Origin of the sequence: Endozoicomonas sp. ALD040 (assembly GCF_049275945.1) — a bacterium.
Taxonomy (GTDB): domain Bacteria; phylum Pseudomonadota; class Gammaproteobacteria; order Pseudomonadales; family Endozoicomonadaceae; genus Endozoicomonas_A.
The window spans coordinates 3,893,874-4,009,216 of the sequence record NZ_CP184829.1; the positions used below are offsets into that span (position 1 = coordinate 3,893,874).

Annotated in this window: 99 protein-coding genes, 1 pseudogene and 1 riboswitch (1 of these 101 only partly in view); of the genes and pseudogenes, 48 read left to right on the plus strand and 52 right to left on the minus strand. The window is 48.1% G+C overall.

Features of this window, described 5'->3' with window-relative positions:
- Positions 1–141: 141 nt before the first annotated feature.
- Positions 142–1,416 carry a hypothetical protein gene (locus ACOJUN_RS14220; RefSeq protein WP_422132599.1) on the minus strand — a complete coding sequence of 425 codons (1,275 nt, stop codon included), beginning with the start codon at positions 1,414–1,416 and terminating at the stop codon, positions 142–144.
- Between the two features lie 549 nt (positions 1,417–1,965).
- Here ACOJUN_RS14220 and ACOJUN_RS14225 point away from each other — a divergent pair.
- Complete coding sequence (locus tag ACOJUN_RS14225) at positions 1,966–2,241, plus strand: hypothetical protein (protein ID WP_422132600.1); 276 nt, start codon at positions 1,966–1,968, stop codon at positions 2,239–2,241.
- Between the two features lie 95 nt (positions 2,242–2,336).
- Here the strand turns inward: ACOJUN_RS14225 and ACOJUN_RS14230 are convergent, their stop codons facing one another.
- Positions 2,337–3,506: a JmjC domain-containing protein gene (locus ACOJUN_RS14230; protein ID WP_422132601.1), complete on the minus strand. Its 1,170-nt coding sequence runs from the start codon at positions 3,504–3,506 to the stop codon at positions 2,337–2,339.
- A gap of 159 nt (positions 3,507–3,665) precedes the next feature.
- On the opposite strand from ACOJUN_RS14230, the gene ACOJUN_RS14235 reads away from it, so the two are divergent.
- The 6 genes from ACOJUN_RS14235 (at position 3,666) to ACOJUN_RS14260 (ending at position 12,917) form a co-directional block, all read left to right on the plus strand.
- A complete protein-coding gene (locus tag ACOJUN_RS14235) occupies positions 3,666–4,301 on the plus strand; it encodes a glutathione S-transferase family protein (protein ID WP_422132602.1) in 636 nt (211 codons plus the stop codon).
- Between the two features lie 237 nt (positions 4,302–4,538).
- A complete protein-coding gene (locus tag ACOJUN_RS14240; RefSeq protein WP_422132603.1) occupies positions 4,539–4,673 on the plus strand; it encodes a hypothetical protein in 135 nt (44 codons plus the stop codon).
- Positions 4,674–4,948: 275 nt separating this feature from the next.
- Positions 4,949–6,754 (plus strand): F-box/WD repeat-containing protein, encoded by a 1,806-nt coding sequence (locus ACOJUN_RS14245; protein ID WP_422132604.1) that lies wholly within the window; start codon positions 4,949–4,951, stop codon positions 6,752–6,754.
- 219 nt (positions 6,755–6,973) lie between these two features.
- Positions 6,974–8,797, plus strand: coding sequence for an F-box/WD repeat-containing protein (locus tag ACOJUN_RS14250; protein ID WP_422132605.1), 1,824 nt, complete (start codon positions 6,974–6,976; stop codon positions 8,795–8,797).
- Between the two features lie 326 nt (positions 8,798–9,123).
- Complete coding sequence (locus tag ACOJUN_RS14255) at positions 9,124–10,932, plus strand: F-box/WD repeat-containing protein (protein WP_422132606.1); 1,809 nt, start codon at positions 9,124–9,126, stop codon at positions 10,930–10,932.
- Between the two features lie 287 nt (positions 10,933–11,219).
- On the plus strand, positions 11,220–12,917 hold the full coding sequence (locus tag ACOJUN_RS14260) for an F-box/WD repeat-containing protein (RefSeq protein WP_422132607.1): 1,698 nt from the start codon (positions 11,220–11,222) through the stop codon (positions 12,915–12,917).
- A 32-nt stretch (positions 12,918–12,949) separates the two neighbouring features.
- On the opposite strand, the gene ACOJUN_RS14265 is transcribed toward ACOJUN_RS14260, so the two are convergent.
- The 3 genes and pseudogenes from ACOJUN_RS14265 to ACOJUN_RS14275 all read right to left on the minus strand — a co-directional run bounded on the left by ACOJUN_RS14265 (position 12,950) and on the right by ACOJUN_RS14275 (position 15,531).
- The gene (locus ACOJUN_RS14265; protein WP_422132608.1) at positions 12,950–13,507 is read right to left on the minus strand and encodes a hypothetical protein; all 558 of its coding nucleotides are present in this window, start codon (positions 13,505–13,507) and stop codon (positions 12,950–12,952) included.
- 66 nt (positions 13,508–13,573) lie between these two features.
- Positions 13,574–14,697, minus strand: a pseudogene (locus ACOJUN_RS14270) (N-succinylarginine dihydrolase).
- Positions 14,698–14,730: 33 nt separating this feature from the next.
- Positions 14,731–15,531, minus strand: coding sequence for an aldehyde dehydrogenase family protein (locus tag ACOJUN_RS14275; RefSeq protein WP_422132609.1), 801 nt, complete (start codon positions 15,529–15,531; stop codon positions 14,731–14,733).
- Here ACOJUN_RS14275 and ACOJUN_RS14280 point away from each other — a divergent pair.
- On the plus strand, positions 15,505–16,044 hold the full coding sequence (locus tag ACOJUN_RS14280) for a WD40 repeat domain-containing protein (protein WP_422132610.1): 540 nt from the start codon (positions 15,505–15,507) through the stop codon (positions 16,042–16,044). The two genes, ACOJUN_RS14275 and ACOJUN_RS14280, sit on opposite strands and share 27 nt — an antisense overlap.
- 170 nt (positions 16,045–16,214) lie before the next feature.
- A complete protein-coding gene (locus tag ACOJUN_RS14285) occupies positions 16,215–18,032 on the plus strand; it encodes a WD40 repeat domain-containing protein (RefSeq protein WP_422132611.1) in 1,818 nt (605 codons plus the stop codon).
- A gap of 32 nt (positions 18,033–18,064) precedes the next feature.
- Here the strand turns inward: ACOJUN_RS14285 and ACOJUN_RS14290 are convergent, their stop codons facing one another.
- From ACOJUN_RS14290 to ACOJUN_RS14325, 8 genes are all read right to left on the minus strand, one after another.
- Complete coding sequence (locus tag ACOJUN_RS14290) at positions 18,065–18,622, minus strand: hypothetical protein (protein ID WP_422132608.1); 558 nt, start codon at positions 18,620–18,622, stop codon at positions 18,065–18,067.
- A 66-nt stretch (positions 18,623–18,688) separates the two neighbouring features.
- Positions 18,689–20,032: an N-succinylarginine dihydrolase gene (gene astB / locus ACOJUN_RS14295; RefSeq protein WP_422132612.1), complete on the minus strand. Its 1,344-nt coding sequence runs from the start codon at positions 20,030–20,032 to the stop codon at positions 18,689–18,691.
- 33 nt (positions 20,033–20,065) lie between these two features.
- Positions 20,066–21,532 carry a succinylglutamate-semialdehyde dehydrogenase gene (gene astD / locus ACOJUN_RS14300; protein ID WP_422132613.1) on the minus strand — a complete coding sequence of 489 codons (1,467 nt, stop codon included), beginning with the start codon at positions 21,530–21,532 and terminating at the stop codon, positions 20,066–20,068.
- Between the two features lie 48 nt (positions 21,533–21,580).
- Positions 21,581–22,618, minus strand: coding sequence for an arginine N-succinyltransferase (astA, locus tag ACOJUN_RS14305; protein WP_422132614.1), 1,038 nt, complete (start codon positions 22,616–22,618; stop codon positions 21,581–21,583).
- 114 nt (positions 22,619–22,732) lie between these two features.
- Positions 22,733–23,557, minus strand: coding sequence for a DUF1338 domain-containing protein (locus tag ACOJUN_RS14310; protein ID WP_422132615.1), 825 nt, complete (start codon positions 23,555–23,557; stop codon positions 22,733–22,735).
- A 36-nt stretch (positions 23,558–23,593) separates the two neighbouring features.
- A complete protein-coding gene (locus ACOJUN_RS14315) occupies positions 23,594–24,625 on the minus strand; it encodes an arginine N-succinyltransferase (protein WP_422132616.1) in 1,032 nt (343 codons plus the stop codon).
- Complete coding sequence (locus ACOJUN_RS14320) at positions 24,622–25,884, minus strand: hydrolase (protein WP_422132617.1); 1,263 nt, start codon at positions 25,882–25,884, stop codon at positions 24,622–24,624. The genes ACOJUN_RS14315 and ACOJUN_RS14320 overlap by 4 nt, the downstream gene beginning before the upstream one ends.
- A 109-nt stretch (positions 25,885–25,993) precedes the next feature.
- A complete protein-coding gene (locus ACOJUN_RS14325; RefSeq protein WP_422132618.1) occupies positions 25,994–27,208 on the minus strand; it encodes an aspartate aminotransferase family protein in 1,215 nt (404 codons plus the stop codon).
- Between the two features lie 269 nt (positions 27,209–27,477).
- Here ACOJUN_RS14325 and ACOJUN_RS14330 point away from each other — a divergent pair, with 269 nt between their 5' ends.
- Together ACOJUN_RS14330 and ACOJUN_RS14335 are read left to right on the plus strand one after the other, a co-directional pair.
- Positions 27,478–28,170 carry a class I SAM-dependent methyltransferase gene (locus ACOJUN_RS14330; RefSeq protein WP_422132619.1) on the plus strand — a complete coding sequence of 231 codons (693 nt, stop codon included), beginning with the start codon at positions 27,478–27,480 and terminating at the stop codon, positions 28,168–28,170.
- A gap of 197 nt (positions 28,171–28,367) precedes the next feature.
- Positions 28,368–29,267 carry a GlxA family transcriptional regulator gene (locus ACOJUN_RS14335; RefSeq protein ID WP_422132620.1) on the plus strand — a complete coding sequence of 300 codons (900 nt, stop codon included), beginning with the start codon at positions 28,368–28,370 and terminating at the stop codon, positions 29,265–29,267.
- 43 nt (positions 29,268–29,310) lie between these two features.
- Here ACOJUN_RS14335 and nagA read toward each other — a convergent pair whose 3' ends face one another.
- From nagA to ACOJUN_RS14350, 3 genes are all read right to left on the minus strand, one after another.
- On the minus strand, positions 29,311–30,465 hold the full coding sequence (gene nagA / locus ACOJUN_RS14340; RefSeq protein WP_422132621.1) for an N-acetylglucosamine-6-phosphate deacetylase: 1,155 nt from the start codon (positions 30,463–30,465) through the stop codon (positions 29,311–29,313).
- A gap of 123 nt (positions 30,466–30,588) precedes the next feature.
- Complete coding sequence (locus ACOJUN_RS14345) at positions 30,589–31,245, minus strand: hypothetical protein (protein WP_422132622.1); 657 nt, start codon at positions 31,243–31,245, stop codon at positions 30,589–30,591.
- A gap of 111 nt (positions 31,246–31,356) precedes the next feature.
- Complete coding sequence (locus tag ACOJUN_RS14350; protein ID WP_422132623.1) at positions 31,357–32,211, minus strand: 6-carboxytetrahydropterin synthase; 855 nt, start codon at positions 32,209–32,211, stop codon at positions 31,357–31,359.
- Positions 32,212–32,416: 205 nt separating this feature from the next.
- Between ACOJUN_RS14350 and bioA the strand changes: the two genes are divergently transcribed.
- The 4 genes from bioA to ACOJUN_RS14370 all read left to right on the plus strand — a co-directional run bounded on the left by bioA (position 32,417) and on the right by ACOJUN_RS14370 (position 35,697).
- On the plus strand, positions 32,417–33,703 hold the full coding sequence (bioA, locus tag ACOJUN_RS14355) for an adenosylmethionine--8-amino-7-oxononanoate transaminase (RefSeq protein ID WP_422132624.1): 1,287 nt from the start codon (positions 32,417–32,419) through the stop codon (positions 33,701–33,703).
- A 226-nt stretch (positions 33,704–33,929) separates the two neighbouring features.
- Positions 33,930–34,178 carry a hypothetical protein gene (locus tag ACOJUN_RS14360; protein WP_422132625.1) on the plus strand — a complete coding sequence of 83 codons (249 nt, stop codon included), beginning with the start codon at positions 33,930–33,932 and terminating at the stop codon, positions 34,176–34,178.
- A gap of 200 nt (positions 34,179–34,378) precedes the next feature.
- Positions 34,379–35,023 (plus strand): MBL fold metallo-hydrolase, encoded by a 645-nt coding sequence (locus ACOJUN_RS14365; protein ID WP_422132626.1) that lies wholly within the window; start codon positions 34,379–34,381, stop codon positions 35,021–35,023.
- Between the two features lie 11 nt (positions 35,024–35,034).
- Positions 35,035–35,697 carry an OmpA family protein gene (locus ACOJUN_RS14370; RefSeq protein WP_422132627.1) on the plus strand — a complete coding sequence of 221 codons (663 nt, stop codon included), beginning with the start codon at positions 35,035–35,037 and terminating at the stop codon, positions 35,695–35,697.
- An 87-nt stretch (positions 35,698–35,784) separates the two neighbouring features.
- Here the strand turns inward: ACOJUN_RS14370 and ACOJUN_RS14375 are convergent, their stop codons facing one another.
- The 5 genes from ACOJUN_RS14375 to hemJ form a co-directional block, all read right to left on the minus strand.
- On the minus strand, positions 35,785–36,069 hold the full coding sequence (locus tag ACOJUN_RS14375) for a GDCCVxC domain-containing (seleno)protein (RefSeq protein WP_422137076.1): 285 nt from the start codon (positions 36,067–36,069) through the stop codon (positions 35,785–35,787).
- 259 nt (positions 36,070–36,328) lie between these two features.
- Complete coding sequence (gene pta, locus ACOJUN_RS14380) at positions 36,329–38,425, minus strand: phosphate acetyltransferase (protein WP_422132628.1); 2,097 nt, start codon at positions 38,423–38,425, stop codon at positions 36,329–36,331.
- Between the two features lie 66 nt (positions 38,426–38,491).
- Complete coding sequence (locus ACOJUN_RS14385) at positions 38,492–39,679, minus strand: acetate kinase (protein ID WP_422132629.1); 1,188 nt, start codon at positions 39,677–39,679, stop codon at positions 38,492–38,494.
- A 414-nt stretch (positions 39,680–40,093) separates the two neighbouring features.
- A complete protein-coding gene (locus tag ACOJUN_RS14390) occupies positions 40,094–40,921 on the minus strand; it encodes a DUF805 domain-containing protein (protein WP_422132630.1) in 828 nt (275 codons plus the stop codon).
- Positions 40,922–41,017: 96 nt separating this feature from the next.
- Positions 41,018–41,440: a protoporphyrinogen oxidase HemJ gene (gene hemJ, locus ACOJUN_RS14395; protein WP_422132631.1), complete on the minus strand. Its 423-nt coding sequence runs from the start codon at positions 41,438–41,440 to the stop codon at positions 41,018–41,020.
- A gap of 383 nt (positions 41,441–41,823) precedes the next feature.
- Between hemJ and argC the strand changes: the two genes are divergently transcribed.
- Together argC and ACOJUN_RS14405 are read left to right on the plus strand one after the other, a co-directional pair.
- Positions 41,824–42,858 (plus strand): N-acetyl-gamma-glutamyl-phosphate reductase, encoded by a 1,035-nt coding sequence (argC, locus tag ACOJUN_RS14400; protein WP_422132632.1) that lies wholly within the window; start codon positions 41,824–41,826, stop codon positions 42,856–42,858.
- A 266-nt stretch (positions 42,859–43,124) separates the two neighbouring features.
- On the plus strand, positions 43,125–43,640 hold the full coding sequence (locus ACOJUN_RS14405; RefSeq protein WP_422132633.1) for a TIGR00645 family protein: 516 nt from the start codon (positions 43,125–43,127) through the stop codon (positions 43,638–43,640).
- A gap of 206 nt (positions 43,641–43,846) precedes the next feature.
- On the opposite strand, the gene ACOJUN_RS14410 is transcribed toward ACOJUN_RS14405, so the two are convergent.
- Entirely contained in the window at positions 43,847–44,359 is a 513-nt protein-coding gene (locus ACOJUN_RS14410; protein ID WP_422132634.1) for a GNAT family N-acetyltransferase, read from the minus strand.
- A 522-nt stretch (positions 44,360–44,881) separates the two neighbouring features.
- Here ACOJUN_RS14410 and ACOJUN_RS14415 point away from each other — a divergent pair.
- A complete protein-coding gene (locus tag ACOJUN_RS14415; protein WP_034832746.1) occupies positions 44,882–45,091 on the plus strand; it encodes a cold-shock protein in 210 nt (69 codons plus the stop codon).
- A gap of 64 nt (positions 45,092–45,155) precedes the next feature.
- Here the strand turns inward: ACOJUN_RS14415 and ACOJUN_RS14420 are convergent, their stop codons facing one another.
- Together ACOJUN_RS14420 and ACOJUN_RS14425 are read right to left on the minus strand one after the other, a co-directional pair.
- Entirely contained in the window at positions 45,156–45,329 is a 174-nt protein-coding gene (locus ACOJUN_RS14420; RefSeq protein ID WP_422132635.1) for a hypothetical protein, read from the minus strand.
- Between the two features lie 9 nt (positions 45,330–45,338).
- On the minus strand, positions 45,339–45,971 hold the full coding sequence (locus tag ACOJUN_RS14425) for a CDP-alcohol phosphatidyltransferase family protein (protein WP_422132636.1): 633 nt from the start codon (positions 45,969–45,971) through the stop codon (positions 45,339–45,341).
- Positions 45,972–46,380: 409 nt separating this feature from the next.
- Here ACOJUN_RS14425 and ACOJUN_RS14430 point away from each other — a divergent pair, with 409 nt between their 5' ends.
- The 3 genes from ACOJUN_RS14430 to ACOJUN_RS14440 all read left to right on the plus strand — a co-directional run bounded on the left by ACOJUN_RS14430 (position 46,381) and on the right by ACOJUN_RS14440 (position 49,327).
- Positions 46,381–47,166 carry a DUF6776 family protein gene (locus ACOJUN_RS14430; protein ID WP_422132637.1) on the plus strand — a complete coding sequence of 262 codons (786 nt, stop codon included), beginning with the start codon at positions 46,381–46,383 and terminating at the stop codon, positions 47,164–47,166.
- A gap of 152 nt (positions 47,167–47,318) precedes the next feature.
- The gene (gene erpA / locus ACOJUN_RS14435; protein WP_422132638.1) at positions 47,319–47,675 is read left to right on the plus strand and encodes an iron-sulfur cluster insertion protein ErpA; all 357 of its coding nucleotides are present in this window, start codon (positions 47,319–47,321) and stop codon (positions 47,673–47,675) included.
- Positions 47,676–47,896: 221 nt separating this feature from the next.
- Positions 47,897–49,327, plus strand: a complete 1,431-nt coding sequence (locus ACOJUN_RS14440) for a hypothetical protein (RefSeq protein WP_422132639.1) — start codon at positions 47,897–47,899, stop codon at positions 49,325–49,327.
- A 67-nt stretch (positions 49,328–49,394) separates the two neighbouring features.
- Here the strand turns inward: ACOJUN_RS14440 and ACOJUN_RS14445 are convergent, their stop codons facing one another.
- Together ACOJUN_RS14445 and ACOJUN_RS14450 are read right to left on the minus strand one after the other, a co-directional pair.
- On the minus strand, positions 49,395–50,522 hold the full coding sequence (locus tag ACOJUN_RS14445) for an anhydro-N-acetylmuramic acid kinase (RefSeq protein WP_422132640.1): 1,128 nt from the start codon (positions 50,520–50,522) through the stop codon (positions 49,395–49,397).
- Between the two features lie 42 nt (positions 50,523–50,564).
- Complete coding sequence (locus ACOJUN_RS14450; protein WP_422132641.1) at positions 50,565–52,004, minus strand: OapA family protein; 1,440 nt, start codon at positions 52,002–52,004, stop codon at positions 50,565–50,567.
- A gap of 471 nt (positions 52,005–52,475) precedes the next feature.
- Between ACOJUN_RS14450 and tyrS the strand changes: the two genes are divergently transcribed.
- From tyrS to ACOJUN_RS14465, 3 genes are all read left to right on the plus strand, one after another.
- The gene (tyrS, locus tag ACOJUN_RS14455) at positions 52,476–53,783 is read left to right on the plus strand and encodes a tyrosine--tRNA ligase (RefSeq protein WP_422132642.1); all 1,308 of its coding nucleotides are present in this window, start codon (positions 52,476–52,478) and stop codon (positions 53,781–53,783) included.
- A 255-nt stretch (positions 53,784–54,038) separates the two neighbouring features.
- Positions 54,039–55,676 (plus strand): phosphoglucomutase (alpha-D-glucose-1,6-bisphosphate-dependent), encoded by a 1,638-nt coding sequence (gene pgm, locus ACOJUN_RS14460; protein WP_422132643.1) that lies wholly within the window; start codon positions 54,039–54,041, stop codon positions 55,674–55,676.
- A 250-nt stretch (positions 55,677–55,926) separates the two neighbouring features.
- Entirely contained in the window at positions 55,927–57,600 is a 1,674-nt protein-coding gene (locus ACOJUN_RS14465) for a GMC family oxidoreductase (RefSeq protein WP_422132644.1), read from the plus strand.
- A gap of 229 nt (positions 57,601–57,829) precedes the next feature.
- Here ACOJUN_RS14465 and ACOJUN_RS14470 read toward each other — a convergent pair whose 3' ends face one another.
- The 3 genes from ACOJUN_RS14470 to ACOJUN_RS14480 form a co-directional block, all read right to left on the minus strand.
- Positions 57,830–58,126 (minus strand): cold shock domain-containing protein, encoded by a 297-nt coding sequence (locus ACOJUN_RS14470; protein WP_422132645.1) that lies wholly within the window; start codon positions 58,124–58,126, stop codon positions 57,830–57,832.
- A 426-nt stretch (positions 58,127–58,552) separates the two neighbouring features.
- Positions 58,553–59,482, minus strand: coding sequence for a sulfurtransferase (locus ACOJUN_RS14475; protein ID WP_422132646.1), 930 nt, complete (start codon positions 59,480–59,482; stop codon positions 58,553–58,555).
- Between the two features lie 41 nt (positions 59,483–59,523).
- The gene (locus tag ACOJUN_RS14480; protein ID WP_422132647.1) at positions 59,524–60,669 is read right to left on the minus strand and encodes an FAD-dependent oxidoreductase; all 1,146 of its coding nucleotides are present in this window, start codon (positions 60,667–60,669) and stop codon (positions 59,524–59,526) included.
- Between the two features lie 350 nt (positions 60,670–61,019).
- On the opposite strand from ACOJUN_RS14480, the gene ACOJUN_RS14485 reads away from it, so the two are divergent.
- A complete protein-coding gene (locus ACOJUN_RS14485; RefSeq protein WP_422132648.1) occupies positions 61,020–62,336 on the plus strand; it encodes an amino acid permease in 1,317 nt (438 codons plus the stop codon).
- A 19-nt stretch (positions 62,337–62,355) separates the two neighbouring features.
- Here ACOJUN_RS14485 and ACOJUN_RS14490 read toward each other — a convergent pair whose 3' ends face one another.
- The 7 genes from ACOJUN_RS14490 to ACOJUN_RS14520 form a co-directional block, all read right to left on the minus strand.
- Entirely contained in the window at positions 62,356–63,966 is a 1,611-nt protein-coding gene (locus tag ACOJUN_RS14490; RefSeq protein ID WP_422132649.1) for a SpoVR family protein, read from the minus strand.
- On the minus strand, positions 63,959–65,242 hold the full coding sequence (locus ACOJUN_RS14495; protein ID WP_422132650.1) for a YeaH/YhbH family protein: 1,284 nt from the start codon (positions 65,240–65,242) through the stop codon (positions 63,959–63,961). The genes ACOJUN_RS14490 and ACOJUN_RS14495 overlap by 8 nt, the downstream gene beginning before the upstream one ends.
- Before the next feature lie 188 nt (positions 65,243–65,430).
- Positions 65,431–67,353: a PrkA family serine protein kinase gene (locus ACOJUN_RS14500; protein WP_422132651.1), complete on the minus strand. Its 1,923-nt coding sequence runs from the start codon at positions 67,351–67,353 to the stop codon at positions 65,431–65,433.
- A gap of 371 nt (positions 67,354–67,724) precedes the next feature.
- Positions 67,725–68,663 (minus strand): glutaminase A, encoded by a 939-nt coding sequence (gene glsA, locus ACOJUN_RS14505; protein WP_422132652.1) that lies wholly within the window; start codon positions 68,661–68,663, stop codon positions 67,725–67,727.
- The gene (gadC, locus tag ACOJUN_RS14510; protein ID WP_422132653.1) at positions 68,660–70,246 is read right to left on the minus strand and encodes a putative glutamine/gamma-aminobutyrate antiporter GadC; all 1,587 of its coding nucleotides are present in this window, start codon (positions 70,244–70,246) and stop codon (positions 68,660–68,662) included. Before gadC ends, glsA begins: the two co-directional genes overlap by 4 nt.
- Before the next feature lie 87 nt (positions 70,247–70,333).
- Positions 70,334–71,752, minus strand: coding sequence for a glutamate decarboxylase (locus tag ACOJUN_RS14515; protein WP_422132654.1), 1,419 nt, complete (start codon positions 71,750–71,752; stop codon positions 70,334–70,336).
- Positions 71,753–72,146: 394 nt separating this feature from the next.
- The gene (locus ACOJUN_RS14520) at positions 72,147–73,043 is read right to left on the minus strand and encodes a lysophospholipid acyltransferase family protein (RefSeq protein ID WP_422132655.1); all 897 of its coding nucleotides are present in this window, start codon (positions 73,041–73,043) and stop codon (positions 72,147–72,149) included.
- 372 nt (positions 73,044–73,415) lie between these two features.
- On the opposite strand from ACOJUN_RS14520, the gene ACOJUN_RS14525 reads away from it, so the two are divergent.
- From ACOJUN_RS14525 to ACOJUN_RS14535, 3 genes are all read left to right on the plus strand, one after another.
- A complete protein-coding gene (locus tag ACOJUN_RS14525; protein ID WP_422132656.1) occupies positions 73,416–74,204 on the plus strand; it encodes a sulfite exporter TauE/SafE family protein in 789 nt (262 codons plus the stop codon).
- A 132-nt stretch (positions 74,205–74,336) separates the two neighbouring features.
- Positions 74,337–75,206 (plus strand): prolipoprotein diacylglyceryl transferase, encoded by an 870-nt coding sequence (lgt, locus tag ACOJUN_RS14530; RefSeq protein WP_422132657.1) that lies wholly within the window; start codon positions 74,337–74,339, stop codon positions 75,204–75,206.
- A 39-nt stretch (positions 75,207–75,245) separates the two neighbouring features.
- A complete protein-coding gene (locus ACOJUN_RS14535; protein WP_422132658.1) occupies positions 75,246–76,079 on the plus strand; it encodes a thymidylate synthase in 834 nt (277 codons plus the stop codon).
- A gap of 69 nt (positions 76,080–76,148) precedes the next feature.
- Here ACOJUN_RS14535 and ACOJUN_RS14540 read toward each other — a convergent pair whose 3' ends face one another.
- Positions 76,149–77,057 carry a hypothetical protein gene (locus tag ACOJUN_RS14540; RefSeq protein WP_422132659.1) on the minus strand — a complete coding sequence of 303 codons (909 nt, stop codon included), beginning with the start codon at positions 77,055–77,057 and terminating at the stop codon, positions 76,149–76,151.
- Between the two features lie 173 nt (positions 77,058–77,230).
- Between ACOJUN_RS14540 and ACOJUN_RS14545 the strand changes: the two genes are divergently transcribed.
- Positions 77,231–77,998 (plus strand): alpha/beta fold hydrolase, encoded by a 768-nt coding sequence (locus ACOJUN_RS14545; protein WP_422132660.1) that lies wholly within the window; start codon positions 77,231–77,233, stop codon positions 77,996–77,998.
- Positions 77,999–78,041: 43 nt separating this feature from the next.
- Here the strand turns inward: ACOJUN_RS14545 and ACOJUN_RS14550 are convergent, their stop codons facing one another.
- The 4 genes from ACOJUN_RS14550 to ACOJUN_RS14565 all read right to left on the minus strand — a co-directional run bounded on the left by ACOJUN_RS14550 (position 78,042) and on the right by ACOJUN_RS14565 (position 80,389).
- Positions 78,042–78,296: a hypothetical protein gene (locus tag ACOJUN_RS14550; RefSeq protein ID WP_422132661.1), complete on the minus strand. Its 255-nt coding sequence runs from the start codon at positions 78,294–78,296 to the stop codon at positions 78,042–78,044.
- A gap of 91 nt (positions 78,297–78,387) precedes the next feature.
- Complete coding sequence (cpdA, locus tag ACOJUN_RS14555) at positions 78,388–79,170, minus strand: 3',5'-cyclic-AMP phosphodiesterase (RefSeq protein WP_422132662.1); 783 nt, start codon at positions 79,168–79,170, stop codon at positions 78,388–78,390.
- A 101-nt stretch (positions 79,171–79,271) separates the two neighbouring features.
- Complete coding sequence (locus tag ACOJUN_RS14560) at positions 79,272–79,712, minus strand: DUF1249 domain-containing protein (RefSeq protein ID WP_422132663.1); 441 nt, start codon at positions 79,710–79,712, stop codon at positions 79,272–79,274.
- A gap of 26 nt (positions 79,713–79,738) precedes the next feature.
- A complete protein-coding gene (locus ACOJUN_RS14565; RefSeq protein WP_422132664.1) occupies positions 79,739–80,389 on the minus strand; it encodes a cupin domain-containing protein in 651 nt (216 codons plus the stop codon).
- A gap of 241 nt (positions 80,390–80,630) precedes the next feature.
- On the opposite strand from ACOJUN_RS14565, the gene ACOJUN_RS14570 reads away from it, so the two are divergent.
- A complete protein-coding gene (locus ACOJUN_RS14570; protein WP_422132665.1) occupies positions 80,631–82,028 on the plus strand; it encodes a TolC family outer membrane protein in 1,398 nt (465 codons plus the stop codon).
- A gap of 332 nt (positions 82,029–82,360) precedes the next feature.
- Complete coding sequence (locus ACOJUN_RS14575) at positions 82,361–82,837, plus strand: hypothetical protein (RefSeq protein ID WP_422132666.1); 477 nt, start codon at positions 82,361–82,363, stop codon at positions 82,835–82,837.
- 358 nt (positions 82,838–83,195) lie between these two features.
- On the opposite strand, the gene ACOJUN_RS14580 is transcribed toward ACOJUN_RS14575, so the two are convergent.
- Positions 83,196–84,209: an IS110 family transposase gene (locus ACOJUN_RS14580; RefSeq protein WP_422132667.1), complete on the minus strand. Its 1,014-nt coding sequence runs from the start codon at positions 84,207–84,209 to the stop codon at positions 83,196–83,198.
- A 349-nt stretch (positions 84,210–84,558) separates the two neighbouring features.
- On the opposite strand from ACOJUN_RS14580, the gene ACOJUN_RS14585 reads away from it, so the two are divergent.
- Positions 84,559–84,885, plus strand: a complete 327-nt coding sequence (locus ACOJUN_RS14585; RefSeq protein WP_422132668.1) for a hypothetical protein — start codon at positions 84,559–84,561, stop codon at positions 84,883–84,885.
- 245 nt (positions 84,886–85,130) lie between these two features.
- Here the strand turns inward: ACOJUN_RS14585 and waaA are convergent, their stop codons facing one another.
- Entirely contained in the window at positions 85,131–86,420 is a 1,290-nt protein-coding gene (gene waaA / locus ACOJUN_RS14590; RefSeq protein WP_422132669.1) for a lipid IV(A) 3-deoxy-D-manno-octulosonic acid transferase, read from the minus strand.
- Positions 86,421–86,649: 229 nt separating this feature from the next.
- On the opposite strand from waaA, the gene ACOJUN_RS14595 reads away from it, so the two are divergent.
- The 12 genes from ACOJUN_RS14595 (at position 86,650) to ACOJUN_RS14650 (ending at position 98,954) form a co-directional block, all read left to right on the plus strand.
- A complete protein-coding gene (locus ACOJUN_RS14595; RefSeq protein WP_422132670.1) occupies positions 86,650–88,131 on the plus strand; it encodes a cobyric acid synthase in 1,482 nt (493 codons plus the stop codon).
- Between the two features lie 47 nt (positions 88,132–88,178).
- Positions 88,179–88,772 carry a cob(I)yrinic acid a,c-diamide adenosyltransferase gene (locus ACOJUN_RS14600; RefSeq protein WP_422132671.1) on the plus strand — a complete coding sequence of 198 codons (594 nt, stop codon included), beginning with the start codon at positions 88,179–88,181 and terminating at the stop codon, positions 88,770–88,772.
- 117 nt (positions 88,773–88,889) lie between these two features.
- Positions 88,890–89,098: riboswitch (cobalamin riboswitch) on the plus strand.
- 132 nt (positions 89,099–89,230) lie between these two features.
- Positions 89,231–90,298, plus strand: coding sequence for a cobalamin-binding protein (locus ACOJUN_RS14605; RefSeq protein ID WP_422132672.1), 1,068 nt, complete (start codon positions 89,231–89,233; stop codon positions 90,296–90,298).
- 4 nt (positions 90,299–90,302) lie between these two features.
- The gene (locus tag ACOJUN_RS14610) at positions 90,303–92,153 is read left to right on the plus strand and encodes a TonB-dependent receptor domain-containing protein (RefSeq protein ID WP_422132673.1); all 1,851 of its coding nucleotides are present in this window, start codon (positions 90,303–90,305) and stop codon (positions 92,151–92,153) included.
- 91 nt (positions 92,154–92,244) lie between these two features.
- Positions 92,245–92,829, plus strand: coding sequence for a cobalamin adenosyltransferase (locus tag ACOJUN_RS14615; protein WP_422132674.1), 585 nt, complete (start codon positions 92,245–92,247; stop codon positions 92,827–92,829).
- A 267-nt stretch (positions 92,830–93,096) separates the two neighbouring features.
- A complete protein-coding gene (locus ACOJUN_RS14620) occupies positions 93,097–94,041 on the plus strand; it encodes a CNNM domain-containing protein (RefSeq protein ID WP_422132675.1) in 945 nt (314 codons plus the stop codon).
- Positions 94,042–94,235: 194 nt separating this feature from the next.
- The gene (locus tag ACOJUN_RS14625) at positions 94,236–94,709 is read left to right on the plus strand and encodes a YHS domain-containing (seleno)protein (RefSeq protein WP_422132676.1); all 474 of its coding nucleotides are present in this window, start codon (positions 94,236–94,238) and stop codon (positions 94,707–94,709) included.
- 137 nt (positions 94,710–94,846) lie between these two features.
- Positions 94,847–95,365 (plus strand): hypothetical protein, encoded by a 519-nt coding sequence (locus ACOJUN_RS14630; protein WP_422132677.1) that lies wholly within the window; start codon positions 94,847–94,849, stop codon positions 95,363–95,365.
- Between the two features lie 34 nt (positions 95,366–95,399).
- Positions 95,400–96,254 carry a hypothetical protein gene (locus ACOJUN_RS14635; protein WP_422132678.1) on the plus strand — a complete coding sequence of 285 codons (855 nt, stop codon included), beginning with the start codon at positions 95,400–95,402 and terminating at the stop codon, positions 96,252–96,254.
- Positions 96,251–97,159: a cyanophycin synthetase gene (locus ACOJUN_RS14640; protein ID WP_422132679.1), complete on the plus strand. Its 909-nt coding sequence runs from the start codon at positions 96,251–96,253 to the stop codon at positions 97,157–97,159. Before ACOJUN_RS14635 ends, ACOJUN_RS14640 begins: the two co-directional genes overlap by 4 nt.
- Positions 97,160–97,175: 16 nt before the next feature.
- Positions 97,176–98,381 (plus strand): hypothetical protein, encoded by a 1,206-nt coding sequence (locus ACOJUN_RS14645; protein ID WP_422132680.1) that lies wholly within the window; start codon positions 97,176–97,178, stop codon positions 98,379–98,381.
- Between the two features lie 42 nt (positions 98,382–98,423).
- The gene (locus tag ACOJUN_RS14650; protein ID WP_422132681.1) at positions 98,424–98,954 is read left to right on the plus strand and encodes a DinB family protein; all 531 of its coding nucleotides are present in this window, start codon (positions 98,424–98,426) and stop codon (positions 98,952–98,954) included.
- On the opposite strand, the gene rsuA is transcribed toward ACOJUN_RS14650, so the two are convergent.
- On the minus strand, positions 98,936–99,652 hold the full coding sequence (gene rsuA / locus ACOJUN_RS14655; protein ID WP_422132682.1) for a 16S rRNA pseudouridine(516) synthase RsuA: 717 nt from the start codon (positions 99,650–99,652) through the stop codon (positions 98,936–98,938). The two genes, ACOJUN_RS14650 and rsuA, sit on opposite strands and share 19 nt — an antisense overlap.
- Positions 99,649–100,428: a DUF2057 family protein gene (locus ACOJUN_RS14660; protein ID WP_422132683.1), complete on the minus strand. Its 780-nt coding sequence runs from the start codon at positions 100,426–100,428 to the stop codon at positions 99,649–99,651. Before ACOJUN_RS14660 ends, rsuA begins: the two co-directional genes overlap by 4 nt.
- Before the next feature lie 521 nt (positions 100,429–100,949).
- Here ACOJUN_RS14660 and ACOJUN_RS14665 point away from each other — a divergent pair.
- Positions 100,950–104,381 (plus strand): hypothetical protein, encoded by a 3,432-nt coding sequence (locus ACOJUN_RS14665; RefSeq protein WP_422132684.1) that lies wholly within the window; start codon positions 100,950–100,952, stop codon positions 104,379–104,381.
- A gap of 42 nt (positions 104,382–104,423) precedes the next feature.
- Here ACOJUN_RS14665 and ACOJUN_RS14670 read toward each other — a convergent pair whose 3' ends face one another.
- Genes ACOJUN_RS14670 through pxpB form a run of 4 tightly spaced genes read right to left on the minus strand, consistent with a single transcriptional unit; the run spans position 104,424 to position 107,569 of the window.
- Positions 104,424–105,116: a hypothetical protein gene (locus tag ACOJUN_RS14670; RefSeq protein WP_422132685.1), complete on the minus strand. Its 693-nt coding sequence runs from the start codon at positions 105,114–105,116 to the stop codon at positions 104,424–104,426.
- Positions 105,116–105,895 (minus strand): LamB/YcsF family protein, encoded by a 780-nt coding sequence (locus ACOJUN_RS14675; protein WP_422132686.1) that lies wholly within the window; start codon positions 105,893–105,895, stop codon positions 105,116–105,118. The genes ACOJUN_RS14670 and ACOJUN_RS14675 overlap by 1 nt, the downstream gene beginning before the upstream one ends.
- Entirely contained in the window at positions 105,885–106,871 is a 987-nt protein-coding gene (locus ACOJUN_RS14680) for a biotin-dependent carboxyltransferase family protein (protein WP_422132687.1), read from the minus strand. The genes ACOJUN_RS14675 and ACOJUN_RS14680 overlap by 11 nt, the downstream gene beginning before the upstream one ends.
- Positions 106,868–107,569, minus strand: a complete 702-nt coding sequence (pxpB, locus tag ACOJUN_RS14685; protein WP_422132688.1) for a 5-oxoprolinase subunit PxpB — start codon at positions 107,567–107,569, stop codon at positions 106,868–106,870. The genes ACOJUN_RS14680 and pxpB overlap by 4 nt, the downstream gene beginning before the upstream one ends.
- Positions 107,570–107,768: 199 nt before the next feature.
- Here pxpB and ACOJUN_RS14690 point away from each other — a divergent pair, with 199 nt between their 5' ends.
- Entirely contained in the window at positions 107,769–108,983 is a 1,215-nt protein-coding gene (locus ACOJUN_RS14690; protein WP_422132689.1) for an FAD-dependent oxidoreductase, read from the plus strand.
- A complete protein-coding gene (locus tag ACOJUN_RS14695; protein ID WP_422132690.1) occupies positions 108,976–109,785 on the plus strand; it encodes an aldo/keto reductase in 810 nt (269 codons plus the stop codon). The genes ACOJUN_RS14690 and ACOJUN_RS14695 overlap by 8 nt, the downstream gene beginning before the upstream one ends.
- Positions 109,786–109,818: 33 nt before the next feature.
- On the opposite strand, the gene ACOJUN_RS14700 is transcribed toward ACOJUN_RS14695, so the two are convergent.
- The 3 genes from ACOJUN_RS14700 to msbA form a co-directional block, all read right to left on the minus strand.
- Positions 109,819–111,210: a hypothetical protein gene (locus ACOJUN_RS14700; protein ID WP_422132691.1), complete on the minus strand. Its 1,392-nt coding sequence runs from the start codon at positions 111,208–111,210 to the stop codon at positions 109,819–109,821.
- Between the two features lie 158 nt (positions 111,211–111,368).
- A complete protein-coding gene (gene hldE, locus ACOJUN_RS14705) occupies positions 111,369–112,811 on the minus strand; it encodes a bifunctional D-glycero-beta-D-manno-heptose-7-phosphate kinase/D-glycero-beta-D-manno-heptose 1-phosphate adenylyltransferase HldE (RefSeq protein ID WP_422132692.1) in 1,443 nt (480 codons plus the stop codon).
- Between the two features lie 123 nt (positions 112,812–112,934).
- A complete protein-coding gene (gene msbA / locus ACOJUN_RS14710; protein WP_422132693.1) occupies positions 112,935–114,776 on the minus strand; it encodes a lipid A export permease/ATP-binding protein MsbA in 1,842 nt (613 codons plus the stop codon).
- Positions 114,777–115,005: 229 nt separating this feature from the next.
- On the opposite strand from msbA, the gene ACOJUN_RS14715 reads away from it, so the two are divergent.
- A protein-coding gene (locus tag ACOJUN_RS14715) for a hypothetical protein (protein WP_422132694.1) crosses the window boundary here: on the plus strand, positions 115,006–115,343 show its 5' portion. 313 nt of this gene lie beyond the right edge of the window; only the first 338 of its 651 coding nucleotides appear in the window; it begins with the start codon at positions 115,006–115,008; its stop codon lies off the right edge, out of view.

The following is a 115,343-nucleotide window of genomic DNA, read 5'->3' on the forward strand; positions in this document are numbered from 1 at the left end:
GAAGCCATTCCTGTGTTTTATTGTCCATGACAGAAGACCATTGACCGGGTGCCAGTCATGAGATACGACACCATAGCTGAACCTCTGGTAATCAGGCGATCACAGCGCTGTGTTATTGTTCCGACATACCGGACTGCCCCTCTATTCCTTCAAAGTGCTTTCAATACAGACACTGCAGACAACAGAGCGTGTGCAGTTTTCTGATGGAATATTATCATCCGTTGGTCTTGAGCAAATCCTGCATCCCTGGGTTTCTCGTGCGGCTCCTCCCACTGCTCCTTCTGACACCTCGCTGTTATAGTCTGATACCATTCCTTCATCTGAATCCTCACTGTCTGAACTCCCGTAATAGTCGAAATCTGGCCTATCATCCTCCACTAATACAGGCAAGGATGCCATGTCAATTCCCAGAATTATGTGTGTGAACTCTTGCATGCTTTCACGGCTATGCAGGGCTGCGGGCATAGAAAGTATTTTTTTGTAGTCGTCGTTTGCCATAAACAGGTAGCTTCTGCTCAGAAAGTCATTTCGCAAAAATCTTTGCAGCACTTCTTCCAGTGTTTTTGGCCAAACCAGTCCTAATTCGATGTAATGGTGAGAAGCTCTTCCCATTGCGCATAAAGCGATCAAAAGCGCAGTTTCACTGTCCAGATTTGCCGCTTTGAGCTGATGGGCAAAGCCTTGCGGAGATTGATATTCGCTGATATTACCAGACATCAGAGAATCGGATACCGCTTGATGATAGCTGTTTCGGGTAAAGTGCAGGAGCACCTGATCAAAGTACGGATCAAAGTCTTGCATGGAAAGAACATGAGGGCTAAGAAAAGCAAGAAACATCAGGGCAAAAACGTCATTTATATTGTCATAATCAGGTAGCATAGGTGCTATACCTAAATTGAAATAGTTGTAATGAGGGTTTGCCCCGCCATTGATGGTTGGAGACTTAAATAATTGTTCGAAGAGTCTTGTCGCCATTGCATTCATTTTCATTCGATCTGTCGGCCTGATTTTCGTGGTCACATTTATAGTGAATATATGAAACATCAATCTCAACATTTTCTGAATGCGCCCATGCCGATATTGAGGACCCCCTATGTTCACGTAATTAGAGTAAAAGTTTAAAAGATGCCTAAAGTCTTGCTCATCAAACAGAAAGTCATTATAAATTTCCAGCCGATCATCTCCATATACATCGTCAGTCGTTAAATTTAGCCTGAAAAAGCCAATACGAATATTTTTAAATGGGTTTATGATGGAATTATCTTTGTCTTGTTGTTGTTTTGAAGTGGGCTTCCAGTTTTTTATATAATACTGGCGAAATTCTTCAAGGTTGTAAGTGTCGTTTGCCAGACCATGCTGACAAATAAACAAAAATATTGAAAACGAAAATAACTTAAAGGCATGTTGTATGGTCATTGCTTCATCTGCATTCTTTAAAATAATTTAACCAGAATAGTCGTAATTAAAATTTCTGCGGGGATTCTGTATCAGTGAAATTTTAGGGCCGTAAGGTGTCTGGGTAATCTTTCAAAGAAACAGAACTAATTGGCTATCGCAAAGTGAAAATCACACAACTACAGATGCATGAGTGATTGCTTGCTTTCACTCTTATCGAATAAGCGTAAAACCCCATACTTTGAGGATGGGGATGTAAGCTCGGCTTCGGCTTGCGTAGAGCAAGCCCATGAACTATCAAACCTTACGTCTCTCGCAGACCTACCTCCGGGCTGGAGGAATGTTAAGCCTGCGGAGTTCGTGTGAGACTTGGGGAACATTGGGCTAGGCGCCCCCGCTTGTTCCCTGAGCAACGAACTGTGAAACAGGAACCTGTTGGGTGACTAACAGGAATCCCCGTCCTTTAGAGGATGTCGCAAAACTCTGGTTCCCATGCTTTTAGTCCCTGTGGGTCCCTGCGTGGGAACCCATACTTATCTCGAGCTGCAGAGTCCGCTTTTCAGGGGAGGTATGCATTCCCGCGCAGAGAGGGTGTCGCAAAACTATCTCCGGCGCGGGAACGCGCTGACTCCCGTCATTGCCGGCTTCAGTCTCGTCATTCCCGGCTTCATTCTCGTCATTCCCGGCTTCATTCTCGTCATTCCCGCGAAGGCGGGAATCCACATTGACTCTCCACCAGAACCATACTGCCCGGTGTCCCCCTGGCCTTGTCATCCCCGAGAAGGCAGAGATCCACCGTTGGCGCTGGATTCCCGCCTTCGCGGGAATGACGACTTCAGAGCGTGAGAACGAGCTGTTGAAGGTTTGCGACACCCTCGCAGAGCGTGGAAACGAGTTGTTGGGCTTTTGCGACACCCTCTTTAGGTCGGGTAGGATGTCGATCATGAGCCCACACCATCTTCTTCAAAGAGCGGGTAGATACAGCCTGAGTTAATCAAGTCGAGCACTAGCTCCCGTGTTTCATTATCTACGACAGAGCACCAATGATCGGATGCCAGTTGTGAGTCCTGACACAACTGTTGAGCCAGGTTTGTTGCCTCCTCAGAGTGACATTTGTAGGCGTCACCATCAGCAAACAGTGTCAGGGAATTTCTCTCTTCCCTGAAAGCAAGCCTTGAGCCCTCATTAAGCACCAGATCAACTCCTGCAGCCTCTTCCTTAAAGGCTTCCCAATTTTGCCAGGGCTCTTCGACAGGCTGCTCGTGTTTGGGTTGAGTCATCATCTCTCCAAACCAGTCTGCCAGCATTGCACGATCTTCTATATGCTCTTTCAGGATTGTCTGCAGACGATCCAGGGTTTTTTCATCAATCTCGCCTTCGCGTTCGGGCAAAGTCTGGTCGGGGTCTGAATAGCGAAGACTTTCTGGCAGCTGATCGGCGATAAAGTCAGTAAACTGCATTAGAATTTCGCGATGACTGGGAGCCCGGAAGCCTACTGAAATAGTCATGCATTCGCCTTCGGCAGCGCCATGATGACCGACACCGGGTGGCAAATAGAGCATATCACCCGGTTCAAGGACATAATCTTCCTGAACTTCAAACTCTGACAGGATATGAAGGTCAGTGTTTTCCAGTTTTGGTGAGCTGGCATCGTAGACCGGGCCGACTTGCCAGCGCCTTTTGCCTTCGGCCTGAATCAGGAAAACATCAAAATGATCGTAGTGAGGACCCACTGAACCCCCATCGGTTGCATAGCTGATCATGATGTCTTCAAGGCGCCAGGAGGGCAGAAAGTCAAAGTAATCCAGCAGCGAGTGAACATCGGGAACCCAGTGATCCACAGCCTGAACCAGAAGTGTCCAGTGACTGGGAGGCAGACAGGTAAAGTCAGATTCACTAAAAGGTCCTCGTCTCAGTTGCCACGGAGTTTCTCCCTTCTCCAGAACAATGCGGGACTCAACTTCTTCTTCCAGAGCCAGACCTGCCAGCTCATCGGCTGAGAGAGGCGACTGAAAATCCGCTATGGCCTGGCGAATCAGCAGGGGTTTCTTTTGCCAATAGCCCTGCAGGAAAGCCTCTGCAGAGAGGGGACCCAGAATAGACTGTCTCATTGAATTTCATCGGAATGTAAATAAACGACGCAAGGTTAGCATAAAGTGGTCTTATTAATAGACTTGGTTGTAGGATAAGGGGTTCTCAGTCGTCATAGTGATAGAACCATTTTCTTATCTTTAAGGAATGAAAATGATTCACAGTAAAGGAGAATTAGCATGAAAGTTTACGGAGCAATCCTTTCTCCCATGGTCCGAAAGGTTATAGCAGCCCTGGAAATGAAGGGACTGGATTTTGAGTTGGACCTCGTCATTCCATTTAATACCCCGGAGGGCTTTGAAAAAATCAGTCCACTGAAAAAAATTCCTGCCCTGCAGGATGGTGAAGTTACCCTGGCCGACTCCTCCATCATCTGTGAGTATCTGGAAGATCGCTATCCGGAAATTGCTTTGTATCCCACCGATCCGGCCCACAAAGCCAAAGCCCGCTGGTATGAGGAATACGCTGATACCGTTTTGATGAAAGTGATTGCTGAAGGTTTGTTCTTCGAACGGGTGGTGAAGCCAATGATGGGGATGGAAACGGACGAAGACAAAGTACAGCAAAACCTTAAAGACAACATGCCCAGGACATTGGCCTATCTGGAAAGTGTTGTTCCGGAACAAGGTTTTCTTTTGGGTGAATCGTTGATGATGGCTGATATTGGCATCGGTTCCTGTTTTATCAATGCCGGTTATGCCGGATTCGAACCTGACCCCTCAGAATATCCGGCCTTTGCCGCCTATCTCCATAGGGTCAAGGCGCATCCGGCTTTGCAGAAAAGAATGAAGGAAGATGCGAGGTTGTTGAATTAATCAAAAAAAACGGAAAATAATGTTGGATACTGGAAAACAGTTGTCATCCATTTCTGTTTAGAAGATCCAAAATCAGAAGGCTAGTGCAGCTAAGCTCTGATATCCATACACCCCTCGTTCCCACGCAACAGAGGGTGTCGCAAAACCCGTTCCCCTCCCGTCATTTCCGGCCTCACTCCCGTCATTCCCGCGAAGGCGGGAATCCACACAGACTCATCACCAGAACCATACTGCCCGGTGTCCCCCTGGCCTTTTCATCCGCGAGAAGGCAGAGACCCGCTGTTGGCGCTGGATTCCCGCCTTCGCGGGAATGACGACCTCAGAGTATCGGAACGAGTGGCCTGTATGGATATCAAGGCTTGGCTGCACTAGTGGCGAAAATTATTGCTGCCGGTGGTAAAAAAGTAAGGCTGAGCTGCGTTATTGTTACCCGGCTGAAAAGCCTTACTCCAATCACGCCGAAGATGAGCGTGCGATCCTGGGTAATCAATTCAAGGGGTTTCCTCTAATTGACGCTATTCTGCTTTTGCTGAAAGACAGAAACTATTGTCAGTTTCACTTGAAAACCCGTAATGAACTTTTATTTCAACTCCGAGTCTAACCCCTGACATCAATTTTGAACGTCTTTTTTAATTGAGTAACAGAGCATGAATGGGGTCAATAACAATTCCGATATTGTCGGTTCACTTTCATTAAAACCTGATCAATCTACATCGAGGCCAGTACCAACAGGTGTCAGTACAGGCAGGAAAATTACTGTATGTGACAAGGGTGAACTGTCACTAATCAATTTGCCCGGCTTGGTACAATTGAAAATTATTGGCTGTTTGCGACTTAAAGATATTGCCCGTTTAAAACAGGTATGTACCCACTTTCGAGAGCTTATTAAAGAAGAAGACCTTCTGGCAAAGGCATGGTATCGCCGCTTTTCTTCAGCACACCAGTCTCTACTAAAGACAGTCGTCAGCGCAAAAAACGATGAACAACTCAGCGCTTGGCTGGGGCAGTTTACGAATAATCAAGTGCTAACCCAGTCACTGATAAAACGCCGAAAGAATGCTTATTTTCCTGCTCTGGTCTTTTTCAACAACACTGATTTAATGTCGCAACGCAAAATACTTAATTTAGAGGCTAAAGTCACTTTTTCCCATTGGATGGGTGTCAACTCGGCCACTTTCAGCAGCGATGGCCTCCACTTGGTGACTGCCAGTAATGATGGCACGGCGAGAATCTATGACCAGGAGGACAATGGATCATGGCAAGAAAAAGCCATCATTTCCCATTATGGCGCGGTCAGATCAGCTACCTTCAGTGACAATGGCCGCCACGTGGTGACCACCAGTGACGATAAAACCACAAAAATCTTCGGTTGGGAGGCTAATGGAAGATGGGAAGAAAAAGCTATCTTTCGTCATAATGACTGCATCAACTCGGCTAACTTCAGCCCTGATGGCCGCCATCTGATGATCACCAGTGACGACGACATTGCAAAAATCTATGGTCATGATGAGGATGGATTATGGGAAGAAAAAGTCATCATTTCCCATGATGACAAGATCGTTTCAGCCGTCTTTAGCTCCGACGGCCGTCTCGTGGTGACCGCCAGTTACGACCACAGGGCGAAAATCTACGGCTATGAGGATGATGGTTCATGGAAAGAAAAAGCCAGAATTACTCATGATGACTGTGTCATCTCGGCTAATTTAAGCGACGATGGTCGCCGTGTGCTGACCGCCAGTTGGGATGGCACTGCGAAAATATACGGCCAGGAGGCGGGTGGAACATGGCAAGAACAAGCCAACATTTACCATGAAGACGGTGTCATTTTAGCTACAATTAGCGCCGATGGATACCATGTGGTTACCGTCAGTAACGATTACAGTGTGAAAATCCATGGCTATGAGGACGATGGAACATGGAAAGAAAAAGTCACTATTTTCCATAGAGATGCGGTCGATACAGCCTCTTTCAGCCCCGATGGCTGCCATCTGGTGACCACCAGTGACGATGGCACGGCGATAATCTGTGGCCAGAAGGCGGGTGCGGGTGGATTATGGGAAGAAAAAGCCATCATCGACCATGGCGGCTATAACTACGTCAATTCAGCCACCTTCAGCGCCGATAGCCGTCATATGGTTTCTGCCGGTTACGATGGCAGAGTGATGATTTATGGCCATGACGACGATGGTTTGTGGAAAAAAAAGTCCGAAATTGAACATGACGATCCGGTCACCTCAGCTACCTTCAGTGCCGATGGCCGCCATCTGGTGACTACCAGTTACGACAACATGGCGAAAATCATCGGCCAGGAAACTGATGAATCATGGGTAGAAAAAGCCGCGATTTACCAATGGGAGTCGGAAATATCAGCCACTTTCAGCAACGACGTTAGCCATCTGGTTACCGTCAGCTACCATGACAGGGTGCAAATCATTAAACTATTCATCGATTGATTGTTTGCTTGCTCGGTACTCCGGTCACCCCGAAGATGAGCGTGCGATCCGGGCTTATCCATCTGAGTGACGTTGCTCTGCGTGTGCTGAAAGACAGAAACTTTTGTTAGTTTCACTTAACAACCTGTTATGAACTTTTATTTCATCACCGATTCTAACCCATGGCATCAATTTTAAATGTTCTTTTTAATTGAGGGTAAATACTAGGAGTAACAGAGCATGAATGGAGTCAATAACAACTCCAATATTGTCGGTTCTCTTTCGCCAAGACCTGATCAATCTACATCGATGCCAGCACCAAAGGGTGTCAATACAGGCAGGAAAATTACTGTATGTGACGAGGATGAACTTTCACTAGTCAATTTGCCCAGCTTGGCACAATTGAAAATTATTGGCTGTTTGAAACTTAAAGATATTGCCCGTTTAAAACAGGTGTGTACCCACTTTCGAGAGGTTATTAAAGAAGAAGACATTCTGGCAAAGGCATGGTATCGCCGCTTTTCTTCTGCACACCAGTCCCTGCTAAAGACAGTCGTCACTGCAAAAAATGTTCAGCAACTCAGTGGTTGGCTGGGGCAGTTTACGAATAATCAGGTGTTAATCAAGTCACTTGTAGAACGCCGAAACCATGCTTATTTTCCTGCGCTGCTCTTTTTCAACAACACTGATTTAATGTCGCAACGCAAAACGTTTAATTTAGAGACTAAAGTCACTATTTCCCATAGAAGCGATGTCAACTCGGCCACTTTCAGCACCGATGGCCTCCACTTGGTGACAGCCAGTTATGATGGCACGGCGAGAATCTACGACCAGGAGGACAATGGATCATGGCAAAAAAAAGCCATCATTTCCCATGATGACTTGGTCAGATCAGCCACCTTCAGCACCGATGGCCGCCACGTGATGACCATCGGTTGCGATCACAAGGTGAAAATCTATGGCCGTGATGACGATGGATCATGGCAGGCAAAAGCCATCATTTCCCATGTTGCCCGTGTTGAATCAGCCACCTTCAGCACAGATTGTCGCTATTTGGTGACCGCCAGCCACGATGGCACGGCGAAAATCTATGGCCATGAGGACGATGGATCATGGAAAGAAAAAGCGATCATTTGCCATGGTAAATATGTTAATTCGGCCAACTTCAGCAACAGCAGCGATAGCCACCATGTCGTGACCACCGGTGACGATGGCACAGCGAAAATCTATGGCCATGAGAACGATGGATCATGGAAAGAAAAAGCGATCATTTCCCATCTTGAAGAGGTCCATTCAGCCAGCTTCAGCCCAGATGATCAGCATATAGTGACTGCCAGCAGCGACTACACACTGAAGATCCTTAGCAAGGAGGACGATGGGTCATGGGTAGAGAAAGCCGCAATTTATCATGATAACTGGGCCTGCTCAGCTACCTTCAGCGCCGATAGTACCCACCTTGTGACCACCAGTTATGATTGCACGGCGAAAATCTGCAGCCTGAAGGAGGATGGAACATGGGAAGAAAAAGTAACCACTAGCCATTTTGAGTCTGACGTTTCAGCCACCTTCAGCTCCGATGGTCGCTATTTGCTGACCGCCAGTTACGATAACACGGTGACAATCTTTGCTCTTGAGGATGGAGTATGGAGAGAAAAAGTCGCTATTCCCCACGAAAATGATCTCAGATCAGCCGCATTCAGCGCCGATGGCAGCCACCTGGTAACCGCCAGTGTAGATGGCAAGGTGAAAATTTATGCCCGTGAGGACGATGGATCATGGAAAGAAAAAAACACTATTTCCCATGCCGACGAAGTCAATTCAGCCACCTTCAGTTCCGATGGCCGCCATTTGGTGACTGCCAGCAAAGATTACACGGCGAAAATTATTGGCCAGGAGGCCGATGGATCATGGTTGGAAAAAGCCACTATTTCCCATATGGGTTGGGTCACATCAGCCACCTTCAGCAATGATGGTGGTCATGTGGTTACCGTTGGTAGCGATCGCAAAGTAAAAATTACACAACTACTGATGCATGATTGTTTGCTTTCACTTTATATTCACTAGTCCACCGCTTCTTCATCAAAGAGCGGTTAAATATAGCCTCGAGTAGCCGCTCCCATATTCCATTGTCCACGACAGTGCGACATTGATCGTATTTCAGTAATCCTGTCACCCTGAAGATGAGTGCGCGATCCGGGCTTATCCATTCAAGAGGTTTCTTTTGAGTGACGCTACTCTGCGTGTGCTAAAAGTCAGAAACTGTTGTTAGTTCCACTTAACAACATGTTAAGAACTTTTACTTTAAAACAGAATCTAACTCTAAACATCAATTTCGAATGTTTTTTTGATTGAGGATAAATACAAACTATCAAACTAAGGAGTGACAAAGCATGCGGCCAGACAAGTACTACTCAATCACCGCCGTTTCATATTTACCAGATCCTGATGAACCTGAATCGAAGCGAGCAAAAACCGGTGTCAGTGAGGGTAGGGAAATTACTGCCTTTGAGAATGGTAAACCTCCTCTACTCAATGCCTCCCGCCCGACACAATTAAATATTATTGGCCGTCTGGGGCTTAAAGATATTGCCCGTTTGAAACAGTCATGTACCCACTTTCGAGAGCTTATTAAACAAGAAGATATCCTGGCAAAGGAATGGTATCGACGTTTTTCTCCAGCTCAACAGTCTCTGATGAAGACAGTTATCAAGGCAAGAAGTGATGAGCAACTCAGAGGTTGGGTGGGGCAATTTACGAATAATCAGGCGTTAATCGAGTCACTTGTTAAGCGTCGAAAAGAGGAATGTTTTCCTGCTCTGCTCTTTTTCAACAACACTGATCTGATGTCGAAGTGCAGAACATTCAATGTCGATAAAAAAGTCACTATTTCCCATAAAGCCTTTATCAATTCAGCGACTTTCAGTAAAGACGGTCTCCACGTGGTGACTGCCAGTGACGATGGCACCGCGAAAATCTACGACAAGGAGGACGACGGGTCATGGAAAGAAAAAGCCACCATTTCCCATGATAAATCGGTCATATCAGCCACCTTCAGCGCCGATGGCCTGCACGTGTTGACCATCGGTGAAGATGACAAGGTGAAAATCTATGGCCGTAATGATGATGGATCATGGGAAGCAAAGGCCACTATTTGCCATGATGCCTATGTCAAATCAGCCACCTTCAGCGCCGATGGCCGCTATTTGATAACTGCCAGTGACGATGGCACGGCGATAATCTATGGCTATGAGAAGGATGGATCATGGAAAGCAAAAGCTATCATTCCCCATAATGAATTTGTCAGCTCAGCCACCTTCAGTAACGATGGCCGCCATGTGGTGACTGTCGGTGGCGACCACACAGTGAAGATCCACAGTAGGGAGAACGATGGGTCATGGCTGGAAACCGGCATAATTTATCATAATGACTTTATCAGCTCGGTTAAGATCAACGCCGATGCTACCCGTGTGATGACCGCCAGTTATGATGGCACGGCAAAAATCTACGGTCTGGAGGAAGGTGGAATATGGGAAGAAAAAGCCGCCTTGCACTATTTTGACGATATTGATTCAGTTGCCTTCAACGCCGATGGCAGCTATCTGGTGACCGTCAGCAACAATTACACGGTGAGAATCTATGGCCTTGAAGACGATGGATCATTGGAATTTAAAACCGGTATTCGTCATAAAAATAAGGTCAAATCAGCCGCCTTCAGTGCCGATGGCAGCCATTTGGTGACCGCCAGTTATGATGGCACGGCGAAAATCTATGGTAAGAAGGCGGATGATGGGTCATGGGAAAAGAAAGCCACCATTTACCATGGAGGCGAAGTCAATTCAGCCACATTCAGTCCCGATGGCCGCTATGTGGTGACCGCCAGTGACGATGGCAAGGTGAAAATTTATGGCCGTGAGGACGATGGATCATGGAAAGAAAAAACCACCATTTGCCATAATAGTCGAGTCTATTCGGCCACATTCAGTTCTGATGGTTACCATATCGTCACCGCCAGTAAAGATAAAACGGTGAAAATTATTGGCTTGGGGGCGGATGGATTATGGAAAGAAAAAGCCACAATTTCCCATGGCGGGCTGGTCTCATCAGCCGCCTTCAGTGACGACTGTAGCCATGTGCTTACCACCGCCGCCAACGGTGGCTATCACAAGGCGAAAATTACTGAGCTGCGGATAAATGAATAATTGATTGTTTGCCTTTACCGTGTGCTGAAAGGCAGAAACTGTTGTTAGTTTCACTTAACACCCTGTTATGAACTTTTACTTTAAAACAGAATCCAACCCTTAGTTTCAATTTTGGATGTTCTTCCTGATTGAAGATAAACACAAACTATTAAACTAAGGATTGACCAAGCATGGAATCAATAAGCAACAACTCAAAAGCTGCCTTTTCATATTTACCAAAACCTCCTCAATCTATATCGGAGCATGCACCAACGGGTGCCAGTGGGGGTAGGGAAATCACTGTATCTGTGAGCAGTGAACCTCAGCTACTCAATTTGTCTCGCCCCACACCATTAAATATTATTGGTTATTTGGGACTTAAAGATGTTACCCGTTTGAAACAGGTATCTAGCCAATTTCAAGAGCTTGTTAAACAAGAAGATATTCTGGCAAAGGAATGGTACCACCGTTTTTCTTCAGCACACCAGTCTCTACTGAAGACAACCACCGCCGCAAGAAGTGATCAGCAACTCAGTGCCTGGCTGGGGCAATTTACGAATAATCAGGCGCTAATCCAGTCACTTGTTAAACGTCGGGAAGAGGCTTGTTTTCCTGCTCTGCTCTTTTTCAACAATGCCGATCTAATGTCGCAGTGTGAAACATTTAATGTCGATAAAAAAGTCACTATTTACCATGAGGCCTTAATCCGTTCAGCGGCTTTCAGTAAAGATGGTCTCAACGTGGTGACTGCCAGTCACGATGGCATGGCGAAAATCTATCAAAAGGAGTCCGACGGATCATGGAAAGGAAAAGCCGTCATTCTCCATGATGATGGCGTCGAATCGGCTAGCTTAAGCGATGATGGTCGTCACCTGGTGACCATCGGTGATGATGAAGAGGTGAAAATCTGTAGCTTGAATGACGATGGTTTATGGGAAAAGAAGGCCACCATTTCCCATGATTCCTGCGTAGAGTCAGCCACCTTCAGTGCCGATGGTCGCTATTTGGTCATTGCCAGTGATGATGGCATGGCAAAAATCTATGGCTATGAGGATGATGGATCATGGAAAGCAAAAGCTACCATTTTTCATGATGCATGGGTTAATTCAGCCACTTTCAGCGCCAATAGCTCTCATTTAGTGACCGCCAGTGGCGATCACACAGCGAAGATCTACAGCAAGATGGGCGATGGACTATGGGTGGAAAAAGCCACAATTGATCATGATGACTGGGTCAGCTCAGCTACCTTCAGCCCCGATAGCACCCATGTGGTGACCGCCAGTTATGATGGCACGGCAAAAATATACGGCCAGAAGGAGGGTGGAACCTGGGAAGAAGAAGCGAAAATTTACCATGTTGATGATGTCGATTCAGCTACCTTCAGCGCTGATAGCAGCCATCTGGTGACCGTCAGCAATTGTACGGTGAAAATCTATGGTCATGAGGATGACGGGCCATGGAAAGAAAAAGCCATTATTTTACATAAGGAAGTAGTCAACTCAGCCACCTTCAGCGCTGATTGCAATCATTTGGTGACCGCCAGTGTTGATGGCAAGGCGAAAATCTTCGGCCAGGATGGGGATGGAACATGGGAGAAAAAAACCACCATTTACCATAAGAACGAAGTCAATTCAGCCAGCTTTAGTGCCGATGGCCTTTACCTGGTGACCGCCGGTGAAGATGGAAAGGTGAAAATTTATGGCCATGACAATGATGGAGTATGGGAAAAATTAGCCACCTTTTCCCACAAAGCAGGGGTCAACTCAGCCACCTTCGGTCCCGATGGCTGCCATCTGATAACTGTCAGCAGAGATTCAACGTCGAAAATTATTGGCCTGAGGGCTGATGGATCATGGGTAGAAAAAGCCACAATTTCCTTTGGGTGGGGGGTTGAATCAGCCACCTTCAGTAACGACTGTGGCCATGTGCTTACCACCGCCAGCAGTGGCTATCCCGGTGGCTATAACAAGGTGAAAATCTTTGAACTACGGAAAATGAATAATTGATTGCTTGCTTTCATTCTCCAATATCCCCGACGTTACTTCAAATTGCCCAGCATTCTGGCTATGGCCGCTTCGGCTCTGGCCAGCCGTGTTTCATTGCTCAGTCCGGGAACAATCGTGCCCTGGGCAACCCCTTTCCACAGGGCGTCGCCGGTATTGGCCCGAATCAGGGCAATGGCTATGGTCAGTTTTTCCTGGCCCGGCTCAGTGACCAGTCCCGGCGTTGTGCCAAAGAATTGAATCAGTTCTGCGTCGGAGACGATGGAATCGGAAGCAATGCCATAGCGAACAATCAATGAATTCTGTGGGATCTGGTCAGGATCGATAGTCATTTTCGCTGACAGCTGTTTGGCTATCTCGAATTCTATTGTTTGATAAGCACTCTCACGGCTGGGGAACATCGGGTCCGCTTCTTCGGGGATAATGGGCTCGAACATCAGACCATCAAAATCGGCTAAAGAGAATCGATGCAGAGGCGAAGAAGTAATCGACAGGGGGGCGACCTGGGGATTTTTCTGAGGAGCCGTCAGGCTTACGCAACCTGTAAGGACTATGGAAATAAGCGCCACCATGGCAAGCGACATTGTTCTCATTTTTTTCTCCCATGAAATGGATGAGCTGATTCTATCACTTGCGGAGATAAAATCAGCTCCGGGCCTTTACACCTGTTGGAACTGATAAATAGACCCCAGTTTCAGAAGGCCGGTTAACTCATCCAGTGCTGTGCGAGACTCAATCAGAAGTTCAGGATCGGCAAGATCGGCTTCAGTCAGCCTGTCGCGGTAATGCTTTTCAACCCAGTGGCAGAGTGTTACATAGAGAGTGTCGTTTATCAGGCAGGCCTGGTTGGTGGCAGCCAGTTCCTCAGAAGTCAGCACAACTCTCAGGCGCAGGCAGGTCCACCACCATTATTCATACTTTGACCCAGGTCGAACACTTTGATGTTATTGATGGGATTATCGGATGCAACCAGCCCTTCCAGATAGGTTGCAACCTGTCGATCGCTCTGGCAATCAGAGGGAACAACAATAGTCATATCACGATCGGAAGTGCTGAGCAGCTGGCTGTTGAACAGGTAACTTTTCACTGCCTTGAGTTGATGGATGCGGGCAACAGCCTGTGAGGCTTCCAGAGTCTGTCGAGCCGGAAACTTTGTCGGAGCTGGCCGGGCGTCATCAAAGCTGTAACGGCCATAAACAAAGAACTCTACCCCTTCGTCTCCATAGTTCTGACAGAAACGGGTATGGTTGGCTGCACCCTCATCACCGAAGTGAGAGCTACTGACAAGTGCAGGATGATGCGTAAAATGCTCCTCGCTGGAGAAAACGGCTTTTAGAATTCTGCCTGTTATCTCATGCTCAATGGAGCGGTGAAACTTGCTGCACAGGTTTGCAGGTGTAAAGTGCACGGTGCCAGAGGTTGTATCGGCGCTGGGTGATACGCTAGCGGCATTAGCGGTCCACATGGTGGATGCAGAACTGCATGCGGCAAGAATTTTGGGCACCTGTCGTGAGGCTTCGGCAAGCACTTGTTCATCACTGCCGCTAAAACCAAGCTTGCGCAGGGTATAAACGTCTGGTCTTTCCTGGGGTGCCAGCACTCCCTGTACTAAACCCATGTCGTGCAATGCCTTCATTTTCACCAGACCCTGTAAAGCAGCCTGTTTGGGATTGGAAGGCGCTGACTGATGATGGGTTGAGGCGATATTGCCCAGAGACAGGCCAGCATAGTTATGGGTTGGACCTACCAGGCCATCAAAATTGGCTTCAACAGTTTTATTCATATCTCTTCTATTCCGATCTCGGAGCCAGCGTTATTAAAGCGTTAAACCCGGGGCCAGTTTTTCCGGGAGTGACAGGCTCTCAGCTTCCACACTGGCTACCGGGTAAGCACAGTAATCAGCGGCAAAGTAGGCACTGGGGCGGTGGTTACCACTGTCGCCAATACCACCAAATGGCGCAGCACTGCTGGCTCCGGTGATGGGCTTGTTCCAGTTGATGATTCCGGCCCGGGAGCGGTGCAGGAACTGTTCATAGTCTTGACGACTGTCACTGAAAATGCCTGCGGAGAGTCCATAGCGGGTGTTATTGGCCTGTTCAATGGCTTCGTCGAGCTGGTCGTAACGAATTACCTGCAACAGAGGGCCAAAGTATTCTTCATCAGGCAGCTCTTTAATGGCGGTAACATCAATAATGCCGGGTGACAGTAAACCGGTGCCTTTCTTCAATTTTTGGCTCGTCAGCAGTGATTGACCACCCAGCTGCTGCAGGTGTGTCTGAGCTTGAAGAATAGCGTCCGCCGCCGCTTCTGAAATAACGGCTCCCATGAAGGGCTGGTCTTCATCATTCCATTGACCCACTTTGATGTTGCCAGCGGCTTCGACCAGCTGATCAATAAAACTATTACCCCATTCTGAGGCAGGAACGAACAAGCGCCTGGAGCAAGTACAGCGCTGACCGGCAGTAATAAACGCTGACTGAATAGCGTCGTGTATCGCTGCTTTGTGGTCTTTAACTTCAGTAATAATTAATGGATTATTGCCACCCATCTCAAGAGCCAGAATTTTGCCTGGCTGGCCACCAAACTGCTGTTGGAATTTAAAACCGGTATTCGTCATAAAAATAAGGTCAAATCAGCCGCCTTCAGTGCCGATGGCAGCCATTTGGTGACCGCCAGTTATGATGGCACGGCGAAAATCTATGGTAAGAAGGCGGATGATGGGTCATGGGAAAAGAAAGCCACCATTTACCATGGAGGCGATGTCAATTCAGCCACATTCAGTCCCGATGGCCGCTATGTGGTGACCGCCAGTGACGATGGCAAGGTGAAAATTTATGGCCGTGAGGACGATGGATCATGGAAAGAAAAAACCACCATTTGCCATAATAGTCGAGTCTATTCGGCCACATTCAGTTCTGATGGTTACCATATCGTCACCGCCAGTAAAGATAAAACGGCGAAAATTATTGGCCTGGGGGCGGATGGATTATGGAAAGAAAAAGCCACAATTTCCCATGGCGGGCTGGTCTCATCAGCCGCCTTCAGTGACGACTGTAGCCATGTGCTTACCACCGCCGCCAACGGTGGCTATCACAAGGCGAAAATTACTGAGCTGCGGATAAATGAATAATTGATTGTTTGCCTTTACCTTGTGCTGAAAGGCAGAAACTGTTGTTAGTTTCACTTAACACCCTGTTATGAACTTTTACTTTAAAACAGAATCCAACCCTTAGTTTCAATTTTGGATGTTCTTCCTGATTGAAGATAAACACAAACTATTAAACTAAGGAGTGACCAAGCATGGACTCAATATATAACAGCTCAAACACCGGCGTTTCATATTTACCAGAACCTGATGAACCTGAATCGAAGCGAGCAAAAACCGGTGTCAATGAGGGTAGGGAAATTACTGCCTTTGAGAATGGTAAACCTCCTCTACTCAATGCTTCCCGCTCGACACAATTAAATATTATTGGCCGTCCGTGGCTTAAAGATATTGCCCGTTTGAAACAGTCATGTACCCACTTTCGAGAGCTTATTAAAAAAGAAGATGTCCTGGCAAAGGAATGGTATCGACGTTTTTCTCCAGCTCAACAGTCTCTGATGAAGACAGTTATCAAGGCAAGAAGTGATGAGCAACTCAGAGGTTGGGTGGGGCAATTTACGAATAATCAGGCGTTAATCGAGTCACTTGTTGGGCGTCGAGAAGAGGAATGTTTTCCTGCTCTGTTCTTTTTCAACAACACTGATTTGATGTCGAAGTGCAGAACATTCAATGTCGATAAAAAAGTCACTATTTCCCATGACTCCTTATACAGTCTAGCGACTTTCAGTAAAGATGGTCTCCACGTGGTGACTGGCAGTGACGATGACACGGCTAAAATCTATGGCATGGAGTCCGATGGATCATGGAAAGAAAAAGCTACCATTCTCCATGATGAAGGCATCGAATCGGCTACCTTTAGCGACGATGGTCGCCACCTGGTGACCATCGGTAATGATGACATGGTGAAAATCTGTAGCCGTAATGACGATGGTTCATGGGAAGAGAAGGCTGCCATTTTCCATGATACCTGCGTTGAGTCGGCCACCTTCAGTGCCGATGGCTGCTATTTGGTCATTGCCAGTGATGATGGCACGGCAAAAATCTATGGTTATGAGGACGATGGATCATGGAAAGCAAAAGCTTCCATTTTTCATGATGGATGCGTTAATTCAGCCACTTTCAGCGCCAATAGCTCTCATTTAGTGACCGCCAGTGACGATCACACAGTGAAGATCTACAGCAAGATGGGCGATGGACTATGGGTGGAAAAAGCCACAATCGATCATGATGACTCTGTCAGCTCAGCTACCTTCAGCCCCGATAGCACCCACGTGGTGACCGCAAGTTGTGATGGCACGGCAAAAATATACGGCCAGAAGGAGGGGGGAACCTGGGAAGAAGAAGCGAAAATTTACCATGTTGATGATGTCGATTCAGCTACCTTCAGCGCTGATAGCAGCCATCTGTTGACCGTCAGCAATTGTACGGTGAAAATCTATGGCCATGAGGATGACGGGCCATGGAAAGAAAAAGCCATTATTTTACATAAGAAAGTAGTCAACTCAGCCACCTTCAGCGCTGATTGCAATCATTTGGTGACCGCCAGTGTTGATGGCAAGGCGAAAATCTACGGCCAGGAGGAGGACGGAAAATGGGAGAAAAAAACCACCATTCACCATAAGGACGGAGTCAATTCAGCCAGCTTTAGCGCCGATGGCCTCTACCTGGTGACCGCCAGTAACGATGGAAAGGTGAAAATTTATGGCCATGACAATGATGGAGTATGGGAAAAATTAGCCACCTTTTCCCACAAGGCAAGGGTCAACTCAGCCACCTTCGGTCCCGATGGCTGTCATCTGATAACTGCCAGCAGAGATTCAACGTCGAAAATTATTGGCCTGAGTGCTGATGGATTATGGGTAGAAAAAGCCACAATTTCCCATGGGATGTGGGGGGTCGAATCAGCCACCTTCAGTACCGACTGCGGCCACGTGCTTACCAACGCCTGCGGTAGTTATGAAAGCAGCTATAACAAGGTGAAAATTATTGAACTACGGAAAATGAATAATTGATTACTTGCCTTCATTCTCCAATATCCTAGACGTTACTTCAAATTGCCCAGCATTCTGGCTATGGCCGCTTCGGCTCTGGCCAGTCGTGTTTCATTGCTCAGTCCGGGAACTATTGTGCCCTGGGCAACCCCTTTCCACAGGGCGTCGCCGGTATTGGCCCGAATCAGAGCAATGGCTATGGTCAGTTTTTCCTGACCCGGCTCAGTGACCAGTCCCGGCGTTGTGCCAAAGAATTGAATCAGTTCTGCGTCGGAGACGATGGAATCGGAAGCAATGCCATAGCGAACAATCAATGAATTCTGAGGGATCTGGTCAGGATCGATAGTCATTTTCGCTGACAGCTGTTTGGCTATCTCGAATTCTATTGTTTGATAAGCACTCTCGCGGCTGGGGAACATCGGGTCCGCTTCTTCGGGGATAATGGGCTCGAACATCAGACCATCAAAATCGGCTAAAGAGAATCGATGCAGAGGCGAAGAAGTAATCGACAGGGGGGCGACCTGGGGATTTTTCTGAGGAGCTGTCAGGCTCACGCAACCTGTAAGGACTATGGAAATAAGCGCCACCATGGCAAGCGACATTGTTCTCATTTTTTTCTCCCATGAAATGGATGAGCTGATTCTATCTCTTGCGGAGATAAAATCAGCTCCGGGCCTTTACACCTGTTGGAACTGATAAATAGACCCCAGTTTCAGAAGGCCGGTTAACTCATCCAGTGCTGTGCGAGACTCAATCAGAAGTTCAGGATCGGCAAGATCGGCTTCAGTCAGCCTGTCGCGGTAATGCTTTTCAACCCAGTGGCAGAGTGTTACATAGAGAGTGTCGTTTATCAGGCAGGTCTGGTTGGTGGCAGCCAGTTCCTCAGAAGTCAGCACAACTCTCAGGCGCAGGCAGGCAGGTCCACCACCATTATTCATACTTTGACGCAGGTCGAACACTTTGATGTTATTGATGGGATTATCGGATGCAACCAGCCCTTCCAGATAGGTTGCAACCTGTCGATCGCTCTGGCAATCAGAGGGAACAACAATAGTCATATCACGATCGGAAGTGCTGAGCAGCTGGCTGTTGAACAGGTAACTTTTCACTGCCGTTTCCACTCTGATCTGACTTTCAGGCACTTCAATAATGCAGAAGTCATCCCGGCCATAGGCATTTTTCAGGTCGTTATAGACTTGAGCCTGGTTCAGGAAAGCTTTCTCGTGACAGAACAGGACGTTGCGATTCCCCACAGCAATAACATCATTATGGAAAACTCCCTGATCAATGACTTCGGGGTTTTGTTGTGCAAATACAGTACGACTGGTATTGAGTTGATGGATGCGGGCAACAGCCTGTGAGGCTTCCAGACTCTGTCGAGCCGGAAACTTTGTCGGAGCTGGCCGGGCGTCATCAAAGCTGTAACGGCCATAAACAAAGAACTCTACCCCTTCGTCTCCATAGTTCTGACAGAAACGGGTATGGTTGGCTGCACCCTCATCACCGAAGTGAGAGCTACTGACAAGTGCAGGATGATGCGTAAAATGTTCCTCGCTGGAGAAAACGGCTTTTAGAATTCTGCCTGTTATCTCATGCTCAATGGAGCGGTGAAACTTGCTGCACAGGTTTGCAGGTGTAAAGTGCACGGTGCCAGAGGTTGTATCGGCGCTGGGTGATACAGTAGCGGCATTAGCGGTCCACATGGTGGATGCAGAACTGCATGCGGCAAGAATTTTGGGCACCTGTCGTGAGGCTTCGGCAAGCACTTGTTCATCACTGCCGCTAAAACCAAGCTTGCGCAGGGTATAAACGTCTGGTCTTTCCTGGGGTGCCAGCACTCCCTGTACTAAACCCATGTCGTGCAATGCCTTCATTTTCGCCAGACCCTGTAAAGCAGCCTGTTTGGGATTGGAAGGCGCTGACTGATGATGGGTTGAGGCGATATTGCCCAGAGACAGGCCGGCATAGTTATGGGTTGGACCTACCAGGCCATCAAAATTGGCTTCAACAGTTTTATTCATATCTCTTCTATTCCGATCTCGGAGCCAGCGTTATTAAAGCTTTAAACCCGGGGCCAGTTTTTCCGGGAGTGACAGACTCTCAGCTTCCACACTGGCTACCGGGTAAGCACAGTAATCAGCGGCAAAGTAGGCACTGGGGCGGTGGTTACCACTGTCGCCAATACCACCAAATGGCGCAGCACTGCTGGCTCCGGTGATGGGCTTGTTCCAGTTGACGATTCCGGCCCGGGAGCGGTGCAGGAACTGTTCATAGTCTTGACGACTGTCACTGAAAATGCCTGCGGAGAGTCCATAGCGGGTGTTATTGGCCTGTTCAATGGCTTCGTCGAGCTGGTCGTAACGAATTACCTGCAACAGAGGGCCAAAGTATTCTTCATCAGGCAGCTCTTTAATGGCGGTAACATCAATAATGCCGGGTGACAGTAAACCGGTGCCTTTCTTCAATTTTTGGCTCGTCAGCAGTGATTGACCACCCAGCTGCTGCAGGTGTGTCTGAGCTTGAAGAATAGCGTCCGCCGCCGCTTCTGAAATAACGGCTCCCATGAAGGGCTGGTCTTCATCATTCCATTGACCCACTTTGATGTTGCCAGCGGCTTCGACCAGCTGATCAATAAAACTATTACCCCATTCTGAGGCAGGAACGAACAAGCGCCTGGAGCAAGTACAGCGCTGACCGGCAGTAATAAACGCTGACTGAATAGCGTCGTGTATCGCTGCTTTGTGGTCTTTAACTTCAGTAATAATTAATGGATTATTGCCACCCATCTCAAGAGCCAGAATTTTGCCTGGCTGGCCACCAAACTGCTGGTGGATCAGTCTTCCGGTATTGGAGCTGCCGGTGAAGAACAGACCGTCAATGCCTTTGTGCCTGGCCAGAGCCATACCCGTTTCTTTTTCGCCCTGAACCATGTTCAACACGCCTTCCGGCAGCCCGGCCTGCTGCCAGAGTTTGATGGTTTCTTCCGCAGTAGCCGGGGTCAGTTCGCTGGGTTTGAAGACAACCGTATTGCCCGCCAGCAGGGCCGGAACAATGTGCCCATTGGGCAAGTGTCCCGGAAAATTGTAGGGGCCAAAAACCGCGACGACACCATGAGGCTTGTGTCGTATAAAAGCGCGGGCTCCGGGCATGGTGTTTTCTGTCGTTCCGGTGCGCTCATTACAGGCTTTGATAGAAATTTCAATCTTGCCTTTCATGGCCGCTGCTTCAGTTCTGGATTCCCAGAGGGGTTTACCCGTCTCCATGGCAATGGTTCTGGCCAGCAAGTCAGCATTTTCTTCAACCTGTGCGGCAAACTTGCGCACCCGTTTAATGCGGTCTTCCAGAGTGCGTGCAGCCCATTCCGGCTGGACTTTTCGGGCTGCTGAAATGGCCTGATCAACCTGGGAGGGTTGAGCAGCAGAACCACTCCAGATGATTTCACCACTGGCTGGATTCAGGGAATGAAATGTCTGCCCCTCACCCTGAAGCCATTGTCCTTTTATAAATAGAGAACCTTTCATAATGTAACTCCGTTAGTGAGCCATGGGCTGTTTATCAATAACTGCTTCTTAGCGATGACTTCGTTGTGGGTTGAAAAGTGGCACGACTCTGAGTTCATCGCCGTCCCCTACATTCAGTGCCTGAGCTTGTTTCTGGCTGATGTTGACGAACTCCAGTCCTTCAAAAGACAATTGTCCGGCGATGCAGCGAAAGTCACGGAAGTGACTATTGGCCATCAGCCAGACCGTTTCATCGGTATCCAGGTGGTTATGGACTTTGATCCGGTAGCGACGGGAATCCCTGATTGCCCGGATGTCTTTAACCTGAGTTTCCAGCACCGGGCCACCATCAAAAATGTCGATATAACCGGTGTATCGGAACCCTTCGCCCTCCAGTAGTTTTCTGGCCGGTACGGTATCCTCATGAGTCTGGCCAATGACACTTTGGGCTTTTGCCGGTAACAGGTTGCTATAAATGGGGTTGCGTGGCATCAGCTCGGCGATAAAGGATTTACCACGGGCGACCTGTTGATCAGCCTCGACAAAGTCCACGGCAAAGAATTGTCTGCCCAGGGCTTCCCAAAAAGGAGATTCACCCTCTTCATCGGAAAAACCACGAAGCTCAGCAATGACGCTTTCGTCAAAGCGAGGCTCATGAGCGGCCATGAAAAGAAAGCGGCATTTGGACAACAGGTGTCCATTACTGGATTTGCGGTATTGCGGTGTCAGGAACAGAGTGCAAAGTTCTGAGTGACCTGTGTAGTCACTACAAAGTGTCAGGGTCTTGATACGGGTATAGACATCCAGTTCTCTGGAGGCATGTACCTGAGTGTTGACCTTATAGTTGTACCAGGGATCTTTAAGGCCCACAGCGGACTCAATGCCGCAGACACCAACGACCTCTGCTGTTTCCATGTCTTCCATGACGAACAGGTAGTAAGCTTCTTCCAGAGGTTTTTCAGCCCTGAAGGAGTTGACTGCCCATTCGAGCTTTTTCTGAACCATCTCAGGGTCAGGTTGCAGGGACGAGAAACCCACGCCGGTTATCTGGGCAATCTGCCAGAGTGCGTCGTGATCCTGTTCGGTGATGGGTCTGATTATCATCATAAGAAAACGTCACTGAATAGTTGTTGTTTTTGATTATATTGAGCTGAATAGAGCAGCCTGAGAAAAAATCTGCACTGCCGCTTTTGCCTTCTTCAATAACTGAACAACTCCAGATTATTGGGTTGACCGGGTATCAGTGCTTGCAAAAATTTTGTCAGCAGAAGCGGCTACAAACCCCTGATAGAGTTTGCCGTCGGGCAGAGGGTAGCGCTTGGCAAACTCATAAAAGCAGCCGGGGATTTCCCGGTCACCATCGGAGAAGCTGACGTTGACTTTACCGGCCATAGTGGATGACTGCTCCAGAAGCACTTCGGGAGAGCCTTTCACCAGACCGCCGCTTTCATTCAGTATGAAACCATTGTCCTGCAGCATCTGGTTCAGAACCTGGATGTCATCATGGGATTGCAGGTGATTAATGGAGACAGTGAAGTGGTTGGGACGGTACCCGAGGGCTGCCACCCAGGCAGCGTATTCACTTTCCTGTAATAGCAGGTCATAGTCTTGCTGACTGACCGTCCAGGGTCGTCCTGAAAAACAGAAATCATCCTGAAGAACAGACGTTTCAGTGACCTGGTTGACCAGGCTGTGGATAACTTGCTGAGCTTCAATGGACAGCGCCTCAACCAGCAGCTCACTGATAAATACTTTTGGCAGGGTGTCGTCGGGATGCTGGAAGTGTTTGGCTACCAGTTTTCTGCCGGGAAACTCATAGTCGCCGCCGGCAACATAACCTGCATCGAGAAAAGGGCGTGCTACTTTTTCGAGGCTAACCCTGTCCAGATTGTACGTTCGCAATGCAATGTGATCATTGATCACTAAGCCATCATTTTGAGCAGCAAAGAGGTTATGGATTGTCCGGGCGTCAGGGGTCAGTTCCAGATAATTCTGCCACATGGCTTCCAGAAGGGTTTTGATCGTGTTTGTTTTGGCTTCTGTCATTGCCTGTATCCTCTAACTTTATAAGTCCAAGGTCTTTTAATAGCTAACTGCCACTCTGACGGAGTCTCCGTCATTCAGTTGCAGCAGGTCTGTTTCTTTCTGTTTCAGGGTGGGGGCTTGAGGGTTGAAAGCCGTGCTGATGCATCGAAAAGATCGGGCCGATGTATTGGCTACAAGATAGTCGTCGTTTTGTGTATAAACTGTTTCTCGTTCAGCCGATGTTGTGGATAGATCCGGTTGATGGATCTGGCTGTCACGGAGAGTGGTTAGCCGGTCGGTTCCTGCTTCCAGAGTGGGGCCAGCATCAAAAATATCCACATACCCCTGATAGCTGAAGCCTTCCCGTTCAAGAATGTTAAACACCGGCTCCCGGTCGGGTCTGGGTTCACCAATGACTGCTCTTGCCTGCTTCGGCAGCAGGCGTGTGTAAATCGGATAACGGGGCATCAGGTCAGCAATAAAGTTCTTTTCCTCAAGGCCGGTCAGATAATTGGCTTTGGACATCGCCATTGGGAAAAAGTGAGCGCCCAGACTGTTCCAGAACGCTGAGCGGTTGTTTTCATCAACAACGCCCTGAATTTCTGCCAGAACACGGTCAGCAAAACGGTCTCTGTGTTCAGCTATGAACAGCAGCCTGGCACGGCTCAGCAACTGAAGGTTAGACCAGCTGTCGTGTTGTTGAGAGATAAAAAGAGTGCAAAGGCTGGTGTAACCCGTGTAGTCCTGACAGAGCTTTAAAACCGTCATCCGGTTAATGGTTTGCAGTGTCTCGGAGGCGTGAACTTCTTCGTCGACACGGAAGTTATAGAAAGGCGCCGAAAGACCTATCGTGGCGATAATGCCAGATATGCCAAGAATCTCACCCGTTTCCTGATCTTCCAGAACAAAGTGGTAGCTTTCTTCTCCGGCACCTTCAACGTTCTGACTGAGGGAGTCACGGGTTTTGCAGATCAATTCTGCCAGATGATCACGGTTCGCAGGCAGGGTGGTCATTGAGCCTCTGGCGCTGTTGGCCAGTGTTTCCAGAGCACTGAGGTCTTGATAATCAACAGGTCTGACGACTTTCATGGTCGGGACTCTTTGTTTTTCAGCCAGGCGTTTCCGGTACCCAGGGCTTCATTACGGGCCAGGGTCAGTAGCAGGGCTGCACTCAATTTGGCTCTGGGTATCAGGCTGCTGATTTTCAGGTACTCCTGTTCACTGTGGATATGCCCACCCTGAACACCCAGAGTATCAATATTGGGAATGCCGGCTGAGGCCAGGTTGTTGCCGTCGCAGCAGCCGCCGGTTGGCTTTACATCAAGAGTCAGCCCCAGGGCGTGACCACACTGTCTGGCCAGCTCAAACAGTTGCTGATTGGCCGGAGTGAGTACCTTGGGCTTTCTGCTAAAGCCACCGTGAAGTTCCAGACGGATACCGTTGCGACTGCTGATCTCATTGACAATCATTTGCAGTTCCTTAAGGCACCACTGCTCATCTTCCGGTCTCTCCAGACGTATATTGAAACGACTTATGCATTGGTCCGGAACAATATTGGTTGCGCCACCACCGTGAATATAGCCGGGATTAAATGTGACGCCTTCCCGCTTTCCGTTCAGGTCATCCATAGCAGAGACAAAGTCACACAGGGCACGAATAGCATTTCTTCCCAGATGATGTTCCCTGCCAGCGTGGGCTGCTTTGCCGTAGCAGACAGCAGTGAAGTTTCCGCTGCCCTTGCGTTGACCCGCGAAGCTGCCATCCGGGAAGCAGGGTTCGTAAATCATGCCCAGATCTACACGGCTGGCGGCGTCTTTTATTAACGCAGCAGAACCCGGTGAACCTATTTCTTCATCCGGGTTAAAGAGAATTTCCCAGCCAATTTGATCTGCCCATGGGCTTGCTTCCAGAATTTTGAGTGCATTCAGCATCACAATGATGCCGCCTTTCAAATCGGTGACACCCGGACCATTGATAGTATCTTCATCAAGTTGAATAACCTTCTGGAAAGAGCTGTCTTTTGGGAACACAGTGTCCATATGGCCGCACAGGAAAACCTGCAGGGGCGCCTCGGGGCGCTTACGGATTCTCAGGGCCTTGCCCAATGTGTGTTGAATCACTTCCCCCTGGTCATTAATTACTTCATAAGGTTCCAGGTCAATGACTTCTTGTTTTCCACCCAGAGGTGCAGTCATTTGTCTGAGGCGTTCCATCACCTGATTAACGCCCGTGGCATTGAGACTGCCAGAGTTGATTTCAGCCAGTTCAATGGTGTGTAGAAGCATCTCTGCCTGAAGGCTGTCCAGACGGGTTAGCAGGGATTGTAGCGGGGCAAGAAGGTCGGACATGAAACACCATTTTCAGAGATGTTTTTTGTTGAAATGCACACTAATGCGGCATTCTCTTCTGATTAAAGAGGGGCACCGGCCAGAAGCAAGAGACCGGTGCAGTGGTTAATTATGAATTGACTACCTTGGCAATTGCCCGTTCCAGTGCTGCCATACCTTCACGGATATCTTCATCCGGGATGATCAGTGAGGGGGCCATTCTCAGCACATTCGGGCCAGCAACCAGCATCATCAGACCTTCTTCAGCAGCAGCAGCCAGAAAGTCTTTGGCTTTGCCGTGCCAGTTTTCGGTCAGCTCTGCACCCATCAGCAAACCTTTGCCACGAACTTCGCTGAAGATGCCATAGACTTTGTTAATGCGTTCCAGCTCGCTTCGAAAGAGTTCGTGTTTGCTGCTGACATTGGCCAGAACCTGATCGTTGTGGATCAGGTTGATGGTTTCAAGAGCGACAGCGCAGGCCAGCGGGTTACCGCCATAGGTGCTGCCGTGGCTGCCAAAGCCGAAGCTTTTGGCCACCTCGTCGGTGGTCAGCATGGCAGCTACGGGGAAGCCACCGCCCAGTGATTTGGCTGTGGTCAGAATGTCTGGAATGACACCGGTGGTCATGTAAGCATAAAACTCACCGGAACGGCCTACACCGGTTTGCACTTCATCCAAAACCATCAGAGCTTTGTGTTCATCACATAGTGCTCTTATGCCCTTCAGGAACTCTGGGTCCGCCGGGATTACCCCACCTTCACCCTGGATCGGTTCCAGAACGACCGCACAGGTCTTGTCTGAAATGGCTGCTTTCAGGGCCTCCAGATCGTTGTAGGGTAGATGAGTCACACCGGCGGGGACCGGCGCATAACCTTCACAGTAACTTGGCTGGCCTCCCACTGTTACAGCAAACAGGCTGCGACCGTGGAAGGAGCTTTTGAAGGATATGATTTCATGCTTTTCAGGGCCAACATGATCAAAAGAATACTTTCTGGCCAGTTTGAAGGCTGCTTCGTTGGCTTCGGTGCCCGAGTTACAGAAGAATACTTTATCGGCAAAGGAGATCTCGGTCAGGCGCTGGGCCAGAGCCAGAGCAGGCTCATTGGTGTAAACATTACTCATATGCCAGAGCTTTTCACTCTGTTCCTTGAGAGTCTTGACCAGCCGAGGGTGGCAGTGGCCAAGAGCATTAACGGCAATACCCCCTGCGAAATCGATGTATTCTCGGCCTTCCTGATCCCAGACTCGTGAACCTTTTCCGCGAACGGGAATCATCGCCTGTGGTGCGTAGTTAGGCACCATGACTTCATCGAAGGTCGCTCTGTTAACGGAGTATTCGCTCATTTCTTGTCCTCGGTGTACATGGTTTTTATATAGTGAGCGTCTTTCAACAGGGTAGAGACTGAAATGCGCTGCTTCCGATCATGGCTGATTTATCAAGAACTTATTTATTGTTTTGGCCGCTTGCCTATCCACTATAGATCAAAGTCGGATCGAACAGTTTACACCAGGCGACCTGAAGTTTTCTCTGAGGATCATTTGCTGAGAAACTTTTTTTCTGAACGGCTCTGCTATTTTTTATCTTCAGGTTCCCATCACAGTGATATGAGGTTATGGAGTACTCAGAAGAGATAGCAAGGGCTTATGCCGAAGAGAAAAACCACCTCGGATTTATGATCCGCAGAGACCTGCCTGGAATCCTGGATAAATACGTTAAAGTGGGAGCCCGGGCGCTGGACTATGGTTGCGGTGCAGGATTGATGATTCCGCTATTAAAAGATGCCGGGTTTGATGTAGAGGGTATGGATATTTCAGACAGTATGCTCCATCAGGCTATAAAGGATCATCAGAACACGGTATTTACCCGCATTCATTCCGCAGCTATTCCTCGTCCCGATGCGTCTTATGATTTGGTGATGTTGTCTTATGTTCTGGTTGAAATAGACTCTTTATCTGAAATGGAGGCGGTGATCCGCGAAGTGAAAAGGGTACTAAAGCCCGATGGTGCGGCGATAGTGATTGTCAGTTCAGAGCAAAAGTTCAAGGGCAACTGGTTGACGATCGATAATGACTTCCCTCAAAACAGGGAGCTTACCAGTGGCTGTCGAGTTAAATGCTCTGTGGCGGATTCGGGGGTGGTCTTTGAAGATTTTTTCTGGACTGATGAGGACTACCGCTCAGTATTCTCTCTGTCGAATTTGAACCTGCTGGCGTTTAGTCAGCCTCTGGGGACGGCAGATGACGGGATGCCGTGGAAGGACGAGCTTCATTCACCTTTGTTCAGTATTTACATTTTGGGGCATTGACTGGCCATTGTCCTGATCTGAGCTGCAAGGCTTATTTCTGTACTGAAAGAAGATGCCTTTAGTTGTTATGATGAATTTTTCAGAGTCTGGCTTCTGTCCATAGAGATATCATCAGGCACGCTTTACGAGTATTTTTTCCCTATGAAGAATAATTCTTTTTTCGGTTCCGGAGATTGCAGCGCAGAAAGGAGCTATGGGTGAGTAAGCCTTGCAAAGTCGGTTTTCTTTTATATCCCGACTTCTCTTTGCTGGGGTTGTCTTCAGCCCTGGAAGTGCTGAGAGCAGTTAATCAGGCGACCGGACAGTGCGTTTATGAGAGTGCTGTCATTGCAGAATCAACGGTCACGAGTAACCTGGGTCTTTCCATTGAGCCCTCTCAGTCGGCGTTGGAATTCATGGATGTGGTGATTCTGGTCGCTTCAAAAACAGGTGTTCAGATTCCTTCTGCCGCATTGTCCGAGGCATCTGTTTTGGGCGGGATTGGCAAAGGCGCCAACCTGTTGGCGAGTGCAGGCCTTCTTGATGGTTATCGTGCTCGACTGGAAGGGGCCGCTGATGCCCTTCAGGAACTCTATCCCCGGGTGGTGTTGAGCCAGACGACTTTTGAACTGGACCGAAACAGAATGACCTGTGGCGCAGGCATGGCTGCTATGGATATGACGCTCTCTCTGGTCGCCCGGGAGCAGGGGGGTTATCTTGCTGCCAGTGTATCGGAATTATTGGTGAGGGATCGTCTTGGTGGGCTGGGGACTTCTTCTTTTGTCGCGCCCCCCGTCAGAAAGCAGCAGCCACAGATTGAGGAAGCAACACAGTTGATGGCTGCCAATATAGAAGAGCCACTGGGTGCCGATGAACTGGCTTCTCTGGTGGGTATTTCCCGTAGACAGTTGGAACGACTGTTTCGAAAATATCTGGATACTGTGCCTTCCAGGCACTACTTGAAGCTCAGGCTTGAGTGCGCCAGAAAGCTGCTCAGGGAGACTGACAGGCCGGTAGTGGATGTGGGGGTTGCTTGTGGCTTCTCTAATGCTTCACATTTCAGCACGGCGTATAAAAACCATTTTGATCTGACGCCCAGGGAAGAGCGGCAATCGTAAGTTAGCCTTCTACAGTAGTCAGCCGCACCACCGGAGCAAGATATCAATACAGGCTGAAAACCTGCCTGCCGTCGATAAAAGTCATCAGGACCTCGTGATTTTTGTTCATAACCGCTATGGATGCACGCTTACCGACCTTAATGCTGCCCAGTTCGTCCTGCAGGCCGAGCAAAGTCGCTGGTGTCAGAGAAGCCATGTGAACAGCGCTCAGAGGGTCTACAGCCACTTTTTCGATCATGTTGGCGACGGCACGATTCAGTGTCAGGGTGCTTCCTGCCAGAGCACCCGATTCGGTTCTGGCAACACCGTCTTTGACATGAACTGTCAACAGTCCCAGCTGGTATTCCCCGTCGCTCAATCCACCTGCACAGATGCAATCGGTGATCAAAGCGGTTTTATCAGCCCCTTTGAGACGGTAAACCAGGTCCATCACTATGGGGTCAACATGAACTCCGTCTGCTATCAATTCTGCATAGATATCCCGGTGGTGCAGAACAGCACCGGCGGTACCGGGTTGACGATGATGCAATCCGAGCATCTGGTTAAAAATATGAACGCCGCCCACGGCTCCCGCTGCAAAGGCTTTCTTGCAGACATCGTAAGTAGCGCCTGTGTGTCCAATCATGACGCGGACATTCTTGCTGGTCAGGTATTCAATTGCTTCAATGCCGCCCTCAATTTCAGGGGCCAGAGCCAGTGAGCGAAGGGTGCCACCCGATGCTGCCAGCAACTCGTCGAGTCTTTCTTTTGTGGGCTTCAGGAAATAGCTGCTTTCATGGGCGCCTTTGAAACGTTCGGAAAAAAATAGGGCTTCACTGTAGGAACCCAGCACTTCTGCACCCTCAACGCCCTGCTCGATACAGTGCTTGACGTTTCTCAGGGCCGCGAGGTTTCTTTCCCAGGTATCAGTAACGGTGGTGGCAAGAAAGCCTACGACACCTTTAGCAGCAATGGTTTTTGAGATGGTGTTAATGGCTTCGTGGCTGGCATCCATGACGTCAAAGCCACCGCTGCCATGAATATGCAGATCAATGAGGCCGGGGACAATTTGACTGTCTCCCAGATCCGTGATCTCCGCGCCTTCTTCAGGCACACAGTCAATAGCGGCAATACGGCCGTCCGTTATTTTTAGAAAACTGTCCTGAAGAATGCCTTCTTCAGTGAAGATCTTTTTTGCCTTCAGATAAAAAGTCGTCATGTCTCAGACCTGTCAGCAGGAAAATGACCATGATTGTACCATGACGCTAAACGGGCTCCGTAGGGTTATGATTACCTATGCTCAGGTGAGAATGCTCAGGAGCAGTGAGGTGATCATCGGTTCTCACCGGGGTGAGCTGACCCTGAGGATTTCTTCACGCACTTCGGTGAGCGCTTCCCGAAAGCTGCCATCGTATTGCTGCAATTTTTCGATGACCTCAGGCAGCATGTCCTTTAACATGCGTCCCGGATGTTCAGGCAGGGTTTCTGGCATCTGGCTTAATACCTGGTTCATTCTGCCTTCTGCCTGAATGACGATGGATTTCAGACGTTCAAACTCCAACCCCTGACTCTCCAGACTGACTTTTCTGCCAGAGCGCGACAGCGCCAGCTTATCAAGCATTGCCTGAAGCTTGATGTCGTGGTTTCCCAACATCCCTTCAATGTGCTGAAGGCCAGCCAGGTAGGCTGACGCGCTTGCTTTTCCGACGGGCGCAACAGGGGTTGCTTTGACGGCATCAGAAGCTTCTGTTAAGGCCACTTCTGGCTGTTTACCCTGAGCCATGTCTGCCCTGTAGGGACTGATAGCGGCAATCTGCCCCAGGAGTTCATGGAGGACGGCGTAATTGAATTGCAACATCTCTTCCATGTGGCTTTTCAGGTCTTGAAAAGTGAATTTTACTTCTTCTTCAACCTGTTGCTCAGCGGAAAGGCCCAATTCAGGATCTTGTCGAGGGCTTGAGGGGGAAATGGGGCGATTATTGACGTCTTCGATGGCCATAAGAAATCCGTTTCTGTTGATCGATAGATCTAATTTTAGTCCGACTTAAGACAGCTTTGGCTTGAAAGCATAAGTCTGACCCGTCAAAGACGCCTCCTGAATCAGGGGTATTTATTTTTCCGCCACAGCGCCTTTGTTAAATCCTTCAAAAGCCACAACCCGGACTGAGTGATTCGGGGTACGGGCTTTCAGGGTGGTTGCAATGTGTTCTGCCAGAAGTTCCACGGTACTGTCAGTATCAATCAGGTAGCAGCGGTCTTCTGCCAGAGTCAGCTCGAAGTAGCCCTGGTCTGAGGTATAGCCAAAGCGAAAGTGATCCCGCCTGCCTATGGTCACTTTTTCCAGCAGGTCTTCACGGGTGGCGATGTAGATATCTTTCCAGTTTTCGGCCCAGTCTGCTTCGAGCGTCGGGTCGCGCTTTCCGTCCAGGTAGATGTGGATAGGAGAACGGTGGCCATGGGCAATTCGCTGGCAGTCGCCCAGATGTTTTTTCAGGCCGTGGCTGTAGTGGTAGAAAGCACCGGAAAACTGTTCAGGATAAATATCCAGTTCAACACCGACGACGTTGTCTGGCAGTTCATCCAGCAAGGTTTTTTCGAGAAAGGGGGTCAGAGCTTCAGGGGTTATTTCCTGAGCATTGACCAGTAAAATTGCAGGGGCGGGAGCCTTGCATTCGATGACATCACCGGTACTGGTCTGCATGTTGACAGAAAGGCATTCTTCGCTCTCTGTTTTGACGGTTATTGCTCCGCGAGAAGCAGGCACAAGCAGGCGGTGGTCGGCAAGAATGTCCAGAGAAGCCTTGATCTGCTTTTTGACATGGCCGAAGTCAAAGACCATGCCCTGTTCATCCAGATCGCCCCGAAGCACGACATCGACCAGCCAGGTTTCCCCTACAACCCCGCGTTCCGGAGAAAGGTAACTGAAATCAAGTGTGGTGAGTTGATTGACGAACAGTGCGGTCATTGGTTTCTGGTTCTACTGTGATTGAAGAAAACGGGGTGAAGAAAAATAATGAGTTAAAGAGCAATTGTAACTCATTTCTCGAGGCGATTCAGTGCCCGGCTAAATTCTGTGGAATGGATTTTCATTTGGCCGCCCAGTGAATTGTTGCGGGGATTTAGCTTATTATTCATCGCATCCTGAACACCTGAAAACCTTGGAGTCCATTTTGGATCGAACCATCACACAATCTGATCTTGAATTTGATGCCCGGCATATCTGGCACCCTTATGGGACAACACCCAGCCAGTATAAACTGTTTGCCGTTGAAAGTGCTTCAGGGGTCAGGCTCCGCTTGAGTGATGGCAGAGAAGTGATTGACGGGATGTCCTCCTGGTGGTGTACGGTCCACGGCTATAATCATCCGTTTATGAATCAGGCCATTAAGGATCAGGTCGATTCAATGTCCCATGTCATGTTCGGTGGGTTGACCCATAAGCCCGCCATTGAACTGTCTCGCAGACTGGTTGAGTTGACACCCGAACCGATCAAAACCGTATTTTTTGCGGATTCAGGTTCAGTCGCTGTAGAAGTAGCCATCAAGATGGCCATGCAGTATTGGCAATGCAGGGGCGAGATTAACAAGAACAAGTTGCTGACATTTAAAGGCGGATACTTCGGCGATACGACCGGGGGCATGGCGGTCTGTGATCCTGACAATGGTATGCACCATCTGTTTACCGGTATTCTGCCTGAACATCATTTCGTGCCCCGTCCCGGCTGCGGCTTCGATGAGACACTTGAAGACCATCATATAGAACCTTTTCGCTCTGAACTGGAGTCCCTGAATCATCAGGTGGCCGCCGTTATTATTGAGCCTATCGTTCAGGGGGCTGGTGGAATGCATTTCTACTCCCCCGACTTTCTGAGAAAAGTCAGAGCACTCTGTGATGAGCATGAAGTCTTGCTCATTCATGATGAGATTGCCACGGGTTTTGGTCGAACCGGGAAAATGTTTGCCTGTGAACACGCCGATGTTATCCCGGATATCATGTGTGTAGGTAAAGCCCTTACCGGTGGCTATATGACGTTATCAGCTGTGATGTGCACCGAAGAAGTCAGTAAGGCCATCTGTGACACTGGTCCGATCATGCACGGACCTACTTTCATGGCTAATCCTCTGGCTTGTGCTGCCGGTGTGGCGAGCATGGATATTTTATCTTCAGGTGAGTGGGTCAATCAGGTGGCTAACATAGAGAAAAAATTATGGGCTGGTCTCTCTCCCTGTAATAAGCTTGGAGCGGTGGCTAACGTACGGGTTCTGGGAGCTATTGGTGTGGTTGAATTGAGACAGCCGGTGGTGATGTCTGAAATTCAACCCCGTTTCCCAGAACAGGGGGTATGGGTCAGACCTTTCGGTAAACTGGTTTATGTTATGCCACCTTATGTCATTTCAGATGAAGATCTGGATACTCTGTGCAAAGCCATTTGTACGGTTGTTGAGTCCATCCGTTAACGAGCACCGTCTCGCGAGAGTGCGAATTGCAATTAATGGCTGAGCAGGGTGCGCTGAGGGATTTGGTGATTGGCGTGCCAGTGCTCAAAAAAGATTCATGGGCTCTGCAGGGGTTGTCTACAATTCTACGTGCTATCCGGCTCGGATAGTCGGTTATAGAGTTCCGGTGGCCCTCGTTCGGGCTTCCGGGCTGGCACTTCCCAAGGCTGCTGCTGGAGGTTTAGTTATGGCTCTCCGTTTTGATCTGCCTGATCTGCTGGAAGACTTTGACGAAGAACAGGGCTCTTGTGACGCAGAACCCTGCTATCCCTACCCGATATTTGGCGGGTTGCCAGAAGAAGTCGTCATGAGGCGGCTGACCGTTTGTAATTCATTGGTCAGGCTGAATCTGCGAGGTGCTCCCGTCAATACGCGGTTGAGTATTTCTTTGAGTCAGGGTCGTGGGCGAATGAAGGTGCTGGTAAGACTTCCCTGAGATTGGAGTTGGAGTTTGGCACACCAGACACTTCGAACGTAAGCTGGCGAATAAGATCCCCCGATATGTGATAATCTTCGCGTCAAAGCCCTGTCAAAGAGTGTCCGTTCAACAGCCACTCTCTTTTCTGAATATCGATCTGGCTTTGCTGAAAACAAAAAGGTTGGAAGAAATCAAATCTTATTCGCAGGTTCCCTAGAATGACCGAGCAATATCCATCACTGATCAAAGAAACATTTCCTGTGGGGCCTTTGCAGTGTAACTGCACCATCATTGGTGACCCCATTACCAGGAAAGCCATCGTCATCGACCCCGGTGGTGATCCTGATGTGATTCTTGCCAAGTTGGAGAGTCACGGACTAAAATCAGTAGCGTTGATTCATACTCATGCTCACTTGGATCACTTCCTGGCTAGCGGTGAAATCAAGAAAAAGACTGGTGCTTCCATTCATCTTCACAAAGAAGATAAGTTCCTCTGGGATAATCTCGAAACTCAGTGTCGTATGTTTGGTGTGCCCTATAACCCTGTTCCAGATCCTGACTTCTGGCTGAATGATGATCAGGAGCTTCCTTGCTGTGGGGGGGTGGCGATGCATACTCCCGGACATACCCCTGGGTCCATGTGTTTCCACTTTGTGAAAGAGAATCTGTTGATCGCTGGAGACACCCTGTTCCGCCGATCAATTGGTAGAACGGATCTTTGGGGTGGTGACTTCAAAGCAATAGAGAAGTCCATTCGTGATCGTCTGTACACTTTGGATGAGGAAACCACTGTAGTTACAGGTCATGGTCCGGATACCTGTATTGGCGAAGAAATCCGGGAAAACAGCATTATTCGCGGTTAGGAGAAGTGAACATGTTAATGCAGCTGAAAAGAATGTCATTGGTCGTTGCCGCCGCTGCGGTCATAGCGGGTTGTCATACGACCAATCCATACACTGGTGAGAAGGAAGTCAGTAAAACCACTGCATACGGTGGCATTGGTGCAGTTACCGGTGCTGTCATTGGCGGTTTGGTCGGTGGCGGCGAAGGGGCTCTGGAGGGCGCTGCGATTGGTGCTGCAGCCGGAGCTGGCTATGGTTATTACACGGACAGGCAGGAAGCAGCGCTCAGAAAAGAGTTGCTGGGAACCGGTGTTCAGGTACAACGGGATGGAGATAACCTCAAGTTAATCATGCCCTCTAACATCACATTTGATACCAATAAGTCAGCGATCAAGTCCAGTTTCTATCCTGTTCTGGGTTCTGTTGCCAAAGTTGTCAAGGAGTTCGACAAGAATCTGGTTGACATAGTTGGCTATACCGACAGCACCGGGACTAACAAGATTAACCTGCCTCTCTCCGAGGATCGGGCCAGGAGTGTGGCGGATTATCTGATATATCAAGGGGTTTCCGGGTCACGCGTTACCTATTCTGGTGCGGGAGCCTCAGATCCTATTGGCAATAACAACACCATGCAGGGTCGTGCGCTGAACAGAAGGGTAGAGATAAATTTGATACCGGATCCCAAACATCAATAAATATTGAAAAGCCAGCCAGTGTGCCGAAACTGTTCTGAGATAAGCGTTCGTCGGCCTCACTGGCTCCTTTACGGGCTGGCAGACAGATTATCCTGCCATCGTTTGGCTCGTCTCATAGTGTGAGGCTTCCGTGGCTGCTTGTTCTTGCTTGGGTATTACTCGATAGCTTCTGCTTTCTTTCTGGCTGGTGGGGCAGGGATGGGAGCCACGAGAACAAAAGATGCAGCAGTCCCCTCTCTGGGGAGTCATCAGGTTTTTACAGCTTCTGCATTCATAGAGATAAACGCAAGCATCCAGTGGCATGGTTTCAGTTTCGGAATGGCCGCAGCAGTTACAGGTAACCGTTGACTTGGTATTAAGATGAAGTTTCATTGTCAATTTCTCTGCTTTTGTTATTTTCTTCAGGGCGTAATAATCCAATGTCGACACAGTTTCTCCTTACTTGAATGATTGTTCATAAATGTTAAGCAAGAAGTGTGACAATTATGTGTTGCCTCGAATGATTAAGAGATTATTCGCGGTCGTGTTCAGGAAGATGTGTAGCAGGATAAACAAACGACAGTGAGATGAGATATTTGATTTGCATAAATGACGGGAGAGACATTTTGTCTCCCCCGAACAAAAGGCAGAGTCAGGCTTTTTCGGCAGCAGCCTGAATAGCGGTGAGGGCAATGGTGTAGACAATATCGTCCACCAGAGCACCGCGGGAGAGGTCGTTGACCGGCTTGTTCAGACCCTGAAGCATTGGACCTACACTGATGACATTGGCACTACGCTGTACAGCTTTGTAGGTAGTATTGCCCGTATTGAGGTCCGGGAATACGAAGACAGTTGCACGACCAGCAACGTCTGAGTCGGGCGCCTTGCTCTTGGCAACAGATTCGACGGACGCAGCGTCGTACTGCAGTGGACCGTCAACCACCAGATCAGGGCGCTTCTCACGAACCAGCTGGGTAGCATCGCGAACACGCTCAACGTCTGCACCAATGCCGGAAGAGCCTGTAGAGTAGCTGATCATCGCGATGCGCGGCTCAATGCCAAAGGCTCTGGCGGAGTCGGCACTCTGAATGGCAATGTTAGCCAAAGCTTCTGCGTCAGGGTTTGGATTAACGGCGCAGTCACCGTACACCAGAACCTGATCAGGCAGCAACATAAAGAAGATGGAAGATACCAGTCCACCGGCGTCTTTTTTCGGCTTGATCAGCTGGAAAGCCGGACGGATGGTGTTGGCCGTAGTGTGGACAGCGCCGGAAACCAGGCCATCCACTTCGTCCGTGGCCAGCATCATGGTACCCAGAACAACGGTATCTTCCAGCTGAGCTTCTGCCATAGGAGCATTCAGGCCTTTATGCTTGCGCAGTTCGACCATGGGCTCAATGTAACGCTGACTGATACTCCTGGGGTCCATAATAATCAGCCCTTCTGGCAGATCAAAACCGTTGTCACGAGCGACCTGTTCAATAACTTCGCGATTACCCAGCAGGATACACTCGGCAATGCCGCGTTCCTGACAGATGATGGCAGCCTGAATGGTTCTTGGCTCATCACCTTCTGGCAGAACAATGCGTTTGCGAGCTGCTTTTGCCTGTTGCACCAGACTGTAGCGAAATGCCGGAGGCGAAAGACGACGCTCTGTCAGACCTCCGCAGTGCTGCTTGAACCAGTTGTTATTAAGATTCTCGGCGATGGTGTTCATCACTTTTTCAATACGCTCCATGTCGTCCAGAGGCAGCTCGTCACTCATGCGATCCAGACGGGTAGCGGTCGTATAAGAGTCATCTTCAGTCATCAGGACTGGCAGACCGGTAGAGAATGCTTTGGCACAGAGCTCCTGAACAGCCTTGGACATTCTGATTCCGCTGGTGAGTAACAATCCGGGCAGGGGAACACCGTTGGAGGCTGCCATAGAGGTTGCCAGAACAATATCATCACGGTCACCGGCAGTAATGATCAGATTACCGGGCTTCAGGTATTGGATCATGTTACTGGGAGTTCTGGCACTCAGTGTGTAGGAATTAACACGACGCTGGGCAATGTCACCTTCGTTAATGACTTCACAACCCAGATGGCGGGCAATGTCCAGAGTGCGGTGTGAACTCAGCTGTGGATCGTAGCTGATGTAACCCAGGGGCAAGAAGCTCTTGCGAGTAAACTCGGGCAAGGGTCTGAATTGTTGATCTTCAGTCAGTTGCTCAACCAGCTCTTTATCCAGTTTGTTCAGGATATAACCGATGACACTGGGGTTTTTGATGCCACCAAAACTGTCGGCAGCAATTTCCAGTTTATCTGCAACATCTTCCAGAGAGTCCTTGCCTTTTTCTGAAACCAGAATAATATCGGCGTTCAATGTTCTGGCCATATCGCTGTTAAGGCGGTTGGCATAAGGCATGTCACGGGTGGGAACCAAGCCTTCGACTACGACCACTTCAGCCCCTTCGGAAGCATCGTCGAATAGAGCGACAATCTCTTCCATAATCTCATCACCTTTATTGTCTCCCAGCAGGTTTTCAACCCTTTGGGTGGTAATCGGTGTCGGTGGCTCATGGTCCATAATACGCTGAGCCAGTCGTGTAGAACGCTCAGGTCCTTTATCCGTCGTATGCAACTGGGCAATGGGCTTAAAGAATTTTACCCTCAGGCCCAGAGTGTCGAGTGCCCGCACCAGACCCAGGGAGACTGAAGTCAGGCCGACTCCATATCGGGTTGGGGCCAGAAAAAACGTACGCATAATGCAGCTCCAGAAATGTTCGCAAGCAAGTCAAACATGGGGTCTTCAGGCAGACCCCAGGTTGAATCAGGCGATCAGGGCCTGAGTGTCACGGGAAATCATTAGCTCTTCGTTGGTGGTCACGACCATTGCAATCGTTGAGCCTTCCTCGGTAATAACACCGCTTCTGCCCCGGAAAGTTTCATCATTGAGCTTGTTGTCTACCTTGAAGCCGAAAATGCTCAGGCGTTCAATAACGTTCTTGCGAATGACGCTGGAGTTCTCTCCGATACCGCCGGTGAATACCAGGGCATCAATCTTACCCATGGCGGCAGCAAAACCCGCTACTTTTTCAGCCAGAACATGGCAGAAAACGTCCAGGGTCAGTTGCGCACGTTCATTGCCTTGAGCTGCAGCGTCTTCAATAACACGACAGTCGCTGTCCATTTCAGACAGGCCCAGTAGACCGCTCTTCTTATTCAGCAGGTCGGTGGCTTCTTCCAGGGTGTAGCCCAGAGTTTTGTTCAGGAAGTTGAAGAGGTTGGGGTCAACATCACCGGAACGGGTGCCCATAACCAGACCTTCCAGAGGTGTCAGGCCCATAGTGGTATCAATGGACTTGCCATTCTTGATCGCACAGGCAGAGGCTCCGTTACCCAGATGAGCTACCACGAGATTGCTGTCATTGATATCCAGACCCAGCATGTCGGCAGCAGCCTGACCGACATAGCGATAGCTGGTTCCATGAAAGCCGTAACGACGAACACCGTGTTCTTTGTACAGGCTGTATGGAATCGGGTAGAGGTAAGCTTCGGCTGGCATGGTCTGATGGAATGCAGTGTCAAAAACAACAACATTGGGCAGGCCCGGGAAAATTTTCTGGGCGGCACGGATACCTGCAAGGTTGGCTGGGCTATGCAGAGGAGCCAGCTTGGTGCCGTCTTCAATCGCCTGCAGAACCTCATCTGTGACCAGACAGGACTTGGAGAACTTCTCTCCACCGTGAACAACGCGGTGACCAATGGCGGAGATGCCTTCTACCAGACCTTCTTCACGCAGGAGGCCCATGAGTGCTTCCAAAGCTGCTTCGTGTGCAGCCAGTCCGAGCGCCTGAGAGCCTTTCTCGCCCTTGACCTTCCAGCGCAGAACCGCTTCGCTGCTGTCCAGGCGTTCAGCGATGCCGTTGATTTTCTCTTCTTCCGTTGTCGGGTTAATCACTGCGAATTTGAGGGATGAGCTGCCGCAGTTGATGACCAGAATGCTGTCTTTGCTCATTGAAATAGTACCTAGCAGAATACTTGCAATGGGAGGCTGACCGATTGACTCCGGTCAGCCTTCTGAAGGGGTATGTGTCAACAGTAGTTTGACTCTGTGTGCCGAAGCACCCTGAGTTCAATACTGAAGGAACTGTTTGCATCATGGTGGCCCGCAGGACAGATATTCGAAAACCAGGGATGAATAAAAATGCTTTGCAATTCACCAGACGAATATCGGCTCATAATACGGGCAACGTTATAAAAGTTTCGATTATAACCATTGATGCAGGTCAGTGGACTGCGTAAAGATGCGTATTCAGATACTATTTTTGAATGCCTCTATCGGAATTTCTACAGTCCGGGGAAAGGTATTCCGCAGATAGGAAAATCATATCGTTAGAATCTGTTCAGGGCACAAAGGTAATTTAGCCTTTTATCCCGGATACTCAAGCCCCGTCCATTTCTTGGTCGCTTCAGGCAACATCTGAATCCAGGTCACCAGTTGTTCCTGATAGAGATAAGCGCCAGCGACTCCAACAAGCATCAATGAGATGGGAAGATAAATGCCCAGTGCACGTGTCAGATTGGCTGGTGGTAACGGCTGCTCCCCATAGTTGTTTTTTCCTTCTGTGCCCGGCCCGATACTGAGCCAGAAAAGCAGCAGAATATTGACCACTGGAATGACCAGAAACAGCCACAGCCAGCCGCTTCGATCCATATCGTGAAGTCGGGTAATGACCAGATAAAGTGTAAGCATGATTGCCAGACTGTGAATGCCCAGAACCATTGACACAGTCTGCTGAATAGTCAGGGCTGCTCCAATCAGCATTGGTAAATAATCAGGGAGCAGGAAGGCAACAGCTTCTACAGCTACGACCAGCCAACTCATGGCCAGGTAGCGGGTTCGTCCGATGCGTCTTATCAGCCGCAATGGCTCATTACTATTTTGTCGGGGTGCTCTGGACAGCGAGGTCTCGGCAAAGATAGATGAGCTGTTTTCTTCAGTGGGTGGTAATGTTTTTGAGCCATCCAGGGTCATAATCCGGCATTGTCCACCGGCCTTTCTAATGGCTTCTTCGTATTTGCGGGCTTCTTTCCTGGTGACAGGCTTTCGAACCGCGTAGGGCTTGCCTGAAAAAAGGCGGTCAATGCGCTGCGCATCGGCATTGAACAAACGGGCCAGATTATTTTTGACTTCAGCTTCGGAAAAGCCAGGAAGAATCTGCCCTTTGAATATGACTTTATAATCTTTGCGCTTCATAACTGGATCCCCCGAGCTTTGGAAACACCTGTTCGGGGTGTCACCACTCAGGGCGTCTTATCGGCAGATATGCCGGAAACGCAAGGTTGTTAATCCTTAGAAGGGACGGACTACAACCAGAATTACAATAGCCACCAGAAGCAGAACCGGCACTTCATTAAAAATACGGTAGAATTTGTCTGACTTAGTGTTGGCATCATTGGCAAACTTTTTCAGGAACGCGCCACACATGTGGTGATAGCCAATCAGCAGAACCACCAATGCCAGCTTGGCGTGCATCCAGCCACTGCTCATATAATAGGACGGGTTGAAACGGAGTAACCAGATACCCAGCACCAGAGTGGCGATCATGGACGGCAGGGCAATCCCACGGTAAAGCTTGCGCTCCATGATCTTGAATCGTTCATTACTGACCTGATCTTCGCTCATGGCGTGATAAACAAAGAGTCTTGGCAGGTAGAAAAGGGCTGCAAACCAACAGACCATGGCGATAATATGAAAGGCTTTAACCCAGAGCATGCGCGAGATCCTTGATTTTTGATTACTGATAGCGGATAGAGAGTAGCGGAAAAGACGCCAGAGTTCGATATCCGGGTGAAAGGGTGAGTGAATTCCTGAGTATTGTAAACCGGCTAGGTTGTGTTATGAACGTTGTTTTGTTGAAACCCTGCTGTTAGAGTGACTCGCTGTCTTAAACAGTCTTTGCATGCTGGTGAGAGCTTGCGGGATATTTATCGTAGTCTTGGGCCAAATAGCATCATCTTTTAGCAAAATCGCCGTAAACCCTCGACAAGGCGGGGAGTGTCACAAAGAATATTTGCAGAAGCGAGTCTTGAAAGAGCTTTTATAAATATTTATTCTATTATTTTAAATAAATATTCTATTTTTAAGGCGTTGTATCCATGATCAAGGTAGGCATTGTTGGTGGTACCGGCTATACCGGAGCAGAGTTGCTGCGTCTTTTGGCGATTCATCCCGACGTTGAAGTAACGGTGATTACTTCAAGAAAAGAGGCAGGCAAGCCCGTCAGTGAGCTATATCCAGGGCTTAGAGGCAAGATGGATATTGTCTATTCACAGCCAGACGATGATGTCTTGGCCACCTGTGATCTTGTGTTCTTCGCAACGCCCAACGGAATTGCCATGAATTCCGTGCCCAAACTGTTGGACAAAGGTGTGAAAGTCGTGGATCTGGCTGCTGATTTTCGTCTGTCCAGCGCTACTGACTGGAAGCAATGGTATGGTATTGATCATGCCTGTCCCGAACTGCTGGCAGAAGCGGTCTATGGTTTGCCAGAAATGAATCGGGAGTCCATTAAAACTGCGCAGTTGGTGGCTAATCCGGGCTGTTATCCGACAGCTGCACAGCTGGGTCTGTTGCCATTGATGGAAAATGCTCTGGTAGAAGGCAGTGTTATTATAGATGCCAAGTCAGGAGTCAGCGGCGCTGGTCGTGAAGCCAAAGTGGCCAGTTTGTTGTGCGAAGTTTCGGAGTCATTCAAGGCGTACGGTGTGCCAGGCCACAGACACCTGCCAGAAATCAGACAGGGAATAGGCAGAATGGGGGGGCAGGGTTACAGGGGCGAGCTGGTTTTTGTGCCCCACCTTGTCCCCATGATCAGGGGGATTCATGCAACGTCCTATGTTTCGGTAAAAGATCACTCCATTGATCTTCAGGCGTTGTATGAAAACAAGTTCAGTCATGAACCTTTTGTTGATGTTTTGCCTGCAGGCAGTCATCCGGAAACCCGTTCAGTCAAATCCTGTAATCAGTGCCGCATTTCCGTTCATCGTCCTCTGGACGGCGATACCGTAGTTATTCTGTCGGTCATAGATAATCTGGTGAAGGGGGCGGCAGGTCAGGCCATTCAGAACATGAATATCATGTGCGAACTGAATGAAACAGCAGGCCTTGATGCGCCTGCTTTGATGCCTTGATATTTTTTTGTGAGCCTGTTCGGGTTGTCGATGCTCCATCCTTGCCTGGCAGGTTGCATAGACTGAGCGTTATTTTTGGTCAAAGGACACTTCCGCTTGAGGGGTAGACATCAAAAGAGCAAGTATACTGGGTAATGGCTTCTTCAAGTCTTTCATGCGTCGGCACTGCTCGGTTCGCAAATCATTACGACTTTTGTAATTTCGCTTAGAATAATTGTGCTATATTCTGCGACCTTTAATGATCTACCGACTGATCTGGCATATCCATGGAAAAACTGTTTGAAAAGCTGCTCTATTCTGTCCGTTGGCTTCTTGCGCCAATTTACATCGGCTTGAGTCTTGTCCTGATCGCTTTATTGATTGAGTTTTTTCAGAGTGTTACTAACCTGCTGCTCGACGTTTCTAATATGAATGAGACGCAGGTAATACTCAAGGTGCTTACGCTAGTTGATTTAGCTCTGGTTGGGGGCCTGATCGTTATGGTTATGTATGCCGGTTATGAAAATTTTGTTTCTAAAATAGACCTGGATGAGAGTTCTGAGAAGCTCAGCTGGTTAGGTAAAATGGATACCAGCTCACTTAAGGCCAAGGTTGCTGCCTCCATTGTAGCCATCTCCTCAATCCACTTGCTCAAAATGTTTATGAATACGGTTAATATCCCAAATGACAAGTTGATGTGGGCGGCGCTGATACATCTGACCTTTGTTGCCTCAGCGTTCTTTATGGGCCTGCTCGATCTCCTGCTTTACAGAAAAGAGAAAGAGATTAATACCTCGCTTTAACGCTCTCTTACTCAGAGGTTAATCGTGTTCTCAGGCTGACTCATTCCGGTGAGCCAGTTATGACTGATATTCTTTCTCTTCTTGTATTCTTAACCTGTCCAATGCCTGAAGTATGGACTGATGGAGCGTGCACCAGAAGACCTTGCTGTGATACTGGTGGCTCAGGACAGCGTTCTGGATTTGCAGATTATTCCCGGACCTTGGTGTTATGACAGTTGTTCCAGCAGATCCGGTCTTATTCTGGCCATTTTATAGGTGCTGCTGTACTGGCCTCTGCGGAAGCAGTCAAAGCGCGACGTCCCTTCAATTTCAAACCCGTACTTTTTATACAGGGCGATTGCCTGTTTGTTTTCTGTGAAAACACCCAGTTCAATGCGAACAATATTCAGCCAGTGATCACAAAGCTGTATCATCTCGTCAACCAGTTCTGATCCTATTCCCTGTCCCTGAAAATCAGGATGTACGCTGATGCCAAAAGTAGCGACGTGTTTTTTACGTGGCTTGCTGGACATAAGAATGCCGAGATGACCTGCAACCTTGCCATTTACCTCTGCAATCAGTTGAACGGATTCATTGCTTCGGGATTGGAACAGCTGTTTCCAGTGGTCGGAGTGGTTATAGGGGATCTGGGAGGTGTTTTCTGCCAAATCCTCATATTCAAACATTTCTGCAATGTGGGGTAAGTCTCTGTCTTCCTGATGTCGTATTTTTATTTTCATGATCACTACTTCTCTGCTATAACTTCAAAACTGCAGTATTCTCTACCCAAATGTTCGATGCAAGTTATATGGCTGGGTGCTTTTCTCGAGGTGGCTGGTGTGAGCCTGGGTGTGGGAATAAGTAGCAAAGTTCAACAAAACTGTCTGTCTGGGAATTTTGGTATCTGTTTTACAAGGCTGCATGCCCTCTGATAGCGGTCTTCCAGTCGCAGGTTTTGGTGCGGAATAAGGAATCAAGGTAACGGTTATGAGAAATAATCATGCAGGTTGTCTCTATATCAATGTTGCCGGGGTTGTATCTGCTGATTTTCACGATATCTTTAATCGTGTTGTACTCATTGCTTCTGTAGCTATTTGAGATACAATTAGCTTAGCTTTAAGTTATGCCTTATATTTATGTCTTGCGTTTCGAAGTTCCATAGTTGTAGATCTTCCTGATAAATCATAAGTAGTAGCGACGCTTTCAGCTAAGCGGTCATGTTGTGTGACCACCCTATTTTTGTTCAATTTCAGGAATTGATTATGTCTGCTTCTACCGGAACAGTTAAATGGTTCAACGAGTCCAAAGGTTACGGCTTTATCAGCCAGGACTCTGGTCCGGACGTATTTGCTCACTTCAGAGCTATCGTCGGTACCGGTTTCAAAACTCTGGTCGAAGGCCAGCGTGTTAAGTTCGAGGTGACTCAGGGCGCCAAAGGCCCTCAGGCTGAGAACATTGAAGTAATCGACTGATTACTCTTCACGACCCTTCGGGCAGTGAACAAAAAAGGCAGCGCTTTGCGCTGCCTTCTTTCGTCTAGACGAACTCTTTGATGATTCTGGCTACCAGCATGATCAAAATCAGTATGATGGCTATTTTTGACAGTTTTGACTGTTTCTCCCGACTCATGGGTTTGCCGAACCGCTGTGTTGCCATGACCACTACGGCTAGCGCAATAAAGAGTAGAAACAGTATCTTCAATAATTCCATGGTTATCATTCACTGATGGGTATCGAGCTCGTCTGCCCGCCTGAGAGTCTGGTAACCTGCCCAGACTCTGGTCATGGTTGTCAGGATACAGGTTACAGCAAAAAATGCAGCCAGAATCGGGAAATACTGGGGAAACAGGCAGAAGACCACAAAAATGGCAATGGTCTCTGTACCTTCTGCCAGACCATTCAGGTAATAGAAGGATTTGTTGCTAAAGTCAGGGTCTGAGAGACCTCTCTTCTGAGCCATAATCGCATAGCCCAGAAAGCTGGAGCCCGTTCCGACGAAAGTAAAGATCAGCAGGCTGGCCATCAGGGCATTTTTTTCAGGATCGGCAAAGGCAAAGCCAAGCACGATGGCCGAATAAAAGATGAAGTCCAGGGTTATATCCAGATAGCCACCGGCATCTGAGGTTTGTGTTATTCTTGCCAGAGCACCGTCGAGCCCATCCATCAGACGATTGCAAAGAATGGCAACCAGAGCAGGCAAATAGAGTTCAAATGCCAGCAATGGCAGGGCTGTTAATCCGACCAGGAAACCAGTCAGAGTAATCTGGTCAGCCCGGACACCTGCTTTTTTCAGTGGGCGGGCAAGAAGATTCAGAGGCGATCTGATCCAGAGAGAAGTCCAGCGGTCAAGCATCAGGGTTTCAGGCAGTCTTTAGTCACAGCCGGTTATCATACCCTGATCGTGCCATAGGAGTCGAAACGTTACTGTTTTAAGCAGCCGGGAAAGTGGCTTTTGCATAGTCCAGCGGATTCTATTTGTAAGTATCTGATTAGGTGCTTATATAAGTACCTAACCAGTTAGTTTCGCATATTCTGGACGGCGGCTTTTTCCATCCTTCTGCGTTCCAACTCTGGTTGCGTAGCTATGGCTACGCGCCCGTCGTTGCGCCTTGAAGGATGAAAAAATCCACTCGCCAGAATATGCGAAACCAACTGGCCAGGTACTTAACATTAGGTTGTCGGGAGCTTGCCGGGATTGTCCCTGAAAGCATAAATTTTGCCCGGAAAGTTCATTATGCCGCTTTTTTATCAGGATAAATGAGATGCCAGATTCTCTTTCTATCAAGCCGCCGGGTAGTATGAAGGTGGTGCGTGATGATCCCGCCAGAGAGCGCAAAATCAGGCTTTTTCTGGTATTGGCCTTTGTTCTGGCTACGGGACTTTCTTATTATCTTGGGGGACGGATTTCCGATACCGAGGCAGCCAGACTGAGGCAGGAAAGCTTAGATCTAAGGAATCAGTTGCAAGACTTGTTGGGGGTAGAGGAGTCTCTCAGGCAGAAATTGGTTATTCTGGAAAGAACCAGTAAGGTGGACCGCGAGGCGGCAAACAGCATTCGTAGTGTTATACGGGATCTGGAAGATGAAAAAGCTCTGCTGAGCAAGGATCTAGCATTTTACAAGAGTATTCTTGCTCCGGAAGACAGTGCTGAAGGCATCAGGCTCTATGCATTTGATCTGCTGCAGGGTGAGGAGAAAAATCAGTATCGCTTCAGAATGGTGGTCTCTCAGGTGGCCAGAGACAACCCGTTTCTCAAAGGAACTCTGAATGTCTTTGTCAAAGGGGTGAAAGATGGTAAGAAAGAGTCTCTGTCCCTGATGGAACTGGCCGGAATGGAAAAGTCCCAGGCACTTGGGTTCCGTTATTTTCAGTCTTTCCCTGAAAACCGTGACTATATCAATCTGACGCTTCCCGACGGGTTCAAGCCCGAGAAAGTGATGGTCAGCATTAAAGTCAAAAGTGGTGCAGTGCGAAGCCTGACCAATATTCTGGACTGGCAGGAAGAGCTGGAAGGCGATGTGAAAAACGGACTGACCGAAAGTGGTTAAGTCGCCTGAGTAGTTGACTGCTTTACTGGGTTACTTGGATAATGGACGCAGCATATTAATACAGTTATACGTGCAGAGACCGTAAGAGCAGGACTCTGAGAGTATACAGAGATAGGGTTTGCCTGTGGCGATCAGGTAGCACGGGAGGATAAATGAGCGCAGTAGTTGAAACGGTAATGCCGGACCCGATCGAACTGACGGATAATGCCGCTGAGAAAGTCAATCGGCTCATGGAAGATGAAGATAACAAGTGCCTGAGGCTTCGTGTCTATGTCACTGGTGGTGGATGTTCGGGCTTTCAGTATGGTTTCAAGTTTGATGATCAACTGGCAGACGACGATACCCTGGTCAGAAAGCAGGGAGCTGAAATGGTCGTGGATTCACTGAGCTACCAGTATCTGGTCGGTGCTGAGGTCGATTACGAAGAGGGACTGGAAGGCTCCCGATTCCTGGTGAAAAATCCTAATGCAACCGCCACGTGTGGCTGCGGTTCTTCTTTTTCTATCTGAATACTCTTTTTGCCGGGCGCCAGCGCCCGGATATTCCTGTTAAGTAGCTGCTCATGCCCTCATCCTTTCAGCCCTGCCATTTGTTTGGCCAGCAGGGCAATGCTGTCAGACAAGTACTCTCTGAAGCGTCAGTAGTCCGTAACTTGAAAGTCGTCGTAACGCGTTGAATTCAGAGGCTATTATACTGATAGGTATATTAATGCATATATGGATGGTGTGTGATGGCAGATCTCTCAGGTCCTCAGGGAAGCGATGGGCCCTTATATTCGTCTTCACCTGTTAAGAATAACTGGAAAACTACCGTCAAAGCACTGCTGGGAGGCATACTGAGAAAAATCAGAAAAGCTGGCCCCCATGGGCTTCCTTCCTTGAAGACTGAGCAAGCGAAAAGTAAGCAACCAGATCCTAAGCCTCCTACAGACCTGAAGTCGAGAGTGGCAGCGAAAGCTGAAAGCAAGATTTTCATTCAGGTACTCCCTCTGCAGGGTCAATCCATTTCGGCCCCCATTCCAACGCCTGGATCTCCAGAGAGCCCCTCTTCAGTGAACGGCCAACAGGAGCGGAGTGGGAATGAAGTTGAATCGAATCGACGCAGCAATAAGAAGGCGCCAACAGTGGCACCCAGAAGAAGTAAATCATTACCGAGGCAGCCTCCTCAGGTTAAAGAGCCGACCGATGAGCTTGTTCAGAGCAAGCAACAAGAGCAACCAGATGTGAAAGAAAGGCCAGTACCTACCCCTCGGACGAGAAGAAAAAACAGCGGGGACTTGAGCGGCTCTCTGAGTAGAGCTCCGCAGCCAAAACCACGTAACCAGGGCAAAGAGGCACTTGCCGGAAATGAAAAGCCTGGACAGGCTAATATCTATGATGTACCCGGTAGACTAAAAAAAGAACCAGAATACGATGTCCCTGCTAACCGGAAGAGAAGCACTGAATATGATGTACCCGGTAATCTGAAAACAAAACAGGAATATAATGTGCCTGCTAATCGCAAGCGAAGCCCTGAATATGATGTACCTGCAAATCTGAAAGCAAAACCAGAATATGATGTGCCTGTTAATCGGATGAAAAGTACAGACTATGATATACCCAGAGACCTGAAAGTATCTTCAGATTACGATGTCCCCAAAAGTTTGAACTTCAAATCATCACCCCAGCATGCAAGTGATCCGGAAAGAGTCCGTTCGGATTCCATAGACCCATCTACTGGCGAAAATATATACCAATCGATTAATGATGAAGAGTTTGAGCTGGAGATGCTTGAATTAGAGCTGGAGTTGGAAGATGTCTCTCAGAATCTCGGTGATGCTTACGACTTTCAACCACTGTTCAATGATTCTGTTTGGCTTGATGAGCAAATGTTTTCTCTGATTAAAACCTTTAAGAGTCAGAGACCCCCGAAGTCAAATCTACTCAAGTGGGCTGCTCACATGAAACAGGAACGATCACTGATGCAACTGTATAGCAATGGTTTTGATAAGTTTAGAAAGTCTATTCGGTCTTTAATGAGTAAAGGGTTAACCTCTATTCAGGACAGGGACAAGTTGAGAAGTAGTGTCGATAAAATTAACAAAATTCTTACTCCGGCATTAATCGCCGAATACGGTGCTGAAGAAGCCAGAAAACGACTCTTGAAAGCTCCGGAAGGTTAATAGAAATCACGATTTTTCTTCAGCCTTAGTCTGGTCGAACAATTTTATCCATTGTCAGCGGTATTTATCAAGCCGGGAATATAGCCCCAAGGACCCGTTCGCCAGCAGCTCCTGTCACGGCAGGAAGGTTGCCAGGCTTTCCTGACAGTGTCTGTCTGGCCAGCCAGGCAAAGGCTACTGCTTCTACCCATTCAGGTGCTATGCCCAGAGAGGTTGTGGTTGCAACGGACAAAGGGTCAAGCTCATCTTCAATCAGTTTCATCAATTGCTTATTGTTGGCACCCCCACCACAAACCAGAAGTTCTTTGGCTGAGGGAGCGTATTGGCAGATATCCAGGGCAATGGTTTTTGCTGTCAGTAAAGTGAGTGTGGCCGCCACGTTTTGAGGTTGCAGGCCAGAAAAATTTCTCAGGTGAGACTCCAGCCAGCCCGGGTTGAAGCGTTCCCTGCCAGTGCTCTTGGGCGGCACTTCAGAAAAGTAGCTGTCATTCAGCATCGCATTCAGCAGTTGGTCATCCACGCTTCCTGATGAGGCCCATTGGCCATTGGCATCAAATTTCTGGTTGAGGTGCTGTTGGCACCAATAATCGATCAGAACGTTACCCGGACCGGTGTCAAAGCCTATGACAGCTTTCTTATGGTCTGCAGGTAACAAGCTGATATTGGACATACCGCCAATATTCAATATGACTCTGTCCAATACAGGGTTGCTGAAAACAGCGTGATGGAAGGCAGGAACAAGGGGAGCTCCCTGTCCACCTGCCGCAACATCTCGACGTCTGAAGTCGGCGACAACAGTAATCCCTGATAGTTCAGCAATCAGACCAGGGTCACCAATCTGCAGAGTGAAACCTTTTTCCGGGCGGTGGCGGATCGTTTGTCCATGGCTGCCAATGGCAGAAATCTGGTTTGAATCAACATTGGCCTGTTCCAGGAGTCGCCTGACGGCATCAGCCGATTCCCGGGCAAAAGCGGGCTCAGCCAGCGCCATTCGTTCAATTTCATCAGGACCAGGTAGTGTCAGGGCAAGAAGCTGTTCTCTGAGATTTTCAGGGAGCGGATGGGATAATGCCTGCAGCTGTCGACAGTTTCCTGATGGTGAGTGCCTGGATATCGAGTCCTCAAATTCAACCAGAACTGCGTCAATGGCATCAAGGCTGGTGCCTGACATCAGGCCGATAAAGTATTCAGGCATATCTCTGATAATCCATCATGCCCTCCCTGGAGGCTATCGTTGTTATTTCGACTCTTTCTCGTTTCTGGCCAGCATAGTTGTACCGTGCTTTTCCAGCTGGGCCATGGTTTTATTGGCAAAAGCCATAAAACGTGCCTTCTCGGCTTTGGGGATCGGTGAGGCATTAGGCAGCTTGACGGTAACGGGGTTTCTGTGAACACCATTGACCCGGAACTCGTAATGAAGGTGCGGGCCTGTAGCCCAGCCAGTCTGGCCCACATAGCCAATGGTCTGTCCCTGTTTAACCTGGCTACCTTTCTTGAATCTTTTATTTACACGACTCTGGTGGGCATAAACGGTAACAATATTATGTGGGTGCTGGATAAAGACAACATTGCCAAAACCATTCTTCCAGCCAATAAATTGAATCTTACCATCACCCGCTGCCTTGATGGGAGTGCCAGTGGGCGCTGCATAGTCTGTCCCGTTGTGAGGGCGCTTGGTTTTGAAAATTGGATGAAGGCGGTTAGGATTAAAGCTTGAACTGATCCGGGTGAAGTTCACAGGCGTTCGCAGGAATGCCTTTTTCATACTTTTGCCATCCGGAGAGTAGTAATTGCTGTCACCATGACTGCTGGTGTAACGAATGGCGGTAAAGGCTTCACCCTGGTTAATAAATGTTGCTGCGAGTATATTGCCATCACCCAGCTTCTCGTTATCCAAATATTTTTCTTCGTACATCACGTTGAAACTGTCACCGCTGCGAATATCCAGCGCGAAATCAATGTCCCAACCAAATATGCCCGCCAGCTCCATGGTCATCTTCTCGCTCAGACCAGCATTCTGGCTCGCCAGGAAAAGAGAGTTTTTGATTGAGGCTTGAGCAAAGGCAATACGCACTTCAGGCTCGAGGATTATCTTCTTACCGACGTAGCCATTCCCCTGTCTTTCATAGAGGATGCTTTCAAGTTTATTCTGGACATAGCGCAGCCGGGTCAGAACTCCTTTGCTGTTGACCCGGTATTCAAACGCCTGTCCGGGGAGAATATCGGTCAGGTTTTTGCCCAGTTTCGGAGTTCTGGAGACTTCATAGACAGTTTTGGCACTCAAACCCATATCATCAAACAAAGTTGAGAGATTATCGCCGGACTCGATAGTGATACTTCTTCGGGGGCCTAGAGCAGCTTCTTCCTTGGCCAGTCGCTCGGCTTTTTCTCTGGCCTCACGTTGCTCTCCCGTCTCTTCAGGAACCGTTTCTTCAGGCGCAGCTTTCTCCTCAAGAGCCAGTTCCTTTAGTTTTTCTTTGGGGGATGAAGATTGAAATTCGTCAATAAGCAGTTCGGTTTCTGAGCGTTTGGCCTCAACTTGTGGAGACGGCAGCAAGCCAATAACAGTCATCACCGTAGCTGCGACACCAGTTACCAGTAACAGGTGTCTTTTAGGAAAACTCTTGATGCCGCCGGGTTGCTTGCGCGTGGCACCTCTGGGGGGAAGTTTGGTCATTGCACGTATTTACTGTTGAATTACTGTTTCAGGTGCCTGCCACTTTTATGGTTCGGATCAGACAGTATTTCAAATAGCTCGTAGCTGTTTGGTTAAAGTTTTGTGAAGAATATATATGAATTATATATCTAAACGCTACATAATGAATTGATATATAGCTATAAACGAATTGTAAATGTTTTGTTGGCGGGCGTCAGGAAACCGACTCTGGCCCAAAACTCTATATATTATTAGTTGAAAGCTACCGATCTGCCCTGTTCTGTTTGTGGTTTTTTCTAAAGTAAGGTAACTAAACCGCTCTCTAAGTTAATTAATGTAATTAAACCGATTTTTCCGGCTTTGTTCTTAAGTCGTTTTATTGTACTTTTACCCGCTAAATTGAGTCTACAGCTGCCTCGGCAGTGTTTAATTCATGAGGCTGAGCCGTGATGGTTTCGCTCAGTCTCGTTGACTTCATAGCAGGATAGGTAAATGTCTGAGAGTCAAAATCCGCTTCTGAAAGATCTGCAGGCCCGCCAGCTTATCGCGCAGACCACTGCCGTGGAAGAGCTGGACGCTCATCTGAGTGAACAGCCAAGGGTTCTTTATTGCGGCTTCGATCCGACTGCAGACAGTCTGCATCTGGGACATCTGGTTCCTTTGCTGGTCCTGAAACGTTTCCAGATGGCAGGGCACAGGCCTATTGCGTTGGTGGGTGGTGCAACGGGTCTGATAGGAGATCCCAGTTTCAAAGCGGCCGAGCGACAGCTGAATACACCTGATGTTGTGGCAGGCTGGGTTGACAAGATCAAGAAACAGGTCAGCCAGTTTATCGACTTTGACTGCGGTGAGAATGCCGCTTTAGTGGTCAACAATCTGGAGTGGACTGGTGAGATGACTGCTCTGGATTTTTTGCGAGACGTCGGTAAACATTTCTCCGTCAATGCCATGATCAACAAAGAATCCGTTCAGCAGCGACTGAATCGTGAAGGTTCCGGTATCTCTTTCACCGAGTTCTCCTACGCCCTCCTTCAGGGAATGGACTTCGCTGAGCTGAATCGTCGTTATGACTGCACTCTTCAGGTGGGTGGCAGTGACCAGTGGGGTAACATTGTGGGTGGCATTGATCTGTCTCGTCGTCAGAATCAAGCCAGAACCTTTGGCCTGACTGTGCCCCTGATCACCAAGTCCGATGGTACCAAGTTTGGTAAAACCGAGGGCGGTGCGGTCTGGCTGGATCCTTCCAGGACTTCCCAGTACGCTTTCTATCAGTTCTGGATGAATACTGCGGACGCTGACGTTTACCGTTTTATGAGCTTTTTTACCTTCCTGTCACAGGAAGAGATTGAAGCGATCAAGCAAGAAGACGAAGTGCGTGAAGGTCGTCCGCAGGCCCAGCAGGTTCTTGCCAGAGAGGTCACCCTTCTGGTGCATGGTGAAGAGGGTCTGCAAGCTGCAGAACGTATTACGGAAGCTCTGTTCTCGGGAGAGATCAGCAATTTATCTGAAACGGATCTTGAACAGTTGAAGCTGGATGGGCTGCCCAGTGCAACCATCAAACGTGATCAATTGGAAGGTAATCCCATGACCCAGCTGTTTACAGAGGTTGGCATGGTGAAAAGCGGTAAGCAGGTAAAGGATGCGCTGGGTCGTAATGCGGTATTCTTCAATGGAGCAGCTCGCGGTGCTGCCGACAACATGAACCTGCCTGGGTGCTTTGCTGAAGAAAATGCCATGTATGGACGGTTCTTCCTGGTGAAACTGGGTAAGAAAAATCACTTCCTTTTTGAAGTGACCTAAAGGCTTGTGGCTGGCTCCCAACTCTTTGAAGACATCTCCAAGGCTCTGTTAAGTTCAGAGCCTCTGTAAAGCTTTTCATGAGGGAATCTTTGTGGAATGGCCTGCAAGACGTTTCTGGGTCATCGTTGGCACGGTACAATGGCAATTTCCGATACTGTCTTCATATAGTCAGGGCGGGTAACCTAAGCCATATTGTGTTCTGACCTGGAGCGGCTTTTGCTTTATGCTTCAGTGTCACTCACTCAGGAATTCTTCATGCATCCTCAAGCCGGTAAAATCGCCACAGATGATATGCTGACCAACATTCCCCGTCTGGTCAGCGAGTATTACACTATTCAGCCCGATCCATTGAACCCCACGCAGCGAGTCCAGTTTGGTACTTCAGGACACAGGGGGACTTCTTTCAAGGCCACTTTTAACGAAACTCATATCCTTGCTATCACACAGGCTATCTGCGAATACCGTCGCGAGCATAATATTACCGGACCCATGTTTGTTGGCATGGATACCCATGCCCTGTCAGAACCTGCATTGATCAGCGCCATTCAGGTGCTGGCAGCCAACGGTATAAAGGCTCGAATCCAGGAAGGCAGAGGTTATACACCAACTCCGGTCATTTCTCATGCCATCGTCTCCTACAACCGGGATCATCAGGACAGGGCGGACGGTGTTGTCATCACGCCTTCCCATAACCCTCCTGAAGACGGTGGTTTCAAATACAATCCTCCCCATGGAGGTCCGGCCGGTTCTGAAGTCACCAACTGGGTTCAGGATCGAGCCAATCAACTCATTGCTCAGGGGTTGGAAGGTGTTAAACAGATGTCGCTTAATAAGGCGCTGGAATCCGGCTTTATTACTGAATACGACTATGTCACACCTTATGTTGATGATCTGGAAAATGTCATTGATATGGAGGCTATTCGCAGGGCGGGTGTAAAAATAGGTGTTGATCCACTGGGTGGCTCCGGCCTTCACTATTGGGAGCCTATTGCCAGGCGTTACGGGCTTGATATTGAGCTGGTCAGCAAGAAAGTTGATCCTACTTTCTCCTTTATGCATGTTGATAAAGACGGCAAGATTCGTATGGATTGTTCTTCAGCCTATTCCATGGCAGGGCTGATTGAATTGAGGGATCGCTTTGATATTGCTGTTGGTAACGATCCAGACTTTGATCGCCATGGTATTGTGACTCGTGAACATGGCCTGCTGAACCCCAATCATTATTTGGCGGTGGCGATCAATTACCTGTACAACCACCGTGAGCAATGGTCGGGCAATGCTAAAATTGGCAAGACTCTGGTGTCCAGCGCCATGATTGATCATGTAGCAAAAGGTTTAGGCAGAGAAGTGGCGGAAGTGCCTGTCGGATTCAAGTGGTTTGTCGATGGTCTGGCTTCTGGCGAGCTGGCCTTTGGAGGCGAAGAAAGTGCCGGTGCTGCTTTCCTGCGGCGTGATGGGCTCACCTGGTGCACAGACAAGGATGGTTTTATCCTGGCTCTTCTTGCTGCTGAGATTATTGCCGTTACAGGTAAAGACCCGGGTGAACATTACCAGGAGCTGACAGACCGCTATGGCTCTCCGGTTTATGAACGACTGCAGGCTCCTGCTTCCGATGAGCAGAAGAAAGTACTCTCAGCCATGAGCCCGGATAGGGTTAAAGCTGATACTTTGGCGGGTGATCCCATTACTGCCAAAATAACCCATGCTCCTGCAAACGGCGCCGCCATCGGTGGTCTTAAGGTCGTTACTGAAAAAGGCTGGTTTGCTGCCAGACCTTCTGGCACTGAAGCAGTTTATAAGATCTATACCGAAAGTTTTGTCGGTCCTGACCACCTTAAGCAAATTCAGGAAGAAGCCAAAGCTATGGTTTCGGAAGTTTTTGTTACCGGCTAGGCGTTTTTCGACAGTCTCTCAGACTCCCTTCCCGTGGGCTTCTGCGGGAGGGAGATCTCGGAAATCTGGAATCTAATAATCATGTTCATGAATAAATTCCTGATATCAGGAGAGTTGCAAGGACTTTTTTATGGCTAAATGCCAGAGAAGTAAAATGAACTTGAAGCGATGGCAGGCTAGCTAGTAAGCTTTTACGGCAAAGAATTCAGCAGCAATAAGCTGAAAAAGACTGATAATAAAAGTGACTTATATGACAGAGTTCGACTACATCATTGTGGGAGGTGGCTCTGCAGGCTGTGTTCTGGCTAACCGCCTGTCTGAGAATCCTGACCATCAGGTCTGCCTGGTAGAAGCAGGAGGCAGCGACAAGTCTCCCTTGATTTATATACCTGCCGGAGCCGCAATTACTGTGCCCCATGGCTTTCACAACTGGCAGCTGAATGCCGAGGCTCAGTCCACCATGAATAACCGGGATATATACTGTCCCCGGGGGAAAACCCTTGGAGGGAGCAGTTCCATCAATGCCATGCTGTATATCAGAGGGCAAAAAGAAGATTACGATCAATGGGCTGCTCTGGGGAATGAAGGTTGGTCTTTCAATGATGTCTTGCCTTATTTTCTAAAATCCCAGAATCAGGAAAGAGGTGCTTCTGAACTTCATGGCATCGGTGGCCCGCTGAATGTTGCAGACCCCAGAAGTCAACACTGCTTGAGTGAAGCTTTTATTAAAGGTGCGATAGAAGTCGGAGAAAAAAACAATCCGGACTTTAATGGTGCCGATCAGGAAGGTGTAGGCTGGTATCAGGTGACACAGAAAGAGGGTCAAAGATGCAGTTCAGCGGCTGCTTATCTGCACCCTGTCATGGATAGACCCAATTTGACGGTTATGACCAAAAGTCATACTGCCAGGGTTATCCTTGAAGGCAAAAAGGCTATTGGGATTGAAATTGTTCGAGGCGTTACCAGAAGGAAACTCTTTGCTCGAAAAGAAGTCATTCTTTCAGCTGGAGCTTATGGTTCTCCGCAGATTATGCTGCTTTCAGGCATCGGAGCCAGAGATAAACTGGCTCCCCACAATATTGACTGCTTGCATGAACTGCCAGGTGTTGGTGAAAACCTTCAGGAGCATCCTGATGTTCTGGTTGTCGCCAATGACAAGACTGCATCATCAATGGCTTTTGCCAGGCCGATGGGAATGGGCAGGGTTATCAGGGATGCAGTGAAATACATCTATAAAAGAGAAGGTTTCCTGACCAGTAGCCTTGCAGAGTCGGGCGGATTTATAAAATCCTCTCCGGAAGTTGAAAGGCCTGATCTGCAATTGCATTTTATTCCAGCGGCTATGGAAGATCATGGTCGTAAACTTTCAAGATATCTGCAGTACGGGTTTTCGATTCATGTATGTATCCTTAGGCCTGATAGCCGAGGTCGTGTATCCCTTAACAGTGCATCCCCCACGGATAATCCCGAGATTCAACTGAATCTTCTGGAAAAACAGGCCGACATGGACTGTCTGGTGAGAGGGATCAAAAGAGTGAGACAGATTATTCAGTCGTCTGAGTTGTCCCGCTACGCTGGAGAGGAGTATCTGCCAGGCTCGGATGTACAGGACGATGATGAGCTTGAGTCTTATATAAGAAATAATGCCAATCACATTTATCATCCGGTGGGTACTTGCAAAATGGGAGCTGATGACATGGCTGTAGTCGACACTCGTCTGAAAGTTCACGGGCTCGAAGGGTTGCGGGTGGTTGACGCCTCAATCATGCCAACTCTGATCAGCGGGAATACCAATGCGCCTGCAATGATGATCGCTGAAAAAGCAGCGGACATGATTCTTGACAAAAATCAGCCAAAAATTCATTTTGAAAAAGTGACGGAAACAGAAAAGACGCAGTCCAGGATTTCTGTTTATTCCTCTTGAGCGAGCCGTGTAGCGGGTAAAACACACAGCTCAAAACACACAGTATTTTTCTGCCTTGATCATCAGAGCACTCAGCGAGCATTTTCCCAAATACCGGGCATCTGCTACCTGATGAACAGGTGCATTTTATTACAAATCCCTGTCAGACTAATGTCACCCTTTCTCTTTGACGAGGCAAAGTTTCGGGTGACATCGTCTCTGGACTCTGGAGCCAGGCTGACACCAACTGTCAGGCTGGCAGGGATTCTTCCCGGGAAGTCTGTGTGCTCTGGTCTGCGCTTTCTCCACCACCAGGAACGACACGAGTGGCTATCAGCCCCTTGGGTCCCTGACCAATTTCAAATTGCACAAGCTGCCCGGCTTTCAGCGTCTTGAAGCCGTCCATTTCGATAACGGAGTAATGTATGAGTACGTCTTGATTTTCAGTGGCTTCCTGGGCCTGGATGAATCCATATCCCTTAGGATTGTTAAACCACTTTACTGTACCTTCCAGCATAGCTTCCATTTCCTTCTTGGTCGCTTCCATACAGCGCGATTCCTACATTATTAACATTGAAGGAACTGCCGGGAAACAGCAACCCTTGTTGTTTTATTTTTAGTCACATGTCTATTCTGCGTCGTCCATATCACAGAGCTCTTTTTTGGTGATGTCTCCTCGGCTAGGAGCCTGACCGAGAATAGACTGCCCTACTGCGGCGGCAGCAAATTGGTCTGAAAATCCGCTTTTGTTCGTTAAATAGCTCGCTATTCTCCTCACAAAACCGAATTTTCATCCTCAATTTTCTGCCGTCCTCGCTACGGGCGCTATTCTCGGTCAGGCTCCTAGAAAGCTTTCATGCCAAGAATACAGCCTACATTTCCATATAGAGCTAAACCTATTATAAGACCATATTGACGCGAGATAACAGCCCATTTTGATATTCAGGAATAGATAAGACAGTATTTTTGAGAATTAATTATGCTGCAGAGGATTTGTGAACTTTATATGGTTTTTTTTGGGTGGCCCCTGGACGACTGGTAACTCTCTCATCCAGGACCATTCAATCCAGGAACCGTCGTAGTTTTTTATCCTGCTGTATCCCAGTATCTCGGAAAGAACAAAAAGGGTATGAGCCGAACGGACTCCGGACTGACAGTAAACAACGATCTCTTTATCAGGTGTGATACCCGCTGACAGAAACAAATGTCTTAATCGTTCTTTGTCGAGGAATCCATTTTCATTGACAGTTTGCTTGTATTCAAACCAGATACTTCCGGGAATCCGGCCATGGCGATAGGCTCCTGACTTTATGGTTTTACCGGTGAATTCATCCAAACTTCTGACATCCACCAGTAGGGCGACGTTCTCTTTTTTTGCTTGAATCGACTTTACCTGTTCCATCTCAGCAAGCCATTGAGGATGAGGTGTCCCCGTGAACTGGTAATTGGATCGTTCAGGTGTTTGAGGCGATTTGAAATTCAGCTTTTTTTTGTGCTTTTCCCAGACCGACAGGCCTCCATCAAGGATAGAGACCTGATCATGACCATAGAGTTTCAGTAACCACCAGAGACGGGCTGCATTCATGCCTTGCTGATCATCGTAGAGAACAATCTCCGTTTTTGGAGTAGCACCCAGTCGGCTTAATAGTTCGGACAGTTTCTCTCTGCTGGCTCTCATTCCGGAGTAGGGATAATCATCTGCGTCAGCCTGAAAAGCCGGGCGCCAGATATTGTGAGCACCGGGAATATGACCCAGCAGGAAGCGAAACTTGGGGCGTACATCCAGAAGCAGCAGGTTACTGGCCTGCCGGATCTTTTGCTCCAGGTCGTCAAGGCTGAGCACCGCATTTGCATGGACTGGCACTGACATCACAACAGACAACACTAAAATCAGAAGAGTCATAGGCTTCTTTCGGGCCGATAAAATTCTCGTGAGGTTTAGCTTCAATCGGAACCATTGAACTCCATGGAGCCTGAGGCGGGCAGGGGGAACTGCGCCATAAATCGTTGATCGATCCAGTTTTTCCAAAGCCATATTAAACGCCCTCTGGTACTGAACCAGCCTCTTGATGCAATGGCTCGACCATCTGCACAGCTTAGCAGAGAAAGAAATTGTTTCTGTGGACGGTAGGGTTCCAACGTTTTTTTCTCGAGGATGTTACAAATATTTTGAAACAGGGTCGGAGCCTGTCGAACCGCATAAACTCCCGACTTGGCCTGTCTGGAGTGAGTGAATTCTGCGACATCACCACAAGCGAAGACATTGTCATGGCTGACGGATTGCAGCATGGGATTAACGTGGATAAATCCCTCTGGACTGGTTGCAAGCGAGCTTTCAGAAGGCCAACGAGCGGGAGCTGCCGATGTAGCCAGTATCAGGGCATCATATGGCAGGCGGTCATTTTGATCACTGATCAGGGTTTTATCTTTGACTTCGGTTACCCGAAAATGAGTGTGTATTTTAATAGGCTTTCGTTCAATTTCCTCTTTGGCCATTTTTTGAACTTTCGGCGGATAGCCCTTCAGAATACCCTGAGCTGTGACAATATGTATTTTGAGGGAGTGAAGATGCTTGAAGCGTTGGTGAAGGGCCATTGCTACCTCAACACCTGCAGCCCCGGCACCCATAATGGCCAGAGTAAAACTTTCATTCTGCTTAATATGTTCGGGCAAAGGCTGTCCTAACCAGGATAAAAAAGGCCTGATAGGCTTTATAGTGATGCTGTCTTTTGTATCAATGACACGAGCTTGTGTAGAGCCTGTATTGATGGAGAGTATGTCGTACCCCAGTCGGTCACCATTCAAAAAAATCAATTCATTCGCTTTGGTATCTACCCCCGAGATAGTCGCTTTAAGGAATCTGCATTTTGATTCATGGGCCAGCAACTCAAGATCAATGTGGGACTGCTCAGCACTATATTGTCCTGAAATGACACCAGGAAGCATGCCTGAATAAGGGGTATAGCGACTGGCAGAAACCAGAATAAAATGAGCGGGAGGCGTTTGCTTCTTCTGAAGCCTTTTCAGGAACAGTGCATGGGCATGGCCTCCTCCGGCCAGAACAACTGTAGGCTTAATGGTATTAGTCATACTGCTCTCTCAATTGTTGGATTTACCACTTTATCTGCCGTCAGGAACGCTCTTACTATGATTTTACTTTTTTCTGCCGATGCTGTCCGGATGGATCTTTAAAAAAAAGGGTACTTCCAAACGTCCGGAAAACGTTTTGGAATGCTTCATAGTCTAAACTGTCATGACTTCGTGGCAGCGATAAATGAGCGGTTTGAGATGGATATCCTACTATCCGATGGAATAACAAAGCTGGTTCGCGATGCCAGTGATACTTGTGAAGAGTGAAGTAAAAGGAAAAGGATCAAGCAAAGAATAACGCAAAATACTTCTCTGAGCTCATGGCTGTTGATGATGGAGGTGTGTCTCTGGTGTCTGGAAAATTATCCCTTTTGCCACTGACCATGTTGGTAACAGGAAATATGATGGGTGCCGGTATTTTTCTGTTACCTTCATCTCTGGCCAGCTATGGTTCAATCACTCTTCTGGGGTGGATTGTTACGGTTATTGGCGCGGTAATGCTATCTCTGGTTTTTGTTCGATTGAGGTCAGATTGTAAACAGGGTTCCGGTCTCTATGCTTATATCAGGGGAGGACTGGGACGTTATATCGGGTCACAGGTTGTTTATGGATACTGGGCTGCCATATGGATTGGCAACATTGCGGTGGCTCTGAGTGGTGTGGCCTATCTCAGTTATTTCTTTCCTGTGCTCGATGGTCCCTGGGAAACCGCCCTGGCTGCCATTGCTGTCATCTGGATCCTCAGTGTGATCAATTTGACCGATATTCGTCTTTTAGGTCGTCTCCAGATCATTACGGCTTCCTGCATGCTGGTGCCTGTGATTATTGTCAGTACTCTGGGCTGGAGTCAGTTCGAAACGGTAAACATCATTAACTCCTTTAATGTGACCGGACAATCGTCCAGTCATATCTTGTCTGAATCCATCACGTTGACGCTCTGGTCTTTTATAGGTCTGGAATCAGCCTGTAACCTTGCATGTCACGCCAAAAATCCGAGGCGGGATGTCCCCTGTGCGACATTATTAGGCACTCTGCTGGCTGCTCTTTTCTATATTCTGAGCACCACGGCAATGATGGGTATTGTACCTAACGATATTCTGCAAAGCAGTGCTGCACCTTTCTCCGTAACAGCCAGCTATTTGCTGGGTGACCGGGTCGGTGAACTGGTCAGTGCCATGGCTGTTATTGCCTGTTTTGGCAGCCTTAATGGCTGGATTCTTATGCATTCCCAGATAGCCATAACGGCCTCTTCGGAAGGACTTTTACCTAAAGCATTCAGGGTGTTGAATCGTTATGGATCACCTTGGAAAGGCCTGTTAATCACCGCCATTCTGATGTCCATAATGCTTCTGTTAACGGTGGAGCCTACAGTTCAAAAGCATTTTGAGTCTATCGTACTGATTGCGGTTTACATTATGTTGCTGACTTATTTCTGTGCCTGTCTTTCCTGCTTCCAGATTCAGCGGAGAAAACCCGGAGGGATTACTTCAGGCTGGTTTATTATCATTCTTCTGGCGTCCGGTTACTGTCTTCTCGGTTTCAGTGGGGCTGGCTATATGGTTTTTTTATACGGTACGGTGTTGATTGTCTTTGGTGGTGCAGTTTACCGGTATCAGCATCGGGGTAACAAAAAACCGGATCCTCTGGAGGACCCGGCTAATGGATAAAGAGGTTGTTTGAGCTTTTTCAGGCTGCCTCGGTCTCTTCATTTTTTTCCTGTCTGGGCAGACCGTAAATGGTTTTTACACCACCCCACTCATCAACAGACTCCATATGCACATCAAAGCCCCACAGTCTGTGGATATGTTTGATGATTTCACGAGTACTGTCAGAATCTACCGGGCGACCCCGGTGCATGAAGTGGCGCATGGTAATGGAGCGGTCACCGCGGGTGTTTACGCTGTATACCTGAATGTTGGGTTCACGGTTGCCCAGATTGTACTGTGCGGCAAGAGATTCCCTCACCTTTCGGTAGCCGGAGTCGTCATGAATGGCGCTGACTTCAAGATATGGGTTGATTTCATTATCGTCGATGCAGAACAGCTTCAGATCTCTCATCACCTTGGGTGAAAGATACTGCATGATGAAACTTTCATCCTTAAAGTTCTTCATGGCGAAGTGAACGGCTTCCAGCCAATCCGAACCGGCCAGATCAGGGAACCAGCGACGATCTTCTTCTGTCGGGTTTTCACAGATCCGGCGGATGTCCTGAAACATCGCAAAGCCCAGAGCGTATGGATTTATGCCACTGTAACGGGGGTCATCAAAATCAGGCTGGAACACCACGCTGGAGTGCGAATGTAGGAACTCCATGATGAAGCCTTCTGTAATGTGACCCTCGTTGTACATTTCGTGCATCAGGTGGTAGTGCCAGAAGGTTGCCCAACCTTCGTTCATGACCTGAGTCTGACGCTGAGGATAGAAGTATTGAGCCACCTTGCGAACGATCCGTATGAGTTCTCGTTGCCAGGTATCCAGTAGAGGGGCGTTTTTCTCTATGAAATAGAGAATGTTCTCTTCCGGATCTCTTGGATAGCGCTCAGTCTGCTTTACTTCGTTCTCTTCACGAAGAGGAATGGTTCGCCACAAGTCATTCAGGTTGCGCTGAATGTATTCTTCACGCTCTTTGATTCGCGCTTTCTCTTCCTCTGGTGAAATAGGACGAGGGCGCTCATAGCGATTGACACCCTGATTCATTAGAGCGTGACAGGCATCGAGCAGCTCTTCCACTGCGTCAACACCGTGCTTTTCTTCGCACTCTGCAATGTAGTTTTTAGCGAACAGCAGGTAGTCAATAATGGAGTCTGCATCTGTCCACTGCCGGAACAAATAGTTACCCTTGAAGAAAGAATTGTGTCCGTAACATGCGTGTGCGATAACCAGTGCCTGCATAGGCATGGTGTTTTCTTCCATCAGATAGGCAATACAAGGATTGGAGTTGATCACAATCTCATAGGCCAGACCCATTTGTCCGCGCTGGTAGTTTTGCTGGTTACTGAGAAACTGCTTACCGAAGCTCCAGTGGTTGTACATGAGTGGCATACCCACAGAAGCATAAGCATCGAGCATCTGTTCGGAACTGATGACTTCTATCTGGTTGGGGTAGGTGTCCAGTTGATAGCGTGCTGCCAACTTTGCCAGTTCTCTGTCGTATTCTTCCAGCAGTGCAAAAGTCCACTCTGAGCCTGTGGAAATAGGCTCTGCACGACGTGGTGGCTTCTGAACACTGGCAGCTTCGGAGGAAGGCCCTGCTGTATGCGGATCAATGTCCTGCTCATAGCGTTCCCTGTCAGGCATTTTGACCCTCCTTCTTTTCGAACAGTTTGCGGAACACCGGATAGATCTCTCCAGCATGTCGTATCTGCTGCATGGCAAAATGACCTTCGTGGTTCTTTTCGATGGTTTTGTATTCATGCCACAGGTTCTGGTGGTGACGATCAGTAATTTCTACATAGGAGTAGTACTGAGTCAGCGGCAACAGTTTGTCGACAATAATATTACGGCACTTGGCAGAGTCTGCTTCCCAGTTATCGCCGTCAGACGCCTGGGCTACATAGATGTTCCACTCACCGGGGGAATATCTCTCAGTCACTATTTCGTCTGTCAGTGTCAGTGCTGAGGATACAACGGTGCCACCGGTTTCCCGGGCATAGAAGAAGTCGTGCTCGTTACACTCACGGGCTTCACTGTGGTGACGAATGAAAACAACTTCAATTTTTTCGTAATTGCGCTCCAGGAACAGGTAGAGCAGCAGGAAAAAGCGCTTGGCAATGTCCTTGATTTCACGGGTCATAGAGCCCGACACGTCCATAACACAGAACATGACCGCCTTGCTTGAAGGCTGCGGCACTTTTACCAGGTTGTTGAACTTAAGATCGAACTCGTCGATAAAGGGCAGACGCTTGAGTTTTTTGTTCAGCTCAGCAATCTGATCCTTCAGCTCTTTTCTCAGAACTTCATCGTTGCTTTCCGGGCTTACTTCCATTTCACGCAGTTGACGTTTCAGGGCACGAATCTCTTTTCTTTCTTTACCGGAAAGAGCAATTCGACGAGCGTGAGCTGCTCTCAGGGAGCGAACTACGTTCAACCTGTCAGGAGAGCCCGCAGTCGTATAACCTGCTCTTTTCAGTTTAAAGTCGGTGGAATCCCTGAGTTCTTTGCGAACCAGATTGGGCAGCTCGAGATCTTCAAAGAGATATTCCAGGAACTCTTCACGGTTAATGGAAAAAATGAAATCGTCTTCACCGGAACCGCTGTTGCTGGCCTCGCCTTCACCGCTGCCCTGACCAGCTCCGCCCTGAGGGCGCTGGAAACGATCGCCGGCAGTGAATTCTTTGTTGCCCGGATGAACCTGTTCCACACGGCCACCGCGACCATGATGAAAAACCGGTTCTGACACGTCTTTTCTGGGAATGCTGATGTCACTGCCGCTGTCAACGTCAGTAATAGAGCGTTGATCGACAGCATCCTGAACTGCCTCTTTTACCAGACCTTTATAGCGCCTCAGGAAACGCTGACGGTTGACCGTACTTTTCTTTTTCGCATTGAGGCGCCGGTCAATTATTATGCTCATAGGACGCTCTCCTTGGGTGCTTAGCCCTGGCTGCTTGTTCTATCCAGAACTATTTTCCTGGTGCCATGGCCATGTCGTTCTTTGAACAATGACCATTTTTCCTGATTAAACAAGATGCACAAGCGCCCGCAAAGGCGCTGTGGTGATTAATCAAGAACGCTGCCATGGGCCGCAAATGGGCTCATGACTTACTGTGACTTACGAACCCGAATGTACCACTCGGACAGCAGGCGAACCTGTTTTTCTGTATATCCATACTCAACCATGCGCTTAACAAAGTCTGCGTGTTTGCGTTGGTCTTCGTTCGAGCCTTTGGCATTAAAGGAGATCACTGGCAGCAGATCTTCTGTGTTGGAGAACATCTTCTTCTCGATCACCGCACGCATTTTCTCGTAGCTCAACCAGCTTGGGTTCTTGCCTTCGTGGTTGGCCCGGGCACGCAGAACAAAGTTAACCACTTCGTTACGGAAGTCTTTCGGGTTCGCGATGCCAGCAGGCTTCTCGATTTTTTCCAGCTCGTCATTCAGGGCGCTGCGGTCCAGAATGTGTCCGGTATCGGGATCACGAAATTCCTGATCCTGAATCCAGAAATCAGCGTAAGTGATGTAGCGATCAAAGATGTTCTGCCCATAATCGGAGTAGGACTCCAGGTATGCGGTCTGAATTTCCTTACCCAGGAACTCAACATATTTGGGTGTCAGATATTCCTTGATGAAGCGCATGTAGCGATCAGTCAATTCATCCGGGAACTGCTGCTGTTCAATTTGTTGTTCCAGAACGTACATCAGGTGCACAGGGTTGGCTGCGACTTCGGTGGAGTCAAAGTTGAAGACCTTGGACAGAATCTTGAACGCAAAGCGGGTAGAGAGTCCGTCCATGCCTTCGTCAACACCGGCTGAATCTTTATACTCCTGCAGAGGCTTGGCGTTAGGGTCGGTGTCCTTCAGGTTCTCACCGTTATAGACCCGCATCTTGGAGTAAACGGAAGAGTTCTCGGGCTCTTTGATGCGGGACAGAACAGAGAACTGGGCCAGCATTTTCAAAGTGTCAGGTGCACAGGGCGAATCTTTCAGAGAGCTGTGTTCAAGCAGCTTTTCGTAGATACCCACTTCTTCATTGATGCGTGTGCAGTAAGGAACCTTAACGATGTTGACACGATCAATAAATGCTTCGTTGGTCTTGTTGTTACGGAAGGTCTGCCACTCGGATTCGTTGGAGTGCGCCAGCAAGATACCTTCAAAAGGAATGGCCCCCATACCTTCTGTAGAGTTGTAGTTACCTTCCTGAGTGGCAGTCAATAGTGGGTGTAGAACCTTTACAGGTGCCTTGAACATCTCCACGAATTCCATCACACCCTGGTTGGCACGGCACAGTGCGCCAGAGAAACTGTAGGCATCCGGATCGTCCTGAGAGAATTCTTCCAATTGACGGATATCTACTTTGCCAACCAGGCTGGAAATGTCCTGGTTGTTCTCATCACCTGGCTCAGTCTTGGCAATAGCCACCTGATTTAAACGACTAGGGTAGACTTTAACAACACGGAATCTGGAAATATCGCCACCAAATTCGTGCAGGCGTTTAACCGCCCAGGGAGACATGATGTATTTCAGGTAGCGGCCGGGAATGCCGTATTCTTCGGTTAGAATCCTGCCGTCTTCGTCGGGATTAAACAGACCCAGTGGTGATTCAAATACGGGCGAGCCCTTGATGGCATAGAATGGTTTCAGCTCCATCAAAGCTTTGAGACGCTCAGCAAGAGAGGACTTACCGCCACCTACCGGACCCAGCAAATAAAGAATCTGTTTCTTCTCTTCCAGACCCTGTGCAGCATGTTTAAAGTAAGAAACAATCTGTTCGATCGCTTCTTCCATGCCATAGAACTCTTCAAAAGCAGGATAGCGCTTGATCAACTTATTGGAAAAAATACGACTCAGACGTGGGTCACGAGACGTATCGATAATGTCTGCTTCGCCAATGGCTGACAGCATTCTCTCTGCCGCATTGGCATAAGCACCAGGGGTGCTCTTGCATAGGTCGAGGTATTCCTGAAGGCTCATCTCCTCTTGCTGAGTTGATTCATACCTTTCCTGATAGTGAGAAAAAATAGACATATCCGGCTCCCCCTCGCCACGACCTCCATGATCATAGGCGTACTTATTTTATTGTTGGTCTGGGCACTGTAATTTGAACGCGAATTGTTACTGCGATTCACACGACACTGTAACTTTATAAGTGCTCTGTGTGTGTTGGTCACAGTAAATGTTATAGAGACTATCCGTATAAATGTCTACTTCTTTTCGGACTTTTTCTTGTCTGGGTAGAGGAGGGTAACTTGTTGATAAAAAAGGAAAAATATAATTTTCGAGAGAGTTAGCCAATCTATCTTATAGGGGTTTTCAGACAGTCACCAGTGAAAAATTTTGAACGTTGAAGTTGTAAGGAGAGCCGTCGTTCAGGAGTTTGATCTTGAGCACTCTTTACCTCAAGATGGGCAGTAAACACTAAGATCAAGGCTATTGGCAATATGACTAATCATTTTCATGGCTCGAACACTGTTGCCAGCCTCGTCCAGTGGTGGTGAGAATCCGGCAATGGCCATCATTCCGGGAACAACAGCCACTACGCCACCACCAACACCGCTCTTACCCGGCAAACCCACCAGAAATGCCCAGTCCCCGGAATAGTCATACATACCCTCCATCGTCATTTCTGCGAGAATAGGCGCGATATGTGCCTGGTCAATTACCTTTTCTTTCGTGACCGGATTTACCCCACCATTAGCCAGTGTCCCGCCAAGGGTTGCCAGATCATCACAACTAACTAAAGTTGAGCATTGACGTGTATATACATCACAGGCATCCATTGGATCGCTGAAGCAGTTGTCTGCTGCATACAATAACCATGCGATGGCCCGGTTATGAAAGTTGGTCTCTTGCTCGGAAGTGTTAACATCCTCTGAGAGACAAACGTTTTGGGACATCATTTTCCTCTGGAAATCAAGGATCATCTGCCAGCGTGACTCTTTATCGGGAGCATTAATAAAGCTTACAGTAGAAATGGCACCGGCATTAACCAGAGGTGTCAGCGGCTTGTCTTGATGTACTGTAAGTGCCAGAACAGAGTTAAATGGCAACCCCGTAGGCTCAGCCCCGATTTTTTTTCTAACCTCTTCGGAGCCTTTTTGTTGCATAGCCAGTGACATTGAGCACACCTTACTGATGGACTCAAGGGCAAAAGCATAATCGTAATCACCACTATGAATGATTGTTCCATCACAGCAGGATATGGATATGGCACATAAATCAGGAGGGACGCTGGCAAGGAACGGAATATAATCGGCATTTTTCCCATCAAGACAAGCCTTGCCAAGTATCAGGGCTTCATTGGCAAGATCCTGTAACTGAGTTGTGTTGAAGCTCATGCCTGATCTCCTTTAATTTCAACCTGATTCTCAGCCCTCTTCTTGTGTAACCATTGAAAATGTTGTTTTGTCAGGTGTGTGGTGTGAGTATCAGATTCATTGGGGATGCCTGGGTGAGTACCCTCAATCTCCCAGGTAAACGGAGCAAAGTCGGCATGCTCGTCTTTCCAGTGCGGCTTCCGACAGGCATAAATGATAAAAGGAAGTATGATAAAGAGGATGGTAAGAGCGATCAGAATGAACACGAAAGTGGTTGGACTTCCTATAGCAATCTGGTTTGGCGGAATAAAACTGAAGATAAACGCAATCATTGATCCAAAAAGGCCAATGCCTGCAACCAGATACATACCACCTTTGCCACCGGGCACACTGTATGGTCTTGGGCGATTGGGTTGAGTAAAGCGCAGATGTATTGCCGCAGCAAACATAAGAAGGTACATCACGAGATAAAGAATAACCGTAAGTTGGCTGAGAATCTGGTAGGCAGCCTGCACAGAAGGCATTACCACAAAGAGCACGGACAAAACACTGACTATTCCAGCCTGGAATAACATGATGTGAGTTGCCATATCATGCTTATTAGTGTGCTGCCAGAACCGTGGTAGATAACCTGCCTTTGCAACAGTTAACAAACCCGAAGACGGGCCTGCAACCCATGTGACAATGCCGGCAAGAACCCCGATAGCAAGGCAAATGGCCGTAATCGGGGCAAGGAAGCCCAGACCTGCCCACTTGAATAGATCGTGATACGCCACCAGAAGTGACTGTGTCAGATTAATATCTGACTGAGGAATAATAAAACCAATAGCCAGTGTGCCAAAAACAAATATCGCTACTGTTCCAATGGAGGCTACGGCGATGGCCATCGGGTAAGATTTTGACGCGTTATCCAGCTCTTTTACATGGATTGCATTCATTTCCATGCCGCCATAAAAGAGAAAAATGCTGGCAGCCAGTACAATGTTGCTGAAATTAGTGAAGTCAGGAAGAATGTCATCCCACTTAAGTTCAATATGAATTGGCTGACCACTGAACAGGTAGCTGAATCCCAAAACAATCAAAGCAGCGGCTGGAATAATTGTACCAATCATCCCTCCCCACTTCGAAACTTTAGAGAATGCGTCTACGCCCCGAAACGCGATAAAAGTGGCCAACCAGTAGATGACAAGAACAACAGCAAGCACAAATAGTTTATTGGAAGACAGGGCCTGATCCCAGGTTTGGTCCGGTCCAACAAATGCCAGAGATACTGCGCCAAAAGTTAATGCAGTAGGAAACCACACACTGACTTCAATAAATAACATAAACATGGCCAGAAAAGCCCATCTCGGGCCAAAGGCTTCTCCAACCCAGCGGAATACACCGCCTTTTTCAGGCCAGCCGGTGGCAAGTTCTGCGGCAACAAGAGATACCGGTATCAAAAAGACTACTGCTGCAAAGATGTAGTAGAAAACTGAACTAAGCCCATATTCAGCCTCTGCGGGTAAGCCACGAAGGCTGACTACCGCAACGATGTTCATAATTGCCAGTGTAAAAACTGTGAACTTCTTAACACTGACTCCAGTAGAGGAATTGTCAGCCATAAGGTGTTTACCTCATTCCAGACATTGTTACCCTGGGAGGGGGGAGTTGTCTGATAAAAGAGTCAGGCTAGCCTGAGCAGAGGTGAGTCATTTGGACTTGAAGCCAGTGTGGTTATAGCTCGATGAATCCCCTTCGTTACCCGAATTTTCTACAGGATGATTCTCAAAGTAATCAAGGCAACGTCTGAGGTCATCAATCAGTAAGTCTGACAGATCCCGACTGAAACCATGACGAACGAGAATCCTCATGATAACCAGATCCTCACGGTTGGCTGGCATTGAATAGGCTGCAATCTGCCAGCCCCTGATGCGAATGCGATCCGACAGGTCATATAGGTTAAAGCCGGGGTTAACGTTCTGCTTCAGTGACCAGCTTATGGCCGGGATCCCGCCGTTTCCATTGTAGATTACGTCGAACAAACCCAGGCTTTCGATCTTTTTGCTGAGGTATTGAGCTGTGTCATAACAGGCTTGCTGTATACGTTGATAACCCTCTTTTCCAAGACGCAGGAAAATATAGTATTGAGCCGCAATCTGACCTCCGGGACGGGAAAAGTTCAGAGCAAAAGTTGGCATATCACCGCCAAGATAATTGACCCGGAAAATCAAATCCTCAGGCAAATCTTCATGATCTCTCCAGATGACCCAGCCAACGCCTAGAGGCGCCAGACCAAATTTGTGACCGGAGGCGTTGATGGACTTTACCCTTGGCAGTCTGAAATCCCAAAGTAAATCTGGCTGGCAAAAAGGAGCAAGAAAGCCCCCACTTGCAGCGTCGACATGCACCGGGATATTGAGACCAGTATCCTCCTCAAGTTTATCCAAAGCCTTGCAAACCGCCTCTACTGGTTCATACTGGCAGGTAAAGGTGACGCCCAGTGTTGGAATGACACCAATCGTGTTTTCATCGCAGCGCTTAACGGCTTCTTCCGGAGTCATTATAAGACGGTCGCCTTCCATTGGAATCTCACGAAGTTCTATATCCCAATAACGGGCAAATTTGTGCCAGCAGATTTGCACTGGACCGCAAACAAGATTCGGCCTGTCAACAGGTTTGCCCTGTTGCCTCATCCGCTCACGCCATCGCCACTTAAGAGACATACCGCCGAGCATGGCAGCTTCGCTTGAGCCAGTAGTGGAACAGCCCAAGGTGTTTGCTGCATCCGGTGAATTCCACAAATCAGCCAAAATATGCACACATCGTCTTTCCAATTCTGCTGTTTGAGGGTATTCATCCTTGTCGATCATATTTTTGTCGACACATTCATCCATGATTGCATGAATCTCCGGATCTACCCACGTCTGGCAAAAGGTAGCCAGATTCTGACGGGAATTACCGTCCAGCATCAGCTCATCATGAACGACCTGATAAGCATGCCGAGGATCTTCGGATGTTTTCGGCATTTCGTACCTGGGCATACTGACGGACAAATCAGACGATGCGTAGACGTCATCAGTCTTTTGATAGTCCCTGCTATAACTTCGATGGATAGAGTGAAGAGGCATGGCTGCAGTTCCAAATCACTGGAAATGAGAGATAACTGACATTAGACGTGACAGGATAAAACGGTAACAAGAGTATAGCAAAGTTCTTGGAAGTAGGCTGAGATGACGAAAAGATTACGAAAAGTCGGCCCCGAGCAATACCCTTAAATGCAATTTTGGTAACACTTTTATCTCCTGAAAAGCGCCATCAGTGAATAACTGAGAGCAGTGCAATGAATACCTTTAACTTAATCGAACAACTCGCCATTATCACAGGCTTTTGCCAGTCATGGAAAGTTGTCATAAAGGGCGTTGTCAGACAGTCACCAGTGAAAAAAATTGAACGTTGAATTCGTAAGGAGAGCTGTCGTTCAGGGGACTGATCTTGAGCCATCTATACTCGCACTAGTCGATTTTATGATACATCCGGCTTGGTTGAAGATAATGAAATGCTTTTGTTCCCGTAAATCTTGTTTTTCAACTTGAACCGGTCGTAATGCCATATCCAAAGTTGGGGGTTTTCCCTGATCACCTGTTCCATTCTGTGCATCAGTTGTTGAAGGTCGTGCTGGGTGTCCAGTTTTCTGTTACCGGTTCGGGTCAGTGGCAGAGGCTCAAAATGCAACTGCCATTGATTATTTTCAAACGTGCAGTAGTGAAAGAGAACGGGAGTTTTTAGAAGATGAGCTGTCATGATTCCGCAGGCAGGTGCCCGGGTTGCCTGTCCAAAAAATGTTACAGGCATCTCTTTTGAGCGGAGATCGCTGTATAGAAATACGGCTTTTTTCTTTTTCAGAGCCTGAAGCAGGGCAGTGGGGTCACCTTTCACAATGGGCTCAATGCCGACCCTCAAAAGAAATGCTTTTCCGAACTTATGAGTCAAAGGCGACTGCTTTCCTGAACCAATCAGGGTAGTTGCCGGTAAACCCCGTTGTGAGAGTGCCAGGGTTCCCAAATCAGGAGGGCCCAAGTGGAGAGAGAGTACAACCACACCCTTGTTTTCTGAAAGGGCGCGGGCAATGACATCCTGATTGTTGAGCAGATAAGGCACTTTATCAAGAAAAGGCAGGGTAAGAATATAATCAACGGTGTGACGTGCAGACTGTCGAATGATCTGTTTATGCGTCTTCTCGGATACAGGCAATAGAGCTAGTTGTAGTGACGCTCGGGCAATATGCCCCTTTTTAGCTCGCAAGACGTAAGAAAATATCAGGCCTATGACAGAATAAAGCACCTGAGGCGTTCGGGACAAGAGCCCGATTAAGAGATCCAACACTGAGTCCTTCCAGCCGGACTTTAAGAGTATCGCCATTTTTATTCTTGTTATGTAAAAAAATTGTGACAACCAGATTAGGTGAAGGAATGCTTTATTACCAGTCGATGGGCAAAATTTGTACTTTGTTGTTTATGTTGCACAACGCCCCGCATACAGGGAAGTTGCTTAGATGCTGTATTAAATGCGGTCATTGTGTTGAGCCTTAATGAGCTTCCCGTCGGGTTATGTTTTTGAAAGAGATGAGCTAAATCGCTGTTTTCTAGTTAATTTACTTGTTGATTTTATTTACAATAAGGGTCACTCTTCATTCCATCAAGGAATGCTGCCCTGATAATATTTGTTGGCCTTGGCTATGGGTAATCACAACAGGATTCCTGATTTGAGGCTGCTTAGCTGGATAGTTGTTTAATGATTTTTCTTTCCTACCTGCTGCTCGGTGCTCTGGCCGGGACTCTGGCCGGTCTGTTCGGGATTGGTGGAGGGCTGATAATTGTTCCGGTGCTGGTATTTAGTTTCGAACTGCAAGGATTATCTCCCGATATTCTCACTCATCTGGCTGTGGGTACCTCGCTTGCCACTATTGTTGTTACTTCAGTCAGCTCCATTAGGACTCATAATGCCAAGGGTGCTGTTCAGTGGCCTGTTTTCAGCGTTTTGGCTCTGGGGATTCTGTTGGGTTCATGGCTGGGGGTTTACACAGCGATCCAGATGTCAGGTTCTATGCTTCAGAAACTTATTGGGGCATTTGCCCTGGCAGTGGCTGCAAAGATGTGGTTTGGCTTCAAGCTTTCTGAAAGCAGCAAGGTACCGGCACGACCAATACTGGTGGCAGCTGGAGGTGTCATCGGTTGGGCTTCCAGTATGTTTGGCATCGGGGGTGGAAGCCTGTCGGTACCCTTTTTGCGCAAGTGCAATCTCTCAATGACTGATGCGGTGGGGACTTCTGCTGCATGTGGTTTACCGATTGCTCTTGTGGGAACTGCTGCGAACATGTTTCTGGGTTGGGAAAACGAGCTGCTGCCGACGATGAGCACTGGCTATGTCTATTGGCCGGCATTTCTTGGCATTGTCTTGACCAGTATGCTCTTCGCCCGCTTTGGCGCTCAGTTAGCCCATAAGCTGCCTTCCGAAAAGCTGCAAAAACTCTTTGCTCTCCTGCTAGTGATAGTAGGGTTTAAGTTTCTTTTCTCAATGTAAAAGAGTCCGGCCAGCTGGCTCACTCCTCTGTACAGCTGATACACTGGTCCAACTCGTATCCATGGCACTCCACTCGAACTGAGAGAGAGGGGTGTGTAATAGCAAACCTTGAGAACTATCCGGAATCCTCCTGTGATCCCATATCCTCAAATTGATCCCGTTGCGATCAGCCTTGGGCCACTCAAAGTCCACTGGTACGGCCTGATGTATCTGGTGGGTTTTGCCGGAGGCTGGTGGCTTGCGGTCCAGAGAGCCAGGAAATCAAACGGCTTATGGAATCCCGAACAAATCGGGGATTTATTGTTCTACATAGCTGTCGGGGTCATAGTAGGTGGGCGCATGGGCTATGTGCTGTTCTACAACTTTGATTATTTTCTGCAAAATCCGCTCTGGCTATTCAGTATCTGGGAAGGTGGCATGTCTTTCCACGGTGGTCTGCTGGGGGTTCTGCTGGCCGTATTCCTCTTTGGTCGCAGGATTGACAAGAACTTCTTTCAGATGACGGATTTTATTGCCCCTTTCATTCCACTGGGGTTGGGTATGGGCCGTCTGGGTAACTTTATAGGTGGTGAGCTATGGGGAAGGGTAACTGATGTTCCATGGGCTATGGTATTTCCGACAGACCCCTCCCGGATGCCAAGACATCCATCACAGCTTTACCAGTTTGTTATTGAGGGTGTCATCCTGTTTGGAGCACTCTGGTGGTTCTCGGCCAAACCACGTCCCCGTATGGCTGTATCGGGACTATTCTTGTTGATCTATGGCATCGGACGCTTCTGCGTAGAATTCGTAAGGCAACCCGACCAGCAGCTGGGCTTTATTGCTTTTGACTGGATGACCATGGGGCAGTTGCTGACAGTGCCCATGATTTTTCTGGGTGTGGCGCTTATGGTGGTAGCCTATAAAAAGTTCCCACTGGTGGATGGTCAGAATCAGGATGACCGGGCCTGGTTGAAAAAGTATAAACCCAAGCCCGCTAAGGAAGTCAGCCATGAGCGTTAATAACAGCCATGAGCGTTAATAAAATAAAGGATCAATGTCATGAAACAGTATCTTGATCTCCTGCGTCATGTAAAAGAGCAAGGAACTTTCAAATCTGATCGGACCGGCACTGGAACCTACAGTGTTTTTGGTTATCAAATGCGCTTTGATCTGTCGAAAGGTTTCCCCTTGGTTACCACCAAGAAGTGCCACCTGCGCTCCATTATTCATGAGCTGCTCTGGTTCCTGAAGGGCGACACTAATATCGCCTATCTGAAGGAAAACGGTGTCAGAATCTGGGACGAATGGGCGACGGACGAAGGTGATCTGGGCCCTGTTTATGGCAAGCAGTGGCGGAGCTGGGAAGGTGTAAACGGAGAAACGTTTGATCAGATACAGTGGCTGCTGGATGAAATAAAAACCAATCCAGATTCCAGAAGGCTGGTCATCAGTGCCTGGAATCCCAGTGTGCTGCCGGACGTAAAGTTCAGCCCTAAAGACAATGCCGCGATGGGTAAGCAGGCCTTACCTCCCTGTCATTGTCTGTTTCAGTTCTATGTTCTGGACGGCAAGCTGTCCTGCCAGCTCTACCAGCGCAGTGCTGATATTTTCCTGGGTGTGCCTTTTAATATCGCCTCTTATGCACTACTCACCATGATGATTGCCCAGGTCTGTGACCTGGAGCTGGGGGATTTTGTTCATACCTTTGGTGATGCCCATCTATACTCCAACCATCTGGAACAGGCAGAAGAGCAGCTAACCCGCAAGCCACTTCCCTTGCCAACAATGAAGTTGAATCCTGTCATCAGGGAGCTGTTTGAATTTACTATTGATGACTTTGAGTTGGTTGATTACCAGGCTCATCCTCATATCAGGGCGGCTGTTTCGGTTTAATCAGTTTTCGAGGTTTTCAAGTGCTCTGACGTATCAGGCCAGAGGCCGTTGTTACGTCAGATTGAATCATTAATTTTCTTCTTCGTCGAAGGGGGGGGCAACATGGATGGAGTTGAGGATTGAGAACGTCGCGGTATCAGCCTGGGCTTTTACTCCATAGTATTCAACATAGACTTCTGACTGCGATATAGCGGAATCTTCTGCATAGCGACAAATGGCTTCGCTGTCCGTGTATAACTTAACAACGTTAGGCACTTCTACTTCATAAGTTTCATAGGTTAAAACCGTTCTGTGTTCATATTCACGCTTATCGACATTGTATTCAAGAGACGGTTTATAAGTCGGCCTGCTTTTCAGACTCCTGGCGGTGCCACCCAAATGAAGGTATACCGTACATTTGTGGTTCAGTAGCCAACGGGCTACATGGAGCACCAGGCCGAATGTTTGCCGCTGAGTGTAGGTTCCTGAATTTTTTATCGTCGGATTTAAATCTATGCCATTAGGGTATTGTGTAAATGAAGGCGTTTTGGAAAAGCTGCTCTCAACCGGTTGGACATCAATCACTCGATAACCACTGTTAGTAGCGAAGGGGTTAGACCAAAATGGATATTGGTATCTGATCACTAAAGGTTTCCTGGAAACTCTCAGTTTGTCCCAGAGGTAATAAAATTCAGGTTGTACCGATACCTCGTAGGTTTTGGCTGGGTAGTTTGTGCCATTCAAGGTGCCTTTCCCTGCCAGAACTTCCAGCTCTCCGGATTCCCAGATAAAGCCCACTTCCCAGCCTTTTGAGGAAACCGTGCCAACCAGGAAACCAGTTTTCCACCACCCTTCTTTGTCTGCCTGCACCTGCTCGGAGAGCAGTTCGGGTTTTAAGGGGGGCGCAGACCAGGCAGGCAGACAAAATACCGAGATTAAGAGGCCGCAGAGCCATTGAGAGCCTTTCATAATGGTGTCCTTACCAGATAGTGAAGTCATAAAGTTCAGACTAGCATTACGTCTGAGGGAGTGTCTTAGGCTTTTTCCGTATTACTGAAGAAAGACCATACTGATAAAGTATCTTAAGGAAATACAATGTCCACGTGGTCAACCAGCATGATGCCTTATCCTGCGTGGATCGCTGCAAGACGAAAGGAGAGATTAAATAACCCATGAAATTGTATGCCAGACAACAGGGAGAAGGTGAGCACCTGGTTAGTGTGCACGGATTATTTGGATCACAGGAAAACCTGGGGGCTATCAATCGGCAGCTTGCAGAAAGATTCATGGTACACGGTCTGGATGTACGCAACCATGGTCGTTCTCCCCATGATGATGCAATGGATTATCCTGTCATGGCTGCCGATGTCGTTGAGTATCTGGATGATCAGCAGATTGAGAAAGCACACCTGCTCGGGCACTCTATGGGCGGTAAAGTCGTTATGGAAGTGGCTTTGACTCACCCTGAGCGGGTAAACAAGCTGGCTGTTATGGATATAGCTCCCGTGCATTACAGGGTGCGACGGCACGACGATGTTTTTGCAGGTTTGTTTGCTGTTGATCTTGAGACTATACAGAAGCGTGGCGATGCCGATCATGCTCTGCGCCAGCATGTAGAAGAGTTGGCTGTTCGAACATTTCTTCTGAAGAACCTTTATCGCAATGACGAGGGAAATTACCGCTGGAGAATGAACCTGGAAGCGATTCATCATAACTACCTGAATATTTCTGCGGGTCATTCCGGAAAGGAGTCTTTTGAAGGTGATGTATTATTCCTGAAAGGCGGTAACTCGGATTACATTCTCGCAGAACACCGGGAAGAAGTACTTAAACGATTTCCAAAAGCAGCCATGAGAGAAATTGCCGGTACAGGACATTGGTTGCATGCCGAAAAGCCAGAATTGGTCGCTCGTACTTTGATGCGCTTTCTTGAATCTTGAAGTTATAAGAAAAGCCGCCTCGGGCGGCTTCACTGTATTAACTTCAATGTCTGGGTTGTTCACCTTCGATGTCATCCCATTGACTGTAATCGTCATCGTCATCTAAATCGTCGTGGGAATCGGCGAGATTTTGACGGAGGGACTTTTTATCCCAATAATCTTCAATGCCTTGTCGAATGGATTTCTTCTTTCTCTGCTTGCAGCGTTCCTTGGCGGTTTGTCTCTTTCTGAATTCCTGACCTGAATCCCAAAAGATCTTATCCTGGTCATCGAACTGCATTGACCTAACCCTGGACATAATCTTACTTCCTTTTTTACTACTCCTAATTATCAATCTAGAAAAAAACAGTCAGGGTTCTAATAAAAAATGCTGATATTGAAGGGGGTTATCAATAGCCGTTAGCAGTGAGATCCGGTTTTAAAGAGTAGCCTTCCAGTCGAACCACCCGTGTATGTAAGGTGCCATCAGGCATTAGCTCAAGCTCTCGATAGCCTGGCCAGCGGTCATCCAGCATAAAATTATCGCATTCAGGCTTGAACTGGACACAAGTAGAAGGGGTAGAAAGAAACCGGGTATTTTTGATGGTCTGATCCCGTTCCTGATGGATATGACCATTGATAACCACCCGGACATTCGAGTATGACTGGATCAGGCTCATAAACTGTTCAGCGTTCTTCAGGCTGATAGCGTCCAACCACTGACTCTCAATGGTGTAGGCCGGATGGTGAAAAGCCACCAGTGTGTGTTTATGCGGGGTCTCAGAGAGGTGTTTTTCCAGAAGCTGGAGCTCTTTGTCCGATAAAAAGCCCGGAACCTGCCCCGGAATCTGGGAATTAAGCATAATGATCTGCCAGGAGCCTGAATCCAGATAAGGACTCATGGCTTGCGGGCTGACCTGTTGCATCAGTTGAGCATCATCATGATTTCCACAAGTCCAGAGATAAGGTTTCTCACTGGTATCCAGAACCGTTTTCAACGATTGGTAGGATTCCAGGCTCTCGTCCTGGGTAAGGTCTCCGGTGACAAGGAAAATGTCCGGGTTAAAGGACGAGGATTGAATCTTCTCCCAAACGTCCAGAAAACTCTGATTGGTGTCTGCTCCCATCAATCTGCGATCAGAAGAGCCGAACAGATGGGTATCCGTTAACTGAATGATGCGTATTCCGGTCATAGGTCCTCTGATAATTCATAATGGGTGCAGCGAGTCTTCTTCATAATTTTATCAGGGAGGCCAGAATAAAGCAGTCACTCTTCGCACGTCTTCAGTTCATATCAGATTTGACTTAAACCATGAGTCAGACAGAAGTTCAGCCATTCGGAAAAAAGCTGATTCAACTGTTCCTTTTCGTCAGGCATGAGCATCTTTTCATTGGGATAAGGATAGATAGCCTTGAAGTGTCGTTCTTTATTAACACTGATGATCTCGGCCATTCTGACATCCAGATAAATTCGGATTCGGAACTCGGGCAGCCTCAGCCACTCACCCCAGGCTGCATCCAGATCGACTTGCAGAACGGTCGTAAAAGGAGCCCGCTCGAGCACCTGAAACCATGCCTGTCCTTTCTTGCCAGCGAAATAAAATGAAAGAGCAACGTTATCTTTTTGCTCAAGATCGGGCAGCAGAAGCATGAGTTTATGAAAATTCCTTTCACACAAGTTTTGCTGCTTGATGAGGTCGGCTTTGTAGCGAGCCTTTTCTGTCCTGGTGTCCATATGCTCAATTGTAGTGCATGGCCGTGCTAAAGAGGAAGGTGACCAGTCTTGATCATAACGATAGTGTCTTCCGTTGCCGGTTCAAGATCGTAATTAAAATGTGGGGTTCGTATCCATGTGCCAGCAGGCCAGTCTCCTGAAGTCGTCGAAAGCTTACCAGAAATAACCAGTATTTCTACTCCTCCAGACCTGTCTTGCAGAGACAGGGTTTTCCCTGCAGGAATTCTGAGGGTAGAAACTTTCTCATCTTTAAACTGATATAGAAACACTTCAGCAACACCGGTTGAATCATTCCGGCCCAGGGCTTCGAACATATTGTCTCGAACAGTTTGCCTGTCTGACGGATCAAACTGACATAGCTTCACGAATATCACGCAGCCTTCTTTACTGAAAGGCGCGTGCTGGCTGCCTGGTGGATTTCGCAGATAGCTACCTGGACCAAAATCTCCCGTTTCGTCGGAAAAAGTTCCTGAGAGTACCAGAATTTCCTCACCATCCGGGTGAGGGTGCGCAGGAAAACTGGCACCGGCAATATACTGAACGATGCTGGTGGCATGTCCTGACTCCTTATCTTCCCGAGCCAGTGGCTTACGGAACACTTTACTGGCGGGGCTTGGTTGCCACTGCTGATTTTCGGTTTGAATAACAACGGATTCCTTAAAGTTCATGTTCAGCATGGAATATTACCTGTTTAACTATAAGACAATGGATGACCATTCGGTGTCGGTTTCCTGATCAAACAATTATTGGATTCATGGTCGCCTGTATTAAGAAGCCAGTTCAAACCTTTTCACATTGAGTTTATTGCTTTTGACGACAGGTAAACTAGTGTAAATTCAGCGAGTTGCGCTTGAGTAACAACGGGTAAACCGACATTATTGTTCGGCTTTCGGGCCCATTTTTCAAGGAACTGGAGATATGCCAAAAACTTATCTTAAAGGCTTTTTACTGGCAGCCCTGGCCAGCTCAATTATGTCTGCCCAAGCGGCTGAGACTGAATACAACTTGCTGGAAGTATATAATCTGGCGTTGAAAAATGATGCCCAGCTGGCCGCTGCACGTGCCGATATGATGGCGACTCAGGAAGGTAGCACCCAGGCAAGAGCCCTATTGCTGCCCAATTTGTCTTTGTCGGGTGGAACTCAGTACAACAAAACATCTCTCGAGGCAGCCGTCAGTGACGTTAAAGACGATTATAACTCTCATACCTGGGGAGCTACTTTAAGTCAGCCATTGTTCAATATGGCCAGCTGGTTTGGTTATGATTCTGCCAAGTTTCAAAGTGCCCAGGCAGAAGTTACTTTTGGCTATGAGCAGCAGAATCTTATTCTCAGGGTTTCAGAAGCCTACTTTAATGTGCTGAGAGCTGAAGACAGTCTGACCACTGCCATAGCCGAAGAAAAAGCGGTCAAACAGCAGCTGGATCAGGCTCGTGAACGCTATAATGTGGGTCTTATTGCTGAGACTGATGTTCTCGAAGCCAGAGCACGCTACGACGATGCTCGAGTAGTCCGGATTGACGCTGAAAACAATCTTTCAGTGTCTTATGAGGCTCTGCGTACAATCGTCGATCAGGATATTCAGGACATTGGCAAGCTCAATAAAACCATGCCCGTTACTGCTCCCACACCTGCTGTCTCTGATGAGTGGGTCAACAACGCGCTCAAGAATAACCTGCAGCTTGAGGCCGCACGTGAAAGCCTGAAAGCCGCAGAGAGCAATATCAAGGCCAAGAAGTCAGGCCATGCTCCAACTGTTGATGCTTTCGCCAGCTATAACTACAACTCCAGTGATGCAGACTCTGCCAGAGCAGACACTACAGGTAACGGGATAAGGACCGGTGATGGCGACCAGACTGTGGTAGGCGTTAAATTTAACCTGCCCCTGTTTGCCGGTGGTGCAACCAGCTCCCAGGTTCGCCAGGCGACTTACCAGATGGAATCGGTTCAGCAGAATTACGACAAGGCGTTGCGCGAGATTAACTCCGGTACCCGTAACCTGTTCCGCACCGTCAATTCTGATGTCGCTCGTGTAGAAGCCCGTTGTCAGGGTATTGTCTCTTCTGAAAGTGCGTTGAAAGCGACAGAGAGCGGCTATGAAGTTGGTACCCGTAACATTACCGATGTTCTCGATGCCCAGAAGACACTGTTTGCTGCCCAGCGTGATTACCTGAATGCCCGCTACGACTTTATCGTGAACACATTGAAGCTGAAGCAGACAGCAGGTACCCTGAATCCGGAAGACCTTACCCAGCTGAATAACTGGATAGTGTCTTCAGAGGAGATGTCCATTCCTGCCCAGTGTCGTGCTAACTGACAGAGACATTTTGGTTTAAACAGGCTTGGATGACAAAATAATAGCGCTGGTTTCAGCGCTATTATTTTGTCCATAGATCTAAAGCGTTAAAAATCACAGAGCAAGTGTAATAACTCGAATTACTTTTATTATCTCTATTTTGTATTCATACAATGCTAATACATCACCACTTAATGATGCAGTCAGTAGTTTAGACTCCCCTATTGATGAGATGACCGTCGACAATAAAAGCCTGGCAAGAGCATCTAATTCACTTTTTGGCTGCCTTGAGGTTGAGTGGTAAAGCTATTTTTTGAAATACCGATAACAATAAAAATACTTGAGTCGAAAAAATGTTTAAAAAGCATCTGGTAATATTTCTGTTCTGCTTGATGTATCCTTTTTCTTTAAAAGCAGATTTTAAAGGGCTTCCAAAATTGCCAGATTTTGGAAAAGTTAATTCATACTATAATGCCGTCAGAATACTTTTCGATGATCATTTACAAGAGATAGAAGAAATAAAGACTTCTGGCGGCCAGGTTGAAAAAGTCTTTTCTGTTATATCTCTGAACAAAAGATGGTTTGTTAAAATTACAAGAGAAGACTGCGAGTCATGTGAAAACACTCATTTTGATACTGAGTGGAAATTAAAGAAAGAATATAAGAATTATTCATGGCTTGGTTTAAAAAATGCAGAACTGGTATTTCCTGAAAAAGGTGAAACCTTTATTCTGGAAAATAAAAAACATTTGGTTGCCAGATATGCCTGGGTTCCTGGTGAAACATTATCAGATATTTACAGTAAGTATTTTAACGAAAAGAAACCTTGAAGAAAGCATTTTATCGCTACGGGCAGGTTTTATCAGTTAATCATCTTGACCCTGAAAAGCCTAGGAGCCTTATATGGTCCGCCCCGTTTTGCAAGAGCCTGTTTTGTTAATTAGCAAACAAAGATAACTGCAATCATATATACGGCCTATTCATGAGGTCTAACCCTCTGGCCCTGATGGGTATCCGCGCAACCTGGCCTTATCAGTCCGACGGCCTCAAGGGCCAAGGCTCCTATCAGGTTTCAGGTTGCCGGTTTTTACCTGTTTGCCATCAACTGTACATGCTCATCGCAATCTGCGGGGGGGTTCCCCTTTGATTAAGCTTATGCTTTACTTTGCCGCTGCCGCCTTTACCTCATTATGCAGCCTTGTAAACTTCATTTCGGGTCATGATGACCCAGACAATCCGAGCCATTTTATTAGCCAGACCAACGGCGGCAACGTTGTGATTGCTGCGCTCATTAAGTTGGCTAACCCATTTTTTACAGCGGTCATCCTTATTTTTGAGGCAGTGGAGTACCGAACGTGCGCCGTGTATCAATAATGTGCGCAGGTATTTATCACCCCGTTTACTGATGCCCAGCAGGACTGACTTACCGCCTGTGGAATGCTGTCTTGGAACTAATCCCAACCATGCGGCAAGGTGTCGACCAGATTTAAAATACGTCGCATCACCAACGGCTGCCTTCAATGCTGTGGCAGTGATGGCTCCGATACCCGGCATAGTCATCATTCGACGACATTCGTCGTCGTTTTCAGCCAGCTCCTGAATTTTCTGGTCATACTGTTGAATACGCTTGTCAAGACTGGCCAACTCTTCTGATAAACCATGTAGCAGCTCACGAGTCAGCGAATGGAGTCCATTTTCAGCATCTTCCAGAATTCGTGGAAGCTGTGCACGAACTTTACCAATACCCTGGGCAACCACAATACCTTCTTCCAATAGTGACCCCCGGATCTGGTTAACCAGGGCAGTTCTCTGATCAACCGCTTGTTGACGATAGCGGTGCAGAAGTTGCCAGGCCTGCTGCTCTGACGTTTTAACAGGTACAAAACGCATGCTGGGCCGTGAAGCTGCTTCTGCAATCGCTTCAGCATCGTTGTAGTCATTTTTGTTGGTCTTGACATAAGGCTTGACAAATTGAGGTGAAATCAGCTTGACAGTATGCCCATAGTTCTTGAATAACCGAGCCAAATAGTGAGCACCACCACAAGCTTCCATAGCGATAATGCATGGCTCCAGATTTGCCACGTACTCCAAAAGGTTCTTCCTGGACAACTTCTTTCTGATGACTTTGCTACCCTGGTCATCAACACCAAACAGGTGAAAGTTGTTCTTGCCAATATCGATACCAAGTACTGAAATAGTCATGGGTGGTTCGCTCCGGTTAATCCTGTTTAAATGGTTAACTCCATTTTGGCTCATTTGAAGCCGTTTAGGAGGGGCGGACCATCCCATTAGACCGAGAATAGACTGCCCTACTGCGGCGGCAGCAAATTGGTCTGAAAATCCGCTTTTGTTCGTCAAATAGCTCGCTATTCTCCTCACAAAACCGAATTTTCATCCTCAATTTTCTGCCGTCCTCGCTACGGGCGCTATTCTCGGTCAGGCTCCTAGTCACGATATAGATGTCATATTAAATAGATCTGTAAGGCTACATCTTAGTGATAGAAATACCAGGAATGAAAAATATCATGAAGATAAAGATAAAATATATATCTTGGATTTAGCGGATGATAATAGATATATTGGAAGAGAAGTTAAAGTGAAAGAAGAATTAGGGTTGTGGCTATTAAATATGATTGATCTTTATGATGAGCTGGACACCGATGCAAATTGCGGAAGAAATCATGAATGTCTGTTAATCCCTTTTAATAGTTTTACACAAGGGTACATATCCTCACTTCCAATGTACAGTTCCAATGTTATTCTAGCTATGCTGAAGACAAAATATTTAGAAATAGTAAAAAATATTTGCAAAGCCGGTTATTCTGAATTTTGTTTGCTGGAAGACAGTTCGAGCGCTGACAACTGGCATGGCAGCTAATGCTTTTAGCAAAGGTGGCGAACACAGTGAGCCATGATACTCCCCCGATAAAATAGACACAGGTCCTACGGCTAAATTGCCACTTCGTATTCTACCGGAGGTCGATAATTTAAAAGGTGCGCTTCGAGTCAATGGATTCATGAGGTAGAACGACGCAGGAGCCAGAGTCGAGACATTTATCGACTCTGTCCAGGTGAGTTGGCTCTGATGTCCAGTCAGGCGATCAGTGTACTTTCTGTGGCCACTCAGTCAAGATGATCAATGGTTTCTGACACCTGTTTCAAAAGCTTTTGCAATGCACCTCTATTACCTTCCACAAATCTTTGAGCCTGGCCGCCCATCTTTTTTCTGGCTGCATCGTCTGTCAGCAGATCGTATACGACTGCTGCCAGTTGATCTGAGTTCTGTATGGTTTTCATACCGCCAGCGTCTTCTAGCTGTTGGCTGATATCTGTGAAGTTATAAACGCTGGGACCGGATAAAACAGGTATCCCCAGGGCGGCGGGCTCCAGCATATTATGACCTCCGTTCTTAATCAGACTACCCCCGACAAAGGCTATGTCTGATGTTGCATACAGCTTCATCAGCTCACCCATGGTGTCGCCAATGATTACTTGGGTATCTGCAGATGTTTCTGTCGCCTGACTGTGTCTTATGGTGATGAACCCGAGACTTTCTGACAGTTCAAAAACACGGTCAAAGCGTTCGGGATGTCGGGGAACAAGCAACAACAGAGTATCGGATAATTTCTCGTGCACTTTGCGAAAAGCATCCAGAACCGGCTTGTCCTCGCCGTCGTGGGTACTGGCAGCTATCAGTATTTTTGTCTTGTGGCCCAATCCCGATTCCCATGTGGATTTAAGCAAAGCTGCACTGTTGTTGATCTCATCATCCACAGACATATCAAACTTGACGCTGCCGGTTATGGCCAGACGTTCAGCAGGCAAGCCCAGTTGTTTGAATCGTTCACCGTCATTCTCGGTCTGGCAGGCTACCTGATGGATGTTCTGCATCATATTTCGAGTCAGCGAGCTTAATTTTGCATAACCCCGGGCCGACTTCTCTGACAACCGGGCATTGATGATAACCACGGGAATGTTTCTGGCTTTACAGGCGGCAATGGTGTTGGGCCATAGCTCTGTTTCCATGATTAAAGCCATTTTGGTGTGAGTCCGATTTAAAAAACGGTTTTGCACGTCTGGCAAATCGTAGGGGCAATAGACATGAGAAACACGGTCACCGTATATTTTTTTAACACGCTCGGAGCCGGTGGGTGTCATGGTGGTGACGACAAAGCGGTAATTGGGGTATTGATTCATCAAGGCTTTAACCATGGGCGCACTGGCTATGGTCTCACCCACAGAAACGGAATGGATCCATATGACGGGTTTGTCATTGGGCAACTTTTTGATAAAACCAAAGCGTTCACCCCAGCGATGACCATATGCAGGAGATTTTCTAGTGCGCAGAATCAGCTTGATCAGGACAGCGGGCACCAAAAGGTACAATAAAAGTGAATATAAGTATCGACTCATGCTCGGGCTGGATTCGTTAGGAGTTGGACTACCAAGTATGTTAACAGATAGAGCCTGACCCGAAATAGATTTATGAGTCGAATCTGTCCGGCTTTCAGTGATGGGGGCTTTCGAACACTGATGTAACCCATGGAGAAATGATGCTGGGCATCAAGAAAGCGCTTGCATCCATCCACTGAACAATATCAAACTGCCTCACCTTATTGTCAGGACTGCCATTCTGGAACTTATGAATCACTCAATACCGCCCGGGCGACGGACTCTCATGGTTCAGGGAACCACCAGTGATGCGGGGAAAAGTGCGCTGGTTACCGGACTTTGTCGAGCTTTCAGCAGGCGGGGTATTCCAGTGGTTCCCTTCAAACCACAGAACATGGCTCTGAACAGTGCGGTGACCGAGGATGGCGGCGAAATTGGCAGAGCCCAGGCGCTGCAGGCATTAGCGGCGGGTCTTGAGCCCCATACAGATATGAATCCGGTTTTGTTGAAGCCTAACTCCGATACAGGTGCACAGGTGATCGTCAATGGACGTTCTATCGGTGAAATGAATGCCCAGACCTATCATGAATTCAAACCGAGGTTGCTGGAGTGCGTCCTCGAATCCTGGCGCAGGCTGGCAGAGCAATACCGTTTCGTGCTGGTTGAAGGGGCGGGAAGTCCGGCAGAAATCAATCTGCGTGACAGGGATATTGCCAACATGGGGTTTGCCCAGGCCGCCGACTGTGCGGTCATTATTGTTGCTGATATCGATAAAGGCGGGGTTTTTGCCCATCTTTATGGAACATTGGCACTATTGTCGGAATCAGAGCAAAGACGGGTAGCCGGTTTTGTAATCAATCGCTTCAGAGGTGATATCAAACTACTGGAATCGGGACTGGAATGGCTCGAGAAAAAAACGGGTAAGCCGGTGCTGGGTGTGCTTCCTTATCTTCATGGCCTGCATCTGGAGGCTGAAGATGCAATTGAGTCACAACAGGTTTCTCATGATAATGATTCAGTTTTACAAATTGCGGTGCCTATACTGACCCGTACCAGTAATCACACTGATTTTGATCCCCTTAGGCTGAGACCTGATGTTCAGATTCACTTTGTTGGCAAAGGCGAACCCATTCCTCCGGTGGATCTGATTATTATTCCCGGTACCAAAAATACCCGGATTGATCTCGACTATCTAAGAGAGAATGAATGGGATCAGGATATTCTCAGGCATCTGCGATATGGTGGAAAGCTGATGGGCATCTGCGGAGGCTATCAAATGCTCGGCAATATTGTACATGACCCTCAGGGTATCGAAGGAGAACCTGGCAGCACTGAAGGATTGAGGTTGCTGAACCTGGAAACCACAATAGCCCCCCAAAAGCAGCTGAAACAGGTGGCTGGTTGCCTCTCTCTTCCCGATATGGAAAAGGTTCCAGTGACCGGTTATGAAATTCATGCGGGTATTACCCGGGGTTCGGCTCTTGATAATCCTCTCATTCAACTGAAACAGGGGGTGGACGGTGTCATGTCTGAAGATGGCCAGATATTTGGTACTTATTTGCATGGCATTTTTGAAACAACGGCAGCCTGTAATGCCTTTTTAACCTGGTCTGGTCTCAGGCAATTAGCGGCAGTGGACTACGAAGCGCTCAGGGAAGAAGGTATTAATAGAATGGCGGATGCTGTTGAGCAGAATATTGATTTGAACAAATTGTTAGCTGTTTATCAGTGAAAAATATTTCGTTACTTCAAATAATTACGTCTGAGGGAATATTTAAGATGACAGAAGAGCGCAAGGGCTATCGGCTGACCAAAATTTATACCCGTACTGGTGATAAGGGAACCACCCGGATTGGCAGTGGTGATGTTCTGTCAAAAGCGGATGATCGGATTGAAGCTATTGGCTCCGTTGATGAGACAAACAGCTGGATGGGTATGTTGCTAAATGTGCTCAGGCAGTCTGATGACTTGACCGAGTCGCAGCTGAGTCGGGTCAGCGAGATTCAGCACAGGCTGTTTGATGTCGGTGGAGAGTTGGCCATGCCCGGATATCAATTGATTCAGGAAGAGCATACGACAGTCATGGAGACATTGATTGACGAGTTGAATGAAGATTTACCACCATTGAAAAATTTTACATTGCCCGGTGGCGGGGCTGCCGCCTGTCATTGTCATATGGTAAGAACGGTTTCGCGCAGGGCCGAACGTGCTGTGGTCCGATTGCGTGAATCTGGTGTCGACATTAATGCCCCTCTCATTACCTTTCTCAACAGGCTGTCCGATGTGATGTATGTGCTTTCAAGGCATTGTGCCAGAAAGAACGAAGGAGAGGTGCTATGGCAGCCCTCTCCCAAATCAAAAGTTCAGGGTTAATGTCGCCTTTCTCAAGAGGGGTGAATTAACACGAAAGTTCGGGTAATATGCCCGACCTTTACGAAGGTCCCACGGTGGCAACGGCAGCGCATAAAAAGTGCTGACATGTTCAGACGCTGTGGATTGTTTGCGAAACGGTCTATTATCCGCTTGCGAACGATAGGGAACGGGGTTTTAAACCCGGCTGTGCCCGCAACTGTGACGGAGTAATGCGTTCTCAAGAAAGCCCCTGGAGGCTTTCTAAACCACTGGATTCAAGGTCCGGGAAGGTGAGAAAAGCATGTTGATCCCGGAGCCAGGAGACCTGCCTTCAGTAAAGCAACCATGGAAGCTCTGAGCTATAGAGCTTTCTAACCGGGCGGGTCACCTGGCGGTTGGGAAAATTCATATCTTCCCCGGAAACTGACAAGTCTTTGAGCAAGAGAGACAAGTCAGAATAATTCTGCGGTTGGAACTTTGTGTCTGGCCGACTGTCTGCCGCCCTGAGAAACATCGATCTCAGGGATTCCATGAGGCATCTGCATCAAACAAGTCGAGAACGAAATTGTTCATCACTCGGGAAGGCTGTCGCAAAAGTGCTGCGCTTCGCTGAAGGGTATCTTCTGTCTGCTACCTGGCTGGCTGCTTTTGTAATTTCTGGTCATACGACATTGTTGCAGGCAGCACAGGTTTGCATAAAAGACGACCTGAAAAGGGAAGTCTGTGCCCCCAAATCCGTCAAAAAAATAGTCAGCCTTTCTCCTGGTTCAACAGAATTGATCTATGCTGCAGGAGCAGGTAAGCAAGTTGTCGCAGTCGATGATCACAGCGACTACCCTCCCGCAGTCGCTAAAGTACCCCGAGTAGGTGGCTTTCCCAATGTCAGCGTTGAAGCCATTGCTGCTATGAAACCAGATTTAGTGGTGGCCTGGGCAGGAGGCAACAGCCCGAAAGTGACGTCAAAGCTGGAGTCACTGGGTGTCAGGGTTTTCTACATTGATCCGCTAAGCTTTCCTGAGATCGCATCGGTCATCAGGCGCCTGGGCAAGCTGTTTGGTACCTCTGCGGTTGCGGATAAAGAAGCCAAAAGGTTTCTGGCTCGTTACCAATCCATCAAGAAAAAATACCGGTTTAAAAAGCCTGTCACTGTCTTTTATGAGATCTGGAACAAACCGCTGATGAGTATCAGCAGGAACCAGATTATCGGGCAGGTGATAGAGCTTTGTGGTGGACAAAATATTTATGCCGACTCAAAAATACGGGTACCCAAAGTCAGCATGGAATCCCTTCTTGGCAAGAACCCAGAGGTTATTGTCAGCTCCAGCAATCTTAAAGACGGTAAAGCTATCGAAGAGCGCTGGTCGAAATGGAGCGATCTTCAGGCAGTGAAACAGCACCATCTGATTACCGTGCCGGGCAATTTGATATCCAGGCCAGCACCCCGGGCTCTGGATGCTGCCGAATCCCTTTGCCAACAACTCGAGAGCGTCAGAAAAGAAAGTCTTGCCAGGGCTTCAAAGACGCCAGCAAACACACACAAGGAATAATCCCATGTCCCACACATTGCGTATTGCAGTCGCTCTGGCCACAGCAGGTCTGGCTGGCACGCTTCAGGCCAGTGAAGAAATTATCAAGCTGGAGGAAGTGGTTGTGACAGCCTCCAGAACTGCTCAGTCTGTGGATGAGGCTCTGGCTCCGGTTACTGTAATTACGCGGAAAGAAATTGAGCGTAGTCTGGCTACCAGTGTGCCGGAATTGCTCAGTAAAACACCGGGTATGCAGGTCGCAACAAACGGTGGTGCAGGCAGCCTGTCCAGTATTTATCTCAGGGGGACAAAGACCGCTCAAGCGCTGGTTCTGGTCGACGGACAGAAGATCAACTCGGCCAGCTCAGGTGTGTCACCTCTTCAATATCTGGACCCGGAAGATATCGAAAGAATTGAGATTGTTCGGGGCCCTCGCTCCAGCCTTTATGGTGCCGATGCAATAGGTGGTGTAATTCAGATTTTCACTCGCAAGGGCCATGGAAAGCCTCATCTGAAAGTCAAGGTGGGTGGTGGCAGCCGAAACACCGGTGAGTATGGTCTGAGTTACAGCGGTCAGTCAGAAGGTTTGCGTTTTAACCTTGGGGCAAACATGTATGAGACAGGTGGGTACGATTTTACGCTCACTGAAACGAATGGTGATGGTGATAATGACGCGTACAGAAACAAATCTGTGTTTGGTAGTGTTTCTAACGAATTTTCAGGTAACTTGATAGCAGGGGCTAGCTTTCAGCACTCAGAGGGTAAGTCTGAGTATGACAATAACTCTGCTTATTCTTATGACACCCAGCCCTATAATCTTTTCAGGGTAACCAACATCAGCTCCTTCGTTGATCTGACTATAAATGATATCTGGGGTACACGACTGGAGGCCGGTTATGCCGAAGAGCATACCCAGGCAAGGGAAGAAAACTATAAAACAGGTGTAACTTCAGACAGTTACTGGAGTGAAACCATGCGTTATTCAACCAGTTGGAAGAATGATATTGCCTGGCATGAGAACCAGTTGCTGACAGCAGGCATTGATTATTCTAATGAGAAATACGATGGCAGTACTGCTTATGTGGAAGATTCTAGATACAACGCGGGCGTGTTTGTTCAAAACCATTCCTCAATAGGTAACCAGGACGTTCAGGTAGCTCTGAGAAGAGACAAGAATGAGGCGTATGGGTATAACACAACCGGTAGTGCTTCCTACGGTTTGGCTTTGCCCAATGAAATGCGCTTCACGGCTTCCTACGGCACTGCCTTCAGAGCACCAACACTGGGTGACCTATACTACCCGGGCTATGATAACCCCAATCTGAAACCTGAGAAGTCTGAAAATTTTGAAGTGGGTCTGAAAGGTGTTCTGGCTGTTGCTGACTGGTCCGTCTCTCTATACCAGAACAACATGGAAGATATGATTGCTTTAGACAGCACCTACACGCCCATTAATATTGATCAGGCTCGCATCAGAGGGATTGAGCTAATAGTCAAGACCCGTGCTATGGGTTGGGATGTCAATTCCAGCGTTTCTTTTCTTAATCCGGAAAATCGTTCTGGAGTGAATAAGGGTAAGGTTCTACGTAATAGAGCTGAAGAGCTCTTTACTCTGGACTTTGACAAGCAGTTCAATAAATTGGGGCTAGGTGCTACTTTCCGTGCGCAAGGCAAGTCTTATGCAGATGCTGCCAATACGACAGAAGTTGCAGGTTTCGGAACTGTTGATTTGCGCATGAGCTATAAGCTGACTTCTGAGTTGAAGACCGGATTGAAAGTGGTGAACATTTTCGATAAAGAATATCAGCCGGTTGATGGCTACAGGGGGCAGCCTCTGGGGGCGTTTGTAACTCTGACCTGGACTCCTGAGTTGTAAGTCAATTTTCGTACGACTAACGTCTGTCATATGTTAAGTAAGCTCTCACCCTCTTTTCCAGGAGTGAGAGCTTTTTTATAAGGTAGTCAATATGGCACTTAAAAAATCCAAAGACGTCCGGGAACTATGCTATCCCTTCATCTACGAGCATTCACCTTTGTGTGATCACGAAATTATTACCGATGAGCTTTGTACGACACTGGGCGGAGCTATCTATGAGCTGGAAGGAGATGAAAGGTTCAGGGATATCTACGATTTTCTCTGCGAACTGCAGCCGAAAATTTTTCATCTTAATGCGTCTATCCGGGGGAAACAAGCCATCTTTGAAGAGCAGATAGAATGGCTCGCCGGGTATTTTGATCGTTATCAGGAAGAGATTGTCGGGCGAATAAAAGGTTTTGTTTTACCTCGCGGACCTCGACCCGTTCAGTTGCTTCACTCCTGTCGTTCGCTCAGTAAAAAAGCGATCAGAGCCATGGTTCTGGTGGATGCTGAAGGCATAGAAGTTCCGGATGTTCTGCACCGCTTTGCCAACATGCTTTGCAATCTCTTTTTCAGATTAACGGTGGTGATTAATGGACGACTGGGGATCACGGAACCTGAGTATGTGAGCAAGAGTTACAAGTCCAAGTCACCCTCAAAGTTAAAGCAGGAGTCCAGGAAAAAGGTTGTGTAATCAGGAAAGTTCGATTTAGGATAGAAAGTAGGCTCAGAATAATAAAGAAATTGGAGGCCGTGGTAAGAAAAGGACTTTCTTTTCACTACTTTTACGCTCATGGCTGTTTAAGTGCCTGTAGCTGTTCAGGCGTTCTATTTCAAAATAAGAAAGGCTGTCTGCAAGTCGTGAAATCAGCCTGTCGTCATGAGATTTTTAACTTAAACTTATCAATTAGGTGACCGATAAAGGTTTATTCCCACAGATTAAAAAAATGGAGGAGCAAGGATGCTTCTTGTTGTTGCTGTTGCCTGCCTGATTGTTGCTGTTACTGCTATTCTCTCGGTTATTGAATCTGCCATTATTTATGTTGATGATCTCAGGTTAGCCACAATTCTCAGACACAAGCCTGTTAACAAGGCCGACATTAAATACATTATCAAGAACAAGGAGGCTCATTTGTCCTCCATGGTCATGTTGATCACGCTGATCAGTATTGCCGGAAGTTCGATGATAGGAGCTATTGCTGCCAGACATTTTAATGACACCGGTTTGGCCATATTCACTGCTCTTCTGACCTACTGCATGTTGGTATTTGCCAAAATTTTGCCAAAACTCTTTGCGGTTCAGATGGCAGAGCCCGTACTCAATCATTCTGCCCGTTTCGTAAGAGTTATCTGTTTTCTGCTTCGGCCAATGCTCAAGATGACGCTGGTCTGGGCCAGACTGTTCAGGATTGAGAATACTCAGGAGCCCAGTCGCGACGAGCTGAAAGGCATCATTCGTCATTTCAATAAGTCCGGCGTGATAGAACGTGAAGAGCGTAAAATGGCAGAGCTGGCCCTGAAAATGAACCAGAAGACTCTGGCAGCCCTGACCACTGAAGATGGTCCTATGGTCTGGCTTGCCTCTGACTCCAGAGTGCAGGACATTCAGGCATTCATTTGCGAGCATTCCTACAAGCGCTACCTGGTTGTGAGCGATGGCGAAGTAGTGGGTATTGTACACTATCGTCATATCACTAGCTGTCTGGTTAATGGCCTTGCCGATAAAACGGTTGGAGAGTTGGCCAGACAGGTTGTTTTCCTGGAAGAACAGTGTACGTTGCTGGATGCCATAAAGGCTTTTGGCAAGGCCCGGGCCTCTGTCGCACTTCTTGCCGGGCGGAATCCGGAACAGACCCGAATGATCACTGCCAAACAGGTTTATCGAGCTATTCTACAGGCTTCCTGAGTCTGTAGAACCCCGCAATTCCCACCTCGTTGCCTCCCCTGAAACACGTATTCATGCATCGATAACTGAAAACTGAATGACAGTTTTGATGTGTTTGATTTTTATTTCTTTGTTCTGAAACTATTTAATTTGTCTTAGCGTATATTCAGCCAAGAGGACAATGATTTTTTTCGAATATCAAAGAGGTAAAGCAAATGACCAGAGCAAATCACTTATCTTTAGCTGGAGGCGTATGGGCCAGATTGATCATGGCTCTGACGCTGGTTTTTTCGATGCAGGCTATGGCCGAAGACGAGATTTATACCGGGCTTTTCAGCGACAAGGCTGTCAGTGGCTACGACCCGGTGGCTTATTTTACTGATAGTAAGCCGGTAAAAGGTTCCGATAAATTTTCTACCCGCTATAAAGGGGCTACCTGGTACTTCAGCAGTGAAGAACATAAAAAGCTGTTTCTGGAGTCTCCGGAAAAGTACGCCCCTCAGTATGGCGGCTATTGTGCATGGGCTGTGGCTCAAGGTAAGACTGCCAGTGCTGATCCTCAGCAATGGACCATCGAAGATGGTAAGCTTTACCTGAATTACAATAGTTCCGTTCAGAAAAAATGGCTCAAGGATAAGAAAAACCTGATCAATAAAGCTGATGATAACTGGCCGAAAGTGATCAATTAAAGCTTATCAAGTTCCGAGTAAAGTCTGGTTCGCTGGCGATCTGAGACTTTACTCATCTATCCCATTAGTACGATGAGTCACATCACTTTAAATCGGGTGAAAGGACTTTTAGATTTTTGAGAAATGGAATTGATCCCATGAAAAAACGCGTGATACAAGTTTTTAGTTGGTTAACTGTCCTCTGGATAGCCAAGGTGTTTCTGTTCTCCCTGCCCTACAAGTTCAGTGGGCATCCGGATACCCGGCATATCTTTGGAACTATTGGTCAGTGGATGCAGGGAGTTATTGGTGTTTCAATGGGTGAGTGGTTCAGTAGTTACGGTGCTATTGTTGTTGGAGTTGCAGAATTATCCGTCAGTTTGCTGTTGTTCCTGCCTGTCATACTGTTCATTAACAATAAGTTGAGTCGCAATGAAAGCAAAATCAGCCAGAGTCTGATACACAGTCTCGGGGGGCTGGCAGCGTCTGGTATCATGGTGGGTGCGGTTTTCTTCCACCTTGCTACACCTCTGGGAATAGAGGTATTGCACCAGGGGAAAAGTGACGGCGGCTCCCTGTTCTATGCCGCTGTATCCATCCTGGTGTTGGGGCTGATCATGGCGATAGCCAACTTCTCTTTGGTTAAAGAAGAAAAACTGGCAAGATCTAACCCTTAACTCACCGGAGACACTAAATCTGGAAGTGATCATTATGATAGTTCGTACGTTGCTGGTTTTGGGATTTATCTGGCACGCCTTGAGACAAAGAGTAAAGCCCTGGCTGTTTTTTCAGTTGAATGCCGATTACTTCAATGACGCCAAAGGACTGTACTCGAAACTTGATATGGATGAGTCCATTCCCAGACGGTGGCGCCTGAAACAGAGCCTGGATACTGATGGTATAAGGCCGGAGCAATACCCGGTTTTTCTGAAACCTGAATGGGGACAGAACTCCGCCGGGGTTATACGGGTCGATAATGAAATTCAGTTGGAGGCCGCAAGAGCGAATCGCATTCAGGACAGTGTGCCCTATCTGATTCAGGAAGGTGCCCAGGGGAAAAGAGAGTTTGAAGTGTTTGTGATTTGCTCCCCGGATTCCACAAAGTGCCTTAGAACACTGTCCGTAACCCAGGTTCTGAATACCAGCAACGATGAACATCCTGTCAATGGTATCTACAACAGCGAAACGTTTTATCTGGACAAAACCCACGAGCTGGATAGAAAACAGGCCGATCAGCTGGCTATGCATTTGAGTGAGACCGGGCCGTTCAGAATGGCTCGCTATGGTATCCGGGCAGACAGCATCGAAGCGCTGGTTGAAGGAGAGTTCAAAATTTTTGAAATCAATCTCTTCCTGCCAATGCCTCTGGTGTTGTTAAGCAAGAATCTGGGGGCTTTCGAGAAGTTGCGGCTGATAGGTCAGTTGACTGGTCAACTGGCGCAGGTGACCGGTGAAATTCCAGAAGCCCGTAAACGGAAATCTATTTTCTTCAGGAAGCTGTTTTACCTGAACCGGCTGAATTTTAAAAAGCTGCCAGCCAAGACCGAAGAGGAGATGGTGCTGTGAAATTTATCAGGAAAGCGGTTTACAGCTACATCAGCCAGAAATTTATGAATGGTTGCACTCAGTACAACTCTCTGGAAGTTCGCAAGAGCTGTCGTTCAAAAGCTCAGGCAAGAGCGGCATTCAATAAAAATGATATTCCCCATGCCCGTGGTGAGATTTTCATTAATCCATGGAAGGCTATTCGCTTTGCCAGGCAGCATGGCTTTCCTTTGGTGGTTAAGCCTAATGTCGGCGGTTTCTCACGAGGCAGCTATTTTCCCATTCGCAACTATCGGGAGTTATGGAAAGCGGCTTTGCTGGCCAAAATCTGGTGGCCTGCCAGTGTTGTAGAGCAGTATCTGGAAGGAAAAAACTATCGGGTTCTGGTGGCGAACGGTGAAGTGGTGTCTGTGATTCAGCGTTATGCTCCTTTTGTTATCGGAAATGGTGAGGACTCGATCAGCACCCTGATCGATCAGGAGAATACTATTCGAAAGGAGATGGGGCTTCTGGATTGCATGTACCCGCTTCAGAAAAGTGAACAAACCAGAAACTATTTAGCGAGACAGGGCTTTGATCTGAATTCCGTTCCGGCTGATCAAGAGCAGGTAAAGCTTTTCCATCGAATTGCCCTGGCACCCGGCGGTGTTATTGAAACCATTCCGGTCACTAATCTGGCCAGAGAGAATATACGACTGATGGAAAAAGTGCTGGCTACTTTCGATGCCAATATTCTCGGTATCGATGTCATCATGGAAAAAGGCATAGAGCATAGTCATAAAGATCAGAAATGCATCCTTTTGGAGGTGAACTCTCGTCCTTACGTGAAAATGCACGACTACCCCAGATATGGAGAAAAAGAAGATATCTCCGGGGTGTTTGAGGAACTGAATAAACTCCAGATCGCTCAGACTGATATTTTCTGAGACAGAGGAGACTGGAGTGCATTACTTTTTTCAGTTCTCAGGTATTCACGCATTTCTGGTCGGTCTGTTGCCGTTCTTTATGCCCACTCTGTTATGGCAACAGGGTTATAGTCTGACCGAAATAGCTGTATTTATTGCCCTGTCCGGTTTGGCTTATCTTTTTACCCTGTGGGTTTGGGAAAACCTGAGATCTGGAAAAGGCAGCGTCTGGGCCGTAAGGGCTTCGTTTTTGACTGAGGTCCTGCTGGTGGCGGGACTGTTTTTCTTTCAACAACAAGCAGACAGCGGAGCCACAGGACTTATTCTGCTGGCCATTCTGAATGGTATTTATGGCTGTTTCTATTGGATGGCTCAACGTCTGCTGTTCAAATCCATCAGTCATAATCGGAATTCCGGTCAGCACTTTGGCAACTTCCAGATATTGGTAGCAGTGATGCTTAAAATCGGCATAGTGGCGGGTGCATTTCTGTTGGAGCAATCAAGTTACTGGATTCTGTTTCTACTCAGCGCACTGATCTCAACTGCAGGTGTTGCTCAAACTTTCAAAACGAAGGTGGCTGTTGCAATCAACACAGCGTTTTCGGCACCGGCTGCCCGTGTCTCTGAAGTGCTCCGATTTCGTGATAGTTTTGGCTCCTGCGGGGTGTTTTTTGTAGATGGACTGTTTCTTTTTCTGGAAAGTTATTTCTGGACTCTCTCACTCTATTTTATCAACAGAGAAAGTCTGCTTGAGCTGGGTGGAATGATGGTGATTCTGGCAATCGCAGTCGCTGCCCTGTTTAAACTGATACAGACTTTTATTGACCGTATGTCCGCTATCCGTCTTTTCCGGTGGGCCATATTTCTTTATGCATTCAGCTGGCTGCTCAGGGGAATGGTCGATGAAACGCTCTCAACACAGCAGCAGTATGCATTTATTCTCGTCATTGCTTTCCTGACCAGCCTGTTCCGTTTGTCATTCAACAAAGTGTTTTTTGATCGTTCCGATAAAACGGATACCCATACCTACCTTTTACTGAAAAGTTACTGCTCGCAACTGGGTGTAACTGTTTTGTTTATTATTACAGCTCTGTTCCTGCATCAGGGAAAAGCACCTCTGGAGGCACTTCAGGCTGTGTACTTTGTTTCATCCATTTTAGCTTTGGTTTATTTCCGCTATAGCTGGCAGGCCGGAACTGTCAGGGTAGATAGAGAAGCCATGAGCGGAAAAAATAATTTCTGATAAAAACTCGATAGACAGTTAAGAGAAAAGGATATTTTTATCATGCGTAATGATTTTGAGCGGATACTCCGGGGCAATCAGGAAACAGTTGAACAGATGATCGGTTTTGTTTCTGGTTTGAGCGCTGATGATTACCGATTCAGGGACTCCGATCTTTTCCAAAGTACCGTCGGGCAGCACTTGCGTCATGTTCTGGATCTGTATGAAGCTATCCGTTCTTCTTCTGATAAATCGGTAGATTATGATCTCAGACGTCGGGGGCTGTTGCTGGAGCATGAAAAGAATGCGGGTCTGGCAGAGTTAAAAGATTTGCAGCAATGGTTAAAGGCGCTGAAAGCAGGGGATCTGGATTTAGATGTTGAAATCAAAACCGAGGTACTTTTGTCAGAAAGCAGCAGCGTGCGATTAAAATCCACCCTGGGAAGGGAGCTGGTCTTTGCTAGCAGTCATCTGACTCACCATCTGGCAATGATGGCGACGATCGCAAAAGTAGCAGGTAACAAAATCGACCCTTCCGTGGGTATGGCACCAGCGACGTCCAGTTTTAACCGGGGTCAGGTGGTGGCTTCCTGAACGGAGTGAATTTCGTTTTCAGTCAGATAGCGCCACTCACCCGTTTTCAGATCAGGGTCGAGCGTGATAGAGCCAATCTGTTCCCGATGAAGGGCCGTTACACGATTACCCAGAGCCGCAAACATGCGCTTGACCTGGTGGTACTTGCCTTCATGTATCGTCAGCAGTACTTCCTGATCAGAAATAAATTCGAGTTGCGCGGGGCGGGTTGGCTTTTTCTCCCCATGCAGCTGGACACCCTGCGCAAACTGTTCGATGGCTGACTGATCCAGAGGCGAGGCCAGTTCTACCCGGTAACGTTTTCCGCACTTTTTAACCGGTGACGTGATTTTGTGAGACCACTGACCGTCGTCTGTAATCAGTACCAGCCCAGTGGTGTCGACATCCAGCCGACCGGCAATCCTGAGACGATCGGATTTAATGACATCCAGCAGATTAATAACGGATGGATACATCTCGGCTCTTGTTCCTGAGGGCGTTGCACAAAGGGTATCCAGCGGTTTGTAGAGCATAATGTAACGAAATCCCACCAGAGTGAGTGGTGCTCCATCCAGAAGAACTTCAGCATCGTCAGAAACCTTGCAGGCAGGGTCTTTGACGACGGTACCCTCCACGGTCACCGACCCGGTTTTCAAAAGCCTTTTGCTTTCTGAGCGGCTCAGTTCGGTGCTTTCACAAAGAAATTTGTCGAGTCTCACTGGCTGACCTGTTCCCGGGCCCAGTTGACGAAGGTCTTCCGGGTTTTCGGATCGGCTTTTTCAAACCAGTAACGCAGCATGCTGGCACTTATATTGGCCTCGTCACTTTTATTGGCAGCAGAGCCATAGATTTCCTCATTCTGAGTCGCATTGGCAAAGCCTGTGTTTGTCTCTGCGAAGACACCCATACCTGAAAATTCGCTGGCCGCTGCAGGGCTGTCGCTACGATTAAACTTTTGGACGTCTGCTGCATAGTTGCGGCCGAACTGGATACCCTTGCTGGGCAGAATAGCAAATTCATAGGGAACGGCTTCGCCCTTGGCATCCTTCAATGAAATCTTGCCGGTGGGGTTGTTGTTGATAGCTTCGGCCTGACGAATGTCTCTCAGGTCGGGAACATCAATGCTGTAGTGCTTGCCAGCTGCTGGATGGAAGGTCAGGACAAAAGGTTTGGAAGTAAAGCGAGTTCGGTCCCCGCCGTTAGTGACGGTATCAGATAACTGGAAAACAATCTGATGGCGCACATTGGTAAGAGAAATGGGCTTGTTAGCCTCCACTTTGAAGTCGAGGTCTTTGACATTGGTGCCGTCAAGAACCAGTAACTCAGATTTGGCCGGTATCTGCAGGGTGGCCTGTTCTGCTCTGGATTCAGCCGCTGAGACTGAAGCGACCATGAAAAAGCCAAGAGTTGACGCCAGGAGTCTGTTTAGCCATGTGCGATGATGCAGTCTTGAGCGCTCAGAGAGGCTGAAAAAGTCGTTTAAAAGAGAGCGCATAGATATCCCCTTATGCAACTTATATTAATGAGGGTAAGAAAAGCGCTACAACATGCCGGACTCAGGGTTTAAAAGCAAGTGGCTTTTGGGAGGCGGAACTCTGCTCAGCCGGTTTGCTGCGGCGATGTGACGACTATTCGCTACCGAACGACTGCATGGATGCAGGAGCTAGAGCAACGCAGGAGCAGTTGCCGCCGACTGCATGGATGCAGGAGCTAGAGCAACGCAGGAGCAGTTGCCGCCGACTGCATGGATGCAGGAGCTAGAGCAACGCAGGAGCAGTTGCCGCCGACTGCATGGATGCAGGAGCTAGAGCAACGCAGGAGCTGTTGCCGCGCAGGGCAGTCTATTCTTGGTCAGGCTCCTGTTGGTGGCAAACCTTACTCGCAAGTCTTTAATCCTTGAGGGGCGAGTGCAATTAAGTCCATGGAACCAAATCAACATAATGATGTCAAAATAGTATGTGCCTGATTATTACATGCGGTTATTTAATTAATGATTGTTTGGTTTAAGTATCTATTATGCAAAATATCGAAAACACTTCTGCTCCGCCTTTTTACCCGCAGCCTGACCCTGAAGAATGCAACACTCAGCGCTGCTCAGAAGGACTGGAGGACATAGGCTCAACGACTGCAATAAATCCAGAGTCTCAACTCCAGAGCAGTGATCAAAGCAATGATCCGGCATACTGCAAACCCAGTGGTTTTCCACTATCTGAAAGACAGGCTGCGATCAGATCAGTAGAACAAAAGTACCATACACCTGATTTGACATCAGCTATTGACCAAGGCCAGCCGGAGCAGTCATCAGCCTGCCTCTCTCCCCTCGAAGTTCTCCTGGGGCCTCTGCCTGATGACATCATTCTGGATACTCTTCCTTGCTTTCACAAAGCACCGTCCTCACCTTCTGAAGAAATTACGATAGAGGATGTCCAAAACTTCAGGCAGGAATTACTCAAATTTCAAATGAAACTTGATCAAGAGTTTTTTGATAGAAAATTTCTTGATACAGATGCTCTGCAGTTCCATAGCTTAATCTACAATAGACTGGCTTTGCTCAAGCGTCTCGCTAATAAATATCAGGTACTCAAGGAGAGTTCATACAAAATTGTTGATTGGTTCAACACAATAAAATTGGCTGACAAAAGCCAATATGTCCTATTGTCCAAACAGCTGTTTTTGAGCGATGACATGAGTAACGTAACACGGCAGCTGGTCCAGAACTATCGTGTTCTCGGGAAAATGCTATGTCTATGGTCCCCCAAGGATACTTCCCCGGGCCAGCAATCAATCAGCTTTCTGAGTGAGTCTATTGTATGCCATTTGTCCTGTATCTATAGTTTTGTGGAGAGCATGATAAGACATGCTGATTTCAGAAGAAATATTGCTCTTCGAGCGCCAGTTGAACCAAAAATCAGGAAGCACCACTCAATTTTGCATGCGCCCCCCCGGAAACGATCTAACTCTGTGGCATCTGAGTCTCGCAGACTCAGTGAAGGGATAAGCAATCTGCTCACTACCGTTGCTTCGGCAACATTGGAAATCCAGAGCAAGAAAGATTCTCAAGATATCGTGAAAATCGCCTCTGGATGTCTTTTCAGTTCAATTGATCGATACAGGAATGAAGGGTACGATCAGGAATTCCAACCCGTCTGCGTTGACAAAAAGATGATTGCTCAGCATTTATTCTGTGCAGAGCTATTCCATGCAGCGTTAATGTCAGAACGATGGGATGTTATTAATAAGGTTTGTGAAACAACCAGTCGAATCGTTTTCCATAACGACTATTCACTGGAAAAAGTTATTCAAGGGCTTAAAAAAGACAATACGAAAGGAATCAACATTGAAAGCTGGCATGATGGTCTTAATGAATATTCACAAACCCGATGCTATCCCCTGAACCGTTATTTCGAACTTGGGATTGAAGCTTCTTCTATCTACCTGAGTACCCTGCTTGCTCACAAGGAGAGTGTCACTGAGAACCAGTCACCATTAATAAAGATAAAGAAGACAGAAGAGCTGCAACACATATTTAATGTTCTGAGCCCATGGGCAACCCAGTTGCAGGAGCTTGGCTTATTGACCAATGAAGCCGTGGAATCCTGTAAATACCATCATCGATTATCACTCGCCAAGCTAAGAATACAGACTCTGACCAACAATCACGAGGTGGCTATCAGAAATAGCTTTAATGAGGTCAAAAAAGTTATCGTGCAAGGTACCGCCACGGATGGGATAACAAATGACAATCCGCAACAGCTTCCTGAATCCCTGAAATCCCTGTTGGCAGAGACTCTGATCCAGAATAATGATATTTTAAAGCTCATAAACAAAGAGTGCGATATCTATAATCCAGGCATTAACATCACAGAACTAGACAGGAAATCCTGTGAATGGCTAATCAATATTTTTGCAAACATTGCCCAATCACCACACAGTGAATTGCTCCTGACGTTCTCCCACTGCAGTTATTACTGTGCAATGCTCATTGAGCATATTTGTGAATGCGCTTCAATTTTCAGTGATCTGGAGGGCTGCATTACAAGCATTCAAACAAGTGATCCGTCGTCCTCGCTTAAGGAGACCAAAGAGAAATGGAAAGAAAAAATCAAAGCAAATGCTTCCGGGATTAAAGAGAAAATTGATCAATTTGACAAGATCAATCAAAACATCCAAACCTGTTTCAGAGATGCTTTCAGGCAATTGAACAAAATCAGAGAGCAAGTTATTACTGGGCAAGACAAATGTCTGAAGATTGTCCTGTTCGAGTCAATCAAAGCTACTTTATACCATGGCTTACGACAACTTCAGCATTTGAATACGGGGCTTGTTACCGTTAGCAGTAAACGTATCGATATTCTCAAAAGTGAATTTCCCACTATTGCCAACCTTGAGCAGGCTACAGTCAGTTGCAGGAAGAAAATTAACAAAAATATTGCTTTCATAGCAGGTTGCGTAAAAGATCTGGATAATTCCAAAGAGCTATCACTAGTGAAAATCACTGGCAATAATGAACCGAATCCAGTTCATTTTAAAAATGGCCGATTTAACAAACAAGCCAGCAAAAAGCCTGATACTCTGGCAAATTTTGTCGTGAATACATTTTTTAGGGTAGATACTCGGGAGACTCTCGAGACAAGAGCTTATTTTCATGAGCAAATAGCCAGCGAAGTACAGGCGCTGAATCATAACAATAAGCCTGTGGTATATCTGGGAAGCCGTGCCTATCAGACGCAGGTTCAGTCACGCTGGGGGAGCCAGGCATTAAAACGGGCAACCGGTAGCGATCTGTTACCGGGCGAAATATCCCGGGAAATTATTGAGCGCTCAGTCACGCCAAGGGATACAGATCTTTTAGTACTTAACAAAGAGCAATTCAGTGAGATCATAGGGAGACTCTATAACCGGCTGGAGGAAGCTGCCCGGGCAGGTGGTTACTTGCCTGAGAAATGTGTGCTGCTTAAGACCAAAGTTGGTGAGGAACTTTACTACGGAAAAAAATGTTTTTTTTGCAACCTCATTCTTCGTTTAAAAGAAGGCTATACAAAGAAAGACTGGGTTTATGTGGTTGACTTGATTACCCCTATGGATTCTGGTCCGTCAACCCTGCTGCCTTACGATTCCCCCGAGCTGGCTTCCGGTAGTCCGACCCTCGCCAGACCGCTTACTAGCATTATGATTGACGAACTCAACCTGGCGGTCGGTCAGGCTGCTGGCCCTGCCCGTGCACTGATGGCAATGATGCGCATTAATGTCCTGGCAGCCCTTGAATCTTCAGAGCCAAAGCTTGATTCCATATCAGGCATTGTACTTATGCACGTTGTGGAGCGTCTTCAGGACAGTTACCCCGATCCAGCCCTGGACAAAATGGCCAGCATTTTACGCTCCAGGGCATTTAACAGGGTTGCTTACGAAGAGATACCTGTGCCTGACCCGGACGTTTCCACGGCATAAAAGAGCGTTGTTGGAGAGGGCCAGAAAGCGTTCTCCTGAACCTCAGGCAGTTAAGAGCTCAAGCACAGAGTGGCCCCAGTCATCCTGCCAGATATCTGCTTTTTTAACGGACAAGGGTTCTTTAAAGTCAGGACCATTGATCACCAGTGTGTGAAAGTCGCCTTCTTCTCCAGTGGGGCAGATGCCTCTGGCTTCTATCTCATCGGCCAGTGAGGGTGTCAGTATTCGTCCGAGAAAACTTTGATCCAGTGATTCATTCTTGATGCTGACAATCAGGGCCTCCTGGCCCACCGAGAACATATCTTTCAGAAGCTGTTTGCGGCTGTAGTGCCAGAGTGGGTAACAGGTCTGGATAGAAGTATCTTTGAGAATACGATCGTACCAATCCTTGTGGGCATCCAGGTCGATATCACCAAAAGCAAGGTGACTGGCAGAATACTCACTGATAGCGGTTGCCAGTGCCTTTTTTAATCCCTGTTCATAACCTCCAAACCCGGCAGAGCCAAAAATGATTGGGGTTCCCAGACAATCAGCCTGAGTCTGAAGAACCTCCTGGTGCAGTCCATGGGCACTGGTTCTCTGTTCACCTTCTCTGAGCATAGTGAGCAGACAGGCGGGTTTGGCGCCACTCTGACTGGAAATCCATCGAGCAAAGCAACCATCCTTGCCGCCACTCCAGGAAGTGGCAAAAAGAGATCTTGAAGAGGGCAATGAAGCCTGGGGAGAAATATTCATTACTGCGCCTGAATCGTTTGAATGGTGATGCCCTGTGCCCGGAGAAATCGTTCACAGCCACGGACAAAGTCCAGAGCCCGGGGACCATCGCCATGTATGCACAGGGTCTCGGCCTGGATAGCAATTGTCCGGCCATCCACTGACGTCACTTGTTTGTGTAATACCATGTCTCTGATCTGGTCGAGGGACTTTTGCTGGTCTTCAATCATTGCGCCGTCCTGATCTCTGGGGGTTAGCTGGCCAGTAATCTGGTAGCTGCGGTCGGCAAAGACTTCGCTGGCGGTCTTCAGGCCAATGGCTTCAGCCTGAGATATAAGGCAACTACCGGCTAACCCATAGAGAATCAGTTCCTGATTAAATTGATAAACCGCTTCGGCTATGGCTTTGGCAAGGTCCGGGTTACGGGCGGCCATATTGTACAGAGCTCCGTGAGGTTTGACATGGTGAAGTTGACCGCCTTGTGCCGTCACAAAAGCGCTTAATGCGCCTGTCTGGTAAAGTGTCAGGTTATAGGCATCTTCGGGGCTGATGTGCATGTTTCTGCGACCAAAGCCCTGAAGGTCTGGTAAACCGGGATGAGCACCGACGGCAACACTGTGTTCCAAAGCCAGTTTTACCGTGTTGGCCATGATATTCGGATCACCCCCATGAAAGCCGCAGGCAATGTTGGCAGAACTGATATACGGCATGATTCCAGTATCGTTTCCCAGCCTGTACTGGCCAAAGCTTTCACCCATGTCGCAGTTCAGATCCAGTGTCAGAGCTTTATCAGTAATCATTTTGGTTTCGGTTCCAATAATATTCAGCCGCTATGGCCAGACGGTTCAGGCCGATTCTCTGTTTTACCAGTTCCCGTTGTGCTTCTTCCACAGTGACTTCCTGAAAGGTCAGTGTGTCCGATGGCTTCAGCTGGGCGACTCTGGGCAAGTCCGCAGAGATGATGTTCCCGATTTTGGGATATCCGCCAGTGGGCTGACAATCACTCATCAGAATAATGGGTTGACCATCCGGAGGGATCTGAATGGAACCCATGGCTGTCCCCTCTGTGATCAGATTTCCGGGATAGCTGCTTTTGATCTTTTGACCACAGAGACGATAACCCATCCGGTCAGAATCCGGGCGGACAGAGTAGCTCTGGTTCTGGAAAACATTCAAGCCTGGGCCGGAGAACCATGACGTTTGTGGACCCCGGATATAACGAACAGGCTGAACATGTTTCTGATCCTCAAGATACTGTGTAAACCTGTGGCCCACAGCAATATCAGGTTTGAAATTTTTCTTTGCTGCCCAGCTGTTAAAGCCAAGCCGGTCGTTCTCTTTCAGTGCCCGGCCGCCAAGGCCACCGATACCAGCTCTCAGATAAGTACTGCAACTTCCCAACACTTCCCGAGCCTGAAAGCCGTTTTTAATCGCCAGATAGCCCCGGCAGCCTGTTCTGAGACTGGCAATTTTCAGTGTTTGCCCTGCTTTAACGGCGGTTACGAAGTTGCTGGCGATGGGATGGGTATCCACGGTGGCATCGGCACTTCCTCCACTAAGACAGATTACAGTGGACTTATGAAATTCCAGAGTGGGTCCTGTCAAAGTGAATTCCAGCAGTGGGGCATTCTCAGGGTTACCCAGTATCAGATTAGCGACTCTGGCTGCCAGGGAGTCCATAGCGCCACAGGTTGATAGGCCCAGGTTCCGGAGGCCATACCTGCCCAGATCCTGGAGGCTGGTCAGCATTCCGGGTTGTTTGACGGTCAGGCTCACCTTTGCGCCTCCATTTCCTGATGCTCTCTGGAGGAAATAGCGGTGAATTTTACTCTGTCGCCGGGCTTGAGCAGGGTGGGGTGGTCGTTACTGAAGTCCACCAGAGAAACAGGGGTGTGGCCTATCAGCTGCCAGCCTCCGGGAGTGGAAAGAGGGTAGATACCTGTCTGCTCACCGGCAATGCCAACGGAGCCAGCCGGTATCGACAGACGTGGGTTTTCAAGTCTGTGTATCGATAGTCTTTTATTCATTCCACCCAGAAAGGGAAAACCCGGAGCAAAGCCAAGAAAGTAAACGTCGTAAGTCGCTGAAGTGTGAAGATCAATCACTTTTTCAGTTTTTAAGCGACAGTGTTTGGCTACACGATCCAGGTCCGGAGCAAAGCTGCTTTCGTAGCAGACTGGTATTTCAACAAGATTGCCAACGTTTGTCTGACCCACCTTGAGTGTTTGCAGGAGGTTGAGTATTTTTTCTTTCAAAGCTTCATAAGGTGTTGCTGATTGAATCTGGCAGGGATCGTAATAGACGGTCAAAGTTGTGTAAGCCGGAACTATCTCAATTATTTCAGGGGATGCCGCTTCGAGAACTTGTTTTGCCGCCGTGTGAACGATCAGGTTTATTTTGGGACTGATCCGGTCACCAAAACACAGCATTAGAGCTGAGTCACCCAGAGGGAAGCACTCACAGGGATGGTTCATATTATCGTCATATTCTCAAAGTCTGCAGCCGATTCTAACATAGGATTGGGTTATCAAGCGTTAGTCGTCGGAGAGAGTAAATCTACCAAATGCGAACGTCTGGCATCCAGAGGCTGAAGGCGATGTTGGTCTCGGACGGGTATGAGGCGTATACTGCCGGTTTTGTATTTTCCCTGTCTTACTCTCTGATCCACTTTATATGACTCAGACCATAGAAACAGATGTTGTTGTAATTGGCGGAGGCATTGCCGGTCTCTGGCTGTTCAATACCTTCAATCAGCAAGGCTATAAAGCCCTTCTTCTGGAGAATGCTACCCTCGGCGGTGGTCAGACGATCAAATCCCAGGGGATCGTTCATGGCGGGACCAAGTACACTTTGACCGGCACTCTGACCAAGGCGGCAGAGTGTATTGTCGGCATGCCAGACCGCTGGCGCAAGGCTCTCAGGGGGGAAGGTGAGGTTGATCTGTCGGGAGCCGTTATACTCTCTGAGTTCCAGTATCTATGGTCTCCCGGTGATGTGGGTTCCAGGCTTACTACGTTTTTCGCCAGCAAGGCTTTGCGCGGTCGGGTGGAGCAGTTGAAGAAACCGGAGGATTTTCCTGATATTTTTCGTCATGAAGCGTTTCTGGGCAAAGTCTATCAGCTCAATGAGATCGTGCTGGATATCCGGACGGTCATCGATGCATTGGTGAAAGGTCTGGAAGATCGGATTCTCAAGGTGGACTGGTCTGAAAACACCCGTATTGTCACTGAAGGCAAAAAAATAGATTTCATCGAGCATACCTTTGGAGGCAAAACCCTGCAAATCAGGGCCAGCAAGTTTGTTACCACGGCGGGCGAAGGCACAGAGGACCTGATAAAACTCTGGGGACTCTCCCGGCCAGAGATGCAGAGAAGGCCGCTTCATATGGTTATGGTTCGGCATCGTCATCCTGAGCCGCTCTTCGCGCATTGTCTGGGTACTAAACCCGTTCCAAGAATAACAGTCACCAGCCATCCGGATGGTGAAGGCAGCTGGGTCTGGTATCTGGGGGGCGAAATTGCGGAAGACGGGATGGAACGCACACGGGAACAACAGATCCGGGTGGCCCGGCGTGAGCTGACTGCATTATTGCCATGGGTTAATCTGGACGATGCCCAATGGGCGACGATGTTTGTAAACCGGGCCGAACCCAGACAGAGCAGACTGCTGAGACCGGATGCCGCATTCATTCATGAGATAGAAAACGGCATTGTTTCCTGGCCGACCAAGCTGGCGCTGGCACCCAACCTTTCTGATGAGGTCATTAAAGTGCTGAACAGGCAGCAACTCTCGCCTTCTGGCAATGAAGGCTTTGCTTTGCCAGAGGATGTTCAGCATCCTGAAATCTGCCAACCCTTCTGGAGCGGGGCATTTGTCGATCATGACTGATTACCGACTTGAGACAAGAACCATTGCAGGTACCGATATCCGGGTTTCTCCCATCGGTTTCGGAACCGTAAAGCTGGGCAGGGATCAGGGCGTAAAATACCCATCCGGATTCAGGATTCCGGATGATAGCGAGGCCAGAGAGCTTCTGAAACTGGCACAAACCCTGGGTATTAATCTGCTGGACACAGCACCAGCCTACGGCACCAGTGAAGAAAGATTGGGGTCTTTGTTAAAAGGTCAGAGAGACAACTGGGTTATCTGCAGTAAAGTGGGAGAAGAGTTTGAGAACGGTGAGTCTCGTTTTGATTTCACACCGGAACATATTCGCTTCAGCATCGAGAGAAGTCTGAAACGGCTGAATACTGATTGGATTGAAATGGTGCTGGTCCATTCCAATGGTGATGACGTCAATATTATTCAGCAATATGGCTGTCTGGAAGTACTGAAAGCGTTAAAAAAAGAGGGCAAGATTCTGGCGTCAGGCATGTCTACCAAAACTGTTGAAGGCGGCATTATGGCGCTGGAAAAGTCGGATATCGCCATGGTGACTTATAACTTGAAGGAGCAGGCTGAGAAACCGGTACTTGATTACGCTCTCCGGAACGATAAGGGCATTCTGATCAAGAAAGCTCTGGCCAGTGGGCATGTTTGTCTGGAAGGTGAAGATCCGGTGGAGAAAAGCATGGAGTTGGTTTTCTCACATCCTGCGACCTCGGCGGCAGTGATTGGCACTATTAATCCGTTACACCTCAAGAGTAATGCAGAGTCGTGCGCCAGAGTCATCAGACTTCTTGAGAGCTGATTCTCTGGCGGCCAGGTTAGAGAAAAAAGGTTTTTATTGGCGCGGGGTTGTGATGTTTTCATAGGCCGCATTCATCGCTTCAGCAGGTGTCAGTGACCGGTTTTCTGCAATGAATCCAGCTGCATGCTGACACAGGGATGCGTACTGGTCAAAGCTCCAGCCTGCGTCTCTGTAAGCTGAAAAATCTTTACCCATAAGGTTAACTAACTCTCGTGAATTGCAGAAAGTCTGCAGTTCCTTCAGATAATCACCTAGTAGGCCTGCTTCACGTGACAGCTCTGGCCTCTCTTTTTTCAGGGCTGCAAGAGAAGCATCGAAAGGAATGGCGGGTGCTGCTCTTCCAGGTGGCTTAGGAGCTGCTTTGGCTTCAGGTTGAACCCTGTTTTCCTGAGCCGGTATAGATTGACTGACCGGTTGGCGCTTGCTGGAAGTTTGCTTGCTACTGAATGAATCTTTGCTAACAGGGTCTGAATGAATTCTTTCCTTGATACTCTCTCGGTATTCAGTGTTCAGGAAATGACCCTCTCCTTTCATGGCGTAGTTACGGTGCAGGCTTTTGAGGTCTTTTTGCGTAGCTTCTAAAATTCCCTGAACCTCATTTAAAGCACTCGCGATCTTGCTTTTTGTTTCAGGGGATAATTGTTGACTCTTCATAGTTCTGTTCAGATTTTGCTTAATTTGGTGAGCCTGTTCAAAGCATTGGCAGGTCAGAATAGTCTGGGCCTGAATAGCAGAATATCGATTGTTGGGAGAAGAATATCCTTTTGAGTTGGGTAGTTCTTCCACCAGGCATTCAGTCAGTGCGGGATAAGATTTAAGCTGATCTCGAATAGAGTCAGGATAAGTGGAGTAATTCAGTTCTTGCCGCTCAGCCCTTAACGGTGCCATGCACTTATCCAGTGCATCTCTGAAAGACTGACCATGATCTGTGGTATTTTTTAGTGGCTGAGCGTTATCTCTTGCTTTCGACAGCATCATAGAAAGACCGGCCTCCTTGAATGCTTTTTGAACATGAGGTTGCAAGGCTGCTTGTCCGGATTTTCTGGTCAGGTTAGCCAACAGGTCTTCCAATTCACCCTTGTTTTTGGCGTGCTTGTCAATCACTTTCTGAACAGACTCAGAACTGCCATTTTTGTTGTTTACTGCTTTTTTGACATCATCCATTGCCACCATAAACGCTTTGACGGCTTTCTTCTCAGTGGCTTTCTTTTCTTTCGCTGCGGCTTTATCAGAATTGCTGACACAGCGGGAGAAGAGGCTTTTTATCGGTAGTTTCTTGCCTTTCCCGTTTTGAGGGACGGTATTTTCGATGGAATATACTGAAGAGCCTTTATGGCGTCCCCTGGGTTTATCAACTTTCTGTTGAGCATGTTCAGACCATGTCGGGCTGATAGAAATCTTTTCGCCGCCGTTGATAATACCCATTACTCTATCCCTGAATCTTTGAGTGCTTTCAACTTATTATAGAGGGCGAAGTTCTGGAGAGTGGCTAGCCTTGGGTTTTGAAGAAGATAGCCGCTAACTGTCGAAAAGTTGGCGGCAATACTGTTGTTTTATGATAAAAGTATCAAGTGATAAAAGTATCAAGCAGACTCTTTAGATTTGTCCTTCCTGATCTTTTCAACAATGGCTGTTGTCGAACAGTTATCCAGGAACGCCAGAACCTTCACCTCGCCGCCGTATTCGTAGACGATAGGAGCACCGACCACTTCATCAATGGTGTAGTCACCGCCTTTTACCAGAACGTCAGGTTTAACCATTCTGAGCAGGTTTTCAGGTGTATCTTCTTCGAAGCATACGACCCAGTCCACAGCTTCAAGGCCTGCCAGTACCGCCATTCTGCGATCTTCCGAGTTAATGGGGCGGCCTTCACCTTTCAATCTTTTTACAGAAGCATCGCTGTTGATAGCCAGTACCAGCCTGTCACCCTGCTTTCGGGCTTGCTCCAGATAACCCACGTGGCCGGCATGAACAATGTCGAAGCAGCCGTTGGTGAAGACGATCTTTTCGCCATGGGCCCGGGAGTCTTCCAGTGCAATCTTGAGCTGATCCGGGGTCACAACGCCACGCTCTGCGCCCAGTTCTCTGTTCACCTCACGGCGCAGCTCTGGCATGCTGACCGTTGCAGTCCCCAGCTTGGCAACCACAATACCGGCTGCAATATTGGCCAGAGCGGCTGCTTTGGGCAGTTCAGCCCCCGCTGCAAGTGCAGTGGCCAGAGTGGAAATTACGGTGTCTCCGGCGCCGGTCACATCAAAGACTTCACGGGCTCTGGCTGGCAGGTGCAGTTCCTTTTCGTCTCTGCGAATCAGGGTCATGCCGTGCTCACTGCGAGTGATCAGCATGGCGTCAAGCTCCAGCTCGTCCAGTAACTGGTGACCTTTGGTGATCAGCTCCTGCTCATCTGCGCAGCGGCCGACAACGGCTTCAAATTCTTGCAGGTTCGGAGTAATGATCGTAGCACCACGGTAACGCTCAAAGTTTGTACCTTTTGGGTCAACAAGGACCGGAACGCCTTTTGTACGCGCCAGTTTGATCAGCTGCTGGTGGTTCTGCAGGGTACCCTTGTTGTAATCAGAAAGAATGACAGCCCCTATGTTATTCAGCAAATTGGCTGCTTTTTCTTCGAGAATATCGCTGCTGAGAACGGAGAAAGGTTCTTCCTGATCCAGGCGAATGAGTTGCTGATGCTGGCTGATGACCCTGAGTTTGGTGATGGTAGGCATATCTTTCAGCCGGGCAAAATCGCAATAGACTCCGGCCGCTTCAAGACGGGTCTGCAGGGAGTCGGCTGCTTCATCATCTCCGGTAGCAGCTATCAGCCAGGTCGGGGCGCCCAGAGAGGCAATGTTAAGGGCTACGTTGCCAGCGCCGCCGGGGCGATCTTCTATATTGGTGACGCGAACAACAGGTACTGGTGCTTCAGGGGAGATTCTGGAGGTGCCGCCGTGCCAGTATCGATCCAGCATGACATCGCCGATCACCAGAACCCTGGCTTCATTAAATCGTGGCAGAGTCAGTTTCATTCAGTGTCTTCCGCTTCGGTATCTTGGGAGGCCTGCCAAGTAAGTTGGCCCAGTTTCCGGTAGGTTTACCACGAAATCGTCTTGATGGGTAATCATGGTAAAACCTCAGCTTTTTTAAAGCGTTCAATGTTGTAATGGCTGCGAAGAAGCCAAAGGTATCACCTCTACGACTTCTTCCTGCTCTTCCTGGAACTGCATCTGATGCAGTTTGGCATAATGACCTTCTCTGGCCAGTAGTTCGGAATGAGTGCCGCTCTCTACAATTTCGCCTTTATCCACCACAATGATACGGTCAGCATTCTCGATGGTGGAAAGTCGGTGAGCAATGACCAGCGTTGTTCGATTCTTCATGACTTCATCCAGGGCCGCCTGGATATGACGCTCGGATTCGGTATCCAGGGCCGAAGTGGCTTCATCAAGAATCAGAATGGGAGCGTCCTTCAGAATAGCCCTGGCTATGGCCAAACGCTGCCGCTGGCCACCCGAGAGCAGCACGCCATCTTCACCAACCAGCGTGTTCATGCCCTGAGCCATATTCTTGATGAATTCATTGGCATGGGCGGCTTCAGCAGCCAGGTGAATGTCAGAATCATCTTTGTCGCGCAGGTCTCCATAGGCAATGTTGCGAGCCACTGTATCATTAAACAGAGTGACATTCTGATCTACCAGAGCGATATGACTGCGAAGGTTCTTCAGGCTGTAATCATCAATGGGCGTATCATCCAGAAGAATTTGACCCTGTCCGTAGGTGTAGAAACGGGGAACCAGGTTGGCCAGTGTTGTTTTTCCCGATCCCGAGCGGCCCACCAGAGCAATAGTCTCACCCGGATTAACAGTGAAGTTAATATTGTTCAGGGCGGGTTTGTCAGTATTCTGATATGTGAAAAACAAGTTTCGAAACTCCAGCTTGCCTGCAACTGTTTCCTTTTCAAAGGTGCCGTTATCAGGTTCGGAAGGCTGGTCAGCCATTTCAAAAATGCTCTCTGCTGCGGCAATACCTTTTTGTATGTTGGCGTTCACTTCGCTCAGCTGACGAATAGGCTTTGGCAGCAGTGCCGCAGCCGTGACAAAACTCACCAGAGAAGCGGTGGTTGCATCTCCTTTTAGCCACAGCACCAGGAAGAACAGAATAGCGAGGGCTGTATTAACCAGGAATTGCAGGGTGGGCGTATGGACAGCGGAAGCCTTGACCATTTTCAGCCCCTGACGGGTATTGCGATCACTGGCATCAAAAAAGCGGCTGGTTTCATAACTCTCACCACCAAAGCCTCTGACTACCCGATAACCATTGATCGATTCCGAACTGACGTGGGTCAGATCCCCCATGGATGTCTGAATCTTCGAACTCAGCTTACGGAAACGTTTGCTGGCGGCACTGACCACCAGGGCAATGATGGGAGCAACGCCGATGAATACCAGGGTAAGCTTCCAGTTGGTCAGGATCAGATACCCGAACAGGAAAACAACGGTCAGGCCTTCCCGCACAATAACCTTGACGGCATCGGTTGCTGCCGAGGTCACCATACCCACGTTGTAGGTGATTCTGGCAATCAGGTGCCCGGAGTTGTTGTTGTCAAAGTAGTTATTGGGCAACTGAATCATTCGGTTAAACATCAGGCAGCGCAGGTCGTGCACAACCGATAAGGACACCTTGGCCAGGAAGTAGTTACCCAGAAAGGAACCAATCCCCCTGAATATGGCAATAGACAACATGACGATAGGAATCAGGGCCACCGAAGTCATGATAGAAGCAGGAAGAAAACTCCCAAGGTCTCTGTCAATAGTGGCAAAGCTGCCTTCGAGCGCTTCAACAAAATATTCCAGCAAACGGGCAAAAGCTGGCTGGCTGAGCGCAAACATGACATAGCCCAGTATACTGAGGGCAAAAAAGCCCGAGTAGGGCTTTACATAGCTGAGAAGGCGCAGGTAAATCTGCAGGCTTCCCGACTTGGCGTGTTCCGACATGGCCACTGTAATCAGTTAAAAATGAGGGGCCTATTCTGGATGAATCTGGCTGTGGGCTCAATGGATAGAGCCTCTAAAACCATGATTTTTACCGTAAAATGACGTTCTTGGTAAAGCTCTACCTTGCGTTGCCCTCCTTTACCCGGATCAAAGCGGCTTTATGAATGTTTCGTGCTAGGGTATGATTGGCGGCTTTTTTTATTGTGGAAATAATGAGTACTCAACAGACATGAGTGGTATGCAGCGATTATCTTCCACGGCTTATCAGGCCCTGATCGAAGGGGCTGAGGTGATAGAGCAGGACCATTTTGGCGACAAGGTTCTGAAACTGAAAGATAAGACTTTTCTGAAACTGTTTCGGGTTAAAAGCACTATCAGCTCGGCGTGGTTTAAGCCATATTCTGTCCGGTTCGCCAGAAATGCCTCGGAACTCGTGACCCGTGGCATTCAAACGGTTGATATTATTAGCTGCTACCGTCTTGGAAGATATAAAAAAACAGCTGTCCATTATCGGCCATTGCCGGGTCGGACCCTCAGGCAGGTTTTCCCTGCTCTGGATGAAGATGG

Coding starts and splice junctions, on each gene's coding strand:
- ACOJUN_RS14220 (WP_422132599.1), bottom strand. CDS start 1,416: ATGACCATACAACATGCCTTTAAGTTATTTTCGTTTTCAATATTTTTG.
- ACOJUN_RS14225 (WP_422132600.1), top strand. CDS start 1,966: ATGCATTCCCGCGCAGAGAGGGTGTCGCAAAACTATCTCCGGCGCGGG.
- ACOJUN_RS14230 (WP_422132601.1), bottom strand. CDS start 3,506: ATGAGACAGTCTATTCTGGGTCCCCTCTCTGCAGAGGCTTTCCTGCAG.
- ACOJUN_RS14235 (WP_422132602.1), top strand. CDS start 3,666: ATGAAAGTTTACGGAGCAATCCTTTCTCCCATGGTCCGAAAGGTTATA.
- ACOJUN_RS14245 (WP_422132604.1), top strand. CDS start 4,949: ATGAATGGGGTCAATAACAATTCCGATATTGTCGGTTCACTTTCATTA.
- ACOJUN_RS14250 (WP_422132605.1), top strand. CDS start 6,974: ATGAATGGAGTCAATAACAACTCCAATATTGTCGGTTCTCTTTCGCCA.
- ACOJUN_RS14255 (WP_422132606.1), top strand. CDS start 9,124: ATGCGGCCAGACAAGTACTACTCAATCACCGCCGTTTCATATTTACCA.
- ACOJUN_RS14265 (WP_422132608.1), bottom strand. CDS start 13,507: ATGAGAACAATGTCGCTTGCCATGGTGGCGCTTATTTCCATAGTCCTT.
- ACOJUN_RS14275 (WP_422132609.1), bottom strand. CDS start 15,531: ATGACGAATACCGGTTTTAAATTCCAACAGCAGTTTGGTGGCCAGCCA.
- ACOJUN_RS14285 (WP_422132611.1), top strand. CDS start 16,215: ATGGACTCAATATATAACAGCTCAAACACCGGCGTTTCATATTTACCA.
- ACOJUN_RS14290 (WP_422132608.1), bottom strand. CDS start 18,622: ATGAGAACAATGTCGCTTGCCATGGTGGCGCTTATTTCCATAGTCCTT.
- astB (WP_422132612.1), bottom strand. CDS start 20,032: ATGAATAAAACTGTTGAAGCCAATTTTGATGGCCTGGTAGGTCCAACC.
- astD (WP_422132613.1), bottom strand. CDS start 21,532: ATGAAAGGTTCTCTATTTATAAAAGGACAATGGCTTCAGGGTGAGGGG.
- astA (WP_422132614.1), bottom strand. CDS start 22,618: ATGATGATAATCAGACCCATCACCGAACAGGATCACGACGCACTCTGG.
- ACOJUN_RS14310 (WP_422132615.1), bottom strand. CDS start 23,557: ATGACAGAAGCCAAAACAAACACGATCAAAACCCTTCTGGAAGCCATG.
- ACOJUN_RS14315 (WP_422132616.1), bottom strand. CDS start 24,625: ATGAAAGTCGTCAGACCTGTTGATTATCAAGACCTCAGTGCTCTGGAA.
- ACOJUN_RS14320 (WP_422132617.1), bottom strand. CDS start 25,884: ATGTCCGACCTTCTTGCCCCGCTACAATCCCTGCTAACCCGTCTGGAC.
- ACOJUN_RS14325 (WP_422132618.1), bottom strand. CDS start 27,208: ATGAGCGAATACTCCGTTAACAGAGCGACCTTCGATGAAGTCATGGTG.
- ACOJUN_RS14330 (WP_422132619.1), top strand. CDS start 27,478: ATGGAGTACTCAGAAGAGATAGCAAGGGCTTATGCCGAAGAGAAAAAC.
- nagA (WP_422132621.1), bottom strand. CDS start 30,465: ATGACGACTTTTTATCTGAAGGCAAAAAAGATCTTCACTGAAGAAGGC.
- ACOJUN_RS14345 (WP_422132622.1), bottom strand. CDS start 31,245: ATGGCCATCGAAGACGTCAATAATCGCCCCATTTCCCCCTCAAGCCCT.
- ACOJUN_RS14350 (WP_422132623.1), bottom strand. CDS start 32,211: ATGACCGCACTGTTCGTCAATCAACTCACCACACTTGATTTCAGTTAC.
- ACOJUN_RS14360 (WP_422132625.1), top strand. CDS start 33,930: ATGGCTCTCCGTTTTGATCTGCCTGATCTGCTGGAAGACTTTGACGAA.
- ACOJUN_RS14365 (WP_422132626.1), top strand. CDS start 34,379: ATGACCGAGCAATATCCATCACTGATCAAAGAAACATTTCCTGTGGGG.
- ACOJUN_RS14370 (WP_422132627.1), top strand. CDS start 35,035: ATGTTAATGCAGCTGAAAAGAATGTCATTGGTCGTTGCCGCCGCTGCG.
- ACOJUN_RS14375 (WP_422137076.1), bottom strand. CDS start 36,069: ATGAAACTTCATCTTAATACCAAGTCAACGGTTACCTGTAACTGCTGC.
- pta (WP_422132628.1), bottom strand. CDS start 38,425: ATGCGTACGTTTTTTCTGGCCCCAACCCGATATGGAGTCGGCCTGACT.
- ACOJUN_RS14385 (WP_422132629.1), bottom strand. CDS start 39,679: ATGAGCAAAGACAGCATTCTGGTCATCAACTGCGGCAGCTCATCCCTC.
- ACOJUN_RS14390 (WP_422132630.1), bottom strand. CDS start 40,921: ATGAAGCGCAAAGATTATAAAGTCATATTCAAAGGGCAGATTCTTCCT.
- hemJ (WP_422132631.1), bottom strand. CDS start 41,440: ATGCTCTGGGTTAAAGCCTTTCATATTATCGCCATGGTCTGTTGGTTT.
- argC (WP_422132632.1), top strand. CDS start 41,824: ATGATCAAGGTAGGCATTGTTGGTGGTACCGGCTATACCGGAGCAGAG.
- ACOJUN_RS14405 (WP_422132633.1), top strand. CDS start 43,125: ATGGAAAAACTGTTTGAAAAGCTGCTCTATTCTGTCCGTTGGCTTCTT.
- ACOJUN_RS14410 (WP_422132634.1), bottom strand. CDS start 44,359: ATGAAAATAAAAATACGACATCAGGAAGACAGAGACTTACCCCACATT.
- ACOJUN_RS14415 (WP_034832746.1), top strand. CDS start 44,882: ATGTCTGCTTCTACCGGAACAGTTAAATGGTTCAACGAGTCCAAAGGT.
- ACOJUN_RS14420 (WP_422132635.1), bottom strand. CDS start 45,329: ATGGAATTATTGAAGATACTGTTTCTACTCTTTATTGCGCTAGCCGTA.
- ACOJUN_RS14425 (WP_422132636.1), bottom strand. CDS start 45,971: ATGCTTGACCGCTGGACTTCTCTCTGGATCAGATCGCCTCTGAATCTT.
- ACOJUN_RS14430 (WP_422132637.1), top strand. CDS start 46,381: ATGCCAGATTCTCTTTCTATCAAGCCGCCGGGTAGTATGAAGGTGGTG.
- erpA (WP_422132638.1), top strand. CDS start 47,319: ATGAGCGCAGTAGTTGAAACGGTAATGCCGGACCCGATCGAACTGACG.
- ACOJUN_RS14440 (WP_422132639.1), top strand. CDS start 47,897: ATGGCAGATCTCTCAGGTCCTCAGGGAAGCGATGGGCCCTTATATTCG.
- ACOJUN_RS14445 (WP_422132640.1), bottom strand. CDS start 50,522: ATGCCTGAATACTTTATCGGCCTGATGTCAGGCACCAGCCTTGATGCC.
- ACOJUN_RS14450 (WP_422132641.1), bottom strand. CDS start 52,004: ATGACCAAACTTCCCCCCAGAGGTGCCACGCGCAAGCAACCCGGCGGC.
- tyrS (WP_422132642.1), top strand. CDS start 52,476: ATGTCTGAGAGTCAAAATCCGCTTCTGAAAGATCTGCAGGCCCGCCAG.
- pgm (WP_422132643.1), top strand. CDS start 54,039: ATGCATCCTCAAGCCGGTAAAATCGCCACAGATGATATGCTGACCAAC.
- ACOJUN_RS14465 (WP_422132644.1), top strand. CDS start 55,927: ATGACAGAGTTCGACTACATCATTGTGGGAGGTGGCTCTGCAGGCTGT.
- ACOJUN_RS14470 (WP_422132645.1), bottom strand. CDS start 58,126: ATGGAAGCGACCAAGAAGGAAATGGAAGCTATGCTGGAAGGTACAGTA.
- ACOJUN_RS14475 (WP_422132646.1), bottom strand. CDS start 59,482: ATGACTCTTCTGATTTTAGTGTTGTCTGTTGTGATGTCAGTGCCAGTC.
- ACOJUN_RS14480 (WP_422132647.1), bottom strand. CDS start 60,669: ATGACTAATACCATTAAGCCTACAGTTGTTCTGGCCGGAGGAGGCCAT.
- ACOJUN_RS14490 (WP_422132649.1), bottom strand. CDS start 63,966: ATGCCTGACAGGGAACGCTATGAGCAGGACATTGATCCGCATACAGCA.
- ACOJUN_RS14495 (WP_422132650.1), bottom strand. CDS start 65,242: ATGAGCATAATAATTGACCGGCGCCTCAATGCGAAAAAGAAAAGTACG.
- ACOJUN_RS14500 (WP_422132651.1), bottom strand. CDS start 67,353: ATGTCTATTTTTTCTCACTATCAGGAAAGGTATGAATCAACTCAGCAA.
- glsA (WP_422132652.1), bottom strand. CDS start 68,663: ATGAGCTTCAACACAACTCAGTTACAGGATCTTGCCAATGAAGCCCTG.
- gadC (WP_422132653.1), bottom strand. CDS start 70,246: ATGGCTGACAATTCCTCTACTGGAGTCAGTGTTAAGAAGTTCACAGTT.
- ACOJUN_RS14515 (WP_422132654.1), bottom strand. CDS start 71,752: ATGCCTCTTCACTCTATCCATCGAAGTTATAGCAGGGACTATCAAAAG.
- ACOJUN_RS14520 (WP_422132655.1), bottom strand. CDS start 73,043: ATGGCGATACTCTTAAAGTCCGGCTGGAAGGACTCAGTGTTGGATCTC.
- ACOJUN_RS14525 (WP_422132656.1), top strand. CDS start 73,416: ATGATTTTTCTTTCCTACCTGCTGCTCGGTGCTCTGGCCGGGACTCTG.
- ACOJUN_RS14535 (WP_422132658.1), top strand. CDS start 75,246: ATGAAACAGTATCTTGATCTCCTGCGTCATGTAAAAGAGCAAGGAACT.
- ACOJUN_RS14540 (WP_422132659.1), bottom strand. CDS start 77,057: ATGACTTCACTATCTGGTAAGGACACCATTATGAAAGGCTCTCAATGG.
- ACOJUN_RS14545 (WP_422132660.1), top strand. CDS start 77,231: ATGAAATTGTATGCCAGACAACAGGGAGAAGGTGAGCACCTGGTTAGT.
- ACOJUN_RS14550 (WP_422132661.1), bottom strand. CDS start 78,296: ATGTCCAGGGTTAGGTCAATGCAGTTCGATGACCAGGATAAGATCTTT.
- cpdA (WP_422132662.1), bottom strand. CDS start 79,170: ATGACCGGAATACGCATCATTCAGTTAACGGATACCCATCTGTTCGGC.
- ACOJUN_RS14560 (WP_422132663.1), bottom strand. CDS start 79,712: ATGGACACCAGGACAGAAAAGGCTCGCTACAAAGCCGACCTCATCAAG.
- ACOJUN_RS14565 (WP_422132664.1), bottom strand. CDS start 80,389: ATGCTGAACATGAACTTTAAGGAATCCGTTGTTATTCAAACCGAAAAT.
- ACOJUN_RS14570 (WP_422132665.1), top strand. CDS start 80,631: ATGCCAAAAACTTATCTTAAAGGCTTTTTACTGGCAGCCCTGGCCAGC.
- ACOJUN_RS14575 (WP_422132666.1), top strand. CDS start 82,361: ATGTTTAAAAAGCATCTGGTAATATTTCTGTTCTGCTTGATGTATCCT.
- ACOJUN_RS14580 (WP_422132667.1), bottom strand. CDS start 84,209: ATGACTATTTCAGTACTTGGTATCGATATTGGCAAGAACAACTTTCAC.
- waaA (WP_422132669.1), bottom strand. CDS start 86,420: ATGAGTCGATACTTATATTCACTTTTATTGTACCTTTTGGTGCCCGCT.
- ACOJUN_RS14595 (WP_422132670.1), top strand. CDS start 86,650: ATGAATCACTCAATACCGCCCGGGCGACGGACTCTCATGGTTCAGGGA.
- ACOJUN_RS14600 (WP_422132671.1), top strand. CDS start 88,179: ATGACAGAAGAGCGCAAGGGCTATCGGCTGACCAAAATTTATACCCGT.
- ACOJUN_RS14610 (WP_422132673.1), top strand. CDS start 90,303: ATGTCCCACACATTGCGTATTGCAGTCGCTCTGGCCACAGCAGGTCTG.
- ACOJUN_RS14615 (WP_422132674.1), top strand. CDS start 92,245: ATGGCACTTAAAAAATCCAAAGACGTCCGGGAACTATGCTATCCCTTC.
- ACOJUN_RS14620 (WP_422132675.1), top strand. CDS start 93,097: ATGCTTCTTGTTGTTGCTGTTGCCTGCCTGATTGTTGCTGTTACTGCT.
- ACOJUN_RS14625 (WP_422132676.1), top strand. CDS start 94,236: ATGACCAGAGCAAATCACTTATCTTTAGCTGGAGGCGTATGGGCCAGA.
- ACOJUN_RS14630 (WP_422132677.1), top strand. CDS start 94,847: ATGAAAAAACGCGTGATACAAGTTTTTAGTTGGTTAACTGTCCTCTGG.
- ACOJUN_RS14635 (WP_422132678.1), top strand. CDS start 95,400: ATGATAGTTCGTACGTTGCTGGTTTTGGGATTTATCTGGCACGCCTTG.
- ACOJUN_RS14650 (WP_422132681.1), top strand. CDS start 98,424: ATGCGTAATGATTTTGAGCGGATACTCCGGGGCAATCAGGAAACAGTT.
- ACOJUN_RS14660 (WP_422132683.1), bottom strand. CDS start 100,428: ATGCGCTCTCTTTTAAACGACTTTTTCAGCCTCTCTGAGCGCTCAAGA.
- ACOJUN_RS14665 (WP_422132684.1), top strand. CDS start 100,950: ATGCAAAATATCGAAAACACTTCTGCTCCGCCTTTTTACCCGCAGCCT.
- ACOJUN_RS14670 (WP_422132685.1), bottom strand. CDS start 105,116: ATGAATATTTCTCCCCAGGCTTCATTGCCCTCTTCAAGATCTCTTTTT.
- ACOJUN_RS14675 (WP_422132686.1), bottom strand. CDS start 105,895: ATGATTACTGATAAAGCTCTGACACTGGATCTGAACTGCGACATGGGT.
- pxpB (WP_422132688.1), bottom strand. CDS start 107,569: ATGAACCATCCCTGTGAGTGCTTCCCTCTGGGTGACTCAGCTCTAATG.
- ACOJUN_RS14690 (WP_422132689.1), top strand. CDS start 107,769: ATGACTCAGACCATAGAAACAGATGTTGTTGTAATTGGCGGAGGCATT.
- ACOJUN_RS14695 (WP_422132690.1), top strand. CDS start 108,976: ATGACTGATTACCGACTTGAGACAAGAACCATTGCAGGTACCGATATC.
- ACOJUN_RS14700 (WP_422132691.1), bottom strand. CDS start 111,210: ATGGGTATTATCAACGGCGGCGAAAAGATTTCTATCAGCCCGACATGG.
- hldE (WP_422132692.1), bottom strand. CDS start 112,811: ATGAAACTGACTCTGCCACGATTTAATGAAGCCAGGGTTCTGGTGATC.
- msbA (WP_422132693.1), bottom strand. CDS start 114,776: ATGTCGGAACACGCCAAGTCGGGAAGCCTGCAGATTTACCTGCGCCTT.